101 protein-coding genes and 3 pseudogenes (1 of these 104 cut by a window edge) are annotated in these 114835 nt (G+C 62.3%); 50 read left to right on the plus strand and 54 right to left on the minus strand.

Annotation, left to right across the window (positions count from 1 at the left end; translation table 11 throughout):
* The 7 genes from BM017_RS29095 to BM017_RS12140 form a co-directional block, all read left to right on the plus strand.
* A partial coding sequence (locus BM017_RS29095) for a hypothetical protein (RefSeq protein ID WP_218189852.1) occupies positions 1–311 on the plus strand: 311 nt, incomplete at its 5' end.
* Positions 312–831: 520 nt separating this feature from the next.
* Positions 832–3225 (plus strand): TonB-dependent receptor plug domain-containing protein, encoded by a 2394-nt coding sequence (locus tag BM017_RS12115; RefSeq protein ID WP_092244441.1) that lies wholly within the window; start codon positions 832–834, stop codon positions 3223–3225.
* A 16-nt stretch (positions 3226–3241) separates the two neighbouring features.
* Positions 3242–4207, plus strand: a complete 966-nt coding sequence (locus BM017_RS12120; protein ID WP_092244444.1) for an amino acid ABC transporter permease — start codon at positions 3242–3244, stop codon at positions 4205–4207.
* Positions 4200–4973: an amino acid ABC transporter ATP-binding protein gene (locus BM017_RS12125; protein ID WP_092244447.1), complete on the plus strand. Its 774-nt coding sequence runs from the start codon at positions 4200–4202 to the stop codon at positions 4971–4973. Before BM017_RS12120 ends, BM017_RS12125 begins: the two co-directional genes overlap by 8 nt.
* An 18-nt stretch (positions 4974–4991) precedes the next feature.
* Complete coding sequence (locus BM017_RS12130) at positions 4992–5915, plus strand: ABC transporter substrate-binding protein (protein WP_071492149.1); 924 nt, start codon at positions 4992–4994, stop codon at positions 5913–5915.
* A 12-nt stretch (positions 5916–5927) separates the two neighbouring features.
* The gene (locus BM017_RS12135) at positions 5928–7511 is read left to right on the plus strand and encodes a flavin monoamine oxidase family protein (protein WP_092244450.1); all 1584 of its coding nucleotides are present in this window, start codon (positions 5928–5930) and stop codon (positions 7509–7511) included.
* 11 nt (positions 7512–7522) lie between these two features.
* Positions 7523–7957 carry a RidA family protein gene (locus BM017_RS12140; RefSeq protein WP_092244453.1) on the plus strand — a complete coding sequence of 145 codons (435 nt, stop codon included), beginning with the start codon at positions 7523–7525 and terminating at the stop codon, positions 7955–7957.
* Positions 7958–7960: 3 nt separating this feature from the next.
* On the opposite strand, the gene BM017_RS12145 is transcribed toward BM017_RS12140, so the two are convergent.
* Positions 7961–8338, minus strand: coding sequence for a c-type cytochrome (locus BM017_RS12145; protein ID WP_092244456.1), 378 nt, complete (start codon positions 8336–8338; stop codon positions 7961–7963).
* 297 nt (positions 8339–8635) lie between these two features.
* Here BM017_RS12145 and BM017_RS12150 point away from each other — a divergent pair, with 297 nt between their 5' ends.
* A complete protein-coding gene (locus BM017_RS12150) occupies positions 8636–9970 on the plus strand; it encodes an LLM class flavin-dependent oxidoreductase (protein WP_139212903.1) in 1335 nt (444 codons plus the stop codon).
* Between the two features lie 78 nt (positions 9971–10048).
* Here the strand turns inward: BM017_RS12150 and BM017_RS12155 are convergent.
* Positions 10049–10963: pseudogene (locus BM017_RS12155) on the minus strand (NAD synthetase).
* Positions 10964–11147: 184 nt separating this feature from the next.
* Between BM017_RS12155 and BM017_RS12160 the strand changes: the two are divergent.
* Together BM017_RS12160 and BM017_RS12165 are read left to right on the plus strand one after the other, a co-directional pair.
* Entirely contained in the window at positions 11148–11636 is a 489-nt protein-coding gene (locus BM017_RS12160) for an Hcp family type VI secretion system effector (RefSeq protein ID WP_092244460.1), read from the plus strand.
* A gap of 19 nt (positions 11637–11655) precedes the next feature.
* A complete protein-coding gene (locus tag BM017_RS12165) occupies positions 11656–11940 on the plus strand; it encodes a hypothetical protein (protein ID WP_092244463.1) in 285 nt (94 codons plus the stop codon).
* A gap of 16 nt (positions 11941–11956) precedes the next feature.
* Here BM017_RS12165 and BM017_RS12170 read toward each other — a convergent pair whose 3' ends face one another.
* From BM017_RS12170 to BM017_RS12185, 4 genes are all read right to left on the minus strand, one after another.
* Positions 11957–12781 (minus strand): 5'-nucleotidase, lipoprotein e(P4) family, encoded by an 825-nt coding sequence (locus BM017_RS12170; protein WP_092244466.1) that lies wholly within the window; start codon positions 12779–12781, stop codon positions 11957–11959.
* Between the two features lie 46 nt (positions 12782–12827).
* The gene (locus tag BM017_RS12175) at positions 12828–14024 is read right to left on the minus strand and encodes a DUF1835 domain-containing protein (RefSeq protein WP_092244469.1); all 1197 of its coding nucleotides are present in this window, start codon (positions 14022–14024) and stop codon (positions 12828–12830) included.
* A gap of 150 nt (positions 14025–14174) precedes the next feature.
* On the minus strand, positions 14175–14417 hold the full coding sequence (locus BM017_RS12180) for a hypothetical protein (protein WP_058426121.1): 243 nt from the start codon (positions 14415–14417) through the stop codon (positions 14175–14177).
* A 51-nt stretch (positions 14418–14468) separates the two neighbouring features.
* Complete coding sequence (locus BM017_RS12185; protein WP_092244472.1) at positions 14469–15545, minus strand: aldo/keto reductase; 1077 nt, start codon at positions 15543–15545, stop codon at positions 14469–14471.
* Positions 15546–15676: 131 nt separating this feature from the next.
* On the opposite strand from BM017_RS12185, the gene BM017_RS12190 reads away from it, so the two are divergent.
* The 6 genes from BM017_RS12190 (at position 15677) to BM017_RS12215 (ending at position 20784) form a co-directional block, all read left to right on the plus strand.
* Positions 15677–16354, plus strand: coding sequence for an ABC transporter ATP-binding protein (locus BM017_RS12190; protein ID WP_092244475.1), 678 nt, complete (start codon positions 15677–15679; stop codon positions 16352–16354).
* Positions 16351–17142, plus strand: a complete 792-nt coding sequence (fetB, locus tag BM017_RS12195; protein ID WP_071492141.1) for an ABC transporter permease — start codon at positions 16351–16353, stop codon at positions 17140–17142. Before BM017_RS12190 ends, fetB begins: the two co-directional genes overlap by 4 nt.
* Before the next feature lie 113 nt (positions 17143–17255).
* Complete coding sequence (locus BM017_RS12200) at positions 17256–17876, plus strand: glutathione S-transferase family protein (protein WP_092244478.1); 621 nt, start codon at positions 17256–17258, stop codon at positions 17874–17876.
* Between the two features lie 91 nt (positions 17877–17967).
* Positions 17968–18888, plus strand: coding sequence for a LysR family transcriptional regulator (locus tag BM017_RS12205; RefSeq protein ID WP_092244481.1), 921 nt, complete (start codon positions 17968–17970; stop codon positions 18886–18888).
* Complete coding sequence (locus tag BM017_RS12210; protein WP_092244484.1) at positions 18888–19772, plus strand: LysR family transcriptional regulator; 885 nt, start codon at positions 18888–18890, stop codon at positions 19770–19772. Before BM017_RS12205 ends, BM017_RS12210 begins: the two co-directional genes overlap by 1 nt.
* A gap of 79 nt (positions 19773–19851) precedes the next feature.
* Positions 19852–20784 (plus strand): pyridoxamine 5'-phosphate oxidase family protein, encoded by a 933-nt coding sequence (locus BM017_RS12215; protein ID WP_092244487.1) that lies wholly within the window; start codon positions 19852–19854, stop codon positions 20782–20784.
* Positions 20785–20958: 174 nt separating this feature from the next.
* On the opposite strand, the gene BM017_RS12220 is transcribed toward BM017_RS12215, so the two are convergent.
* A complete protein-coding gene (locus tag BM017_RS12220) occupies positions 20959–22446 on the minus strand; it encodes an aldehyde dehydrogenase family protein (RefSeq protein WP_092244490.1) in 1488 nt (495 codons plus the stop codon).
* Between the two features lie 236 nt (positions 22447–22682).
* On the opposite strand from BM017_RS12220, the gene BM017_RS12225 reads away from it, so the two are divergent.
* A complete protein-coding gene (locus tag BM017_RS12225; protein WP_092244493.1) occupies positions 22683–23852 on the plus strand; it encodes a p-hydroxyphenylacetate 3-hydroxylase oxygenase component in 1170 nt (389 codons plus the stop codon).
* Between the two features lie 57 nt (positions 23853–23909).
* A pseudogene (locus BM017_RS12230) lies at positions 23910–24389 on the plus strand (flavin reductase family protein); the annotation flags it as partial.
* A gap of 32 nt (positions 24390–24421) precedes the next feature.
* On the opposite strand, the gene BM017_RS12235 reads toward BM017_RS12230, so the two are convergent.
* Positions 24422–25744: an alginate export family protein gene (locus BM017_RS12235; RefSeq protein ID WP_092244499.1), complete on the minus strand. Its 1323-nt coding sequence runs from the start codon at positions 25742–25744 to the stop codon at positions 24422–24424.
* Between the two features lie 217 nt (positions 25745–25961).
* Here BM017_RS12235 and BM017_RS12240 point away from each other — a divergent pair, with 217 nt between their 5' ends.
* From BM017_RS12240 to feaR, 3 genes are all read left to right on the plus strand, one after another.
* Positions 25962–27461, plus strand: a complete 1500-nt coding sequence (locus BM017_RS12240) for an APC family permease (protein WP_092244502.1) — start codon at positions 25962–25964, stop codon at positions 27459–27461.
* Positions 27424–27990 (plus strand): DUF3156 family protein, encoded by a 567-nt coding sequence (locus BM017_RS12245; RefSeq protein ID WP_092244505.1) that lies wholly within the window; start codon positions 27424–27426, stop codon positions 27988–27990. Before BM017_RS12240 ends, BM017_RS12245 begins: the two co-directional genes overlap by 38 nt.
* Positions 27991–28103: 113 nt before the next feature.
* Positions 28104–29045, plus strand: coding sequence for a transcriptional regulator FeaR (feaR, locus tag BM017_RS12250; RefSeq protein ID WP_092244508.1), 942 nt, complete (start codon positions 28104–28106; stop codon positions 29043–29045).
* 134 nt (positions 29046–29179) lie between these two features.
* Here feaR and BM017_RS12255 read toward each other — a convergent pair whose 3' ends face one another.
* Genes BM017_RS12255 through BM017_RS12265 form a run of 3 tightly spaced genes read right to left on the minus strand, consistent with a single transcriptional unit; the run spans position 29180 to position 31709 of the window.
* Positions 29180–30001 (minus strand): molybdenum cofactor biosynthesis F family protein, encoded by an 822-nt coding sequence (locus BM017_RS12255; protein WP_092244512.1) that lies wholly within the window; start codon positions 29999–30001, stop codon positions 29180–29182.
* 13 nt (positions 30002–30014) lie between these two features.
* Entirely contained in the window at positions 30015–30380 is a 366-nt protein-coding gene (locus tag BM017_RS12260) for a cupin domain-containing protein (RefSeq protein ID WP_092244515.1), read from the minus strand.
* 30 nt (positions 30381–30410) lie between these two features.
* Positions 30411–31709: an NAD(P)/FAD-dependent oxidoreductase gene (locus tag BM017_RS12265; protein WP_092244518.1), complete on the minus strand. Its 1299-nt coding sequence runs from the start codon at positions 31707–31709 to the stop codon at positions 30411–30413.
* Positions 31710–31916: 207 nt separating this feature from the next.
* On the opposite strand from BM017_RS12265, the gene hpaR reads away from it, so the two are divergent.
* On the plus strand, positions 31917–32339 hold the full coding sequence (hpaR, locus tag BM017_RS12270; protein ID WP_092244522.1) for a homoprotocatechuate degradation operon regulator HpaR: 423 nt from the start codon (positions 31917–31919) through the stop codon (positions 32337–32339).
* A gap of 123 nt (positions 32340–32462) precedes the next feature.
* On the opposite strand, the gene hpaI is transcribed toward hpaR, so the two are convergent.
* From hpaI to BM017_RS12310, 8 genes are read right to left on the minus strand one after another with little or no spacing between them, the layout of a single operon-like run.
* Positions 32463–33263 (minus strand): 4-hydroxy-2-oxoheptanedioate aldolase, encoded by an 801-nt coding sequence (hpaI, locus tag BM017_RS12275; RefSeq protein WP_092244525.1) that lies wholly within the window; start codon positions 33261–33263, stop codon positions 32463–32465.
* 16 nt (positions 33264–33279) lie between these two features.
* The gene (gene hpaH, locus BM017_RS12280) at positions 33280–34083 is read right to left on the minus strand and encodes a 2-oxo-hept-4-ene-1,7-dioate hydratase (protein WP_092244528.1); all 804 of its coding nucleotides are present in this window, start codon (positions 34081–34083) and stop codon (positions 33280–33282) included.
* A gap of 11 nt (positions 34084–34094) precedes the next feature.
* Positions 34095–35399, minus strand: a complete 1305-nt coding sequence (locus BM017_RS12285) for an MFS transporter (RefSeq protein WP_092244531.1) — start codon at positions 35397–35399, stop codon at positions 34095–34097.
* A gap of 46 nt (positions 35400–35445) precedes the next feature.
* Complete coding sequence (locus BM017_RS12290) at positions 35446–35838, minus strand: tautomerase family protein (RefSeq protein ID WP_092244535.1); 393 nt, start codon at positions 35836–35838, stop codon at positions 35446–35448.
* 15 nt (positions 35839–35853) lie between these two features.
* Complete coding sequence (gene hpaD / locus BM017_RS12295) at positions 35854–36711, minus strand: 3,4-dihydroxyphenylacetate 2,3-dioxygenase (RefSeq protein WP_092244538.1); 858 nt, start codon at positions 36709–36711, stop codon at positions 35854–35856.
* 47 nt (positions 36712–36758) lie between these two features.
* Positions 36759–38219 (minus strand): 5-carboxymethyl-2-hydroxymuconate semialdehyde dehydrogenase, encoded by a 1461-nt coding sequence (gene hpaE, locus BM017_RS12300; protein ID WP_092245503.1) that lies wholly within the window; start codon positions 38217–38219, stop codon positions 36759–36761.
* A 5-nt stretch (positions 38220–38224) separates the two neighbouring features.
* Positions 38225–38995, minus strand: coding sequence for a fumarylacetoacetate hydrolase family protein (locus tag BM017_RS12305; protein ID WP_092244541.1), 771 nt, complete (start codon positions 38993–38995; stop codon positions 38225–38227).
* On the minus strand, positions 38992–39657 hold the full coding sequence (locus BM017_RS12310; protein WP_092244544.1) for a fumarylacetoacetate hydrolase family protein: 666 nt from the start codon (positions 39655–39657) through the stop codon (positions 38992–38994). The genes BM017_RS12305 and BM017_RS12310 overlap by 4 nt, the downstream gene beginning before the upstream one ends.
* Positions 39658–39785: 128 nt before the next feature.
* On the opposite strand from BM017_RS12310, the gene hpaA reads away from it, so the two are divergent.
* Positions 39786–40646, plus strand: coding sequence for a 4-hydroxyphenylacetate catabolism regulatory protein HpaA (gene hpaA / locus BM017_RS12315; protein WP_092244547.1), 861 nt, complete (start codon positions 39786–39788; stop codon positions 40644–40646).
* Here the strand turns inward: hpaA and BM017_RS12320 are convergent.
* Positions 40573–42024: an efflux transporter outer membrane subunit gene (locus BM017_RS12320; protein ID WP_092244550.1), complete on the minus strand. Its 1452-nt coding sequence runs from the start codon at positions 42022–42024 to the stop codon at positions 40573–40575. The genes hpaA and BM017_RS12320 overlap by 74 nt on opposite strands.
* Positions 42024–42815 carry a helix-turn-helix transcriptional regulator gene (locus BM017_RS12325; RefSeq protein ID WP_092244553.1) on the minus strand — a complete coding sequence of 264 codons (792 nt, stop codon included), beginning with the start codon at positions 42813–42815 and terminating at the stop codon, positions 42024–42026. Before BM017_RS12325 ends, BM017_RS12320 begins: the two co-directional genes overlap by 1 nt.
* Positions 42816–43302: 487 nt before the next feature.
* Between BM017_RS12325 and BM017_RS12330 the strand changes: the two genes are divergently transcribed.
* On the plus strand, positions 43303–49512 hold the full coding sequence (locus BM017_RS12330; RefSeq protein ID WP_092244556.1) for a non-ribosomal peptide synthetase: 6210 nt from the start codon (positions 43303–43305) through the stop codon (positions 49510–49512).
* A 40-nt stretch (positions 49513–49552) separates the two neighbouring features.
* Here the strand turns inward: BM017_RS12330 and BM017_RS12335 are convergent, their stop codons facing one another.
* Positions 49553–50041 (minus strand): hypothetical protein, encoded by a 489-nt coding sequence (locus BM017_RS12335; RefSeq protein ID WP_092244560.1) that lies wholly within the window; start codon positions 50039–50041, stop codon positions 49553–49555.
* A 1411-nt stretch (positions 50042–51452) separates the two neighbouring features.
* Here BM017_RS12335 and BM017_RS12350 point away from each other — a divergent pair.
* Both BM017_RS12350 and BM017_RS12355 read left to right on the plus strand, forming a co-directional pair.
* Positions 51453–52196, plus strand: coding sequence for an ABC transporter permease (locus tag BM017_RS12350; protein WP_092244566.1), 744 nt, complete (start codon positions 51453–51455; stop codon positions 52194–52196).
* Positions 52196–52909 carry an AAA family ATPase gene (locus BM017_RS12355; RefSeq protein WP_078049345.1) on the plus strand — a complete coding sequence of 238 codons (714 nt, stop codon included), beginning with the start codon at positions 52196–52198 and terminating at the stop codon, positions 52907–52909. The genes BM017_RS12350 and BM017_RS12355 overlap by 1 nt, the downstream gene beginning before the upstream one ends.
* 8 nt (positions 52910–52917) lie before the next feature.
* Here BM017_RS12355 and BM017_RS12360 read toward each other — a convergent pair whose 3' ends face one another.
* The 3 genes from BM017_RS12360 to BM017_RS12370 form a co-directional block, all read right to left on the minus strand.
* Entirely contained in the window at positions 52918–54438 is a 1521-nt protein-coding gene (locus BM017_RS12360; RefSeq protein WP_092244569.1) for an ArnT family glycosyltransferase, read from the minus strand.
* Positions 54438–56093, minus strand: coding sequence for a lipid IV(A) 4-amino-4-deoxy-L-arabinosyltransferase (gene arnT, locus BM017_RS12365; protein WP_092244572.1), 1656 nt, complete (start codon positions 56091–56093; stop codon positions 54438–54440). The genes BM017_RS12360 and arnT overlap by 1 nt, the downstream gene beginning before the upstream one ends.
* Positions 56094–56267: 174 nt before the next feature.
* Positions 56268–56945, minus strand: coding sequence for a lipopolysaccharide core heptose(II)-phosphate phosphatase PmrG (locus tag BM017_RS12370; protein WP_071492128.1), 678 nt, complete (start codon positions 56943–56945; stop codon positions 56268–56270).
* Positions 56946–57220: 275 nt separating this feature from the next.
* Here BM017_RS12370 and BM017_RS12375 point away from each other — a divergent pair, with 275 nt between their 5' ends.
* From BM017_RS12375 to BM017_RS12400, 6 genes are all read left to right on the plus strand, one after another.
* Positions 57221–57889: an ABC transporter ATP-binding protein gene (locus BM017_RS12375; RefSeq protein ID WP_092244575.1), complete on the plus strand. Its 669-nt coding sequence runs from the start codon at positions 57221–57223 to the stop codon at positions 57887–57889.
* A 1-nt stretch (position 57890) separates the two neighbouring features.
* Positions 57891–60353: an ABC transporter permease gene (locus tag BM017_RS12380; protein ID WP_092244578.1), complete on the plus strand. Its 2463-nt coding sequence runs from the start codon at positions 57891–57893 to the stop codon at positions 60351–60353.
* The gene (locus BM017_RS12385; RefSeq protein ID WP_092244581.1) at positions 60343–61404 is read left to right on the plus strand and encodes a lipocalin-like domain-containing protein; all 1062 of its coding nucleotides are present in this window, start codon (positions 60343–60345) and stop codon (positions 61402–61404) included. The genes BM017_RS12380 and BM017_RS12385 overlap by 11 nt, the downstream gene beginning before the upstream one ends.
* 138 nt (positions 61405–61542) lie before the next feature.
* On the plus strand, positions 61543–62538 hold the full coding sequence (locus BM017_RS29100) for a hypothetical protein (protein ID WP_092244584.1): 996 nt from the start codon (positions 61543–61545) through the stop codon (positions 62536–62538).
* Between the two features lie 2 nt (positions 62539–62540).
* Positions 62541–62921 carry a hypothetical protein gene (locus tag BM017_RS12395; protein ID WP_092244587.1) on the plus strand — a complete coding sequence of 127 codons (381 nt, stop codon included), beginning with the start codon at positions 62541–62543 and terminating at the stop codon, positions 62919–62921.
* A gap of 114 nt (positions 62922–63035) precedes the next feature.
* On the plus strand, positions 63036–64547 hold the full coding sequence (locus tag BM017_RS12400) for a hypothetical protein (protein WP_071492122.1): 1512 nt from the start codon (positions 63036–63038) through the stop codon (positions 64545–64547).
* Between the two features lie 60 nt (positions 64548–64607).
* Here BM017_RS12400 and BM017_RS12405 read toward each other — a convergent pair whose 3' ends face one another.
* Positions 64608–65705 (minus strand): SMP-30/gluconolactonase/LRE family protein, encoded by a 1098-nt coding sequence (locus BM017_RS12405; protein ID WP_092244590.1) that lies wholly within the window; start codon positions 65703–65705, stop codon positions 64608–64610.
* Positions 65702–66379, minus strand: coding sequence for a sterol desaturase family protein (locus BM017_RS12410; protein WP_092244593.1), 678 nt, complete (start codon positions 66377–66379; stop codon positions 65702–65704). The genes BM017_RS12405 and BM017_RS12410 overlap by 4 nt, the downstream gene beginning before the upstream one ends.
* Positions 66380–66673: 294 nt before the next feature.
* Between BM017_RS12410 and BM017_RS12415 the strand changes: the two genes are divergently transcribed.
* The 6 genes from BM017_RS12415 (at position 66674) to BM017_RS12440 (ending at position 73496) form a co-directional block, all read left to right on the plus strand.
* Positions 66674–67597 (plus strand): substrate-binding domain-containing protein, encoded by a 924-nt coding sequence (locus BM017_RS12415; protein ID WP_092244596.1) that lies wholly within the window; start codon positions 66674–66676, stop codon positions 67595–67597.
* A gap of 63 nt (positions 67598–67660) precedes the next feature.
* Positions 67661–69169 carry a sugar ABC transporter ATP-binding protein gene (locus BM017_RS12420; protein WP_092244599.1) on the plus strand — a complete coding sequence of 503 codons (1509 nt, stop codon included), beginning with the start codon at positions 67661–67663 and terminating at the stop codon, positions 69167–69169.
* Positions 69135–70127 (plus strand): ABC transporter permease, encoded by a 993-nt coding sequence (locus BM017_RS12425; RefSeq protein WP_092245506.1) that lies wholly within the window; start codon positions 69135–69137, stop codon positions 70125–70127. The genes BM017_RS12420 and BM017_RS12425 overlap by 35 nt, the downstream gene beginning before the upstream one ends.
* 28 nt (positions 70128–70155) lie before the next feature.
* Complete coding sequence (locus BM017_RS12430; protein WP_092244601.1) at positions 70156–71235, plus strand: alcohol dehydrogenase catalytic domain-containing protein; 1080 nt, start codon at positions 70156–70158, stop codon at positions 71233–71235.
* 2 nt (positions 71236–71237) lie between these two features.
* Complete coding sequence (locus tag BM017_RS12435) at positions 71238–72770, plus strand: FGGY-family carbohydrate kinase (protein ID WP_092244604.1); 1533 nt, start codon at positions 71238–71240, stop codon at positions 72768–72770.
* A complete protein-coding gene (locus tag BM017_RS12440; protein WP_071492114.1) occupies positions 72771–73496 on the plus strand; it encodes an SDR family oxidoreductase in 726 nt (241 codons plus the stop codon).
* On the opposite strand, the gene BM017_RS12445 is transcribed toward BM017_RS12440, so the two are convergent.
* The 14 genes from BM017_RS12445 to BM017_RS12510 all read right to left on the minus strand — a co-directional run bounded on the left by BM017_RS12445 (position 73493) and on the right by BM017_RS12510 (position 89344).
* Positions 73493–74497: a LacI family DNA-binding transcriptional regulator gene (locus BM017_RS12445; protein ID WP_092244607.1), complete on the minus strand. Its 1005-nt coding sequence runs from the start codon at positions 74495–74497 to the stop codon at positions 73493–73495. The two genes, BM017_RS12440 and BM017_RS12445, sit on opposite strands and share 4 nt — an antisense overlap.
* A 58-nt stretch (positions 74498–74555) precedes the next feature.
* Positions 74556–75419 (minus strand): LysR family transcriptional regulator, encoded by an 864-nt coding sequence (locus BM017_RS12450; protein WP_092244610.1) that lies wholly within the window; start codon positions 75417–75419, stop codon positions 74556–74558.
* A 175-nt stretch (positions 75420–75594) separates the two neighbouring features.
* Positions 75595–77001 (minus strand): amidase, encoded by a 1407-nt coding sequence (locus BM017_RS12455; RefSeq protein WP_092244613.1) that lies wholly within the window; start codon positions 76999–77001, stop codon positions 75595–75597.
* Positions 76998–78266: a Zn-dependent hydrolase gene (locus BM017_RS12460; protein ID WP_092244616.1), complete on the minus strand. Its 1269-nt coding sequence runs from the start codon at positions 78264–78266 to the stop codon at positions 76998–77000. The genes BM017_RS12455 and BM017_RS12460 overlap by 4 nt, the downstream gene beginning before the upstream one ends.
* 13 nt (positions 78267–78279) lie before the next feature.
* Complete coding sequence (locus BM017_RS12465; RefSeq protein WP_028617000.1) at positions 78280–78975, minus strand: ABC transporter ATP-binding protein; 696 nt, start codon at positions 78973–78975, stop codon at positions 78280–78282.
* Positions 78975–79724 (minus strand): ABC transporter ATP-binding protein, encoded by a 750-nt coding sequence (locus BM017_RS12470; RefSeq protein ID WP_092244619.1) that lies wholly within the window; start codon positions 79722–79724, stop codon positions 78975–78977. Before BM017_RS12470 ends, BM017_RS12465 begins: the two co-directional genes overlap by 1 nt.
* Positions 79721–80731, minus strand: coding sequence for a branched-chain amino acid ABC transporter permease (locus tag BM017_RS12475; protein ID WP_092244622.1), 1011 nt, complete (start codon positions 80729–80731; stop codon positions 79721–79723). The genes BM017_RS12470 and BM017_RS12475 overlap by 4 nt, the downstream gene beginning before the upstream one ends.
* A gap of 1 nt (position 80732) precedes the next feature.
* On the minus strand, positions 80733–81593 hold the full coding sequence (locus BM017_RS12480) for a branched-chain amino acid ABC transporter permease (RefSeq protein ID WP_015884776.1): 861 nt from the start codon (positions 81591–81593) through the stop codon (positions 80733–80735).
* A gap of 57 nt (positions 81594–81650) precedes the next feature.
* Positions 81651–82853, minus strand: a complete 1203-nt coding sequence (locus BM017_RS12485) for an ABC transporter substrate-binding protein (protein ID WP_092244625.1) — start codon at positions 82851–82853, stop codon at positions 81651–81653.
* A gap of 225 nt (positions 82854–83078) precedes the next feature.
* Positions 83079–83846 carry a FadR/GntR family transcriptional regulator gene (locus tag BM017_RS12490; protein ID WP_015884774.1) on the minus strand — a complete coding sequence of 256 codons (768 nt, stop codon included), beginning with the start codon at positions 83844–83846 and terminating at the stop codon, positions 83079–83081.
* A gap of 106 nt (positions 83847–83952) precedes the next feature.
* On the minus strand, positions 83953–84702 hold the full coding sequence (locus BM017_RS12495) for an alpha/beta fold hydrolase (RefSeq protein ID WP_092244628.1): 750 nt from the start codon (positions 84700–84702) through the stop codon (positions 83953–83955).
* Positions 84703–84806: 104 nt separating this feature from the next.
* Positions 84807–86210 carry an efflux transporter outer membrane subunit gene (locus BM017_RS12500; RefSeq protein WP_092244630.1) on the minus strand — a complete coding sequence of 468 codons (1404 nt, stop codon included), beginning with the start codon at positions 86208–86210 and terminating at the stop codon, positions 84807–84809.
* Positions 86203–88191 carry a MacB family efflux pump subunit gene (locus BM017_RS12505; protein WP_139216856.1) on the minus strand — a complete coding sequence of 663 codons (1989 nt, stop codon included), beginning with the start codon at positions 88189–88191 and terminating at the stop codon, positions 86203–86205. Before BM017_RS12505 ends, BM017_RS12500 begins: the two co-directional genes overlap by 8 nt.
* The gene (locus BM017_RS12510; RefSeq protein ID WP_092244633.1) at positions 88175–89344 is read right to left on the minus strand and encodes an efflux RND transporter periplasmic adaptor subunit; all 1170 of its coding nucleotides are present in this window, start codon (positions 89342–89344) and stop codon (positions 88175–88177) included. Before BM017_RS12510 ends, BM017_RS12505 begins: the two co-directional genes overlap by 17 nt.
* 255 nt (positions 89345–89599) lie before the next feature.
* Here BM017_RS12510 and BM017_RS12515 point away from each other — a divergent pair, with 255 nt between their 5' ends.
* The 4 genes from BM017_RS12515 to BM017_RS12530 all read left to right on the plus strand — a co-directional run bounded on the left by BM017_RS12515 (position 89600) and on the right by BM017_RS12530 (position 93657).
* On the plus strand, positions 89600–90082 hold the full coding sequence (locus BM017_RS12515; protein WP_071492100.1) for a sigma-70 family RNA polymerase sigma factor: 483 nt from the start codon (positions 89600–89602) through the stop codon (positions 90080–90082).
* Positions 90083–90202: 120 nt separating this feature from the next.
* On the plus strand, positions 90203–91540 hold the full coding sequence (locus BM017_RS12520; RefSeq protein ID WP_092244636.1) for a lysine N(6)-hydroxylase/L-ornithine N(5)-oxygenase family protein: 1338 nt from the start codon (positions 90203–90205) through the stop codon (positions 91538–91540).
* 66 nt (positions 91541–91606) lie between these two features.
* Complete coding sequence (locus tag BM017_RS12525; protein WP_092244638.1) at positions 91607–92827, plus strand: putative DNA modification/repair radical SAM protein; 1221 nt, start codon at positions 91607–91609, stop codon at positions 92825–92827.
* Positions 92824–93657 (plus strand): TIGR03915 family putative DNA repair protein, encoded by an 834-nt coding sequence (locus tag BM017_RS12530; protein ID WP_092244641.1) that lies wholly within the window; start codon positions 92824–92826, stop codon positions 93655–93657. Before BM017_RS12525 ends, BM017_RS12530 begins: the two co-directional genes overlap by 4 nt.
* A gap of 122 nt (positions 93658–93779) precedes the next feature.
* Here BM017_RS12530 and BM017_RS12535 read toward each other — a convergent pair whose 3' ends face one another.
* From BM017_RS12535 to ctlX, 7 genes are all read right to left on the minus strand, one after another.
* Positions 93780–94277: an Lrp/AsnC family transcriptional regulator gene (locus BM017_RS12535; RefSeq protein ID WP_016974875.1), complete on the minus strand. Its 498-nt coding sequence runs from the start codon at positions 94275–94277 to the stop codon at positions 93780–93782.
* 5 nt (positions 94278–94282) lie between these two features.
* On the minus strand, positions 94283–95113 hold the full coding sequence (locus BM017_RS12540) for an ABC transporter ATP-binding protein (protein WP_256575628.1): 831 nt from the start codon (positions 95111–95113) through the stop codon (positions 94283–94285).
* 3 nt (positions 95114–95116) lie between these two features.
* Positions 95117–95830 (minus strand): ABC transporter permease, encoded by a 714-nt coding sequence (locus tag BM017_RS12545; RefSeq protein ID WP_065903984.1) that lies wholly within the window; start codon positions 95828–95830, stop codon positions 95117–95119.
* A complete protein-coding gene (locus BM017_RS12550) occupies positions 95827–96528 on the minus strand; it encodes an ABC transporter permease (protein WP_071492097.1) in 702 nt (233 codons plus the stop codon). The genes BM017_RS12545 and BM017_RS12550 overlap by 4 nt, the downstream gene beginning before the upstream one ends.
* 167 nt (positions 96529–96695) lie before the next feature.
* Positions 96696–97475, minus strand: a complete 780-nt coding sequence (locus BM017_RS12555; protein ID WP_092244644.1) for an ABC transporter substrate-binding protein — start codon at positions 97473–97475, stop codon at positions 96696–96698.
* A gap of 226 nt (positions 97476–97701) precedes the next feature.
* Positions 97702–98748 (minus strand): ornithine cyclodeaminase, encoded by a 1047-nt coding sequence (locus BM017_RS12560; protein ID WP_092244647.1) that lies wholly within the window; start codon positions 98746–98748, stop codon positions 97702–97704.
* 11 nt (positions 98749–98759) lie between these two features.
* Positions 98760–99686, minus strand: a complete 927-nt coding sequence (ctlX, locus tag BM017_RS12565) for a citrulline utilization hydrolase CtlX (protein WP_092244650.1) — start codon at positions 99684–99686, stop codon at positions 98760–98762.
* Between the two features lie 285 nt (positions 99687–99971).
* Here ctlX and BM017_RS12570 point away from each other — a divergent pair, with 285 nt between their 5' ends.
* Positions 99972–100856, plus strand: coding sequence for a GNAT family acetyltransferase (locus BM017_RS12570; RefSeq protein WP_092244653.1), 885 nt, complete (start codon positions 99972–99974; stop codon positions 100854–100856).
* Positions 100857–100925: 69 nt separating this feature from the next.
* On the opposite strand, the gene BM017_RS12575 is transcribed toward BM017_RS12570, so the two are convergent.
* The 5 genes from BM017_RS12575 to BM017_RS12595 all read right to left on the minus strand — a co-directional run bounded on the left by BM017_RS12575 (position 100926) and on the right by BM017_RS12595 (position 107067).
* The gene (locus BM017_RS12575) at positions 100926–101945 is read right to left on the minus strand and encodes a branched-chain amino acid aminotransferase (RefSeq protein ID WP_092244656.1); all 1020 of its coding nucleotides are present in this window, start codon (positions 101943–101945) and stop codon (positions 100926–100928) included.
* Positions 101946–102128: 183 nt separating this feature from the next.
* Positions 102129–103508, minus strand: coding sequence for a dihydrolipoyl dehydrogenase (gene lpdA / locus BM017_RS12580; RefSeq protein ID WP_092244659.1), 1380 nt, complete (start codon positions 103506–103508; stop codon positions 102129–102131).
* 3 nt (positions 103509–103511) lie between these two features.
* A complete protein-coding gene (locus tag BM017_RS12585; RefSeq protein WP_092244662.1) occupies positions 103512–104771 on the minus strand; it encodes a dihydrolipoamide acetyltransferase family protein in 1260 nt (419 codons plus the stop codon).
* The gene (locus BM017_RS12590) at positions 104772–105830 is read right to left on the minus strand and encodes an alpha-ketoacid dehydrogenase subunit beta (protein WP_016978112.1); all 1059 of its coding nucleotides are present in this window, start codon (positions 105828–105830) and stop codon (positions 104772–104774) included.
* A gap of 1 nt (position 105831) precedes the next feature.
* Entirely contained in the window at positions 105832–107067 is a 1236-nt protein-coding gene (locus BM017_RS12595) for a 3-methyl-2-oxobutanoate dehydrogenase (2-methylpropanoyl-transferring) subunit alpha (RefSeq protein WP_092244665.1), read from the minus strand.
* Between the two features lie 195 nt (positions 107068–107262).
* Here BM017_RS12595 and bkdR point away from each other — a divergent pair, with 195 nt between their 5' ends.
* Positions 107263–107751 (plus strand): Bkd operon transcriptional regulator BkdR, encoded by a 489-nt coding sequence (gene bkdR / locus BM017_RS12600; protein WP_092244668.1) that lies wholly within the window; start codon positions 107263–107265, stop codon positions 107749–107751.
* Positions 107752–107874: 123 nt separating this feature from the next.
* Here the strand turns inward: bkdR and BM017_RS12605 are convergent, their stop codons facing one another.
* Positions 107875–108738 (minus strand): MBL fold metallo-hydrolase, encoded by an 864-nt coding sequence (locus tag BM017_RS12605; RefSeq protein ID WP_092244671.1) that lies wholly within the window; start codon positions 108736–108738, stop codon positions 107875–107877.
* 94 nt (positions 108739–108832) lie between these two features.
* Here BM017_RS12605 and BM017_RS12610 point away from each other — a divergent pair, with 94 nt between their 5' ends.
* The 6 genes and pseudogenes from BM017_RS12610 to BM017_RS12635 all read left to right on the plus strand — a co-directional run.
* Positions 108833–109168, plus strand: a complete 336-nt coding sequence (locus BM017_RS12610) for an ArsR/SmtB family transcription factor (RefSeq protein ID WP_005789341.1) — start codon at positions 108833–108835, stop codon at positions 109166–109168.
* A 50-nt stretch (positions 109169–109218) separates the two neighbouring features.
* Complete coding sequence (locus BM017_RS12615) at positions 109219–110463, plus strand: NAD(P)/FAD-dependent oxidoreductase (protein ID WP_092244674.1); 1245 nt, start codon at positions 109219–109221, stop codon at positions 110461–110463.
* Complete coding sequence (locus BM017_RS12620; protein ID WP_092244676.1) at positions 110464–111276, plus strand: sulfite exporter TauE/SafE family protein; 813 nt, start codon at positions 110464–110466, stop codon at positions 111274–111276.
* A 145-nt stretch (positions 111277–111421) separates the two neighbouring features.
* Positions 111422–111751: pseudogene (locus BM017_RS12625) on the plus strand (porin); the annotation flags it as partial.
* Positions 111752–112050: 299 nt separating this feature from the next.
* The gene (nosP, locus tag BM017_RS12630) at positions 112051–113196 is read left to right on the plus strand and encodes a nitric oxide-sensing protein NosP (protein ID WP_092244679.1); all 1146 of its coding nucleotides are present in this window, start codon (positions 112051–112053) and stop codon (positions 113194–113196) included.
* Positions 113138–114835: the 5' portion of a PAS domain-containing hybrid sensor histidine kinase/response regulator gene (locus tag BM017_RS12635; protein ID WP_170856075.1), read on the plus strand. 246 nt of this gene lie beyond the right edge of the window; only the first 1698 of its 1944 coding nucleotides appear in the window; it begins with the start codon at positions 113138–113140; the stop codon falls past the right edge of the window. The genes nosP and BM017_RS12635 overlap by 59 nt, the downstream gene beginning before the upstream one ends.

The raw sequence follows: 114835 nt of genomic DNA on the forward strand, positions 1-114835 counted from the left end.
AAGAGCAAGAGCAAGAGCAAGAGCAAGAGCAAGAGCAAGAGCAAGAGCAAGAGCAAGAGCAAGAGCACGGCGGCCTGGTAGCCGACCTGAGTGGTGTAGATCAAAAGCAGAGCTGGTTGATTCCTCAGCCCAGAGTGGCCGGTATTTTACTGTCGATCTCGGTTAAATGTGGGAGGGAGCTTGCTCCCGATAGCGGTCTGTCAGTTGATGCATCTGTGCCTGCTTCACTGCTATCGGGAGCAAGCTCCCTCCCACAGTTTGATCTCCATACAGCAGTCAGATATCCGTCTGCTTTTGATCTGGCTTTTTGATTTTGATCTTAGGCGGCCCCCCAAATCACTGTCGGATTACGGGCACACCGAGCCTAGGCGAGGTGCCGAGTGTTGGGGCAAGAGCCTTTTGGTTACTTTTGGGCTCTTTTCAAAAGTGACCCGCCGTAAGGGCGGAACCATAAGCCGCCGTGACCCAAATAACGGATATGCCCCAATCCCCAAATCGCAAAAAAACATTACTTATATGAATAACAAAATTCATAAATAATGAAATCCAAGAATATTAGCTTATGCCCAAATAGCATTATATTTTCAAAACCCATTCCGTTATGTTTGAACTCAACAGCCTACCCCTGACCTCGGATGGTACCAATCTAGACTCGGATTCTGCGCTGCCACCCCGCAGCAGAACCGTTGGAAGGGAGTTCAACGTATGTTGCCAATTCAAACCTCGCCCCACACCTAGCCCCAAATCGCCCTGACACCCCAGAAAAAAACCGAGCACCGCGCCCACCCGCGTGACGGCCCGACTTCGCGATTTGGAAACGCAGGAACCCCTATGAAGCGAGTGCTACAACCCACCGCCGCATTCACCCTGGCCATCCTGGCCAACACCGCACACGCCCAGGACGACAGCACCCTGTCCACCGTGGTCGTCACCGGCAACCGCGGCGCCGAGCAGCGTACCGTCACCAGCAGCCCGGTGCCGATCGATGTGGTCAGCGCCAAGCAATTGCAGAACACCGGCAAGCCCGGCCTCATGGAGGCCCTGAGCGCAGTGATCCCCTCGCTGACCCTGCCGGAAAAAACCGGCTGGGACGCCAGCGGCATTGCCCGAGCCCCCAACCTGCGTGGCCTGAGTGCCGCCGAGGTGCTGGTACTGGTCAACGGCAAGCGCCGTCACACCGCCGCCACCTTGAACATCAACGGGATCAATATCGGTGCGGCCCCGGCCGACCTCGACCTGATCCCCATCAGCGCCATCGACCATGTGGAAGTCCTGCGCGACGGCGCCGCCGCCCAATACGGTTCCGATGCCATCGCCGGGGTGATCAACGTGATCCTCAAGGCCGACACCAGCGGCACCGCGGTGACCAATATCGGCCAGGGCTATGACGGCAAGAAACAGACGGTGCAGCAAAGCCTCAACAAGGGTTTCGAGATCGGCGACGGCGGCATCGTGCAGCTCGCCCTCGACGCGCGCAGCCAGAACGATGACAACAAGGCCAGCGCCAACGGCTACACCTATGCCCAGGCCTACGAGCAGGCCGGGCGGTCGACCTACGGCGGTTATGGCACGCCCAAGACCAACCTGCTGACCCTGGGCTACAACGCCGAGTTGCCGATCGACGATAGCCTCAGCCTGTATTCCTTCACCACCTATTCACGGCGCAAGGCCGAGCAGGGGCAGAACTTCCGCCTGCCGACCATCACCAACACCATCACCACCGGGCCCAACGGTTATCCCGGCGGCTACACGCCGACGTGGTTTATCGACGAGGATGATTTCCAGGCGGCATTCGGCGGCAAAGGCACGGTGGGCGAGTGGGACTGGGACCTGTCCACCACCTACGGGCGCAACGAGGCGGAGCAGGGCACCACCCATAACCAGAACCCGTCCCTGGGGGAGGCCACGCCGAATCACTTTACCTCCGGTACCTGGATCGCCACCGAGCTGACCACCAACCTCGACTTCAAGCGCGGCTTCGACATCGGCCTGCAAAAGCCTCTGGACCTGAGCGTCGGCTTCGAGCATCGGCGCGACACTTATGAGGTGCAGGCCGGTGACTATGAATCCTATGCCAACGGCGGCTACTGCGTGGCGCCGGGCAATTGCGCGTCGTCGGGCGCGCAGGTCACCAACGGCATTTCGCCGGACGAAGAAAGCAGCGCCTCGCGCAACAGCCTGGCCAGTTACGTCGACGTGGGCTTCAACCCGGTGCCGGACTGGTACGTCGGCACGGCGTTTCGCTACGAGCACTACAACCAGGGCGTCGGCGCCACGCGCAGCGGCAAGCTGACCACCCGCTATGACTTCACCCCGCAGTTCGCCGTGCGCGCCACTGTCAGCAACGGTTTCCGAGCGCCGTCCCTGGCCAACAGCCTGTTCAGCGCACGCTCCACCACCTATGGCGTGGTGGACGGCGTGTACCAGTCGATCAACTACGGCGTGTTGCCCGTGGGTTCCGCCGCGGCCCAAGCCCTGGGTGCCCAGGAGTTGAAACCCGAGCGTTCGACCAACTTCAGCCTGGGTTTCACCCTCACACCCACCGACCGCCTGAGCTTCACCGCCGACGCCTACGTGATCAACCTGCGCGACCGCATCACCCTCACGGGCACCTTGCTCGGCCCCGAGATCACCCAGGTATTGCAGAACAATGGCATCCACTCCACCTCCGGCGGGCAGTACTTCATCAATGGCGCCGACACCCGTACCAAAGGCCTGGACCTGGTCAGCAACTACAGCCAGGACCTCGGCCGGTACGGTTCGGTGAAATGGACCGCAGCATTCAACTGGAACCAGACCAGAATCCTCAACTACAAGGAATCCACCCACATCCTCGGCACCTCCTACGAGCTGATGAACCGCGAGGCGCGCAACCTGATCACCGGCGTGCAGCCCAACACCAAGTTGATCCTGGGCGGCGACTGGAGCATCGATCGCTTCAACCTCAACCTGGCCCTGACGCGCTACGGCTCCTACAAGGAAGTGAACTCATCGGCCAATCGCGACCTGGACCGCATCTACAGCGCCAAGTGGATCACCGATCTCGACCTTGGCTACAACCTCACCAAAGACCTGAACATCGCCGTCGGCGCCAAGAACCTGTTCGACATCTACCCCAAGAAACAAGGGGTGCCGAGCAGCACCATGGTCAGCAGCTATGGCGTCTATTCGCCCTACGGTTTTACCGGCGGGTACTACTACACCCGCTTGACCTATGCCTTCTGAGGCCGAGGAATACACCATGCCTATCGTCGCCAAACCCTATGACCTGATCGACGCGCCCAGTCCGGTGCGCCAGGCCCGTGTCTCCACGCCGATCAAGGCCCTGCAGGTGGTGCCCGCCCGGCATCCCTGGCGCTGGGCCGGGTCGATCTTTGCGGCGCTCGTGCTGCTGGCCATCGTGCACTCGCTGGCCACCAACCCGCGCTGGGAGTGGGGCGTATTCGGCCAGTGGTTTTTTTCGCCGTCGGTGCTGCGTGGTCTGGGGCAGACGCTGTTGCTGACCCTGCTGAGCACGCTGTTCAGCATCATCCTTGGTACCGCGCTGGCATTGGCGCGGCTGTCGGGCTCGCCGCTGCTGGCGGCATTGGCCTGGGGCTATATCTGGTTTTTCCGCTCGATGCCGGCGTTGCTGGTGCTGATCATCCTCTACAACTTTGCCTACCTGTATGACCACATCGTGCTCGGTGTGCCGTTCACCAGCGTGGTGTTCGCCGAGTGGTCGACGGTGGATGTGCTCAGCCAGTTCACCGTGGCCGTGCTGGGCTTGAGCCTGATGCAGGCGGCGTATGCGGCGGAGATCATCCGTGGCGGCCTGATCGGCGTCGACGCCGGCCAGCATGAAGCCGCCGCGGCCCTGGGGTTGCCGGCCTCGCGGCGCATCTTCCGGATCATCCTGCCCCAGGCGCTGCGCTCGATCCTGCCGTCGGGTTTCAACGAGATCATCGGCCTGGTCAAGGGCACGTCCATCGTCTACGTGCTGGCCCTGCCGGAGCTGTTCTACACCGTGCAGGTCATCTACAACCGCACCCAGGCGGTGATCCCGCTGCTGATCGTAGCGACGGTCTGGTACCTGATCATCACCACCGTGCTGACCAGCGCGCAGTACTACGTCGAACGCCACTTTGCGCGGGGCACCGCACGGGTGCTGCCACCCACGCCGCTGCAACGCATTCGCGGCTGGATCAAGGAGAAGACCCATGGCTGAAGCACGCGCCGGGCGTATCCAGATCCAGGGCGTGGGCAAGCGCTTTGGCAACCAGCAGGTGTTGAAAGACATCGACCTGACCATCGACCCGGGCAAGGTCACGGTGATCCTCGGGCCGTCCGGCTCGGGCAAGTCGACCTTGCTGCGCACCATCAACCACCTGGAAAAGATCGACAGCGGGCATATCACCATTGACGGTGAATACGTCGGTTACCGTCGCAAGGGTGATCTGCTTTACGAACTCAAAGAACGGGAGATTCTCAAGCGCCGTATCGACGTCGGTTTCGTGTTCCAGAACTTCAACCTGTTCCCCCACCTCACCGCCTGGGAAAACGTCGCCGAAGCGCCCCTGGCCCACAAGCGCTGGAGCAAGGCCGAGGCCCAGGCCAAGGCGGCCGGGTTGCTGGCCAAGGTCGGCCTGGCGGACAAGGTCGATGCCTATCCGCGCCAGCTCTCTGGCGGCCAGCAACAGCGCGTGGCCATCGCCCGTGCCCTGGCGCTGGACCCCAAAGTGCTGCTGTTCGATGAACCCACCTCGGCCCTCGACCCGGAACTGGTGGGCGAAGTGCTCGACGTGATCAAGGGCCTGACCCAACTGGGCGTGACCCTGGTGATCGTCACCCACGAGATCGGCTTTGCCCGTGAGGTGGCCGACCACGTGGTGTTCCTCTGCGACGGCCAGTTGATTGAAGAAGGCCCGCCCGAACAGATTTTCCGCCAACCGCGACATCCCCGCACTGTGGCCTTTCTCGGCAAGGTGCTGTAGTTCAAGGAGTGACTGCCCATGTTTATCTCTACTGCCCGCGTGGCCCTGCTGGCGCTTGCCGTCAGCACCGCGCAACACGCATTCGCCGTGCAACAGGTCGACCTCAGCCCCGACCGCCCGCGCATCCATGTGCCGCGTAACGAGGCGGCCATCGCACAGATCCCGCCGGGCTTCAAGTTCGCCCAGCCGGGCAAGTTCACCGTGGCCGTCTCCGGCGTGGCCGGGCCGCCCCTGGCGCTGCTGGCCAGCGACGACAAGACCACCATCGGCAGCGAGGCTGACACCGCGCAGCTTGTTGCCGATAGCTTGGGCCTGCAACTCAATGTGGTGCAGACCAGTTGGGAGGACTGGCCCCTGGGCGTCAGTTCGGGCAAGTACGACGCGGTGATCAGCAACGTCACCGTGACCGAGGCGCGCAAGAAGCGCTTTGACTTCGCCACCTACCGCCAGGATGTGCTCGGCTTCTACGTGAAGAGCACCAGCAAGATCAGCGAGATCAAGCAGGCGGCGGACATCGCCGGGTTGAAGATCATCGTCGGTTCCGGCACCAACCAGGAAAAAGTCCTGCTGGCCTGGAACGAGGCCAACGAGAAGGAGGGGCGCAAGCCGGCGCTGTTGCAATACTTCGACGACCAGGCTGCCGCCCAGTTGGCCGTGCAGTCCGGGCGCAGCGATGCGCTGTTCGGGCCTAACTCGGTGTATGCCTATTCGGCGGCAATCACCGGCGGTATCAAGCTCGTCGGCACGGTGAATGGTGGCTGGCCGTTGAAGGCCGATATCGCGGTGACCACGCGCAAGGACAACGGCCTGGTCAAGCCGATCCACACCGCCCTGGAAGGTGCGATTGCCGGCGGCCAATATGAGCAGGTGCTGCAACGCTGGGGCCTGGACATCGAGCGGGTCGACACGTCGCTGATCAATCCACCGGGCCTGCCGGATTAAGGAGCATCGAGCATGGGACTGACACGACGTGAAGCGCTGTCGAGCATCGCTGCGGTAGGGGGCGAGCTGGCGGTCAAGGACGCGCTGGCGGCATTGGGCCTGGGGCCGTCGTCACACCGCCGTCCGCAACCGTTGAAACTCAAGGAAGGCCTGGGGCAGGGCACGCGTGTGCTGGTGCTGGGCGCGGGGATCGCGGGGCTGGTCACAGCCCTGGAACTGACCCGCGCCGGCTTCGAGGTGCAAGTGCTGGAGGCCCGTGAGCGGGTGGGCGGCCGCACCTGGACGATCCGCAACGGCGACCGCGTGGACTACAAGGACGGCCGCACGCAAACTGCCGCGTTCGACCCGGGGCATTACTTCAACGCCGGGCCGGCACGGATTCCCAGCCAGCACCGCACGATTCTCGACTATTGCAATGAGCTGGGCGTGCCGCTGGAAGTGCTGGTCAACAGCAGTCATGGCGCCCAGGTACGGCCTGATGTGGGCAAGCCTGCATTCACGGTCGGCCAGGCCATCAACGATGCGCGCGGGCACCTGTCCGGCTTGCTCGCCAAAGCTGTGCAGCGCGATGCCCTCGATGATCTGTTGAGCGGTGAAGAGCGTACGCGCTTGCTGGCGTTCCTGCGGGTGTATGGCGACCTGTCCCAGGAGCTGGCTTTCGAGGGCACGATCCGTTCGGGGCACCTGGAATCGCCAGCGCACCCCGGCGCCTTGCCCGCCAGCCGCCGCCCGTTGGCGCTGGACCAACTGCTGCATCCGGAACTGTGGGGCGCGTTGCTGCACACCGAATTCCCGGAGTTCTCTGCCACCATGTTCCAACCGGTGGGCGGCATGGACCGCATCACCGACGCCTTCTACCAGCGCGTCAGCGGTCATGTACAACTGGGCGCCCAGGTGCGCCGTATCCGCCAGTTGGAAGACGGCGTGGCGGTGACCTATCACGACCAGCGCAGCGGCCGCGAGCAGGTCGTGCGCGCCGACTACCTGATCTCGACGTTGCCGCTGCCGTTGCTGGCCAGGCTCGACACCGACTTCAACGACCCGATCAAGGCCGCCCTGCTCAGCACCCGCAGCGACCAGGCGACCAAAGTGGCGTGGCAGTCGCCGCGCTTCTGGGAGACCGACTACCGCACCTACGGCGGCCTGTCGTGGATCGAACACCCGGCGCGCCTGCTGTGGTACCCGAGCAATGACCTCAACACTCGCGAAGGCCTGCTGGTGGCGGGCTATGTGACCGGGGAGGGCGCCGATGTGTTTGGCGCGCAACCGTTCGACAAACAGTACGCCACCTCCAGGGAGGCCGTGGAACTGCTGCATCCCGGGTATTCCAAGCACCTGCGCAATCCGCTGGCGGTGTCCTGGGAGCAGATTCCCTACAGCGAAGGCCCGTGGCTGCAGCGCGAGCATTTCCCGGCCGACGCCAGCGCCTTGCTTGAAGCCGGGCATGGCCGGGTGTATTTCGCCGGCGACGGGCTGGTGCAAAGCGGCGTGGGTATCTGGCAGGAATCGGCGGCCAACTCGGCGCGCCATGTGGTGGGGCAACTGGCTGAACGGGTGACTCAACACCGTCATAGCGCGGCATTGGCCGCTTCATAAGGAGATTCATCATGAGCGACAGCATTCAACGTACCAGCGTCGGCGATTTCCCGATTTCCCAGACCGTCACGGTGCCGGCATCCGCCAGCCTGATCTTCATCAGCGGCACCTTGCCCGACCTGCACGATGCCAGCGCCCCGGCGGGCACACCGGCGGCCTATGGCAATACCGAAGTGCAGACGGTGTCGGTGTTCAACAAACTGCGCAAGATCCTGCGCCAGCAGGACCTGGACCTGGGCGATATCGTGCAGTTGCGGGTGTTCCTGGTAGGGGCCGAAGAGACAGGCGGCAAGCTGGATTTCGCCGGCTTGCAGGCGGGGTACACGCAGTTCTTCGGTACTCCTGATCAACCGAACAAGCCGGCACGTACGGCGCTGCAAGTGGTGGCGTTGCCATTGCCTGGTGCGTTGATTGAGGTCGAGGCGGTTGCTGCAAGAGCGGTGTGAGGCTCAACGAGTCTTGGCAATCACACCGCTCATGTATTGATTCAAATCGCGGAAGTCGCTAACCCTCCATGCGAACGGCGCTAGCTTCACGCCGTTCTCTCGCAACGTCCTTGGGATCAGGTCGCCATTGGGGCGAAGTATGATTGAAGAGACGATAACGCCTGGGTAGTCATTCAGGCGTTTTTTGAACGCGGCGGTGGTCAGGTCAGGTGTGGGGGGATTGCTCTTGTTGGCCAGGGGGCCAGTGCCTTTGATATCGGCGCCGTGACACATCGCACACCGCTGGGAAAAGAGAGTTTTCCCGTTGAGGTTATCCGCGAAGGACAGTGAGGGTTGGGTGAGCGATAACAGGCCGAGCCAAGCGATAAGTGCCCGTTTCATATCCATATGACCTTGTGGCTTGAATCAGATTGGGATCGAGGGAATAACCTGATGCCAGCGCGTTGAGTTTGAAAGGTCGCCATTCTCCTTGTTTTCTCATGACCGTGTCCAAAGCCGCTTCAACGGCCCGCGACAGCGCTGTTGTTTTTTATGCCTGTTGCGGATTTTTTTCTTGGTTTATATCAGTAATTTTAATAATTAGCATATATCTACAAAGCCTTTCACAAGCCCCGCTCGCGGGCATTAACGTCGATCTCTACAGGCCAGCACCGCGGCCACCCACGGAGGAATACCCTGATGCCCACCTCACCCCGGCAACTCAAATTCGGCGCCATTCTCACCGGTGTAGGCACTGCACAAAACGAATGGCTGCACCCGCAGATCCCCGGCGATGCCAGTGTGGATATCGACTGGTACCGCGCCCAGGCCCAGCAGGCAGAAGCGGCCAAGTTCGACCTGGTGTTCATCGTCGACAGCCCCTACATCACCCCGGATTCCGCGCCGCATTTCCTCAACCGCCTGGAGCCCTTGACGCTGCTCTCAGCCATCGCCGGGGCGACCTCGAAAATCGGCCTGGTGGCGACGCTCACAACCTCCTATACCGAACCCTTCAACGTGGCGCGGCAGTTTGCGTCCCTGGACCACATCAGTGGCGGCCGCGCCGGCTGGAACGTGGTCACCACCGGCTTGGAAGGCGCGGCCGGTAACTTTGGCCGCGCGCAACACATCGACCACACCGAGCGCTATCGCCGCGCGGCCGAACATCTGGAGGTGGTGCAGGGCTTGTGGGACTCCTATGAAGACGACGCCTTTGTGCGTGACAAGCAAACCAAGGTGTTCCTCGACCCGCAGCGCCAACACCGCCTCGATCACCACGGCGAGTTTTTCTCGGTCACCGGACCGTTGAATATAGCCCGTTCAGCCCAAGGCCAACCGGTGATTTTCCAGGCGGGAATCTCCGAATCCGGGCGCAGCCTGGCGGCGAACTATGCCGAGGGGATTTTTGCCGGCGTGGGCAATTTCGAAGATGCCCAGGCGTACTACAGCGACATCAAGAAACGCACCGCCGCCGCTGGACGTAACCCTGACCACGTAACCATCCTGCCGGGTATTTCTCCAATCATCGCGGATACCGATGAGCAGGCCCAGGCCATCGACCGCGAGCGCAATGGCGAGCTGGATCTGCACAAAGCGCTGGTGCAGTTAGGCCGGCCATTCAATTACCACGACTTCAGCCAATATCCGTTGGATGAGCCGTTCCCGGAGTTGGGTGACTTGGGTAGCAATGGCTATCGTGGGCATGCGGAAAACATCAAGCAAGTTTCCCGTGAACAGGGTCTGACGTTGCGTCAGGCGGCGCTGCGGTTTGCCAAGCCGTTTTCCAGTTTCGTCGGCTCGCCCAAGACCGTGGCGGATGAGATCGAGCGCTGGTTTGTGGAGGGCGCGGTGGATGGGTTCAACATCCATGTGGGCGCGCCGGAGGACTTTGCGCGGTTTACCGATCAGGTATTGCCGCTGTTGCGCGAGCGCGGGTTGTTTCGCAGTGAGTACAGTCACAGCACGTTGCGCGGGCACCTGGGGTTGCCGGTGCCGGTGAATCGGCATACGGCGGCACGTGACGTCGCGGCATGACGGGTTACCACCACTTCCAGCGACCCTGTTTTTTCAGGGTCGCTTAGGTTTTTCATACCTCTTGTTTTTTCTGCTTGTTCAATCGATCAACTCTTCGTAAAGGCCGATCGCAAGTGTTTTGACGTTTCCGGACATAGCGCTACTGGTAAAGCTCAGAGTTGCTGCCAAGCTCTCCGTTAGGTGGTGAAGGGTGGTCTGATGCATTTCTGTAGCACTGATGCGTTTGGGCAGCCGGCCTGCCGCCTGTTCCAATTTGAGCAGTTTCGTTGTGAGTCGAGGGTCACGGATTCTGAGTAACTCGTTGTTCAGTTATGCTCGCTCTGGTCGTGAAAGACCTCGCAGGACTTGGCGCAGTGATTTTCCTGTCACTCGCGTAGCAGTGCTAACCGCTCTGATTGTCACGAGTGTTGAAGTAACTACACCTAGCAGCGCAATGCTATCCAACACCACCATTGCCGCCTGGTACCAAGCTTCATTGTCCAGATTATCGTTAGATTGAGGGCTGTAAACCTCAAATGCCGTTCGAACAGTGCCAGCGATGCATTGAACTGTACTCGCTACTGCAGCAGCCTTTCCTACAAAGGAAATCACTGCACTTGCTCCCGCAGTGAAGGGCATGAACGCAATCCCGCTCCAGACTACCACCCAACTCAATAATGCCCCTGCACAAGTCATTGTGGTGTTGGTCGCCTCCGCGACCAACCTGGACTCCCGCGTCTCATGTTCCAGCATCCGCTTGAACTCCACTGGCCCCACGTACCTTGGCGCCTCCCGCAGTACTATTTTGATCGGCTGTACCCTGCAAATCGCCTGAAACTCACGCAGGACCACGACATTGAACTCCGCATCGATATACACCACGCCAGCACCAATCACTGACGGGTCGGCGTCGATGGCTGAGAACAATCGAGGCAGATCAATGCTGCTTTCAATACGTTGCCGTGTGGTGCGATGGGCCGAGGGAAATCCATCCTTGAGCAGTGAGGCCGTCATTCCTTAACTCCTGGTTTTGGAAGTCGAGAGAGTAAAGGCGCGGTTGCGCAAATTAATGTCGGATGTTTCGTCTTTTCGAGACAGGCGCGTCCCAATACCGGTTTTCAACCTTGTCGGCCCTTTGTCGAATAAGGAACAGTTCGCCCCGCGTCACTTCCGACGCTGACAAGGACAAGGAGCCAATATGGCCGTCGATATGTTTTTGAAACTGGGCGATATCAAGGGTGAATCACGCGACCACGCTCATCTCGACGAGATCGATATCACCGAGTGGGCGTGGGGAGTGTCTCAGGCAGGATCGATGCACTCCGGGAGAGGTGGCGGCGCCGGCAAGGCCGATTTTGCCAACCTCAATCTGACCAAGCCGCTGGATAAATCCAGCCCAAATTTGATGATGGCCTGCGCTAGCGGCAAGCATTACCCCGAAGCACGGCTTGTGGTGCGCAAGGCGGGTGGTTCCAGCCCTGTGGAGTATCTGGTGATCACCTTGAAGGAAGTGATGGTGGTGTCCTACGGCACGAGTGCCGGAAATAAGGATGATGTGCTTTACGACAGAGTTGCGCTGAATTTTGCCACCGTCGACGTCAGCTACCAGCCACAGAAAGCCGATGGTGCCAAGGACGGTGGCCCAGTGAAGTTCGGTTGGAATATCCGGCAGAACGTCAAGGTCTGAGGCTTCTAGGAGAAATGCTATGAGGCTGTCGGACAGCCGATCGCTTTGGTGTATCACAGCCGCTCTCATCTTTGTTGTAGGGCTTCATGGCTATCTCATTGTCGACGGGTTAATTCGCGGTGTGGCGATTTCTTACAGTCGCGTGGGGCCTTCCATCACCTACACGCTTGTAGGGCAGCCGAAGCTGTTCTGGTTCACGATCATCTGGAACGTAGTATGTGAAGCCGTATTCATTGCTCTGACCCTTGGTATGGCTTGGGCCGCCAGGGCGATGTCTAAAAACGAGCGCCCCAAAAAACGTTGATATCCAGGCACCATCGCTACTCCTGCAACTGCAACGCCCGCTGCTTGAGCTTGCGCTTTTGCTCGAACGGCAGCTTCTCATCATCCCCATACGGCGCGCTGTACCAGTTGCCATAGGTCGGGTTGGGCAACAAGAACCAGCGTTGCCCCAACCAGTTCACATAGGGCTCCACCGCCTTGCGCTGATCCGCGAGGGTGTTGTGCTCGGCCTGCACGAAATCCCCCAGGGAATCCCCGGCCATCAATAACACGCGGGCATGGGCGGCGACCCATTGGCGGCGGCAGTTCTTGCCGTAGCCGGCGCTTTCGCAGTGGCCGGTGGGAGTGCTGGCGGCCAGGACCTGTTGGTCGCTGTCAACCGGGAAACCGCGCAGGCGCAGGTTTTTCACGGTGGCGGCGACCTGGCTGTGTTCGCGGTTGGTCAGGTAATACACCTTGATGCCTTTTTGCCGGGCCGCCTGCAGGAACGCCACGGCACCGGGCAAGGCCTGGGCCCTGGCCTGGTCGACCCAGGTATTCCAACGGTCGTAGGAATAGACCTGGTTGTTGACCACATCGCGGGCGTTGAGCGGTACGTTGTCCAGCAGCGTCTCATCGATATCGACCACCACCGCCGGCGGTAACCCGTTCAGGTTGCGTGGGGGAAAGGGCAGGGCATCCCAGGTGGGATCGGCCAACGCCACGTCAAGTTGACGGGTGGCATTGGCGAAGAGCTGGCGGTAAATCAACTCATGCTCGATGGAGGTCTGGGTCCAGAGCACGGCATCGAGTTGGTCATTGGCCGGCGGCGTTTGTTGGCAGCCCGCCAGCAGAAGCAGGCTGGCGAAGATCAGGTTGCGCATGGGCAGTCTCGCAAGTGAGGGTTGAATGGGCAGCACGTTAGCGTAATCACGGGCGCCATACAGGCATGATGTGTTCATCAATCGCCCAGTGGGGTTGGCGAGGTCGCAGGCATATGCCACCCACCCATCGCACATGGCTGGCGTGATCCAGCCAGTTGGCGTCACCGTTCAACACGGCCTGCCCCAGCGCAGTCAACGCCAGCACCTGGCGTGGCCATTCCAGGTGCGTCTCGGTGGCTGTCAGTAAAGGGTTGTCGCCATCGATCAGCGGTCGCAACAGCGCATGAAACATCATGTCCCCCAGGAACGGCAGCGGTTCACGCTTGGCCATCAGTTCGGCAAACACCCGACCGAATGGCGTTGGCCCGTTTTCGGCGAGGTACGTCAGGGCCAGGCGCTCGGTCAGCGACAGGCCGTCGTGCAGGCCGGGCAATTCCTGTAATTGACGCAACAACGCCGGGGCAAGCAACGGCAAGGCGGTGTGGCTGTCGTGGGCTATTTGCGCCCATCTGACTGGCGAGCTGTCGCAGTACGCCGACCAGGCCTGTTTGGCCAGTTGCACGGCGTCCTCCTCGAGCAAGCGCCGTTGCGGCCATAGCCACGCCAATACATCCGGCGCCAGTTGGCCGATGCCGATAAAACGCTGCACGCCGGGAATGCGGTCCACCTCGATGAGCTCCAGTTTGTGCGGCACCTGTTCAAGACCGGCGAGTGCGCGGATCAGGAACAGCTGGTCATAGGCATCCGCTTCGCACCACAGCACACTGTGGTCGGCGCTGGCCAATGCGTCGAGGTGGTCATATTCAACGTCGACGCGACGAGCTGCATCGGCTTCATCGATGGCGAAGGCCTGGCTGATAAAGGCACTGCGCAGGGCGCGGAACGCCTGGCGGGGCAAATCGCGGACCGGGCCCATGCACAGCGGGTCGGCGAGCATCCGGAACTGCCCTTTGAACCCTGCCAGTTGCAGGCTGTGGGCAATGTCATTGCCGCAGCGCCAATGGGTGGTACGGGCTTCATCACTGGCGGCAAAATCGGGGTGGCGGGCGGCGAAGTCGATGGCATCGATATGGGCCTTGAGCTTTGGCCAACTGCTGAAACCCAGCTGCCTGGCGATTTCCCATTGGGCCAGGGACAGGGTAGCGTTCGGGTTTTCGGCTTTCAGGCGTGGCAGCAGTTCCTTGGCACGCTTGCGCTGTTGCTCAAGGTTGAGACGGCCATCGGTGTTGAGTGGTTGGGACATACGATCTCCTTGCACAAACCTTTTCCGCTTCAAGGTGGGGAGTCGTAGAAAAAGAGGGTGTTGCAGTGTCCTGGGCGCAGCCCTTTCCGCGGAAGGTGGCGTAGAGAGCGCCAGGCGGGAAATATAGGCAGTGCCGCGCTCGTTTGCAAATCAGTGTTGCGCGTCTGGCGTGTGATCAACCCAATGGGTCTTGATCCCCTTCGCCCACGCCACCGTGTAGAAACAGCTCAGCAATACAATCCCCCACTGTTCGGCATTGATGGATGACCAGAACCAGAACGGCTGGCCCGCCATGCCGAACAGGCAGGCGTAGCGGCGCACTTTCAAGCGTTTGCTTTGGCTGAACCAGATGGCAACGACGCCGAGGGCGGCGATCATGATTTGGGCAATCACGGGGGCTCCTTGAATGGGAAAAGGCAGCCTTGGCGCAAGGCTGCCAAGGCATTACTTGTCCTTGCGCGCATCCATGGTCTTTTGATGCTCAGCCAAAAACGGCTGCTCCGCCGGATCAAAGCGGTCGATCCCGGCGGTAAAGCGATGCCAGTATGGGTATAACGGCTGGCGGCGCGTCACGGCTTCGATGCGTGAAGCTTGTTCCTGGGTCAGTGTCAACTCAGTCGCAGCGAGGTTGTCGCGCAGGTGCTCTTCGGTGCGGGCGCCGACGATCAGCGACGTGATGCCCGGTCGATCCTTGAGCCATGCCAGGCACGTGCGGGCTACCGAGACACCGTGTTCATCGCCGACCGCCGCAAGGGTTTCGATGATATCGAGCGCCCGCTCCTGATCATGCACATAGGGTTCCGGCCAGCCACTGCCCTGGCGGGTGTTGGCGGGCGGCTTGTGACCCCGACGGGTAGACCCGGTCAACAGGCCTTCGCCCATCGGGCCCCACACCAGTGTGCCCACCGACTGGTCCAGTGCCAGTGGCAGCAGTTCGTACTCGGCTTCGCGGGATTCCGGGGTGTAGTAGATCTGCTGGGTGACAGGTTTGAGCATGCCGTGCAGTTCGGCCTTGCCCAGGGTCTTCATCATCTGCCAGGCGGTGAAATTGCTGGTGCCGAAGTAGCGTATTTTCCCCGAACCTACCAACAGCCGCAGCGCTTCGAGGGTTTCCTCGATGGGGGTCATGCCGTCCCAGTTGTGCAGTTGATAGAGGTCGATATGGTCGGTGCCCAAGCGTTTCAGGCTGGCTTCGCACGCGCGAATCAGATGGTAGCGCGAAGAACCGGAGTTGTTGGGGTTGTTGTCCACCGGGCTGCGGCCCTTGGTGGCCAGCAGGATATCGTTGCGTTTGGCGCCCAAGGCTTTGCCGACGACTTCCTCGGCCAGGCCGTGGGAATAGAGGTCGGCGGTGTCGACCATGTTCACACCCGCGTCGAACGCGATATCGAACATGCGTTTGGCCTGGGGGACGTCCACCGATCCGCATTGTTCAAACTCGGCGCGACCGCCGAAGGGCACGGTGCCCAGGATGATTTCGGATACCAGCAGGCCGGAATGGCCCAGTTGTCGGTATTGCATGTCGCCTCCTCGGTAACGTTGAATCTAAAGCTCTGAGCCACACCGGATGCGATAGTTTGAATTTTTTGCATGAAATCCTGGCGAGTGTGCCTCACCATTGCATCATCCTGATTGAGAGGAACACCGCGTCCATGAGCGCACTGATTGAAACCCGCGCCCTCGCGCGCCTGGACGAGCGTCGCCAGGTGCCGTTGCTCCAGCCCACCGATTTCAGCCTGCAGGCCGGCGACCGGGTGTCGATCACCGGCTCATCCGGCTCCGGCAAAAGCGTATTCCTGCGCGCACTGGCGCTGCTGGATGCGCCCACGTCCGGGCAGATCCTGTGGAACGGCGAGCCGATCGGCAACGCGCAGATTCCTCACTACCGCTGCCATATCAGCTACCTCTCCCAACGTCCGGCGCTGCTCGACGGTACGGTGGAAGACAACCTGCGTTTTCCCTACAGCCTCAAGACCTCGCGCAAGCGCAGCTTCGACCTGGCGACGGTGACCGCACTGCTGGGCCACGCCGGCAAGACGCCGGACTTTCTGGCCAAACACGCCGCCGACCTCTCAGGCGGTGAGTCCCAGGTGGTCTCGCTGATCCGCACCCTGCAACTCAACCCCGAAGTGCTGCTGCTGGACGAGCCCACTGCCGCCCTCGATCCCACCTCGTCCCGCGAAGTGGAAGCGCTGATCGACGCCTGGTTTGCCGAGGACAGTTCCCGTGCCTGCATCTGGGTCTCCCACGACCTGGACCAGGCCCGGCGCATGAGTGACATCCACTTGCAGATGAGCGCCGGTGTACTGAACGGAGTGGCCCAGCCATGAATTACCAGAACCTCACCGCACTGGACATGGGCATTGCCGCCTCGCTGATCCTGATCAATGGCGCGCTGTCGCTGCTGTTGCGCCTGGGCCTGGGCCGCCAATTGCTGTGGGCGGCGGTGCGCACGGTGGTGCAACTGCTGGCCATCGGTTACCTGTTGGGCTGGGTCTTCGAGTTCGCCTATTGGTACGTGGTGCTGCCGCTGATGTGCGCCATGACCCTGATCGCCGGTCTCTCCGCCGCCGGGCGAGGACGGCGGACTTACCGGGGCCAGCGGGTCGACAGCATCCTGTCGGTATGGGGCAGCTCATGGCTGGTCACCGCCGTGGGCCTGTTTGCGGTGATCCGCATCCACCCCTGGTACGAGCCGCAATACGCGATCCCGATCCTTGGCATGATCCTCGGCAACACCCTGACTGGGGTCTCCCTGGGTATCGAACGCATGACCCAGGAACTGACCTCGGGGCGCAACACCATCGAAATGATCCTGGCCCTCGGCGGCTCACGCTGGGAGGCCGCGCAGGACGCCATCCGCCAGGCGGTGCGCGCCGGCATGATCCCGACGCTGAACCAGATGACGGTGGTCGGCATCGTCAGCCTGCCCGGCATGATGACCGGGCAAGTGCTGGCGGGAGAAAGCCCGGTGGACGCGGTGCGCTATCAGATCGTGATCATGTTCCTGATTGCCGCGTCGTCGGCGTTGGGTACGGTGGGGGCGGTGTTGCTCACTTACCAGCGGTTGTTTTCTGCGAGCCATCGGTTTTTGCGGGACAGACTCGAGGAACGCTGAGCGGTATTGTTTCACTGGGTGAAATGCTCGATTGTAGAGCGTGGTGATTCCAACGTCAGGGGCCAGCGGTAGAGCATGTGCGGCGTTGCCATCCCATTCTCTTGGAGCCTTTCATGATCAAACTCTATGGTTTTCCGTTGTCCGGCCACTCTCATCGGGTCGAGCTGATGTTGTCCCTGCTGGGCTTGCCCACGGAATTTATCCTGGTGGATCTCAAGCAAGGCGCCCATAAGTCCTCGGACTATCTGGCCACGATCAACAGCTTCGGCCAGGTGCCGGCGATTGATGACAACGGCGTGGTGTTGGCCGACTCCAATGCGATTCTGGTCTACCTGGCCAACACCTACGGCAAGGGTCAGTGGCTGCCGGGTGATGCTGTGGGGCAGGCGCGGGTGCAGCGCTGGCTCTCGGCCGCCGCCGGTCAACTGCACGTCGGGCCCGCGTCGGCGCGGTTGGCCACGGTGTTTGGCGCGGACATCGATACCTGCGTCGCCATTGCCCGTTCCCACGCCTTGCTGAAACTGATGGAGACGCAACTGAGCCAAAACCGCTTCCTGGCCGGCGAGCAACCGACCATCGCCGATGTCGCTTTCTACACCTACACCGCCCATGCGCCGGAAGGCAATGTGTCCCTGGCCGACTACCCTCAGGTGCGTGCCTGGCTCGCCAGCATCGAAGCACTGCCGGGATTTGTCGGCATGCCACGCACAGCCGTGGGCTTGCAATCCCACTAACGCGAACCCCGGTTGTGGTCACTGAGCCTGTTGTGGCAGGCGAGCTTGCCACAGGGGAATAGCAATATGCAGTTGCTCGAGAGGAGTGCCGATGGACCGATTTCATGAAATGCAGGTGTTCCTGGCGGTGGCCGAGGAGGAGGGTTTTGCCGCCGCCGCACGCCGCCTGAACACCTCGCCACCCAGCGTGACCCGGGCCATCGCCGCCATGGAGGAACGTATCGGCACCCAACTGCTGGCGCGCACCACCCGCAGCGTGCACCTGACCGAAGCCGGCCAGCGTTACCTGGAGGATTGCCGGCGTATCCTGGCAGACCTCGATGAAGCCGAAGAAGCGGCGGCCGGCAGTTACTCCATCCCCTGCGGCCACCTGACGGTCACGGCGCCAGTGCTGTTTGGCGAGCTGTATGTGGCGCCGGTGCTGGGGGAGTACCTGGACCGCTTTCCGTTGGTGAACATCAATGCCTTGCTGGTCGACCGCGTGATCAACCTGGTCGACGAAGGCGTCGATGTCGCAGTGCGTATCGGTCATCTGCACGAGCCGGGCCAGCAGGCGATCAAGGTCGGCGAAGTGCGCCGGGTCGTCTGTGCAGCGCCAGCCTATCTCGACCAGCACGGGCGACCGGAGCACCCGTCGCAGTTGCGTGAGGCCAAGATCGTCACGTCATCGTCGAGCCAGCTGGTGAGTGGCTGGGAGTTTGTCGACGCCGGCCAACCCTTGTCCGTGCCCATCGAACCGCGCCTGGTCGTTACGGCAAACAATGCCGCGATCAACCTGGCGCGCCTGGGCTGGGGCATGACGCGGGTGCTGTCCTACCAGGTCGCAACGGCGGTGGCGGCGGGCGAGTTGGAGATCGTCCTTCAAGCGTATGAGGCTGAGCCGTTGCCGATCCAGGTGGTGTTCCAGAAAAGCGGCCGCGTGCCGGCCAAGATCAACACCTTTGTCGACTTTCTCAGCCATCGCCTGGGCCAGGACGCCGCCCTGAACCCTGCGATGAAACGGCGCGGTTGATGGAGCGCTATCGCGATATGCAGTTGTTCGCCGCACTGGCCGGACACTCGAGCCTGGCCGGCGCCGCGCGCAGTGCGCAGGTGTCCGGGCCGACCCTGGTCCGTGCGGTGGCCCGCCTGGAAGCGCGCCTGCGCGTGCCATTGCTTGAACGCAGCACGCAGGGCGTGAGCCTGACCGACGCCGGCAACGCGTACCTGGCCGATTGCGTGCGCCTGCTCGCCGCCGTGGACGCCGCCGAAGCCTCGGCCAAAGGCTTGCATGTGCAGGCCCAGGGCAACCTGCGGGTGTTTTTGCCCTTTCTGTTCAGCGCTCATGTGATGGCGCAGGTCTTGGCCGACTACCTGGACCGTTATCCCGAGGTGAGCCTCGCGGCGCACTACCACGACTATTATCCCAACCTGCACGAAGAAGGGCTGGACGTGGCGATTCTCGTCGGTGAGTTGCCCGACTCGTCGTTGATCGCGCGGCCGGTGGGGCAGGTGCGGCATATCCTTTGCGCCAGCCCCGGTTATCTGGCGATTCACGGTGAGCCTCAACGCCCGGACGACCTCCAGCGCCATCGGCTGATCGCCACTGCCGACCAGGTGCATTGGGATTTTCAGGGCTATCCACTCAAGGCCCGTGCGCGCCTGGGCTGCGCCACGGTGCAGGGCGCGATCAATGCGGCGGTGCATGGGGCGGGGGTGATTCGCTGCCTGAGTTACCCGGTTCACGAGCATGTGCAGAGCGGGCAATTGCGTCGCCTGTTGCCGGGTTTTGAACAGCCACCATTGCCCGTGCACGTGGTGTACCGCGAAGGCCGCAACGCACCGATGCGCGTGCGCAGCTTTGTCGACCACTGCGTGGCGGCGCTGCGTGAACACCCGGCATTTCAACTGGCGTAACAGTGGATTGCCTGGCGTGGTGATTCCCTCGGTGGCGGGCAGGGCGCAGCATCGGGCTATCCAACATGAGGTGCTTGCCATGAACCTGATCGAACCATCGCCCTGGCATGCCGGTGAACGGCACATGCAACAAGCAGTGGGGGTCGCCGAGCGCATGGCCGTGGTCGGGCCCAAGGTGATCCGTGATCATTTGCCCGAACAGCATCGGGATTTCTACCCTTTGTTGCCGTACCTGATGCTGGGTGTGGTGGACGAGCAAGGCATTCCCTGGGCGACGCTGCTTGAAGGCGCCCCGGGCTTTGCCCACTCGCCGGACCCGCAGACCTTGCAGGTCGACAGTCTGCCGTCGGCCAACGACCCGGCTCGCAACGCCTTGCGTGAAGGTGCATCCATCGGCCTGCTGGGCATCGACCTCAACACCCGCCGCCGCAACCGCATGAACGGGCATATCGGTGCGCTCGATCACGAAGGCTTTTCGGTCGACGTGGTGCACACGTTCGGCAACTGCCCCAAGTACATCCAATTGCGGCCGGTGGATGCCATCGCACGCAAACCCGGCAGCGTGGCCGAACGTTCCAGCAGCCTGGATGACGCGGCCCAAGCGCTGATCCGCAATGCCGACACCTTCTTCGTCGCCAGCTACGTCGAGGTGGATGGCCAGCGCTCGGTGGACGTTTCCCATCGCGGCGGCAATACGGGTTTTGTGCGGGTCGAAGGCAACGTGCTGACCATCCCTGACTTTGCCGGCAACCTGTTCTTCAACACCCTGGGCAATCTGCAGGTGAACCCGGTGGCGGGGTTGTTATTCATCGATTTTGAAGCGGGGGATGTGCTGCAGATGGCCGGGCGCACTTCATTGATCCTCGACGGCCCGCAAGTGGCGCTGTTCGAGGGCGCCCAGCGCTTGTGGACCGTCACCGTAGAGCATGTCGTACGGCGCCCGGCGGCGTTGGCGTTGCGGTGGCAGTTCGCGGAGTTTTCGCCGTTCAGTCTGGCGATGGGGAGTTGGTAGCCAACACCCCTCGATGATCCCGATATGTTGCGGGATGTTGAACCGCCGGATTGAACAATTGCTTTGGTGGGTTTTCTGTGGCGAGCGGGCTTGCCACAGTTGCAGTGTCCGCCCCAATTGGGAGGGTATCAGCCAGATATGGCCGGTTTTCAAAGGCCTTGAAAGAGCTGACCCTCAGTACCGAATCATCACCGACTTGAGCTCGGTGTAATCCTCGATGAATGCACTGCCAAACTCCCGGCCAACCCCCGAAGACCGACTGCCCCCAAACGGCACGGCCGGGTCGAGCAGTGTGTGCATATTCACCCACAATGTGCCGGCCTTGATCGCCGGCACCATGCGCAGGGCCTTGCCTAAGTCGTTGGTCCACAGGCTGGCGCTGAGGCCGTAGGGGCCGTTGTTCATCAGCGCGAGCAGCTCCTCTTCACTGTCGTAGGGCAGGAAGGTCGCGATGGGGCCGAAGGTTTCTTCGTTGAGCAGGGTGTCGTTGATGCTGTTGGCGAGGATCACCGTGGGCTCGACGTAGCAGCCGGGGCGGTCGATGAGTTTGCCGCCGTGGATGATCCGGTTGTTTTCGGCGCGGGCCTGGCTGAAATAGCCGAGCAGTTTGAGTTGGTGCTGATGGTGGGTGACCGGGCCGAATTCGGTGCTTTCGTCCAGCGGCGAACCGATGGTGAGGCGGCTGAGGCGCTGGCTGAGTGTGTCCAGCACCGCGTCGATCTGCGAACGGTGCACGAAGAAACGTTCGGCCGCTGCGCAGATTTGCCCGGCGTGCAAAAAGCCGGCTTCGATGATGCCGTCCACCGCTTTCTCCACCTCCACGTCGCGCAGGAACCCGGCGGCGTTCTTGCCGCCCAGTTCCAGGGTCGCACGGGTGAGGCCGGCGCCCATGGCACTGCGGCCCACGGCGATGCCGGTGGGCACCGAACCGGTGAAGGACACCTTGTGCGTGCCGGGGTGTTCCACCAGGCCTTTGCCGACATTGCCGCCGCCTGTCAACACGTTGAGCACACCCGCCGGCAACCCCGCTTCGATGGCCAGCTCGGCGATGCGCAGGATTGTCAGCGGCGTGAATTCGCTGGGCTTGATGATAATGCTGCAGCCGGTCACCAGTGCCGAGGCGAGTTTCCAGATGGCGATCATGGTCGAGAAATTCCACGGCACGATGCCCACCACCACGCCCACCGGTTCGCGCAGGGTGAACGCGGTGTAGCGTTCGCCATTGAACGAAGGCAGCGACGGGGTGAGCGTCTGGCCGCTGATCTTGGTCGCCCAGCCTGCGTAGTAACGCAGGAAGTGCGCCGCCTGGTCGACCTCGAACGCGCGGGCAATCTGGATGACCTTGCCGGACTGACAGGTCTCGATCTGCGCCAGTTCTTCGCGGTTGCGCTCCAGCAGGTCGGCGAGTTTGTGCAGCACATTGCCGCGTGTCGCCGGCGCAGCCTGGGACCACAGTTCAAAGCCCCGGTTGGCGGAGTCCACCGCTGCATCGATATCCGCCAGGTCGGCCTCCGCCACGTGGGCGATCACTTCACCGGTGGCCGGGTTGGTCACCGCCAGCGTCTGGCTGGAATGGCCGTGGACGTTGACGCCGTCGATGAACAGCCCATGGGGGCGACGTAAAAACGCTTCGACGTGAGGCAACAGCGGGATATCACTCATGGCGGGTTCCTGGCAGTTCACAAAAGAAAACCCGAGGGTATCCAAGCCGCCCGCGCCTGGCTTGACTGTGCCTGCCAGGCGTCATGCCTGTGGCTGCCGGGCCTGTGAAAAGTACAACCTTGCCTGTGGAACGTGCATTTTCCACGCGCCCGACCCGTTCGATACTGGCCCTGCATCCAGCGCTGCTCCTCGACTTGGAGCGGCTGCCGGACTTCCAATAATAAGCAGGGCCGTCCATGAAAAAGCCAAATCCGCTCCTCGAAGACCTCAAGCCCCTCCTGCCCCAGATTGCGGCAAATGCCACGCGTGCCGAACAGCAACGCCAGGTGCCGGATGAGAACATCGCCTTGCTCAAAAGCATCGGCCTGCACCGTGCCTTTCAACCCAAGGCCTTTGGTGGCCTGGAACTGTCGCTGCCCGAGTTCGCCGACTGCATCGCCTTGCTCGCCGGCAGCTGTGCCAGCACCGCCTGGGCCATGAGCCTGCTGTGCACCCACAGCCACCAACTGGCGCTGTTTTCGGCCCGGTTGCAGCAGGAAATCTGGGGCGAAAACCCGGATGCCACCGCCAGCAGCAGTATTGCGCCGTTCGGGCGCGTGGTGGAGGGCGAAGGCGGTGTGTACTTCAGCGGTGAAATGGGCTGGAGCAGTGGCTGTGACCATGGCGAGTGGGCGATTGTCGGCTGCCGCCGACAGAACGCCGAAGGCACCCAGGATTACTGCTTTGCCGTGCTGCCGCGCAGTGACTACCAGATCCGCGATGACTGGTTCGCCGCCGGCATGAAGGGCAGCGGCACCAAGACCCTGGTCATCGACAATGCCTGGGTGCCCGAGCACCGGATCCAGAAGGCCAAGGACATGATGGAGGGCAAGTCCGCAGGTTTTGGCCTCTACCCCGACAGCCAGATTTTCTACGCGCCGTACCGGCCGTATTTCGCCAGTGGTTTTTCCACCGTCAGCCTTGGCGTGGCCGAGCGCATGCTGGAGGTGTTCCGCGAAAAAACCAAAACTCGCGTGCGCGCCTACACCGGTGCCGCCGTGGGCGCGGCAACGCCGGCGTTGATGCGCCTGGCCGAGTCCACCCACCAGGTGGCCGCTGCTCGTGCGTTCCTTGAAAAGACCTGGCAGGACCACGCCGAACACAGCGCCGCCCAGCGTTACCCGAGCCGCGAAACCCTGGCCTTCTGGCGTACCAACCAGGCCTACGCCACCAAGATGTGCATCGAGGCAGTGGACCGCCTGTTCGCCGCCGCCGGTGGCAATGCCTGGTTCGAACACAACGAAATGCAGCGCCTGTTCCGTGATTCCCATATGACCGGCGCCCATGCTTACACCGACTACGACGTCTGCGCGCAGATCCTTGGCCGTGAGCTGATGGGCCTGGAGCCGGACCCGAGCATGGTGTGACCCGTTCTTCCACTACAACAATCAGGGCGTCCGTTCGAGGGCGCCCGGGAGTCTTGCATGCCTGACAACAGCCTTTTCGACCCACGGGCCTTTCGTCGCGCCCTGGGCAACTTCGCCACTGGCGTGACCGTGGTCACCGCCGCCACCGCGTCCGGGCGCAAGGTGGGCGTGACCGCCAACAGTTTCAACTCGGTGTCCCTCGACCCGCCACTGGTGCTGTGGAGCATCGATAAACGCTCCAACAGCCACGAAGTGTTCGAGGAGGCCAGTCACTTCGCAGTGAATGTGCTGGCGGCGGATCAGGTGCACCTGTCCAACAACTTTGCGCGCCCGCGTGAAGACCGCTTCGCCCTGATCGAGTACGAACCGGGGGAGGGCGGTTCACCGGTGTTCGCCGATTGTTCGGCACGGTTCCACTGCGAGAAATACCAGCAGGTGGACGGTGGCGACCACTGGATCATGATCGGCAAGGTGGTGGCCTTCGATGATTTCGGGCGTGCGCCGCTGTTGTATCACCAGGGCGCCTATGCCGAGGTCCAGGCGCTGCGTCCCTGCGCGCCCGAGACGGTTCAGAACGGTACGGCGACCACCAACTGACTGTAGACATTGGTGCCGTTGCCACCGACCTGGTTGCCACCGGTCTCTGCATCCTTGTCGGGTGTGTAGAGACCCAGCAGCGGCGTGATGATCAGGTGCTCGTTCACCGCCCACTCGGCGTACAGGTCCAGCTCGCGACCGTCCAGGTTCAACTGGCCACGGGTGCTGACGGTCTTGTAGTCGAAGAACAGCGCACCCAGGGTGAGGTTCTCCAGCGGCTTGACCTTGAGCGCCAGGTGTTGCACGGAGGTGTTGGTGTTGTACGGGCCGGAGTAGTTGCCTGCCACTTCGCCCTGCACCCAGGTGCCGTAGCCACGGTTGAAACCGGCGAACATTGCATCCCAGTTCTTTGAATAGCGCGCGTAGCGGTAGGTCAGGTCCGGCGACCAGGGCAGGTCGACGAAGGTGTAGCCGCCTTCGGCGTAGCCGGCATTTTCCTGGCTGTCGCGGCGGTCCTGGCGCGCCAGTTCAAAGGCGAAGTGCGCGTTGTCGATACCGGCATTGCCGGCGCCGCGCAGGCTGTACAGGTTCATGCCTTTGCGCTGGCGCTGCACGTCGCTGGCGAAGCGCTCGTCCACATCGATCCCATGAATATACGTGAGCCCCAGAGTGCCCGGCGCGGCGCTGTACTCCAGGGTGCCGGCGGCCATTTCGGTCATGGCCTGGGCGGGGTTGTCGGACTTGATCCACATCAGGCTGCCATGCACGCCGTCCTTGCCGCCGAGGCGGATCACTGCGGTCTTGTCGAAGGCATGGCGCGCGGCGATGTAGTAGGCGCCACCACGGTTGAACTCGCCGTCACCCACGCCCTTGCCGAGATTGGGGCCATCGTCGTTGATCAGGAAACCGTCGCCCAGCATGATGATCTGCCGACCGAACGACAGGTCCACGCCGTCCTTGCCCAAGGCCGGGAACAGCTCGCCCGAGCGCCAGCCGGCGAAGGCTTCGTCGAACTTGGTGGTGCGCTCCTTGCCTGTGGTGACCCCGGAGGCATCGCCATCGCCCCAGGTGCCGGAACTCACCAGGTTGGCCGTGCCATACACGCCACCAAAGCGGCCCAGGCTCTGGTCGACGCTCAGGCCGTACTTGATGAAGGCTTCGCGCCAAGTGGAACCGCCGCTGCGCCCATCGTAGTTCTTCGGGCTGTTGAACATCCCGTACACGGCGAGGAAGTTGCCGGTGACGTGGGTGTCGGCATCGGCGTACAGCTCGACCGCCTGGGCCTGGCCCACCAGCAACGCAATCCCCAGGCCGACCGCCTGGCGCAGGCCGCGATTTTTCAGTGTGTGCTCCATTGTCATTGTCCCCAGCTTGGTTAAGAGTGAGGGCGCATTAGGGCGAGTGACGGGGGCCTGAGTCTTTTCTCTGCGTGCCAGGGAATTGACCCTGGCCGCCACGCCGCCCGCTGTGGCAGGGAGCAACAAAAGCGGCGGCAGACAGGGGCAAGACGAGCAATTGGAGTGGGGCGCAGAGTACCGACACATTAAAAAAACCGTCTTCGAGGACCCCATCATGTCGATCAACGACCGACTCACCGCGCACCTCAACCGGGGCACGGTAGGTTTCCCCACCGCCTTGGCCAGCACCATTGGCCTGATCATGGCCAGCCCGGTGATTCTCACCGCCACCATGGGCTTTGGCATCGGCGGCAGTGCGTTCGCCCTGGCAATGCTGATCGCCGTGGTGATGATGCTGGCCCAGGCCACCACCTTTGCCGAGGCGGCGTCGATCCTGCCCACCACCGGCTCGGTGTACGACTACATCAATTGCGGCATGGGGCGGTTTTTCGCGATTACCGGCACCTTGTCGGCGTACCTGATCGTGCATGTATTTGCCGGCACCGCCGAAACCATCCTGTCCGGGGTCATGGCCCTGGTGAACTTCGAGCATCTCAACACCCTGGCGGAATCGGCGGGTGGCTCGTGGTTGCTCGGCGTGGGCTTTGTGATCGTCTTTGGCGTGCTGAACGCGTTTGGCGTCAGTGCTTTTGGCCGAGCGGAAATCATCCTCACCTTCGGCATGTGGATCACCCTGATGGTGTTCGGCGTGCTCGGCTTGATCGCCGCGCCCGCCGTGCAGTTGGACGGCTGGTTCGGCGAGTCGCTGGTAGGCACCGACCTGATCACCGTGCTGTCGCTGGTGGGCATGGCGATGTTCATGTTTGTCGGTTGCGAGTTCGTTACGCCCCTGGCGCCGGACCTGCGCCAATCGGCCAAGGTGATGCCGCGCGCAATGATGCTGGGGCTGATGGGCGTGGCCACCTGCATGTTCATCTATGGTGGGGCGATGAAACGCCAGGTGGAAAACGTGGTGCTCGACGCCACGTCAGGCGTGCACCTGCTGGACACGCCCATGGCCATCCCCAGGTTCGCCGAGCAGGTGATGGGGCAGATCGGCCCGCTGTGGCTGGGCATCGGTTTTCTGTTTGCCGGCGCGGCCACCATCAACACCCTGATGGCCGGTGTGCCACGGATCCTCTACGGCATGGCGGTGGACGGCGCGTTGCCCAAGGTTTTCACCTACCTGCACCCACGCTTCAAGACGCCGCTGCTGTGCATCCTGGTGGCGATGCTGATTCCCTGCCTGCACGCGTTGTACCTGGGGGGCAACACCGACAACATCATGCACCTGGTGCTGGCGGCGGTGTGTGCGTGGAGCTTTGCCTATCTGCTGGTGACGATCTCGGTGGTGAGCCTGCGTATCCGTCGGCCGGACTTGCCACGGGCCTATCGTTCGCCGTGGTTTCCGCTGCCGCAGATCGTGTCGAGCATCGGGATCCTGCTGGGCATGTGGTTCATCACGCCTCCGGGCATGAACCCGGCAGACATCTATGTGCCGTTTGGCGTGATGCTGGCGGGCACGGCGGCGTATGCGCTGTTCTGGACCCTGGTGGTGCAGAAGGTCAACCCCTTCAAGCCGGCCTCCGTGGAGGAAGTATTGGCAAAGGAGTTCAGTAACCAACCGGAGCAGGCTGATGACGGTTATGGCGACTTTGCGGCAAAGACTGTTTGAGCTGTGGCGTGCCGATCGTGCGCCATCGGGATATCGGCCGGGGGTGACCCTGGCGCACCTGCGGCGCAACCTTGGGCTGGCAACGCTTGAAGTGGACGGCGTGGGGTTCGAGATTGTCGAGCGCACCGAATCGCAATGGTTGATGCATCTGGTGCTGACCGAGTTTGTCCTGTGCGTACCGGCAGCAACGGGGGGCACGGCGAGCTTCGCGGTGCACCATGGCGGCGCGATCCGGCGCCATGGAATTCGCGTGCGGCGCTGTGCCGGCAACCAGGCGCTGGGGCGTGAGTTGCAGGCACGCTTGCTGGCCGACGAGGCCTTGTTCCAGGCGCTGATGCCGCTGGATTTCAAGCGTCTGCGCATCGAGCTGCACGACCGGCAATGGTGCGTGCGCCTGGAGCATATGGGGGGCAGCGAGGTGGTCAATCGTCTGCCGGCGTTTCGGCGTTATATCGTCCTGAGCCCGGTGCAGCGCAGTCATTTGCTCGCGGCGCTGGTCGGGTTGAATCGGGTGTTGTCGGAGCTCTGATTGGCATCATTAGTGCTTGCGCAATGGGTACACAGGTTGTTGTTGCGTGCATATAGATAACATGTTAACTATTGCATCAGAACAACAAAAAGAAGCCATTGCGGAGACACCCCATGAGCATCCCACAGCATGCACACGACGGGCTGGACACTTGGAACCGCGAGCTGCGCGCGGCGTGCGGTTATTTCGAGACGGAACTGGCGTTCAACCGCTCGCTGTTCATCGGCGAGATCCGAGACTTGCCGCGCGGCGTGGCCATCCTGCGTACCAATGCCGGGCTGATCAAACGCCCGGCGCACCACGCCGACCATGACAACGACCAGGACTGTTTCCTGGTCAGCCAACGCAGCGGCTATTCGCAGATCGCGCAGAACGGCCAGACCCTGCACCTGGCGCCTGGCGAGATGTTGTTGATGGACTCGGTTGGCTCCATCGAAATCACCCCCTTCGGCTTGATCGAACACGCCTCGTTGTCACTCTCGCGCCCGCAGGTGTGCAAGCACCTGGGCGGCGACGCACGGGCTTTCGCCAAGATCTCCTCGACCAAAGCCTGCGGACGCATGCTGCATGTGCTGATGGATCAACTGTGCAAGGACGACACCGCAGACGGCGCGGGTGAAGTGGAGGCGCTGCAAACGGCCTTCGTGTCACTGCTGGGTTCGGCCCTGGAGCAGGGCGACGAGTGTCGCGAGGGCCTGGCAGCGTTGCAGGGCAGTAACCTGCGCAGCTATGTGCAGAAGGTCATCGATGAATCCCTGAGCCAGCCGGGGCTCAGCCCGATCGGTCTGGCCAACCGGCTGAATATCTCGGTGCGCCACCTGTACCGTCTGTTCGAAGAACAGGACGACAGCGTGTGCCGCTACATCCAGCGTGCGCGGCTCAAGCGCAGCGCGGATGACCTGACCAACCCGTGCCTGCGCAGCGAGTCGATCACCTCGATTGCCTATAAGTGGGGCTTTACCGACTCAGCGCACTTCAGCCGGTCGTTCAAGAAGCAGTTCGAGGTGTCGCCGAAGGATTTCCGCTCAAGCCGCATGCAGGCGGTGGGGGCATAAACGGGATCTTCAAAACAAAGGAGATCAAATGTGGGAGGGGGCTTGCCCCCGATAGCGGTGGTTCAGCCAAGCCTGTGGTGACTGACACACTGTTATCGGGGCAAGCCCCCTCCCACATTCAGACCGTGCGCGGCTCAGTCATCGGGATACTCCGTGCGGTTGAGCACCTGGCAATACGAGCTGATGGGGAAGTTCGACAGCGCATCGAAGGATGCACCGGCATAGCCGAAAATCTTGCCGTCGCTGCGGTGCTGCTGCAGGTCGATCAGCACCAGGCCGAGGGTCGGTACGATCTTCTCCTGCCACACGAACAGGTACAGCTGGTCGGCGATCTTGTAGTAATGGCAGCGGTCGGTGTCGCACAGGCCTTGCTCCACGCCTTTGAGGCATTGCCAGGCGTAGAAGCGCTCGTTGAGATAGATGTGCTCGTAGACTTCGCTGGGGCTGTAGCGGTATTGGTTGCGCAGGCCCACCAGTTCGGCGGTGGGCGCATGCAGGCAGTGGCCGGCCTGCCACGGGCGGTCGAGGCTGCCGTGGAGGAAGTCGACCTCCACCGAGCTCAGTGGCTTGCCGGCCAGGGCGCGGTGGTAGAGGCCTTCGTGGGTCTGGGCCTGATCCGGCAGGCGCCCGATCACGGCAGTGAACGAGGCGTTCGGTGTGTCCAGCACCAGGCTGATCGACCAGCTATGCCCGGCCTCGTGCTTGATGAAGTCCACCAGGTACAGGCCCGGGCGAATCGAGGTGGCGCGGTAAGGCGCGTTGCCGCTGGAGTGGCCATCGGCGGCGCGCCAGGCCAGGCGGTCCTGCTCGAAACGGTGATCGATCTGCCAGCCATTGGCGAAGTACAAGGTGAAGGCCTGGCCCGCCAGCTCGGCCAGGTTGGGCAGGATAAAGGCGTCCGGGGCGAAACCGTCAGCCAGTGCGCCTACGGTGATCCAGTCGGGAGAACTTGTCATGCCAAGCCCTCCCTTACACGACGGCGAAGTAATGTTTGACGAAGCTTTCGCTGAGCACTTCCCACAACACCGGCGTGCCCTTGGTCACGAACCAGCTGTCACCGGCCTTGTAGCGCGTGGACTGGCCGGTGGATTCGTCGGTGAGCAGCACTTCGCCGGTGACCACCGTAGCCTGCTCGGCGAACGGGTAGACCATGCGGAACTTGCCCTGGGTGGTGCCGAAGTAAGCGCTGCTGACCGGGTCGGTGGGCGCGCCGAAGGTCATCTTGCCGAAAGCACGCACTTGGCCTTCGAGGATCTCGGAGCCGAGGTCGGCCACGGTGCCCCAAGGGTCGAGTTCCGAGAGTTGGACGTTATGCTTGAGGGTGGTAAGGGTCATGGCAGTTCTCCAGTTGAGTAAATAATGCGGTTAGCGGCGCCCGTTCCAGTAACCGGAAAGCTGGTGCCAGGATTTGCCCGCCGTCAGCAGCACGGGGCGGATCGCGTCCTTTCCGATGATGGTCGGGCGATGAATCGAGCTGACCAGGTCGTAGCGCGCCGAGCCTTCGCTCATGCCTTCGGCCAGGACCTTGCAGATGATGTGGCTCGGGGTCACGCCAAAACCGGAATAGCCCTGCACGAAAAACGCGTTGCTGCGCCCCGGCAAGGTGCCGATCTGCGGGAACAGGTTGGGGCTGCACGCCATGGGGCCGCCCCAGGCCAGGTCGATTTTCACGTCCTTGAGGTAGGGGAAAATCTTCAGCATCAGTCGACGGTTCCAGGCCTTGAGGTCACCGGGAATATGCTCTACCAAGGGTGTGGCCGCGCCGAACAACAGGCGGTTTTCCTGGGTGACGCGGTAGTAATCGATCACCGGGCGAATATCGCTGTAGGCCCCGCGAATCGGGCTGATGCGCTGGATAAGCTCCTCTGACAACGGCTCGGTCATCATCTGGAACGCGTAGGTGTTGATGGTCGAACGGTGCAGCTCCGGCTCCAGCTTGTTGAGGAAACTGTCGCAGGCCCACAGCAGCTTGCTCGCGCGCACCGAGCCACGGCCGGTGCGCACGGTGATGCGTTCGCCGTAGCTGACTTCCAGCGCCGGGCTGTTCTCGAAAATCCGCACGCCATGACCGGCCAGCGCGGTGGCTTCGCCCAGCAGCAGGTTGAGCGAATGCACATGTCCGCCGCCCATGTGCAGCAGGGCACTGCTGTAGGCCTTGGAGCCGATGATCTGTTGCACGTCGGCGCCGCCGAGAAAGCGGATTTCGTGCTGGCTGTTGATCGACTTGAAGTCCTTTTCCCAGGCGCGCAGGGTTTTTTCCTGGCGGGCATTGAAGCCCATGTAGCCGTAGCCGTGGCAGAAGTCTGCGTCGATGTTGTACTTGGCGATGCGGTTCTTGATGATGTCTGCGCCCAGGTCGCTGATCTCGAACACCTGGCGCAGGCCGTCTTCGCCCACGTCCTTCTTGATCTTCTCCAGGTCATGGCCGATACCGGCCATGATCTGCCCGCCGTTGCGGCCGGTGCCGCCGAACCCCAGGTAGCGCGCTTCAAGCACCACGATGTTGGTGATGCCTTTTTCCGCCAGTTCCAGGGCCGTGTTGATGCCGGAAAAACCGCCGCCGATCACCACAACGTCGGCGTCGATGTCCTGTTCCAGGGTGGGGAAGCTCAGGTTGTATTTCTTGGTGGCGGTGTAATACGTAGGGGTTTCGATGTTGATCATGGCGCAGCCTGAAAAAGTGAAGGAAGGCTCTGAAGCGGATGCCTCCATTAGGGGCCATGGCAGGATGGAAGTCTTGACCCTGCGTGCCCAGGCATTTGATTCAGCGCGCCATGGGCGGTGCGCTCGACAAGTTATAGCGCGCTCGCCGGCAGGGAATGTTAGAGTTTCGTTAAATTATTAACTAAATACTTCGTGACCCTGATCCCTATGTCCAAACCTCGACAATCCCTGACCCTGGCCTTGCTGCAAGCCCGCGAAGCCGCCATGAGTTTTTTCCGTCCGTCCCTGAATGAACACGGCCTGACCGAACAGCAATGGCGGATCATCCGCATCCTCGAGCAATACGGTGAACTGGAGATTTACCAGTTGGCGGAACTGGCCTGCATCCTCAAGCCGAGCATGACCGGCGTGCTGGTGCGCATGGAAACCGCCGGCATGGTGCACCGGCGCAAGGCCGAGCAGGACCAGCGCCGGGTACTGGTGACGTTGGCTGACAAGGGCAAGGCCAGCTTCGAGTCGATGAGCCAGTGCATGGAGGCCAACTACCAGCGGTTGCAGGATCAGTTTGGCGAAGAGAAGTTGCAGACCCTGCTGGGTCTGCTGGATGACTTGAAGAACATCAACCGCTGAGGTAACAGCTGAGTCCCCACCGAGCAAAATGTGGGAGGGGCTTGCCCCCGATGGCGGTGTGTCAGTCACCAGATGTTTGGCTGAACCACTGCTATCGGGGCCAGCTCCCTCCCACATAAGATCTCAGTAGACGCCACTACTGTGGCCGGCCGTGGGCGTGCCTTTGAATTTCCCCGCCAGCGCCTGCAACCCACGCATCAATACAGTGGTATCCACGCCCACCGCGACAAAGGTCGCGCCCAGCTCAATGTAGCGCCGCGCCAGGTTTTCATCTGCGCTGAGTATCCCCGCCGCCTTGCCCGACTGCACGATGCGTGTGATCGCATCCTCGATCGCCGCCTGCACATCCGCATGCCCGGGATTGCCCCGGTGCCCCAGCGACGCACTCAAATCCGCCGGGCCGATAAACACACCGTCCACGCCCTCGACGGCGGCAATTTCATCCAGGTTCGCCAGGCCTTCGCGGTTTTCGATCTGCACCAGCAGACACATCTGTTCGTCCGCCTGATCCAGGTAGCCGGGGATGCTGTTCCAGCGCGACGCCCGCGCCAGGGCACTGCCGACACCGCGCATGCCCTGGGGCGGGTACCGCATGGCACGTACCAGGTCACGAGCCTGGGCGGCGCTTTCCACCATGGGCACCAGCAGCGTCTGGGCGCCGATATCCAGCAGTTGCTTGATCAATGCGCTGTCGCCGATGACCGGGCGGATCAGTGCCTGGCTGGGGTAGGACGCGATGGCCTGCAACTGGCCGAGCATGCCGTGCAGGTGATTGGGCGCGTGTTCGCCGTCGATCAGCAGCCAGTCGAAACCGGCATTGGCGGCCAGCTCTGCGCAATAGGCGTCGGCCAGGCCGAGCCACAGGCCAATTTGCACCTCGCCACTGTGCAAGCGTTGTTTGAAGCGGTTGATGGGCAGGTCCATGGCAATCCTCCAGGGTTCAGATGAAGCGGCAGGCAATCGACCCAAGCAGGTCGTAGTCGACATGGAACGTATCGCCAGGGCGGGCCGCGACCGGTCGGGTGAAGGAGCCGCCGAGGATCACTTGCCCCGGCAGCAGGGTCACGTCATACGGCGCCAGTTTGTTCGCCAGCCAGGCCACGCCTTTGGCCGGGTGGTTGAGCACCGCCGCCGACACGCCGGACTCTTCGATCACGCCATTGCGGTACAGCACCGCCGGCACCTTGCGCAGGTCGATCTCGGTCGGCCGCACGGCACGGCCACCCAGCACCACGCCGGCGTTGGCGGCGTTGTCGGAGATGGTGTCGAAGACCTTGCGCGTCGCGTTGGTCTGCGGGTCTACCTGCTGGATGCGCGCGTCGATGATCTCCAACGCGGGGATCACCCACTCGGTGGCGTCGAGCACATCGAACACCGTGCAGTTGGGCCCCTTGAGCGGTTTGCCGAGGATAAACGCCAGCTCCACTTCCACTCGCGGCACGATGAAGCGTTCGAAGGGAATGTCGCTGCCTTCGTCGAAAAACATGTCATCGAGCAGGGCGCCGTAGTCGGGCTCGGTGATGTTCGACGAGACCTGCATGGCCCGTGAGGTGAGACCGATCTTGTGGCCTTTGAGAGTGCGCCCGCCCTTGATCTTCAGTGCGACCCAGGCGCGCTGGATGGTGTAGGCATCTTCGATCGTGATATTCGGATAGTCGAGGGAAAACTGGCGCACTTGTTCGCGGCTGCGTTCGGCGCGGTCCAGGCGGAGGGCGGCATCAAGGATCTGCTGGGAGTCGAGCATGGCAACGGTCTCTAGTCTGGGTTGACGATGGCGGCGTGGGTGCGCAGCACCAGCAGGCCGCCGAGGGCGATGAACAAGGCAAGTACGTACAGCGCCAGGCTGGCGCTCTGGGTGGCGTCGCGCATCCAGCCGATCAGGTACGGCGCGAGGAACGCGGCGACGCTGCCGAAGGAGCTGATCATGGCAATGCCGGCGGCCTGGGTGGTGGTGGATAGATACGCCGGTGGCAGTTGCCAGAACATCGGCAGGGCGGCACTGGCGCCCATGCCGGCAACCACCAGCCCGCCCATCACCAACAGCGGATTGCCCGGCGCCAGGCCGGCCACGGCGATCCCGACCGCCGCCATCAGCAGTGGCACGCACAGGTGCCAGCGGCGTTCGCGATGGCGGTCGGAGGAACGCCCGCAGCCAATCATGAAGAAGCACCCGGCCAGGTAGGGCACGGCGCTGAGCAGGCCGACCTGGCTGTCGCGGCCGATGCCGGCGCCGTGGATCAGGGTGGGCATCCAGAACGCCAGGGTGTTCACTGCCAGCATCACGGCGAAGTACACCGCTACCAGTAGCCATACCTGCGGGTCGCGCAGGATGGCGCCGAACGAGGTGATGGTCTTGCGCTGTTCCTCGCTGCGCAGTTGGTCGCGCAACTGGTGTTTTTGCTCGGCGGTCAGCCAGTGCACCGCGTCGAAGCCGTCCGGCAGCCACTTGAGCACCACCAGCCCCAGCAGCACCACGGGCAGGCCTTCGATCAGGAACATCCACTGCCAGCCACGCATCCCGCCGACATCGTGGAAGTGTTCGAGGATCGCCCCGGACAACGGCCCGCCCAACACCCCGGCCATGGGCACCGCGATGGCGAACAACGCGGTGACCTGGCCGCGGCGGCGAGCCGGGTACCAGCGGTTGAGAAACACCAGGATGCCCGGGAAAAAACCGGCCTCGGCCACCCCCAGCAAAAAGCGCAGCACATAGAAACCACGGGCGCTCTCCACCCACAGCATGCCGGTGGACAACAGGCCCCACACCACCATCAGGCTGGCGATCCAGCGCCTGGGGCCGACGCGGTCCAGGGCCATGTTGCTCGGCACGCCGAACAGCGCATAGGCGATGAAAAACAGCCCGGCGCCGAAGCCGTAGACCGTGTCGCTGAACTGCAGGTCGCTGCTCATCTGCATCTTGGCGAAGCCGATATTGATGCGGTCCAAGTGGGCGAACAGGTAACACACCAGCAACAGCGGCAGCAGGCGCCACGTCACTGAACGATGGGTACGGTCGTGCTCGGCCAGCACGCGGCTGGCGGTGGAGTGGGCTGTGCTCATGATGTTGTACTTTTTGTCTGAGAGGCCGTGAGGAGAGCAGCGGGTTTTACCCCGCCGGGTTGTTCAGGAACGCATGCACATTGTTCTGCTTGAAATTGAGTTGCGGGTGCAGCTCGACCATCTCGAATGACAGCGCCAGCAAACGTTGCGCCTGCAACTCGGCAAAGTGCGCGGTGATCACCGCGAACACCGTTTCGGCCACTGCCTGGCGCGTGGCCAGGTCGCGGCCATGGCCGACCTTGAGGGTCATGTGCACAAAGGCGTAGTCGTGCTTGCCATCGGCCATGCGCCAGGTGTCCAGGCGTACGCCACGGCTGCGAATACCCCCGAGGGGGAACACGCCACTGTCGCCCAGCACGCGGTGGATTTTTTCAAACAGACCGGGCAGGTCGGCCTGTGGTTCGAGGTTGTCGGTGTACTCGGCGATAAAGTGCGGCATGGGGTGCTCCCGGTTCTACAGGGGGAAAATCGCATTGACCTGGCCGGTGCCCGAACTGCCGAACGGCGGCGTGATGATCTCGGCGGGCCTGGCGTAATCCGGCCCACCGAGCAGCCCCAGGAGCATCGCGGTGTCGTGCATCTTGCCTTCGCCGAAGCAGTGCTCGGCGTAGTCCGGCAGCATCGCGCAGAACTCCTTGAAGCGGCCCTGCTTCCACATCTCCACTACGTGCAGGTCCACTTGCTTGTCGAACTCGCGGGTCCAGGTGTGGATATTCGCCTCCGCCTGGCGGTCGTCCGAGAAACGGTGCGACAAGGAGCCTGAGGCCAGCACCAGCACCTTGCGGTCACTCTTTTCAATTGCCCGGCGTACGGCGGCACCGAATGCGAAGCTGTCTTCGAGGCGGTGCCAGGCGCACCAGGCGGCGATGGAAATGACCTTGAATTTCTCATCCTCCGGCACGTCCATGTGCATGTAGCGCATGGGCACCAGCGTGCCGTATTCCAGCTCCAGGCTCGGGATGTCATGGGCCATGCTGCGCACGCCGGCCAGGTTGGCCTCGGCGGCGATCAACGCGCCCAGCTCGGGGCAGCCGGGGTAGGCGTATTCCATGTTCTTGATGAAGTGCGGCAGCTCGTTGCTGGTGTAGGTGCCCTGGAACCGCTCGCCGCAATTGACGTGGTAACCGCTGTTGACCAGCCAGTGCACGTCGAACACCACCGCCGTGTCGGCGCCCAATTCGCGGGCGCGCCGGCCGATCTCCTTGTGACCGGCAATCGCCGCTTCGCGACAGCCGTGATGCTTGCCGGGCAGTTCCGACAGGTACATCGACGGCACGTGGCAGATCTTCGCTGCCAGGACCACTTCGCCCATGATGATTCTCCAGGTTCATTATTGTTGTTGGAGCGCCTTGGCGGGGGTTAAACACCCCAACGCGGAATGTGATGGCTGCCCATGGAAATGCACACGTTCTTGATCTCGGCAAACACTTCGAAGCTGTACTGGCCGCCTTCACGCCCGGTGCCGGAACCTTTCACCCCGCCAAATGGCTGGCGCAGGTCGCGCACGTTCTGGCTGTTGATAAATACCATGCCGGCTTCGATCCCGCGCGCCAGGCGATGGGCCTTGCCGATGTCCTGGGTCCAGATGTAGGAGGCCAGGCCGTACTCGGTGTCGTTGGCCAGTTGCAGGGCCTCGGCTTCGTCCTTGAAGGGGATCAGGCACGCCACCGGGCCGAAGATTTCTTCCTGGGCAATGCGCATCCGGTTGTTCACATCGGCAAACACGGTCGGCTGGATGAACTGGCCTTTGCTCAGGTGCGCCGGCAGGTTGGCCGGGCGTTCCAGGCCGCCGGCGAGCAGGGTGGCGCCTTCCTCGATACCGATCCTGATATAGCCGGTGACCTTGTCGTAGTGGGCCTGGGTGATCATCGAGCCGACCTGGGTCTTCGGATCCTGCGGGTCACCGACGATCAAGCGTTTGGCGCGGGCGGCGAATTCGGCGACAAACTGCGGGTAGACGCTTTCCTGGATAAAGATGCGGCTGCCGGCGGTGCAACGTTCGCCATTCAGGGAGAAGATGGTGAACAGCGCCGCATCAAGGGCGCGCTCAAGCTCGGCATCCTCGAAGATCAGCACCGGCGACTTGCCGCCCAGTTCCATGGAGTATTTTTTCAGGCCGGCGGTCTGCATGATCTTCTTGCCGGTAGCGGTGCCACCGGTGAACGAAATGGCACGCACATCCGGGTGCCGCACCAGCGCGTCACCGGCGGTGGCGCCGTAGCCCTGGATCACGTTGAGCACGCCGTTGGGAATCCCGGCTTCCACCGCCAGGCGCCCCAGTTCATTGGCGGTCAGCGGCGACAGCTCCGACATCTTCAACACCGCCGTATTACCCAACGCCAGGCACGGCGCGGTCTTCCAGGTGGCGGTCATGAACGGCACGTTCCACGGCGACACCAACCCGCACACGCCCACCGGCTGGTACAGGGTGTAGTTGAGCATCTGATCGTCCACCGGGTAGCTGTGGCCATCCATGCGCGTGCAGACTTCGGCGAAGAAATCGAAGTTGTGCGAGGCGCGGGGGATCAACACGTTCCTGGTCTGGTGGATCGGCAGGCCGGTGTCGAGGGTTTCCAGTTCGGCCAGGTGCGGCACGTTCTGTTCGATCAGTTCGCCGAGCTTGCGCATCAGGCGTGCGCGTTCCCTGGCCGGGGTGTTGGCCCACTTCGGGAATGCCGCTTTGGCGGCCGCTACGGCCTGGGCCACTTCCTCGGCACCGCCGCTGGCGACTTCGCCAATCGCCTCGCCGGTGGCCGGGTTGTAGTTGATGAAGGTGTCTTTGCTTTCGACCTCACGGCCGTTGATCCAGTGTTTGATCATGCTGCTCACGCCTCTTTCCGGGCGGAGAAAAACTCCGCCTCGCTGACAATCCGGTTGACCAGGCGGCCCACGCCTTCGACTTCCACCACCACTTCATCGCCGGGCACCACGTCGGCCAGGCCTTCGGGCGTGCCGGTGGCGATCATGTCGCCGGGTTGCAGGGTCATGAAACTGGACAGGTATTCGATGAGGTACGGGATGTCGAAAATCATGTCGCGGGTGCTGCCTTCCTGGCGCAGTTCACCGTTGATCCAGGTGCGCAGGGTCAGGTTGCCCGGGTCGGGCACATCGGCCACATCGACGATCCATGGGCCGACCGGGGTGGTGGCATCGCGGTTTTTCACGCGCAGGTTGGGGCGGTAGTAGTTTTCCAGGTAGTCGCGGATCGCATAGTCGTTGCACACCGTGTAGCCGGCCAGGTAGTCCAGGGCGTCGGCGCGCTTGACGTTGCGCGCGGTCTTGCCGATCACCGCCACCAGTTCGCACTCGTAGTGCATGTAGGCGACGTCGTCCGGGCGCCAAGTGACCTGGCGGTGGCCGGTGTAGGTGCCGACGGACTTGATGAAGGCCAGGGGTTCGGTGGGTGGGGTGAAGGCCAGTTCAGCCGCGTGGTCGGCGTAGTTCAAGCCCAGGGCGAACATGCTGCCGGTGGCCGGTGGCAGCCATTGCACCTGGTCTTCGGCGAGCAGGCGACCATCGCTCAGGCGCACGGCGTTGTCGGCTTGCACCTGTACGGCGTGCACGTCACCTTCAAAGCGGATACGGGCGTGTTTCATGCTTGAGTCTCCGCTTGAATGTGATTGAGCAGACGGCCCACGCCGTCGATCTCGACTTCTACCCTGTCGCCCGGCAGCACATCCACGCGGCCTTCGGGGGTGCCGGTGATCAGCACATCGCCGGGGTGCAGGGTCATGAATTCGCTGATTTCGGCGAGCAGTTGCGCAATATCGCGCACCCAATTCGCCGTGGTGTTTTCCTGGCGCAGTTCGCCGTTGACCCACAGCTTGAGGCTCAGTTGACCGGGGTTGGCGACTTGGTCCCGAGGGATCAACTGCGGTCCGAGGACACAAAAACCATCGCGGCACTTGGCTTTCACGGCGGGGCGGTAGTAGCTGTCTTCCGGCAGGCTGAATTCATTCACCACCACATAGCCGGCCACATGGGCCATGGCATTTTCCAGGCTGACACGACTGGCGAGCTGGCCGATCACCACGCCTAGAGCGGGGCCGGGTTGCAGGCGTTCACCCTGGGGGTGCAGCACCACGCCACCCTGCTCGTTGCGCGTATTCGGGGTTTTGATAAACAACACCGGCTTGCTCGGCGGCTTCTGGTAGGGCGCCTGCTGGAAGGCGGCGAGATGCTGGTCCAGCAGGCCCTGGTAGTTCAGCGCAACGCCGAACAGGGTGCCGCTGGCAACATCATGCAGGGTACGGCTCATGCGTTTCTCCTGGCGGTGGCGACTGCTGCATAGGCAGTTCGTTAATGTGTTAACGTTATAATTAATATGTTAACTACCGTCAAGCGTGGCAAAATCAGGCAGCATCAAAACAACAAGAAGAGGGCACCGTGCAGCCGATCCCCAACATCAACATCGGGCAGGTCTACGACCAGCGTTACAGCGATGCCGAGGTGCATTACGACAAGCTCGGCAACCTGGCGGGTTTTTTCGGGCGCAACATGCCCGTGCATCGGCATGACCGGTTTTTCCAGGTGCATTATGTGAAAAGCGGCGCGGTACGGGTGTACCTGGATGACCGCCAGTTCGTGGAGTCCGGGCCGATGTTCTTCCTCACGCCGCCCACGGTGCCCCACGCCTTCGTCACCGAGGCGGATGCCGATGGGCATGTGCTGACCGTGCGCCAGCAGTTGGTGTGGGGATTGATCGACGCTGATCCCAGCCTGGCCTCCGGCGCAGCCTGCGTGGCGCTGAACGCAGGTGACCAAGGCCTGGATCAGCTGTTCGAAGAACTCAACGATGAGATCAACGCCGAGCGGGCAGGGCGCGCCGCCGCATTGGACAGCCTCACGCGCCTGATCATGATTCGCCTGCTGCGCCTGTGCGCCCACTCACTGCCCGCGCGCCCGACCCGGCACGAAGACCTGCGCATCTTCCATCGCTTCAATGAACTGATCGAGGCCCACTATCTGGAGCACTGGCCGCTGGCGCGTTACGCCGAGGGGATTGGCGTGACCGAGGCGCGCCTCAATGAGGTGTGCCGGCGCCTGGCCGATCTGCCGTCCAAGCGCCTGATCCTGGAACGTGTGATGCAGGAAGCCAAGCGCCTGTTGCTGTTCACCGGCAGTTCCGCCAACGAGATCTGCTACCAGCTGGGCTTCAAGGACCCGGCGTATTTCAGCCGGTTTTTCCTTCGGTATGCGCGGGTGACGCCGGGGGAGTATCGGCTGCGGCAGTCGGGCTTGCGCTGACGTCCCACGCGCCGCCCAGCGCTGTATACAACTTCACTTCCGCCACCAGTTGTGCCAGGCGGTCGACGATCAACGCCTGTTGCGAGCTGAACAACGTACGTTGCGCATCCAGGAAGGTGAGGTTGCTGTCGACGCCACTGCGGTAGCGATGCTCGGCCAGGTTGTAATACTGCTGATTGGCCGCGACGAAATCCCGTTGCGCCTCCAACTGGTCGGTATAGGTCTGCCGCGCCGCCAGGCCATCGGCGACTTCCTGGAAGGCGGTCTGGATCGATTTTTCGTACTGCGCCACGCCGATGTCTTTTTGCAGTTTGGCGTAGTCGAGGCTGGCGCGCAGGCTGCCGGCGTTGAAGATCGGCAGGTTGATCTGCGGCTGGAACGTCCAGCTGCCCGAGCCGCCCTTGAACAGCCCCGACAGTTCGGTGCTGGCGCTGCCGGCGTTGGCAGTCAGGCTCACCGACGGGAAAAACGCTGCACGTGCCGCGCCGATATTGGCGTTGGCGGCGCGCAACTGGTATTCGGCCTGGAGGATATCCGGGCGGCGTTGCAGCAAGTCCGAGGGCAGGCCGGCCGGCACGCGGGCCACCAGGTCGGCGGCGAGTGGACGCGACGGCAATTGTTCGTCCACCGGGCCGCCCACCAGCAGGGCGAGGTTGTTGAGGTCCTGGGCGACCTGGCGCTCATAACGGGCCACGCTGGCGCGGGTGCTTTCGACGCTGGTGGTGGCTTGCACCACGTCCAGCGCCGAGGCTTTGCCGGCGGTTTTGCTGCGGCTGGTGAGGCGCAGGCTATGCTCGTTGGCCACCAGGGTTTGCCGCGCCAGGGCCAGCAATTCCTGGTCGGCACGCCAGGTCAGGTAGGCATTGGCGACGTTGGCGACCAGACTCAATTGAGCACTGCGCCGCGCCTCTTCGGTGCCCAGGTAGGAGAGCATGGCCTGTTCGCTGAGGCTGCGGATGCGGCCGAACAGGTCCAGCTCATAGGCGCTGATGCCCAGGGTCGCGGAATAGCTGGAGGTGATGGCGGCCTTGCCGGTGCCGGTCACGTCCCCGGGCACACGCCGACGCTGGCCGGCGCCGGTAGCGGACACCGCCGGGAACAGATCGGCACGCTGGATACGGTACTGCGCCTGGAACGCCTCGACGTTCAACGCAGCCACGCGCAAGTCGCGGTTATTGACCAGCGCATCGCCAATCAACCCTTGCAGCGCCGGGTCGTGGAACAGCTGCTGCCAGTCCGATGTGCCGGACTGCGCCAGCGCATACACGCCAGCCTGGGGATACTGCGCAGGCACGGGCGCCGCAGGCCGTTGGTAGTCCGGGATCAGCGAGCAGCCGCCAAGCATCCAGGCCATCGCAAAGGTACTCAATTTATGCATCAGGCGCCCACCATCCACTTGGCCAGACCGTGCCTTCCACTCACGCCCAACTTGGCGGCGGCGCGCTTGAGGTAGGTTTCGATGGAGCTGTTCTTCACGCTGAGTTTCTCCGCGATCTGCGGCACGGTGCCGCCGGTCAGCAAGCCGAGGCACACCTCTTGCTCGCGCGCCGACAAGGTGATGTCGCCCAGGGACAGGCGCTTGTAGAACTCACGTTGCAATTGCGATTGCTCCAGCAACGTGTGGGCCGGTTCGACCTCGGTGTGCGGTGCCTGGCGCAGGCTCTGGGCGTGGCACTCGATCAACGGCAGCAGGGTGTCCGACAGGCACTTGAGAAACGACAACTCGGCCAGGGAAAACCCGCGCTGGGTCGGCGGGCGATAAAACGAAATCACACAGCGCCGGTTGCCCTGGCGCGACACCAGATTGCACTGGTGTGAGGTGTCACGCGGGTCTGCGCTGTTGGCCTTGGCTTTCAACTGGATCAGCAGCGGGTCCTGCATGCCGAGCATTTCGCGCAACAGCGGATGGTCGTCCATGGAGTTCAGGGCCAGGGGCGGCAGGTCCTGCGTCTGGCCGGCGCTGCCCAGCAGCTTGATATCGAGCACACGGTCGCGTAGCTCGTCGAGGGTCCATTCGCTCAGATCCACCAGGTGGATCGGCACCCACTTGTCCACCAGGTGCAGCATGTGGGCGGCAAAGCCCGGGTGGCCACTGCTGGCAATCAACTCGCCCATTTCGGCGTAGAAATGGGGGCTTTGGGTGTTGGCAATACTGCTGGTCAAACTCATAGCCTTCTCATCCTTGATATCGAAAACCGTGTACAGACCCTCTGGGCCTCTGCGGGGCGATCCGTTGCTCACACACCAGAGTCGGTATTCGAACGTGTATTTAGCCAGTGGATTTGTCCTACGTATGTAGCGGAAACGAGGGACATAACCTGCCATAAAAACCACGTCATTAATTCGACGTTTCTGAGAGGTAATTCCCACTACGAATAGCCAATGGAGATTTTTAGGTTTAAGTAACTCTTTGATAGATAAGTAAAATATTATCTTTAGAAAGCGTTCGCACAAAAAAGCATCGGCCAGATATAGCCAATGTCCTACAACTCTTTAATCGTTTCAGCAATGAACCATCAGCCAAGCCCGGTCTATCCATTCGGATGTCCGGGTTTAGGGTGACAGACAGCCCCTGGCCCCCATGCTCCAATCCGGCCCATTCGTCGTAATGGGCACCCCTGCGCGGCCAGTGCCTGACCTCCATGAGAAGGATCTTATGAAGCATTCACCCAGCTTCCCCCTTACCGCCGCCCAGCAGGACATCTGGCTCGACCAACTGCGCGCAGGCGACTCGCCGCTGTACAACATCGGTGGTTATGTGGACTTTGCCGGCGCCATTGACCCCGGCCTGATGCAGCGCGCCGTTGAATGCCTGGTGGCCAGGCACGACGCGTTGCGCACGCAACTGCACAGCGACGCCGACGGCCTGCCTCGCCAGACCTTCGCTGCCACCCTGGCTGTGGACCTGGCGCTGCATGACGTTTCCAAGGCTTGCGACCCGCAGGCCGCGAGCCACGCCCTGATGCAGGCGCAAATGGCCCTGCCTTATGCGATGCAGGGTGCGCCGTTGTTCCGCTTTTTCCTGGTCAAGCTCGACGACGATCATTACCGCCTCGGCACCCAGGCGCATCACCTGATCCTCGATGGCTGGGGCTTCGGCCAGATGCTGCAATCCCTCGCGCAGCTGTACACGGCCCTGGCGCAAGGCCTACAACCGGACTCGCCGGCGCCTTCCTACATCGATTTTATCGACGCAGACCAGCACTACCACGCGTCAGCCCGTTATGCCCGCGACCGCGCCTATTGGCTGGACAAATACCGCTTGATTCCGGAGCCGCTGCTGACCCCACGGCACACGGCCAAGGCCGCGAGCAATACCTTGGCGCAGGCGTTTCCGGTGGCACTGCTCAACCGAATGGAACAGGTGGCCAACCGTTACCAGGCGTCGGCGTTTCATGTACTGCTGGCGGCCCTGTATGTGTATTTCACCCGCACCGCCCAACGCGAGGAATGGGTGGTGGGAGTGCCGATTCTCAACCGTTCCAATGCACGGTTCCGCTCCACCGTCGGGTTGTTCACCCAGGTCAGCGCCGTGCGCTTGCAGTTTGATGAGCAGTCGCCGTTCAGCGCGGTGGTGCGTGGGGTGCGCGACCAGCTCAAGCAGGACTTCCGCCACCAGCGTTTCCCCCTCAGCGAGATGAACCGTGAGTTGGGCCTGCGTCGCAGCGACCGCGGCCAGTTGTTCGACCTGTCGGTGTCCTTCGAGCAGGACGACCATGAACTGCGCTACGGCACAACAGTGGCCCGTGCGGTCAAAGTGTCCAACCACCACGAGCCGCTGCCCCTGGCCCTCCACCTGCGCAGCAATCGCTACCAGGACACCGCTTGCCTGCATTGCGTCTACAACGAGGCGTACTTCCAGCACGATGAAGTGGCGGCCCTGGCGCAGCGCCTGACCTGGCTGCTGGAACAGGGGCTGGAAGACACCGCGCTGACGATCAGCGATTTTTCCCTGGTGACACCCGCCGAGCAGGCGCGGTTGCAGCAATGTAACGCCACCGCCCAGCCTGTCACCCAGCCACACACCCTGCACGCGCGCATCGAAGCCCAGGCCGCGCGCGCACCGGACGCCGTGGCGGCGGTGTACCAGGGGCGGCACCTGAGCTACGCCCAACTCAACCAGCAGGCCAACGCGCTGGCCCATCAACTGCTGGAGCGCGGCGTGCAGCCTGACGACCGGGTGGTGATCCTGGCGCGGCGTGGTCTGGATACGCTGGTGGGTTTGCTGGCGATCCTCAAGTCCGGCGCCTGCTACGTGCCAGTGGACCCGGCCCATCCCGCCGAGCGCCTGAATTACCTGCTGCAAGACAGCGACCCGGTGGTGGTGCTGACCCAGCACGATTTGCTGCATCGTTTGCCTCCGTTGACTGTGCCGGTGATCCAGCTCGACCGCCCGACCTTCCACCTGGGCACCAACCCCCGCGTCGCGGTCAGCCCCTCTCACCTGGCCTACGTGATCTACACCTCAGGCTCCACCGGTTTGCCCAAGGGCGTGATGGTCGAGCACCACAGCGTCTCGAACCTGGTGGACTGGCACTGCCGGGCCTTCGACCTGCATGCCGGCAGCCACACCGCCAGCGTCGCCGGTTTCGGTTTTGATGCGATGGCCTGGGAGGTCTGGCCGGCGTTGTGCGTGGGCGCCACGCTGCACCTGCCGCCCGCCCATGATGGCGCCGAAGACATCGACGCGCTGCTCGGTTGGTGGCGGGCACAGCCGCTGGACGTCTGCTTCCTGCCGACGCCCGTGGCCGAATACGCCTTCAGCCAGGGCCTGCACCACCCGACCCTGCGCACTCTGCTGATCGGCGGCGACCGACTGCGTTCTTTCTCCCAGGCGCAGTCCTTCGCCGTGATCAACAACTACGGCCCTACCGAAGCCACGGTGGTCGCCACCTCCGGCCCCATGGCCGTCGGCCGGCCATTGCATATCGGCGCGCCTGTCGCCAATGCCAGGGTGTATGTGCTGGACGCGCAGCAACGGCCGCTGCCCATCGGGGTGGCAGGGGAGCTGTACGTGGGCGGCCAGGGCATCGCGCGGGGTTACCTCAAGCGTCCCGAGCTCAGTGCCGAGCGATTCCTCGACGACCCCTTTACTCAGGGGCGCATGTACCGCACCGGCGACCTGGTACGCTGGCTGCCGGACGGCAACCTTGAGTACCTGGGGCGCAATGACGACCAGGTGAAAATCCGTGGCGTGCGCATTGAGTTGGGCGAAATCGAAACGGCCCTGGCCACGCATCCGCATATTCAGGACGCCGTGGTGCAAGCCCGCGAAGGGCAGTTGCTGGCCTGGTTCGTCCCCCGTGAAGCTGTGCCGATAGAAGCCTTGCGCGCCCACCTGCAAGCATCGCTGCCCGACTACATGCTGCCAGCCGCCTACATGCAGTTGGACGCGTTGCCCCTGACCGCCAACGGCAAGCTTGATCGCAAGGCGTTGCCCGCACCGACCCAAGAGGCGTTCGTCACCCGCTTGTATGAGGCGCCGCACCTCGGCGTGGAAAGCGTACTGGCGCAGATCTGGGCCGAGCTGTTGCAGGTGCAGCAGGTTGGGCGCCACGACCACTTCTTCGAACTGGGCGGGCATTCGTTGCTGGCCGTGCAATTGGTGCAACGCATGCGCCAGGTCGGGTTGCATGCCGATGTGCAGGTGCTGTTCGGCCAGCCGACCCTGGCGGCCCTGGCGGCGGCAAGTGAGCTCAGCGACGTGGACGCCCCCGACCTGGCCGAACTCGACCCTGCCAGCTTTGATCTGATCGTCGCGAGCATTCCCGGCGGCGTGGCCAACGTGCAGGACATCTACCCGCTGGCGCCGCTGCAGGAAGGTTTGCTCTACCACCACATCACCGATGAGCGCGATCCGTATCAGCAGCAGGCGCTGTTCAGCTTTGCGCAGCGCGAGCAGTTGGACGCGTTTGCCCAGGCCCTGCAACAAGTGATCAACCGCCACGATATCCTGCGCACCAGTCTGGTGTGGGAGGCCCTGGAGCAACCGATGCAAGTGGTGTGGTGCCAGGCGCAATTGCGCGTTGAACCGTTGCGCGAGGATCCTGCGCCGCTGGATTTGCGCCAGGCGCCGCTGATGGCCCTGGACTATGCCGAAGAGCCGCAGCACTCGCGTTGGGTTGCGCGGCTGCGTTTCCATCACCTGGTCAATGACGCCACCTCGACCACCCTCCTGATGCAGGAAATCCGCGCTCACTTGCTCGGCCAACAGGCGCAACTACCGGCGTCGGTGCCGTATCGCAATGTGGTGGTGCAAGCTCGTTCGCCGGCACGTCAAGCGGCGCACGAGGCGTTCTTTCGCGAGCAGTTGGGCGATGTCGACGAGCCGACCCTGGCCTTCGGTCTCCAGGAGCGCCAGGCGGATCGGGCGCACACCGAAGAAGCCGAGCGTGGCTTGAGTGACAGCCTCAATCAACGTTTGCGTGCCCAGGCGCGTGGTATGGGAGTGAGCACCGCCAGTCTGTTCCACCTGGCCTGGGCCCAGGTGCTCAGCCGTATCGCCGGCCGCGATGACGTGGTCTTCGGCACCGTGCTGCTCGGCCGTTTGCAGGCGGGCGAGGGTGCCGATCGCGCCCTGGGCATGTTCATCAACACCCTGCCGCTGCGGGTGCGCCTGGCCGGGCGCACGGTGACCGAAGCCCTCACGCATACCCACGCACGCCTCAGTGCCTTGCTTGCCCATGAACAAGCCTCCCTGGCGCTGGCCCAGCGTTGCAGCGGTGTGTCGCCATTGTTCAACAGCCTGCTCAACTACCGCCACACCGACGCCGAGCGTGACCTGACCCTGGTGCCGGGCATTGCCTTGCTCAGCAGTGAGGACATCCTCAGCTACCCGCTGATGCTGACCGTGGACGACACGGTCAACGGTTTCCGGATCAAGGCCAAGGCGCCGCAGCAAATTGGCGCCGGTCGGCTGCTCGACTACCTCGAAACCACACTGATCAACTTGGCGGACACGCTGGACCAGGCGCCACAGACACCTTTGCGCGACGTTCAGGTACTGTCCGCCGGCGAGCTGAAAACCCTGCTGGTGGACTTCAACGCGACCGACACCGACTACCCTGACACCCTCACGGTGCAGGCGCTGTTCGAAGCCCATGCGCGGCATATCCCCCATGCCATCGCCGTGCAGGCCGGCGAGTTGCAACTGACCTACCGCGAACTCAACGAACGCGCCAACCAACTGGCCTTCCACCTGCGTGAGCGCGGTGTGCAACCGGACGCCCGCGTGGCGCTGTGCGTCGAGCGTGGATTGGAACTGGTGGTGGGCCTGTTGGCCATCCTCAAGGCCGGTGGCGCCTATGTGCCGCTGGACCCGGGTTATCCGCGCGAGCGCCTGGCCTACATGCTCCACGACAGCCAACCGGTGGCGCTGCTGGTACACGCCGCCACCCGTGACGTGCCGGGTGACGTGTCGATCCCGGTGATCGACTTCGACCACTGCGCGTGGAGCCAGGCACCTGTCGGCAACCCGCTGGTGCCAGGGCTGAGCGTGGCCAACCTGGCCTACGTGATGTACACCTCGGGCTCCACCGGTACGCCCAAGGGCGTGATGATCGAACACCGTGGCCTCGGCAACCTGATGCACTGGGGCTCGCAGCTGTGCCCCAATGCCGAGGGCGGCGCGCTGTTGCAGCGGGCGCCGTTCAGCTTCGACGGTTCGGTGTGGGAGCTGTTCTGGCCGCTCTCCAACGGCATGCGCCTGGTGTTGGCACGGCCCGATGGTCATCGCGAACCGGCCTATCTGGCGCAGGTGATTCGCGAGCAGAAGATCACGGTGATCAAGTTCGTGCCGGCGATGTTGCAGCAGTTCCTTGAGCTGGAAGAGTCCGCGCTGTGTACCAGCCTCACTGATGTGCTGTGCGGCGGTGGCGAACTCACCGAAGCCCTGGCTCGTGGCGTGCAGGCGCGCTTGCCCAAGGTGCGCCTGCATAATGTCTACGGCCCCACCGAAGCCACGGTGGACAGCAGCGCCTGGACCCTGGAACCCGGCGCGCCGGTGCCGGCATTGCAGTTGCCGATCGGGCGGGCGATCAACAACACACGCCTGTATGTGCTGGATGAGCACGATGCGCCGGCGCCCATGGGCGTGAGCGGTCAGTTGCACATCGGTGGGGTCGGCGTGGCGCGGGGTTACCTGGGGCTGCAGCAAATGACCGCCGAGCGTTTTATCGACAGCCCGTTCGTGGTCGGTGATCGCCTGTATCGCACTGGCGACCTGGTGCGCTACCTGCCTGACGGCAATCTGGAGTTCCTCGGGCGTAACGACTTCCAGGTCAAACTGCGCGGTGTGCGCCTGGAACTGGGGGAGATCGAGTCACGGCTGCTGGTGCATCCGGCGTTGCGTGAAGTGGCGGTGTTGATTCGCGATGAACGCCTGGTGGCGTACTTCACCGTGCGTGCCGAGGCGCCGAGCCCGGATGCGTTGCGCGCCCATGTGCTGGAGCAATTGCCGGAATACATGGTGCCGGCGGCGTTTGTGCAGCTCGACGAATTACCGCTCAACCCAGCGGGCAAACTCGACCGCAAGGCCTTGCCGGAGCCGGGGTTGGGGGCGGTGGTGAGCCGAGCCTATGCCGCGCCGGTCGGAGCCGTGGAGAGCTTGATGGCCGGGATCTGGGCTGAGGTGCTGAAGTTGGAGCGGGTGGGGCGACACGATCATTTCTTTGAGTTGGGGGGGCATTCGTTGTTGGCGGTGAACCTGGTGGCGCGGATGCGCAAGGCGGGGGTGGAGGTGGATGCGCGGGCGTTGTTCAGTCATCCGACGGTGGCGCAACTGGCTGGGTGTGTGTTGACGCAGGTGCAGCGGGTGGAGGTGCCTCAGGCGGCTATTCCGCAGTTGGGGCGGCGGCGGCGGATTTGAAGTGAGGGGGGGCGGCTGCAATTGGCACCGCCCCCTTTTTTCAAGGGATGATGCGAACATCCTTCAGGTCATAAGTGCCCGACATCCGGAACTCATTTTGCGGCGCCTCATCCTGAACCATTCGGCAATTGGTGAAAGTGCCATAAATATGCTCCTGCCCAGATGTGCGATCAGAGGTGAGGGTGAGTTCTCCTGCCCTTGCATAATAAGTGAAGATGAGACTGTTTTTAACAAGAGCGTAAGTCACAGTTACGTCTCCAAAGTATGTAACTTGATGAGGTCCATCGGGGACCGAATCTGAAATGGTCAATACAACGGCTTGATAGTCGGCGTCAGACTGCTCACCTACTCTCCTGCCAATCCATCTGGTTTCGAAAAGCTCGTCGCCGAGATGTTTCTCGAAATCCAAGCGTTTTTCTTGTGGCAGTGGGAATTGAGCACCATCCAGACTTACGGTGAATGTACCCGTTGCTTTGCTTTTGCCGGGCTCGTTGTGATGAATGAGGTCTTTCAAGTGTGCCTGAGACATGATGAGCGCTTCCTTTGCGGGGGTGTGCTCCAATTATTTCAAGTTTCAGGCGTGTGTAAACTGTGTATGTTGACAGGTATAAAAAAACGAGTATCCATGTGTTTGGATTATATGGAGCTGTTGGTTTTGATGAGCCCAACTATCTTGCAGGTGATTAAGATGATTGTACTTCCCTGCGGCGCATGACTATTTGTTCGACTCGTTTTCTGGCTATTGCCGCTTGCGCCACTCATTCCAAGGCTACCTATACGCTCATACAAACACACGGCCAACGCGCCCGCTGCGTAGTCATCCTTTGCATTTCTCAGCGCTTGTCCGACCTGCAACGGGTGACCAACCGCGCCGTCGTCCTGCAAGCGGGCAGACGGAACAGCGACCTCAACAGCCGGAACTTGGCGAGTGCGCAGCGCAAAAGCCGGATCAATCCGGATATTTGATTGCGGGCGTATGGCGCAGCGAGCGATGCCCACTGCGAAGAGCCCCAAGGGCACATCGCATTCATTCGCGAGGCAGAAAAACTCAAGGAGGTACTCTGCACCATACACACCACCTGCGGGTGTGCTGAAAGCACTACGCGAGTTTGGCCGTCTCTGTTCACACATCCTCGGCGATGTAGTCATTACACAGATGAGCGAAGCCGGTATCAGCGTAGCGCGGACGACAAACATTAAGAACTAACCAGTGCCGTTTGTCGGTTTTTTTGTTCGCGTCTGTAGGACTGAGTTCTGTTTTGCAAAAGACACCTGCGTGGGTATTAGTTGATTCTATTAGTCCGATAATTTGTAAGTTATTAAATTCACAGGGTTTGATTTTTTGAAGTGTGATGGGTGATAGCTTTGACGTTTTTGGCAATTGTTGATCTTCTGAATTGTGTGAGTGAACTTTCCTAAAGTTGATAGTTATATTTCCTACGTGAAGGTTTTATCGTTGTTGCGATATTCTCCTGCTGGACTAGATTTGGTGTTGTTGCTTGACGGTGAGCAACCTAATTTAATGCGCGCATGAGGCTAATGAATATAACCATACCTAACTATGAAATCCTGAACTTTGAGGCGGAGAGTCTTTTAATTTCCGACGTCGGGGTTTCGAAAATTCATTCACAGTCGTTGATAAGAGCCCTTCGGCAACTAAAACTGTCGAAGCTGATGACGAAAGTCGAGCTGGATGAGGTGTTGGCGGAAAATGGATTAAATCAAAATGATACTTTTGCATTTTTAGAAAGAGCAATTCCCCTGAGATCTTGAGCATTTCTCACCTTTCTCCTTAGAGTTTTCAGATGTAGAGAAATTGATGCGCCCATTACTATCAAGGGATCTGGGTTCTTGCAAAAGGGATACCCGAGCGGTGGCGCACTGTACCCGGTTGAAAGCTCTAGGCTAGAAGTTATAGTCCCGTTTCCGTGAGGTGAATGATGGGTTTTTATTTCGTGTCAAGGCCGGTCTTGCTAGCAGTATTGTTCATAAAGGAACAACTCAGAGAACCTGTTGCATTATTTTGGACAGTGGTATCTCCAGTGGTTACCTATTATTTGCTTACCTACGCGCGTGCGCCACTGAGTAGTGAGGCCGTGGATTACCTGTCGAAGACTTCATGGTTTTACGCCTTTGTTTCCTCGAATGTTGCACTGTTCGGGCTTGCCTTTTACATAGTTGGTCGAAGGGAAAGTGGTTTTCTTCGGTCTTTTGTTTACACGGATCGTACGAAGGTTGTTTTTTTGATTGGGCAGTTTTCTGCATATTCAGTTGTTTCAATATTGTATTGCTCCGTATTTTATATGCTCACCCGTATTTTTTCAGGGGAGTTTGATGTCGCGGAGTATCTTGTGATCGTAGGGCGATTTTATGTTTGCTTTCTTCTTTTTTCTATACCCGCGCTGTTGCTGACGCTTGTCCCATTAGGCTTTCAAAATACGAGCACCCTCTTTTCAATTTTGTCCCTTACGATGTTGGCTCTCGGGATCATCAGTATGGGTCCAGTCAGTCCCGCCTTAGCTATTGTCGGTTTTTTTAACCCGATGTGGTGGGCGAATAAGATTATGTTGGACGGCGTGGTTGAATGCGGTTTGGTTTTCTGGGTTGTTGCCATTTCACTTGTGTTTTTGTTTTTAGTGATGTGTCGTTATTTATTAATCAATCCTGTTTGGAGTCGTTATTGATGGCAAGGCTTCTCGTAGACTCTCTTGACGTCAGATATGGAACTCATATCGTGTTTCATAAGGCTTCTCTGACAGTCACTGCCGGCTCCATATCAGGCCTTCTTGGCCCAAACGGCTCCGGCAAAACCACTTTTTTTGATGTGCTGTGCGGCCTGAAGAAAAGAGAGGGTGGTGAAATAAACAGCGCCTTTTCCAAGCTGCTGTACCTGTCACAGATCATCAGCACGCCCCCTGTATTTCGCATGTTCGACATCTTCAAAATGACCATGCTGTTTTGCTCCGACACCAGGGTCACCCAACAACATGCACTCGACAAAATCGAAAAATGGAGCCCCGGCATCGCAGAGCGTTACTGCGAGATCTGGAACAAAAAATCCGCACTCTGCAGCTATGGGGAAAAGCGTTGGTTTTTTACGTTGTCCCTGCTCTGCGCCAACGCGGACCTGGTGATACTGGATGAACCTACGGCGGGTGTGGATCCAGAGTTTCGTTATCACATCTGGCGTTGTCTGGAGGGGGCGGCGGCAGAGGGTGTCGCGGTGTTGGTTTCATCACACAACGTCGATGAAATCGTCGCGCATTGCGATGACTTTTACATGCTGAGCCAAAGGCGCTTCAACCGTTTCACTGATGCGCAAGGCTTCATGGGCGCCTACGACGCCCAAAGCCTGGATGAGGCATTTATCCATGCCGCCAGCCTGCCAAAAGGATAAGACCGCTTCTATTCAGGCAAGGGAACGAACGCCACGTTGCCGTCCTGCCGTTTTTGAAACAAACGCTCGCCATTGTCCGGCTGGGTGGTGATGACCTGGTGATCCGCGCCCAGGTACGCCAACGGCGTCGGATCATCCTTGGAATACTGCGTGACGATGATCGTGCGCTGCGGGTCGAAGGCCTTGCCGCTGGTTTTCTGCAGCCAGGCCATGAACGCCGCGCTGTCGCCCTGGCGCGGGAAGTCCTGGGTCTCGGCCACGTAGTAGAACGGCTCGCCACTGTTTTGCAGGTACATCGGCACCTTGTTGTCCACTTCCACCAGCACCATTTGCCACTTATCCCAAGGCGCGCTTTTGATTGCTTCGGTGCGCACATCCTCGGCCAGGCGGGTGACGCCGCCATTGCCGTTGCTCCATGGATAGGCCACGCCAATGACCAGCAGCATCAACACGGCGGCGCAGGCGAACCCTTTGTACCAGCGCGGCCGGCTGGCGGGCCTGGCTTGCAGGCGTTCGCTGAGCCACCAGGCGCCGAGCAACTGAGCGAAGGGCACCAGTGGCAACACGTAGTAGCTGCGCCGGCTGCCACTGGCGGTGAAGAACACAAACAACAGGCCCAGGCCCCACACCAGCCATCGCACGTTGGGCGGGGTCTGGCGCCAGTGCCGCAGCGCCAGCCACAGGCCGAGCAGCCAGCACGGCAGCCACGGCAGGGTGTAGGCGGGCAGGTAGATCAGGTAGGTGTAGATCGGCCCCATGTGGTCGAAGGGGTCGAAGAATCGCACCACATTTTCGCGGAATACCAGGGCCAGGCCGCTTTGCCCATAGGTCGGCGCACCGTAGACATGCGACAGCACGAACGGCACGGCATACACCGCGGTGGCGATCAGCAGGGCGAGCACCAGGCGCAGGTTGAGATGCTGCTTGTAGCGCTGCTCGCCGAGCAGGTGCGGCAGCAGGACCAGGCCCGGCAGCACAAAGCCGATCAAGCCCTTGAACAGCGAGGTCACGGCCAGCAACAGGAAAAACACGGTATAGCGACCCAGCCGGGTGTCCTCTGGTCCACGCCAGTACCACCATACCGCGGCCAGCACGCCACACACCGTCAGCACATCCGCCGTGGCCACCCGCGCCCAGAACAGAAAGTAGAAGGTGGTGGCGAGCATCCAGCCGGCGATCAGCCCGGTGCCTTTGCGCATCAGTTGCTCACCGAGCAGGTAGACCAGCCACACGCTCAGCCAGGCGCCGATCACCGAGGGCAAGCGCAGTGACCACGGCCCGAGGCCACCCATCAGGTGGGCCGTGGCGGTGATCAGCCAGTAGGAGGGCAGGGGCTTGTCGTAATAGGGGGTGCCCTTGAGATAGGGGTCGAAGTAGTCACCGCTTTGCAGCATCTGCAAGGCGATGTTCGCCCAGCGGGTCTCCGGGCCCCACAGGTCGCGTGCGCCGAGGCCGGTGAGCAGCAGCAGCGCGGTGACGCCCAGCAATAGCAGCAGGGCGCCGCGTTCGCTCTTCCACACAGTCGTCATCAGGGCAGGCTCGGATAGATGATCAGCTCGAGATAACCCTTGTAGTAACGTTTACCGCCTGGCGGCAGTTGCCCGGCTTCACGCATTTCACTGGTGCTGTTGACCCGCAGCAGCACGCCCACCGAGCCGTGCTGGCGCGCGTCCTTGAGCCAGGCCTGGACCCCGTCCAGTTCCACTTTGCGCTGCACCGAGCCTGCGTACTGCAAGCCGTAGCGCAGCTCGCCCTCGGTGTCATACAACGCGACTTCCGGTCGTTTCAAGCGCCAGGCCAGGGCGCTGGCACCGCCCAGTTCGTTGCTGAGCAGGGCGTGGGTCTGTTGCAGTTCTTCCAGGTGTTCAAGCACAAACTGGTCGGGCATTTCGTTGTCCGCGATCCATGACGGCATGCTTGCCGGCAGCAGGATCACCAGAACGCCGATACCCATTGCAGGCATCGCCCACAGGGTCAGCGGGCGAATCACTTGCAGCAGGTTGGCGAGAATCCACACCAGCAACACGATGAAGGCCAGGGACAAGCTGAACATCTCGGCGTGGCTGTTGCTGTACAGCGGCCGGGCGATTTGCAGGTAGATCAGGCCGATCATGGCCGCCATGCCGATCATGAAGTTGAACAGGCCATTGAGGCAGATCGTGCGGGCTTTACCCTGCTTGACCAGGTCGATCAGCGTATGGCCCATCAGCAATGCCAGGGGCAGCAGGCACGGCATGATGTAGGTCGGCAGCTTGCCTCTGCTCAAGCTGAACAGGCCCAGGGGCAGCAGCAGCCACAACGCCAGGAACGTGATCGCCGGCTGGCGCTTTTCCTGCCAGGTCTTGCGCAGAGTCGTCGGCAGCAGTCCCGCCCACGGCAGGCTGGACACGGCGATAATCGGCAGGAAGAACCACCAGGGCCGCACATGCTGCGCGTTGTCGGCGCTGAAGCGGCGAATGTGTTCATTCCAGAAAAAGAAGCGCCAGAAGTCGGGTTCCTGAAGATGGATGGCCAGCACCCACGGCAGGCCCACCAATACCGCGACCGCCATCGCCAGCGGGCCATAACGCAGTAGCTCTCCCAGGCGGCGTTGCCAGAGCATGTATGGCACGGCAATCAGCACCGGCAACACCAGGGCCAGGAAACCCTTGGTCATGAAACCCATGGCGCAGGCGAGGCCCACGATGACCCAGGCCCCGAGGCGGCCGCGCAGTGTGGTGCTGTCGAGCGCAAACCACAGGGCTACCAGACTCAGGTTGACCCAAAGCGTGAATTGCGGATCGAGGTTGGAGTACCCCGCCTGCCCGGCCACCAGGCCGAAGCTCAGGTAGAGCAGGGCACAGGCGAAGCTTTTGCGCGGGTCGTTCCACAGGCGACGGGCGATCAGGTAGGCCAGCAGCACGCTCAAGCCGGTGGTCAGCGCCGAGGCGATGCGCACGCCGAACAGGTTTTGACCAAACACCGCCTGGCCCAGGGCAATCAACCAGTAGCCGCCGGCGGGTTTTTCGAAGTAGCGGATGCCCATGAAGTGCGGCACCACCCAGTTACCGCTCTGGAGCATTTCCTGGCTGATCTGGGCGTAGCGGGTTTCGTCCGGGGTCCACAGGCCGTGCAGGCCCAGGGGCAGCAGGTAAAACGCAACGAAGGCCAGCAGTAATACCGTCAGGGATTTTAGTCGGGTCATGCAAACGTCGCTCCCTGACGCTCAGTGATGTAGGTTTCAAGTAATGAATTAATAGTTGGAAAAGTCACAGCGTTCACGCAATTGCAGAAAATATTCATGATGTCCTTATTTAAAAGGCGCAACTAAACATGCCAGAACAGGGCTGTCTTTTTGCTGAACAGGGCGGCGGGTAAGTTAGTGAGTCTGTTTTAGCGCGGCAGGCCAATCCGGGTTGTTGACGATGCCCAGGATCTTCAATTTACCGTTGGGCAATGCCTGCACGAACAATGCGCTGCCGTATTCGGGGAACGCGGCATGGGGGAAGCCCTGGGTTTTTTCGAAGTCGGCGATGCAACCACTGTGGGTGACGAACACCAGGTTGCGTCCGGGGGTCTTTTGACTGAGCAATTCCTCGCCCATGGCCGTGCCGCAGATGGCCTGTTGGCCCGAGGTCAGCTCGTTTTTGTCGAACATGAAACGCAGGGTCTGCGCCGTGCGGATAGCCGGGCTGGCAAGCACATCGCTGGTGTCCATCCCCATGGATTTAAAGGCGTTGCCGAGCTTTTCGGCCTGTTGGCTGCCGTGCACTGTGAGGCCTTCCACCGGGCCCAGGCACGGGTTGGTGGAGCGGTCGCAGCGCTCTTCATGGCGCACCAGTACGATCAGGTCGCCGTCGCGCCACAGCGGCATCACTTGCGAGGTCAGCAGGCGGTCGCCGATGCCCAGGTCCCGTGGCGACGCCGGCCAGAACAGGCTGCAAACCAGCAGCAGGCCAACCACCGCAAGTCCCAGCCAGAGTCGTTGCAAACGCTTGAAAAAGTCCCGGGGCGAGCGCGGTTTGGTCAGGGTAAGGTCAACCACTTCATTCACCATGGGCATTGTTGGCAGTGTTGTATTAGTTAGGCGCAACGTTTTAGCGAATGTCCTTAGTGGGACCAGAGGCTGTCACACGACGGCTGTCTTTTCGCTGAACACCTTGCATGTAAAAAGTTGTGAAAAAGGGCAACTAACAAGTTGCCGACAAGTGATGCTTGGTGGGTAATTTAAAGAGGCGCGGGTGGGCAGCCGGTGAAATCCATGTGAAAAATTTGCGTGGCCTTGGGCGGTAGCCGTTATTCTCGATGGCCGCCCATCAAACGAGTGTTGTCATGTTGCAGGTGCAAGGTGTGACCAAAAGCTATGCCACCCCCCAGGGGCCTTTGGCAGTGTTGGCCGGTGTCGATCTGCACCTGGGCCGGCGCAGCAGTCTGGCGCTGATGGGCGAGTCGGGCAGCGGCAAGAGCACTTTGCTGCACCTGGTGGCCGGGCTCGACCGTGTGGATGGCGGCAGCATCCAGGTGGGCGAGCAGCGCCTTGACCAACTGAGCGAAGCGCAACTGGCCCATTGGCGACGTACCGAAATCGGTCTGGTGTTCCAGCAGTTCAACCTGATCGGCAGCTTGCGGGTCGAGGATAACCTGGCGTTCCAGGCGCGGCTGGCGGGGCGCTTTGACCCGCAGTGGCAGGCGCAATTGGTCGAGCGCCTGGGCCTTGGGGATTTGCTCAAGCGCTACCCGGAACAACTCTCCGGCGGCCAGCAGCAACGGGTGGCGGTGGGGCGCGCATTGGCGTCACGCCCGGGCCTGTTGTTGGCCGACGAGCCCACCGGCAACCTGGACGAGGCGACCAGCGACGAAGTGCTGCAACTGTTGCTGGACCTCTTGCGCGACAGCCCCACCAGCCTGTTGATGGTCACCCACAGCCCGCGCATCGCTGCACGACTGGACCGCCAGGTGGTGTTGCAGCGTGGGCGCGTCCTAGCCGCAGGCGCCGCCTGAGATGGCGGTATTTCAGTGGACCTTGCGCGCATTGCTCAGCCACTGGCGACGGCATCCCGTGCAGTTTTTCAGCGTGCTCACCGGCCTCTGGCTGGCGACCGCGCTGTTGATCGGCGTGCAAGCCCTCAACAGCCAGGCGCGTGACAGCTATGCCCGCGCCAGCCAATTGATCGGCGGCGAACCCCAGGCCAGCCTCGGTGCGCCGGACGGGGCGAGTTTCCCCCAGGCGGTCTTCGCTCAATTGCGCCGCGCTGGTTGGCCGGTGTCTCCGGTGGTACAGGGGCGGGTACAGCTCAAGGGGCAGGAGGATGTACGCCTGCAGTTGATGGGCATCGATCCGTTGTCGTTGCCCGGCAGCGGCGCCGTGGCAGGGCAGCGCTTGAGCCAGGCGCAGATGCTCGCCTTCCTTGACCCGCCGGGGCGTACCTGGATCGCGCCGCAGACCTTGCAGGCCTTGGGGCTGCGCGAAGGCCAGCAACCGACCACTGTGGGCGGCCGCACACTGCCGCCATTGCAAGCCCAAGCAGACATGGCGCCCGGCCTGTTGCTCACCGACATCGGTTTCGCCCAGCCCGTGCTGCAGATGCCTGAGCGCCTGTCGCGGCTGCTGGTGGACAAGGCGTTCGCGGCCAGCCAACCCACGCCGCCCGCCGGGTTGCAACTCAAGCAAGGCGAGGACAATAACCTCGCTCGCCTCACCGAGAGCTTTCACCTGAACCTCGACGCGCTGGGCTTCCTGTCCTTCGTGGTGGGGCTGTTCATCGTGCATGCCGCCATCGGCCTGGCCCTGGAGCAACGGCGCGGGCTGCTGCGCACGTTGCGCGCGTGTGGGGTCAGCGTGCGCCTGCTGATTGTGAGCTTGAGCGTGGAATTGGGCGTGCTCTCGCTGCTCGGTGGTGTGCTGGGCGTCGCCAGCGGCTACCTGTTGGCCAGTCTGCTATTGCCCGATGTGGCCGCCAGCCTGCGTGGCTTGTATGGCGCTGAAGTACCGGGACAGTTGAGCCTCAGCCCGTGGTGGTGGGGCGCGGGGCTGGGCTTGAGCCTGCTCGGTGCGGTGCTCGCCGGTGCCGGCAGCCTGTGGCGGGCGGCGCGCCTGCCCTTGCTGGCGCTGGCCAACGCCCAGGCCTGGCATGAAGCTCACGGTCGCTGGTTGCGTCGTCAAGCGTGGGTGGCCGCCGCTGCGTTGCTGATCGCCGTGCTGGCGCTGTGGCTGGGTAACAGCCTGGCTGCCGGCTTTGTACTGATGGCGGCATTGCTGCTTGGCGCCGCCCTGGGGTTGCCGGTGCTGCTCAACGGCCTGCTCAAGGCCGTGTTGGGGCGTAGCCGTTCGGTGCTCGGCCAGTGGTTTCTCGCCGACTGCCGCCAGCAGTTGCCGGCCTTGAGCCTGGCCCTGATGGCGCTGCTCTTGGCCCTGGCCGCGAACATCGGCGCAGGCTCCATGACCTCGGGTTTTCGTCATACCTTCAACAACTGGCTGGAGCAGCGCCTGACTGCCGAGTTGTATCTCAACCCACAAAGCCCTGCCCAGGCCGAACAACTCGGCACCTGGCTGACGCAACAGCCGTTAGTGCAGGCCGTGCTGCCCACCTGGCAGGTCGCCGTGCAAGTGCAGGGCTGGCCGGCGGACCTGTTTGGCGTGGTCGACGATCCCACCTACCGTCAGCATTGGCCGCTGCTGGAGGCCACGAGCGAACCCTGGGACCAGTTGCAGAAGGGCGACACCTTGATGCTCAGCGAGCAACTGGCGCGCCGGCTCGGGGTGAAACTGGGCGATGCCGTGAACATCCCCACGCCCCAGGGTGTGTGGTCACCGAAGGTGGTGGGGATTTACGCCGACTACGGCAATCCCAAGGGGCATGTGCTGGTCAGCTCACAACATCTGCTGGCGCACTGGCCGACGCTGTCACCGGCGCGTTTCAACCTGCGGGTGTCACCGTCGGACGTGGCGCCGCTGGTACGTGAGGTGCAGCGCGCCTTTGCCCTGGACGACAACCGTATCGTCGATCAGCAACAACTCAAGGGCTGGTCGAGCCAGGTGTTCGAGCGCACCTTCGCCGCCACCGCTGCCCTGAACAGCCTGACCTTGGGCGTGGCCGGCGTGGCGTTGTTCATCAGCCTGTTGACCCAGAGCCAGAGCCGCCTGGGCCAGCTCGCACCGCTGTGGGCATTGGGCGTCACGCGTCGGCAATTGATGCTGCTCAACCTCGGCCAGACCTGGCTGCTGGCGGTGCTCACGTTGGTGCTGGCCGTACCGCTCGGCCTGCTGTTGGCGTGGTGCCTGGATGCAGTGATCAACGTGCAGGCGTTTGGCTGGCGCCTGCCATTGCAGGTGTTCCCGTGGCAGCTGGCGCAATTGCTAGGGCTGGCGATGCTGGCGACCTTGCTGGCGTCGGCCTGGCCGTTGTGGCAGTTGTACCGCAGCCGTCCTGCGGATTTGTTGAGGACGTTTGCCCATGAAGATTAAGCCCCTGTTGGTGGTGTGTCTGTTACTGGCCGCTTGCGACAAAGTGCCCGCGCCACAGGAAAGCTTTGCCGGCCTGGGCAGCGACGCGGCGGACTTTGCCCAGGTGGTACCGGGCAAGGTGTTCAGCTTCCCCGAGGATCATGGCCCCCATGCGGACTTTCGTATCGAATGGTGGTACGTCACGGCCAATCTCAAGGACGCGCAGGGCAATGTATTTGGCGTGCAATGGACGTTGTTTCGCAATGCACTCAAGGCCGGGCCGGTGCAAGCAGGCTGGCATGACTCCACCGTGTGGCTCGGCCACGCGGCCGTCACGTCCGCCACCCACCATTACGCCGCCGAGCGTTACGCACGCGGTGGCGTCGGCCAGGCCGGAGCCCAGGCAGTGCCGTTCAACGCCTGGATCGATGATTGGAATTTCGCCACCCGTCCGGGTGCAATGGGCGCCTTGTCGGACATGCAACTCAAGGCCAGCGGTGCGCAATTCGCCTACGACCTGCACCTGACATCCAGCCGTCCATTGGTGCTGCAGGGCGACAGCGGTTACAGCCGCAAATCCGACCAGGGCCAGGCCTCGTACTACTACAGCCAACCGTTTTTCAACGCCAGCGGCAGCGTTAGCCTTGATGGCCGGGTGTATCAAGTCAGCGGCCCGGCCTGGCTCGACCGCGAATGGAGCAGCCAACCGCTGACCGCCAGCCAGACCGGCTGGGACTGGTTTTCCCTGCACCTGGACCGGGGCGAGCAATTGATGTTGTTCCGAGTACGGCAAACCGATGGCGCGTCCTACCTGACCGGCACCTGGATTGATCGCGAGGGCCATACACAAACCCTGCACAACGCGGATATCCAACTGACGCCGCTGGAAACGACGACCATAGAAGGGCGCAAGATCCCCACCCGCTGGTCGCTGAAAATCCCCGGCAAGCAGCTGGATATCACTACGCAAGCAGTCAACCCGAATGCCTGGATGAACCTGAGTATCCCGTACTGGGAAGGCCCGGTGCAGTTCGAGGGCGGGGTGGGTTACCTGGAAATGACCGGGTATTAGGGTTGTTTCCGTAGGCTGTATTTCTTTGCTGCGTAGGCAGCTTCCCAAATGTAAATCGCCCCCCCCTGGACGTGTGTCCGGGGCGCAGGAGCTTGCTTATATTTCGACGCCATCTTCACTGCTCACAGGATGTGAGGCATGGCGCAAAGCTTTATCAACAACCGCGTAACGGACTATCAGAGCTTGAAAAACCGACTGATGGGCGGTGCCCCCAGCCGCCAGCGTTCCGCTCATTTTGATGTGCTGAACCGGCACCTGCGTCCCGGCCTGGTGGCGCCCGGGCAACTGGTGATTATTCCCGACAGCCACAGCGTGAATTGCTCGGTGGAGGAGGCTTGGTTGATGCGGCATGCCGAGGAGGTACGCCGCCATCTGGAGGGAAGTGCTGCGGCCGGCACGACGGTGATCGACAACTATGACTTGCTGCAGAGTTTCATGGCGAATGGCTCGATTGGCATCGGCAGTGCGACCTCGGCCTGGGCGCGGCACCTGGATGAAGTGGCGCAGACGCTGGAGGAGATCGAGCGGTTGCATCAGCGGTTGAAGGACGGTGTGTTGGACAGGGCTGCGTTTATTCAACAGCGCCAGGGATTGTTCCGGCGGTTGGAGGTGCAACTGCAAGGTGCGGCGCGGTTGGGTACGGGGTTGCAGGGCAATGATTCGTTAAAAAAGGTGTTGGGCCTATCGACCAAGAGCTATCTGCATAAAGGTGAAATTGCGGGGTATGCGAAGCGGATGCGGGAGATTGCGCAGATGTCGAAGTGGTTGGGTAAAGGGACTTATGTGGGGTTGGCGCTGGATGTGGGAGTGGCAGGGTTGGAGATCAAGGAGGCGTGTGTGGAGGGGCGGGAGGCGCAGTGTAGACGGGCGAAGTATGTGGAGGCGGGGAGGTTGGTGGGGTCAGTGGCGGGGGCCGCGACTCTGGGAGCTTGGGGCGCAAAAGTTGCTGGTCGGGCATGCAAGTTGTTTTTAGGTGTTCGTCTGAAAGGGAATGGTGAACTCGCATGTGGAGTTGTTGGAGGTGTAGCGGGGGGGACGACGGGAGGTGATGCGTTAGGTGATTTCGGTTCATTTCTGGGGGGGGCGGTTATAGAGATCGATGGGGATTTGATATTTCAACCTGAAGGGGCCTGACAGTGGACTTTTTTCTCGTTTACTCAGTCGTGCTGTTTGTTTGGTTGTTTTTTTCCTTAGGGGTGCTGATTTTTGCAAAATACATAAAGCTCGACGAGGTCGAAAGTTACTTCCTTGAAAACGAAAAGGTTCGCGAGAACAAGCGCTTCTGGAGCCGAAACCAGTGGATCGACAGGCAGCATCGCATGATGCTGATTTCTGACTTCTTTTCAAACTCAAAACGCCATGTGGAGGCCGGTTTGGTGACAGAGGCCGAACTGGCATCTGTTCCTGTAGCGCTCAAGCGTTGGATGGTGTGGCCCTACTACCTTTTGCAAATTTTGGCCGTCGCAACAGCAGTCTGGGGCTTCTGGCGCTGGTGGTGCGACATCCCCATTCCATAGAAATTGAAATTTCTTCAAAAAAATACTGTACATCCATCCAGTCATATTCTACATTCCATCCCAGGTGACCGGACGTCACCTGAGCTTCACTTTTTAACTATGGATGGATAAAAAATGAAATCGAAAAAAGCCTTTATGCTGGGCGCGGCCATGGCGGCCTCCTGCTTCGTTTCGGCCTTCGCCCTGGCCGAGCAATACCCTCACCTGGCTGCACAAGCCGTTCAAACTGACATCAAGCAAAGCCTCAAAGCCGCCGGTATAGTGCCGGCCACCAAGGCCCCAGCGACGCTCAAGCAGCAACTCAAAGCGGGTGCTCAACTGAAAAAACCGGCGTTCGCCGCCAAGGCCCAGGCCGATTCGGTGGTGGAAGATCATGCCGCTCCGGCACCGGTAACCCAGGTCAAGAAAGCCGATGCCCAGGCAGCGGCCGCCGTGCAGGCGGCACTGGTCCAGGGCTGTGAAACCACGCTGGATGTGAACCAGTTGTACACCATCAATGGCGTACAGACCGGTGACCTGCTGTGCTACCACTTCAACCTGCCACAGAAGGCGCGCATCAACGCGTTGCTGGTGGGTCAGACCGCAGGCACCGACATGTCGTTGACCCTGTTCCAGGACGATGGTCAAGGCAATCCGCTCCCGCTGGGCACCTCCAATAATCCAGGCACGGGCGATGAAAGCCTGAGCGGGGTGGTGCCTGCCGGTGACTACTACTGGTTCATGGAAGCCAACGCAGCGGTGCAGGGCTCCAGCTTCCAGTTCGGTGTGGCGGTGGATGCCAACATCGATGCCTATGAACCCAATGACACGCCCGACACGGCGTTTCAACTGCCGGATACCCTGAACTACATCAAAGGCAACGCCGACAGCCTAGACGATGTCGACTACTTTGATTTCACGGCGGTCCGTGGCCAGAGCGTAGGCATAGCCCTGACGGCCGACGCGGCCAGTGGCAGCACCCGTAACAAGTGGATCCTTGAGCGTTTCGATGGCAGCCAGTGGGTCACCGTGGGTGCGAATGTCGTGTCGACGTCGATCCCGAACCCGGGTGTCGGTGGGGTAGTCAAGGTGCGTGTTCGTCCGAACCAACACCCGAATGAGCCTTGGAGCGCAACGGGCAAATACAACCTGTCCTTCGGTTCCAACCCTCGGGTCAACAGCCCTGATGTAAAAGGCGAAGGCAACGTGTTGCGCATCCCTTACTCCGCGTCCGACGTGGGGTATGGCTACATGACCACCCAGGCCTATCGCGACCTGACCTGGACCATGGGGCTGTCGGACAGCACCGGCGCACCGCTGGTGGGGCTGCACCCGATCGTCTACCTCGACCAGCACATCAACCCCGACACCGGTGCTATCGTCTACAAAGGGTATTCGGCGGCTACCAACAGTGCCGGTCAGGCGAGTGGCACGATCAACGTGGGCACCTGCTTCGGTGACTTCCAGACCACCTTTGTCGACTACGCCCAGGGCTACAAAAACACTTGGCGTACCGACTTCAACTACGGGGTATGGCGCATGGAAGTGCTGGAATACCCAGGTATCGGCGTGGGTGGTGATAACACTGAGTTCGTCAGCTTTGGCCATCTGTGCAAGCAGACCCTGCTCAGCAGCACCAAGAGCTAAGCGTGTTTAACCAGTAACCACCAGGGCATACAGGCCGCGCGCCTGTATGCCCTTTTTGCGTCAGGGCGCCAACGCCTGTGCCAACGGCAACCGCGCCATGCTCGTGCCCTTCAACGAGCCCAGGTACAACCACTCGCCGTATTCCCGAGCGGTGGTAATGGGCGAGTAATTCCCCGCGCTGCCATCCTGCAAATTGGCAATCACCTTGCCTTGCGTATCCAACCCCAGCACAAAGGCTTTGCGCTCGATCGGCTTGGGCACCACCATCAACGCCCGCACCATCACTTTGCGCAGCAAGGGGTACCCGGCGAAGCTGTCCAGCAAAGGGTTGCGCGGTGAATACAGCGCCACCCGGAAACGGTCCTGGCCGTTGAAACTGAGGTTGTCCGGCAGGCCGGGCAGGTTGTCGATAAACAGGTCATGGCTGCCGGCACGTTCGCCCTTGAGCCAATACCGGCTGATGCGATAGGCGCCGGTCTCATTGACCAGTACGTAATGTTCATCCGGGCCCAGGGCCACGCCATTGGCGAATTGCAGCTGGTCGAGCAGCACCTCGGTGGTGCTGTTGCTGAAGTCATAGCGCAGCAACCGGCCATCGCCACCATGCTCGATCACCGCTTCGCCGTCCTGGCCGTAACCCCAGCGGCTCGATGCATCACTGAAGTAGGCATAACGCCCGCTGGCGTCCACGGTGACGTCATTGGTGAAACCGAAGGGGACGTTATTGGCACCCGTGCTCAAGGTAGTGAGTTGGCGGTTTGCATCCAGGGCGAGCAGGCCCTTGATGCCATCGGCAATGATCAAGCGCCCATCCGGGTGCAGCGCCAGACCCAGGGGCCGCCCGCCGGTGTCGGCCAGCACCTCCAGGCTGCGGCTGTCGGGCGCGGTGCGGATGATGCGCCCGTCATGCAGGCCGCTGATCAGATAACCCTGTGTATCCAGCAGCAACGCCTCTGGCCCGGCGATGTCCTGGGCGCCGATCTTCTGCACGCCCTTGAGACGCTGGTTTTCGGCGTAGGGGCCGTCCTTCATCGAAGGTGGCTTGGGCGGTGTCCAGTTCACCGGTTGCACTTTGGTGGGCATCAGCAGCAAGAAGGCAATCACCAGCAGAAACAGCACAAACAACAGATGACGCAGTTTTTTGGGACGGGTACTCATGACGATTCCTGGTTGTCGTGGGGGCCCGGCTCCCAGTACAGGGTGCCGAACAGGTAATCCATCAGCGGGAGGACGATATTGAAATTGCGCCCCTGCATCAGCTCGCGGCGGTGATGCAGGGCATGCAACTGGTGCATCTGGCGGATCCACGGCAGGCGTGCCACCGGGTGGTCGGCGGGCAGGTGCTCACAGGCGTGAAACAATTCGTAAAGCAAATACCCGAGGATCATGCACCCGGCGAACAGGCCGGCGACGTTGGGACTCAGTTGCTTGATCAACCACCACGCGGGCAGTGTGATCGCCAGGCTGTGCAACACGATCAGCCAGGCCGGGAACAGGATGACGCGCCAGTCCCGGGGGCTGTCGTAGGTCATGTGGCCGGGGGTGAAAAAGCTGTGGTGATCGCCAGTGTGGCGCGCATAAAACAGGCGGGACAAGGCGTGTTTGTGGTGGCCGAGGTGGCGGTGCACCAGGTAGATACACAGGTTGAAGAACACCAGCGTCGCGGGCACGGTCAGCCATTGCAGTGCGGTGATCTGGTGCGTCGATGACCAGGCCAGGCTGATGCATGCGATGCCGTAGCCGAACACGAAACCGGCGTGGAGCCAGGGGTTGTAGTGGCGCGCGACTTGGGCGCGGTAACGGGCGCGAAAGGTCTCGGTGGGATGGGCCATGGCAGGCAGCTCGGTATTTTTTATTGGAGGCTGAGCTTAGTTGGTACTCAAGATTGTGCGAGGTTTTGTGGTGCACACATGAACACGTGTGGGAGGGGGCTTGCCCCCGATGGTGGCGGGTCAGTCACTTACATCGCCAACTGACACTCCGCCATCGGGGGCAAGCCCCCTCCCACATTCCGACCGAAGCCGACCAGTGGCCCCTTGCGTCACCCGAATTTCCTTGTTAGCTTCTCGCAAAATGTTAACGATAACATTTGCTCTAACAATAAAAACAAAACAGAGAACCACGCCATGAAAATGCTCCCGAAAACCCTGTGTTTATTGGCTGTAAGCATCACCCTCGGCACCGCTGCCCCCGCTTTTGCCGACGCCGCCAAGCCGATCCGCATCGGCGCGTCCTTCCAGGAAATCAACAACCCCTATTTCGTCACCATGAAAAACGCCCTGGAAGAAGCCGGGGCGAGCATCGGTGCGAAACTGATCATCACCGACGCCCGCCACGACGTGTCCAAGCAGGTCAGCGACGTCGAAGACATGCTGCAAAAAGGCATCGATATCCTGCTGATCAACCCCACCGATTCGGTCGGCGTGCAATCGGCCGTCAAATCCGCCCATGCCGCCGGTGTGGTGGTTGTCGCGGTCGATGCCCAGGCGGATGGCCCGCTGGATTCCTTTGTCGGTTCGAAAAACTTCGATGCCGGCTTCCAGGCCTGTGAATACCTGGCCAAGAGCATCGGCGACAAAGGCAACATCGCCATCCTCGACGGCATCGCCGTGGTGCCGATCCTGGAGCGTGTGCGCGGTTGCAAGGAAGCCGTGGCCAAGCACCCGGACATCAAGATTGTCAGCATCCAGAACGGCAAGCAGGAGCGCGACCAGGCGCTGACCGTCACCGAAAACATGCTACAGGCGCAACCGACGCTCAAAGGTATTTTCAGCGTGAATGACAATGGCTCCCTCGGCGCACTCTCGGCCATCGAAGCCAGCGGCCTGGACGTGAAACTGGTCAGCGTCGACGGCGCGCCGGAAGCGATCAAGGCGATCCAGAAGCCGGGCAGCAAGTTCATCGCCACCTCGGCGCAATACCCTCGCGACCAGATCCGCCTTGCCCTGGGCATTGCCCTGGCCAAGAAGTGGGGCTCGCAAGTGCCGGCCACCATCCCGGTGGACATCACCTTGATCGACCGGGACAAGGCCAAGGATTTCAGCTGGTAAATCACCCGGGCCCCACGCCATCCGTGGGGCTTGCGGTCTCCTTCTGAATACGAGGTCGGCGGTATGAGCAGTCTTCTGAAGCTGGAAAACATCTGTAAGCGTTACCCGGGCGTACAGGCCCTAAAGTCCATCAACCTGCAGGTCGAGCGCGGCGAGATCCATGCCTTGCTCGGCGAAAATGGCGCGGGCAAATCGACCCTGATGAAGATCCTCGGCGGCGTCGAGCATCAGGACGAAGGCCAGATCCTGATCGATGGCCAGGCACGGCAGTTCGCCACCTACCGCGATGCAATCGCCGCTGGCATCGGCATCGTGTTCCAGGAATTCAGCCTGATTCCCTACCTCACGGCGGTGGAAAACATCTTCCTCGGCCATGAGCTCAGCAACCGTTTCGGCCTGCTGCGCAAGCGCGAAATGGTCGAGGCCAGCGAGGCCTTGTTTAAGCGCCTGGGCGTGACCATTGACCTGCAATGCGCAGTCAAGCACCTGAGCGTGGCCGAGCAGCAGTTTGTCGAAATCGCCAAGGCCCTGGCCCTGGATGCGCGCCTGCTGGTGCTCGACGAACCCACCGCCACCCTCACGCCCAGCGAAGCCGAGCTGCTGTTCGAGATCATGCGCGAGCTCAAGCGCCAGGACGTGGCAGTGATATTCATCTCCCATCACTTGGAGGAGATTTTCCAGGTGTGCGACCGCATCAGCGTGTTGCGCGACGGCGGCAATGTCGGCGTCACCGAGGTGGCCGACAGTGATATCGACCGCCTGGTCGAGATGATGGTCGGGCGGCGCCTGGAATGCAGTTTTCCGCCCAAACCGAGCGGCGCACGCGGCCCGCTGTTGCTGGAGGTCAGGGACATCCAGCTGGTGCGCAACGGGCCCCGCAACAGCTTCCAACTGCACAAGGGCGAGATCCTCGGTTTTGCCGGTCTGGTCGGCTCCGGTCGCACCGAACTGGCGCTGGGCATGATGGGCGCGCTGCCGTCGGTGAGCAAAGACGTGTGGCTGCGCGGTGAGAAAATCACCCTCGATGACCCGGCACAAGCGCTCGCCCACGGCATCGGCCTGCTGCCGGAAAGTCGCAAGAGCGAAGGGCTGATCACCGATTTCAGCATTCGTGAAAACATCTCGCTGAACAACCTGCCCAAATACCAGAACGCTTCGGGCCTGATCGACAAGGCCAGGGAAAGCGCCAGCGTCGAAGACCTGATGCGTCAGCTGTCGATCAAGGCGCCCAGCGGCGAAAGCCGGGTGTTCAACCTCAGTGGCGGCAACCAGCAGAAGGTGGTGATCGCCCGCTGGATTAACCACCACTGCGACGTGCTGGTGTTCGACGAACCCACCCGTGGCATCGACGTGGGGGCCAAGGCGCAGATCTACGCGCTGATGCGCAGCCTCACCGAACAGGGCTACGCAATCATCATGATTTCCTCCGAGTTGCCGGAAGTCATCGGCATGTGCGACCGCGTCGCCGTGTTTCACAAGGGCGCCATCGTCAAGGTACTCGAAGCGTCCGCCGTCAATCCTCAAGAGGTCATGCGCCATGCAACAGGGGGCTCAAGTGAATACGTCCATTAACACCGTCGACAGCAGTCGGCTGCGCCTGAACCTGGCGCGGCTGGTGCGCTCGCCGGCGTTCTACCCGTTCGTGGGGCTGGTGGTGGTGACCCTGGTGATGATCCTGGCCAGCGACACCTTCCTGACCGCCAGCAACCTGTCGAACATTGCCCGCCAGGTGTCGATCAACGCGATTATCGCGGTGGGCATGACCTGCGTGATCCTCACGGGCGGCATCGATTTGTCGGTGGGGCCGGTGATGGCGTTGTCCGGCACGCTCACCGCCGGGTTGATGGTCGCGGGCCTGCCGCCGGGCCTGGCGATTGGCGCGGGGATGTTGATCGGCGTGGCCTTCGGCGTCGGCAACGGCCTGTTCGTCGCCTACCTGCACATGCCGCCGATCATCGTGACCCTGGCGACCATGGGCATCGCCCGGGGCCTGGGCCTGATGTACACCGACGGCTACCCGATTTCCGGGCTGCCGGAGTGGTTCGGCTTCTTTGGTCGCCAGAGCCTGTTCGGCATCGAAGTGCCCATCCTGATCATGCTGGTCACCTACACCGCCGCCTATGTGCTGCTGCAACACACGCGCATTGGCCGCTACATCTACGCCATCGGCGGCAATGAAGAAGCGGTGCGCTTGTCCGGCGTGCGCGCCGCGCGCTTCAAGTTGCTGGTGTATGGCATCAGCGGCCTGACGGCGGCGATTGCCGGGCTGGTACTCACCTCACGCTTGATGAGCGGCCAGCCGAATGCCGGCGTGTCGTTCGAGCTGGATGCGATTGCCGCCGTGGTGCTCGGCGGTGCGTCGATCGCCGGTGGGCGTGGCGTGATCGTCGGCACCTTGCTTGGCGCCATGCTGCTCGGCGTATTGAACAACGGACTGAACATGCTCGGCGTTTCGCCCTACGTCCAGAGCGTGATCAAGGGCGGGATCATTTTGCTGGCGATTTTCATCAGCCGTCAGCGCCACAAATAAACTCCTAACAAGCACAGGACTCCACATCATGGACAAGCACACCGACATGCAAGCCGTCGTCTGCCACGGCCCCAAGGACTATCGCCTGGAACGCATCGGCAAACCCCAGGCGCGCGCCAATGAACTGGTGATCCGCATCGCCGCCTGTGGCATTTGCGCCAGTGACTGCAAGTGCCACTCTGGCGCGGCGATGTTCTGGGGTGGCGACAACCCGTGGGTCAAGGCGCCGGTGGTGCCGGGGCACGAGTTTTTCGGCTATGTGGTGGAGGCGGGCGAGGGCGCCGAAGAGCACTTTGAAGTCGCGGTAGGCGACAAGGTGATCGCCGAGCAGATCGTGCCCTGCGGCAAGTGCCGCTTCTGCAAATCCGGCAAGTACTGGATGTGCGAAGTGCACAACATCTTCGGCTTCCAGCGCGAAGTCGCCGAAGGCGGCATGGCCCAGTACATGCGCATTCCCAAGACCGCCATCGTGCACAAAATTCCCGAGTCGGTGTCGCTGGAAGACTCGGCACTGGTGGAACCGATGGCGTGTTCGATCCACACCGTCAACCGTGGCGATATCCAGCTCGACGACGTGGTGGTGATCGCCGGCGCCGGCACCCTCGGCCTGTGCATGGTCCAAGTCGCCGCGCTGAAAACCCCGAAGAAACTGGTGGTGATCGACATGGTCGATGAGCGCCTGGAGCTGGCGAAGACATTCGGCGCCGATGTGGTGATCAACCCGTCGCGCGACAACGCCCGCGAGATCATCAACGGCCTCACCGACAACTATGGCTGCGACGTCTACATCGAAACCACCGGCGTGCCGGCCGGCGTGACCCAGGGCCTGGATTTGATCCGCAAGCTCGGGCGTTTTGTCGAGTTCAGCGTGTTTGGCGCCGAGACCAGCGTCGACTGGTCGATCATCGGTGACCGCAAGGAGTTGGACGTACGTGGCGCGCACCTCGGCCCCTATTGCTACCCCATTGCCATCGACCTGTTCGAGCGCGGCCTGGTCACCTCCAAAGGTATCGTCACCCATGACTTCCCGCTGGACGATTGGGCCGAAGCCTTCGAGCTGGCCAACTCGACCAAATCGATCAAGGTGCTGCTGAAGCCGGTGGTCTGAGCATGAACTACGTGATGGGGGTCGACATAGGAACCCAGAGTACCAAGGCGCTGCTGGTGGATGCCCATGGCACGATCATCGCCCAGCACAGCCAGGGGTATCGTGTGGATACCCCGAAAGTGCGCTGGGCCGAGCAATGGCCGCAGGTCTGGCTCGATGCGGTCGAGGCGTGCGTGGCGCAGTGCATGGCCAAGGCCGGCGTGGCCAAGGATCACGTGAAGGCCCTGTGCATCAGCAGCCTGTACGGCGGCTCGGGGATTGCGGTGGATGCGCAGCTCACACCGCTGCACCCGTGCCTGATCTGGATGGACCGCCGCGCCGGCGAGCAGGTGGCCTGGGTGCGTGAGCATGTGGACCTGGAGCGCCTGTTCGAGGTGAGCGGCAACTCGGTGGACAGCTACTACGGTTTCACCAAGATGCTCTGGCTCAAGCAGCACCAGCCCGAGGTGTGGGCGAAAACCCGCTACCTGCTGCCACCGAACAGCTACATCAACTGGTGCTTCACCGGTGAGTTGGCGGTGGACCACAGCAGTGCCGGCAACATCGGTGGCGTCTACGACGTGAAGACGCGTGGCTGGTCTGACGAAATGCTCGATGCATTGGGCATACCGCCGGCGATGATGCCGGAGCGCCTGGTGTATTCCGGGGAGGTCGTCGGTGGGTTGCTGGAGGGGTGGGCTGCGCGTCTGGGCCTGCAGGCGGTGACACCGATCCTGGCCGGAGGCGTCGATGCGGCCATGGCAACCTTGGCGGCGGGAGTGACTCAGCCAGGCAATCACGTGGCAATGATCGGCACCAGCATGTGCTGGGGTTACCTCAACCAGCAGGTGGATGCGCGTCATGGCCTGGTGAGCATGCCCCACGTCTACAACGGCCACCGCGACCTGTATATCTTTGGCGGTGCGATCACCGCCGGGGCTTCGGTGAGCTGGTTTCGCGAGCAGTTCTGCCAGGCCGAAGAGCAGCAGGCCAAGGCCAGCGGCCAGGACAGCCTGGCGTTGCTGGAACAGCGTGCGACGCATATCCCGGCGGGTAGCGAAGGGTTGTTGTTCCTGCCCTACCTGATGGGTGAGCGCAGCCCGGTGTGGGACGACCGCGCCAGTGGCAGTTTTGTCGGCTTGAACCTGTATCACAGCAGAATCCACCTGTACCGCGCAGTGCTGGAAGGGGTGAGTCTTGCCCTGCGGCACAACATCGAAGCGGGCACGCGCGGCGCGCATTCCCTGGACCCGCGCCTGATCGTGGTGGGCGGGGCGAGCCATTCGGACCTGTGGATGCAGATCATCGCGGACGTTACGCGGTATCCGGTGTACACCATCGTGCAGGAGGTTGAGGCGGCGTTGGGCGCGGCGTTGCTTGCGGCACATACGGTGGGGTTGGTGAGCGATGGGGAGATGGACAAGGGCTGGGTACAGCTGGAGTTGCGAGCCGAGCCCAAGGCGGAAAATGTCGAGGCGTACGACCGTGCGTTCGGCGAATACCTGAAGCTGTATCCGGCCCTGAAACCGATCATGCACAGCCTGCAGGAGAATTGAATGAACGCAGCCTTCGACTTCACCCACCACCGCATCCTCGTCACCGGCGCCAGCAGTGGCATCGGCCGTGAAATCGCCTTGCAACTGATTGCCAGCGGCGCCGATGTGTTTGCCCTTGGCCGCGACGCCCAAGCCTTGGCCGAACTCGGCTGCCATAGCCTCTGCCTGGACATCGCCGACAGCGCCGCCCTCGACAATGCCCTGCAAGACCTGCCGCCGCTGCACGGCCTGGTCAACTGCGCGGGTATCTCGCGCCTGGAGCCCGCCGCCGCCATCAGCGCCGAGGCGTTCGACCAGGTGATGCAGGTCAACGCCCGCGCCGCCGCGCAGGTCGCCAGCCGCGTGGCGGCAAAAATGATCGAAGCGCAGATCGCCGGCAGCATCGTCAACGTCTCCAGCCAGGCGTCATTGGTGGCGCTGGACGATCACCTCGGCTACTGCGCCTCCAAGGCGGCGCTGGATGCGATCACCCGTGTGCAATGCGCCGAGTGGGGCCGCTTCGGCATTCGCGTCAACAGCGTCAACCCCACGGTCACACTCACGCCGATGGCAGCCATGGCGTGGTCCGCGCCGGCCAAGCGCGACCCGGCGCTGGCGGCAATTCCCTTGGGGCGGTTTGCTGAAACTGCGGAAGTGGCCCTGCCGGTGCTGTTCCTGCTGAGCCGCGCGGCCAGCATGATCAGCGGCGTCAGCCTGCCCATCGACGGCGGCTATACCAGCCGCTAGCCGTTTTCCAACTGGCCGGCGATGACCACCTTGTCCCGGGGCTTGCCCGGGTCTTCGAGACGGTCAAGCAGCAGGCGTACCGCGCTGCTGCCGGCCAGCGACGCATCATGGGCCACGCAGGCGATGGGCACGCCGAAGATATCGGCGAAGGGCAGGCGGTCGATGCCGCAGATGGTCAGGCTGTCGTGGGGGATATTGTGCATGCGCAGCGCACGCAGGGCGCCGAGGGTGATCAACTGGTTGAACCCCATGATCGCGTCCGGCGCCGAGTGTTCGGCCAGGTAGTCGAGGGTGTGCAGGTAGGACGGCATCAGCGTGTAGTCGCCGGCCTGCACTTCGACCTGCACCTGCGGGTGTTCGGCCAGCACTTCACGCAGGCCTTTGAGGCGCTCCACAGTGATGCGTGAATGTTCGGGGCCGGTCAGCACCAGCAGGCGCCTGAGGTCGGGCGTCTGGCGCAGCAGGTAGTGCGCGGCCTGGATGCCGCTGTGGTAGTTGTCGAGCACCACGCGGCTGAACGGACTGTCGTGGATCGTGCGGTCGAGCAGCACCACCGGGGTCTTGCCGTTGGCCAGGCGTTCCAGGTAGTCGGGCTGGTAGCCCGGCTCATCCGAGACCGGCGACAGGATGATCCCCGCCACGCGGTAGCCCAACAGGGTGTCCACGGCCTTGCTTTCCAGTTCTTCCAGCTCATCGGTGTCCACCAGCATGATGGTGTAGCCGTGCTGCTTGGCCTCGCGGGAAATTGCCTTGATCATTTCGCTGTAGAACGGGTTGTCCACCGAGGCGGTGATCACGCCGATGATCAGGCTTTCGCTGCGCTTGAGGCCGCGGGCGAAGGCGTTGGGCACATAGTCCAGCTCCCGCGCCACTTCGAGGATGCGCGCCAGGGTGGCCGGCTTGACCAGGTCAGGTTTGCTCAGCGCCCGGGACACCGTGATGGTGGTCATGCCGACCTGTTTGGCGATGTCGCTGATGGTGACGGACTTTTTCTTGTTCATCGGTAAGGCTGCAAAAGGAAACACCCGCAGGCTAGCATGCGCGGCGGATATTGTTGCTTCAAATCAGCGGGTCCCAGCGCTGCGACCAGTCGCTTTCGGCCTTGACCACCTCGCGCAGCAACGCCAGTGCCTGTTGCAACACCGCCGAATCCCGCGCCCGTGAATACACCAGGTACGTGGGGAAGCTGAACTCCGGCGCCTTGGGCACGCGTTGCATCACGCCGCTGTCCAGGTAGCTCTGCACCACGCGGGTACGGAAATAACCGGCGCCGCCATTTTCCAGGATGTACTGCAACGCCAGCGGCCCCAGGTTGAAACTCAGCGCGGCGCGGGCCTTGTCGGGCAGGGCGGCGTCGTGTTGTTGACGAAAGCCGGGTCCCCAATCGATGTACACGTAGGGCGCCGGGTTGCTCGCCAGCTGCACCAGGATCAGTTTTTCCTCCAGCACCTGTTCCACTTGCAACCCAGGCCAGTACTGCGGCTGGAACACCAGCGCGGCGTCCAGCACACCCAGTTCCAGTTGGCGCAACAGGTATTCGCCTTCGCGGATTTCGGTGCGCAGGGCATGGCCCGGGATGTTCTGGCGCAGGGCCTGGGCCCAGCCGAGCATCAACGGGTTGCACAGGCTGACCTCGCCGCCGATGTGCAGCACGTTGCGATAGCCATCGGGCAATGGCAGGTCGCGTTTGGCCGCTTCCCAGGTTTGCAGCAACTGGTTGGCGTACACCACGAAGGCCTCGCCGTCGGCGGTCAGCCTGGCGCCGGCGCGGTTGCGGATGAACAGCGTGCTACCCAATTGGCTTTCCAGGCTCTTGACCCGTGCGGTGATGGCGGTCTGGGTGACGTGCAGTTTCTCGGCCGCTGCGGCGAGGCTGCCGCAGCGGGTGATTTCGAGGAAGGTGCGTGCCAGTTCGATGTCCATGAAGCCCCCGGGGATGAATGGGGGACAGTGTAATGGAATGCGCTCGAAACGGTGGGAGAAGGCTTGCTTCCAAGATCTTCAGGTAGAACTGGCGAAAAGTACCCACAGTTGCAGTGTTCGTCCTTAGCCAGATAAGGCCAGGACCATCGGCGTGTACCCCCTCCCACATGGGGTCCTACGGTGTTCTGATGATTGGCGCTTGCAGGTGCTTGGTCGGAAATGCCTTTGCATACGCCTGGCACACCCTCAACACCTGCTCATCGGCAAACCGCGCGCCCACCACATGCAAGCCCACCGGCAAGCCATTCGCCGCCAGCCCGCACGGCACCGATGCCGCCGGTTGCTGGGTCAGGTTGAAGGGGTAGGTGAAGGGCGTCCACTGCGTCCATGCCTGCAAGCCGGAGCCGGGCGGTACGTCGTGCCCGGCTTCGAATGCGGTGATCGGCATCATCGGCGACACCAGCACATCGTAATGCTCATGGAACGCGGCCATGCGCGCCACCAATGCGGCGCGGGCTTCAAGGGCGGCGCTGAAGTCGTCCAGGCTCAACTGTTCGCCGCGTTGTGCAATCCTTGACAGTCCGGGGTCCAGCAGTTGTTTTTGTGTCTCGCTCATGGCGCCGGTCAGGCGTGCCGCGCCGGCTGCCCACAAGGTGCTGAAGACGTCCAGCGGGTCGCTGAAACCGGGGTCGATCTGCTCGACATGGGCGCCCAGTTGTTCCAGGCCTCGCACCGCCTCCGCGACCACCTTGGCCACTTGTGGGTCGACCTTCACGTAACCGAAGTTCGGACTGTAGGCCACACGCAACCCTTTCAAATCCGTACCCGGCGTCAGCCATGGTGTGGTGCGTGGAGCACCGATCAAGCCATCGCGCGTATCCGGCTGGGCGATGGTTTGCAGCATCAGCACACTGTCTTCCACCGTGCGGGTCATCGGCCCCAGGTGCGACAGAATGGTCATGGAGCTGGCCGGCCACTGCGGCACATAACCGAAGGTCGGCTTGATCCCGAAGGTGCCGGTAAACGCACAGGGAATGCGGATCGAGCCACCGGCGTCGCTGCCCTGGTGCAACACGCCGAGGTTCAACGCCGCCGCTGCGCCTGCGCCGCCGGACGAGCCGCCCGCCGTGGTGCGGGTGTCCCAGGGGTTGCGGGTGATGCCGTACAGCGGGTTGTCGGTGACGCCTTTCCAGCCGAATTCCGGGGTGGTGGTCTTGCCCAGCAGCACCGCGCCGGCCTTGCGCATGAAGGCCGTGAAAGGCGCGTCGACGTCCCACGGCCCTTCGGCGGATGACGTGCGCGAGCCCTTGCGGGTCGGCATGCCGATGGTCAGTGTCAGGTCCTTGATCGACGCCGGCACGCCGTCCAACGGGCCGCAGGGTTGGCCCTTGAGCCAGCGTTGTTCCGAGGCGCGTGCGGCGTTCAGCGCACCTTCCGGGTCGACGTGGCAATAGGCGTTCACCACCGGGTTGTAGCGCTCGATGCGCAGTAAAGCGTCCTCGGTGACTTCCACCGGCGACAAGGTCTGGTCGCGAAAATGCTGCAGCAGTTGCACCGCTGTCAGTTGGCCGATCTCGCTCATGCCACGTCCCCCTGTGCCGCATTGACCATGGCGCGCAGCAATACCGCGCAGCCGGCTGCCAGGTCATCCGGCGCGGCGTTTTCGATTTCGTTATGACTGATGCCGCCTTCGCACGGCACAAAGATCATGCCGGCCGGGCCGAGTTCGGCGACAAAAATCGCGTCGTGCCCGGCCCCGCTGACGATGTCCATATGGCTCAGGCCCAGGGCTTCGGCGCCGTCACGCACCGCATTGACGCAGGCCGGGGCGAAGTCCAGCGGTGGAAAGTCGGCGGTGGGCGTCAGCTCAAAGGTCAGGCCGTGTCGCTGGGCAGTGGCTTCGATCACGCCGCGCACTTCATCGACCATGGCTTGCAGCTTGTCCGCGTGCAGGTGGCGCAGGTCGATGGTCATGTGCACCTGGCCGGGAATCACGTTGCGCGAGCCAGGGTGCAGGCTCAGGCAACCCACCGTGCCGCAGGCGTGGGGCTGCTGTTGATGGGCGATGCGGTTGACCGCGCTGACCACCTCGGCGGCGCCGACCAGGGCGTCCTTGCGCAGGTGCATCGGCGTCGGGCCGGCGTGGGCCTCGACGCCGGTAAGGGTCAGATCGAACCACTTCTGCCCCAGGCACCCCATGACCACGCCAATGGTAGTGGCCTGGTCTTCCAGTACCGGGCCTTGTTCGATATGTGCTTCGAAGTAGGCACCGACCGGGTGGCCGAGCACGGCGCGGGAACCGGCGTAACCGATGCGCTGCAATTCGGCGCCCACCGACAGGCCCCGGTCATCGACTTTGTCGAGGGTGTCCTGCAAGTCGAACTTACCGGCAAACACCCCGGAGCCCATCATGCACGGCGGAAAACGCGAGCCTTCTTCGTTGGTCCACACCACCACTTCAATCGGCGCTTGGGTTTCGATGTCCAGGTCATTCAGGGTGCGGATCACTTCCAGCCCGGCCATTACCCCGTAGCAGCCGTCGAACTTGCCGCCAGTGGGTTGGGTGTCGATATGGCTGCCGGTCATCACCGGGGGCAGGGCGGGGTTGCGCCCGGCGCGGCGGGCAAAGATATTGCCGATGGCGTCGACACTGACGCTGCACCCGGCGGCCTCGCACCACTGCACGAACAGGTCGCGGGCCTGGCGGTCGAGGTCGGTGAGGGCCAGGCGGCACACGCCGCCCTTGGCGGTGGCGCCGAGTCGGGCCAGGTCCATCAGCGATTGCCACAGGCGGTCGCGGTTGATCAATAGGGCGTTGCTCTGGAGCGGTTGCGCAAAACTGTTCATCTGCAATCTCCGGTCAGGCACTCAGGGCCAAATAACGGTTTTTGATCGTAGGGTCGGCGCGGAAGGCTTCGGCGCTGCCTTCGTAGACGACACGGCCCTGTTCAAGCACGTAATGGCGGTCGGCGAGCTTGTCGCAGACCATCAGGTTCTGTTCCACCAGCAGCACCGGCAGGCCATCGTCCTTGACCTTGCGCAGGATTTTCACCAGTTCGTCGACGATCACCGGGGCCAGGCCTTCGGTGGGTTCATCGAGGATCAGCAGCTTGGGGTCGTTGAGCAGCGCACGGGCGATGGCGAGCATCTGTTGCTCGCCGCCGGACAGCGCGTGGCCGGCGTTTTTGCGGCGCTCCTTGAGGCGCGGGAACATGGCGTACACGTCTTCGAGCTGCCAGCGGCTGGTCTTGCGTGCGGCGATGCGCAGGTTTTCCTCGACGGTGAGCAAGCGGAAAATCCCACGGTTCTCCGGGACCAATGCCAAACCCTGACGGGCGATTTCGAAGATCTTCTGCCCGACCAGCGCCTGGCCGTTGAAGTGGATCTGGCCCTGGCGCGGGCAGATGATGCCGAGGATGCTGCGCAGGGTGGTGGTCTTGCCGGCGCCATTGCGCCCCAGCAGCGTGACCAGTTCGCCGGGGTTGACGGTCAGCGATACGCCTTCCAGCACATGGCTCTTGTCGTAGTAGGAATGGATATTCTCGACGATCAGCATCAGGCAGCCTCCCCAAGGTATGCAGTGCGCACACGTTCATCGGCGCGCACGAATTCCGGCGTGCCTTCCACCAGGATCTGGCCGTGGCTCATCACCGTGATGCATTGGCTGATGGACATGACAATGCTCATGTTGTGTTCGATCAGCAGTACTGTGTGATCGCGGCCGAGGTCGCTGATCAACTGGGTCATGATCGGGATATCGTCGATGCCCATGCCCGAGGTGGGCTCATCCAGCATCAACAGTTTCGGCTTGGAGCAGATCGACATGCCCACCTCCAGTACCCGTTGCTGGCCGTGGGACAACTCGCCGGCCAGGGTGTCGGCGCGGGCGGTGAGTTGCAGGCGTTCGAGCACCTGGTCGGCCATCTCCAGGTGTTCGCGCTGGCTGTCCACGCGACGCCAGAAGTTGAGGGCACGTGCGCCGTCACGGCCCTGGGCGGCCAGGCGCAGGTTCTCGCGCACGCTGAGGTTCTGGAACAGGCTGGTCAGCTGGAACGAACGCGCCATGCCCAGGCCCACACGGCCGTGGGCGGGCTTGCGCATCAGGTTTTTACCGTCGAAATGAATTGCTCCAGCGGTGGCCTGGCGCTCGCCGGTGAGGCAGTGGAACAGGCTGGTCTTGCCGGCACCGTTGGGGCCGATGATGGTGTGGATGGTGCCGGCCTCGACCTTGAGGTTCACGCCATTCACTGCGTGGAACGCGCCGTAGGCCAGTTCCAGGTCCTGGGTTTCCAGCAGGATGCTCATAGCCCTTCCTCCTTGGCGATAACCACGTTCTTGCGGCTGCCGCGTACCTTCTCGAACAGCGACGCCAGGCCGCCCCACAAACCACCGCGCATGAAGATCACCACCAGGATCAGGATCACCCCCAGCAGCATCAGCCAGCGCGGCCACAGGTCGGAGAGGAAATCCCCGAGCAGCACGATGGAACCGGCGCCCAGCAACGAGCCAAACAGCGAACCGGTGCCGCCGACGATGGTCATGATCAGGATGTTCTCGGACATCGCCAGGTCGATGTTCGACAGCGGCACAAAGTGCAGCAGCATGGCGTACAGCGCCCCGGCAATCCCGGTGACGGCGCCGGACAGCACGAACACCAGGATCTTGAAGTGCCGCGTGTCGTAGCCGATGGCCGAGGCGCGGGTTTCGTTTTCACGGATCGCCATCAGCGTGCTGCCGAACGGCGAAGCGATCACCCGGCGCGCACCGATGAAGATCAGCAGGAACAGCACCGCGACAAAACCGTAGAACGCGCGGGCGTCGGCCAGGGACAGCAGCACGGTGTCGCCCAGGCGGATTTCCGGGCGCGGCACGCTGAGCAGGCCGTTGTCGCCGCCGGTCCAGTCGCTGAGGGTGTAGGCGACAAAATACGCCATCTGGCTGAACGCCAGGGTCAGCATCACGAAATAGATACCGGTACGCCGGATCGCCAGGGCACCCACCAGCAAGGCCAGGAACCCACCCGCAATGGAGGCGCCGAGCAACGCGGTGAACAGGCCCAGTTGCAGGTGGATCATCAGCAGCGCCGCACAGTACGCGCCGGCCCCGAAGAAGATGCCTTGGCCGAACGACAGCAGCCCGGTGTAGCCCAGCAACAGGTTGCAGGCCAGGGCGGCCATGGCAAAGATCAGGATCTCGGTGGCCAGGGTCGCCGACGGCAAGATCAGCGGCAGGCCGATCAATACCGCCAACACCCACAGCAGCATTGCGCGCGATTGCGTCTTGGCAAACGGCAGGGGATTTTTCTCGCTCATGTCAGGCTCTCCCGAACAGGCCGTAGGGACGGACCAGAATCACCACGGCCATCGCGCCGTAGATCATCAGGCTCGCACCCTGGGGCCAGAGTGTGGTCATCAGGCTTTGCACCACGCCCACCAGCAAACCGCCAACCAGCGCACCGCTGAACGAGCCCATGCCGCCGATCACCACCACCACGAAGGCCACGCCGAGGATCTCCGGGCCGACAAAGGGCTGCGCGCCGCGCAACGGTGCGAACAGCACACCGGCGACGCCGGCCAGGGCCACGCCGAGGGCGAAGGTCATGGAGAACAGGCGGAAAATATTGGTGCCCAGCAGCGACACGGTTTCGGTGCTTTCACTGCCGGCGCGCACCAGGGCACCGAAGCGCGTGCGTTCCAGCAGCAACCACAGGCCCAGGCCGACCAGCCCGGAAAACACAATGAGGAACAGGCGGTAGTAGGGGTACACGAAGTCACCCACCACCAGCACGCCGCGCAGCAGTTCCGGTACCGCGACGCTCTTGCCCACCGGGCCCCAGATCATCACGCTGGCCTCCTGGATGATCAGTGCAATCCCCAGGGTCACCAGGATCTGGAACATGTGCGGCAAGTGGTAGATCCGCTGGATCAACAGGCGCTCGATCACCCAGGCCAGTGCAGCCACCACCAGTGGCGCGATCAGCAACGCCAGCCAGAAGTTGCCGGTGAGGCTCACGGCGGTGTAGCAGATGTAGGCACCCAGCAGAAAGAACGCGCCGTGGGCGAAGTTGACGAAGTTGAGCAGGCCGAAAATGATCGTCAGCCCGACCGCAATGAGGAAGTAGATCATCCCCAGCCCAAGGCCGTTGAGGATCTGGAACAGGTAAAGATTAAGCATGCAGGAACCCTCGGCAGGACGCCGCTTGCGCGGCCCTGCGCTACAAAATTCAGGGGATCAGCCGAGCGTGCAGCCCGTGGCGTCCACCGGCGGGAACGATTGGCCGGCGCTGAGCACCTTGGCCAGGTCGTCCTTGTCGGCCATCTCGCTGCTGGCCTTGCCGATCAGCAGGTAGTAGTCCTTGATCACCTGATGGTCGCCGGCGCGGATCGATTCCTTGCCGGTGGGCCCTTCGAAACTCAGGCCCTGCATGGCCTTGGCCACGGTCGGCCCGTCGAAGCTGCCGGTGGCGATGATGGTTTCGAGCATGACCCTGGTGCTGATGTAGTCGGCGGCCAGCGGGTAGGTGGGGTTGATGCCGTACTTGGCCTGGGTCAGCTTGACCAGTTCACGGTTGAGCGGGGTGTCGACCTGGTGCCAGTACTGTGCGCCAAGGTACACGCCCTCGAGTACATCGCTGCCCAGTTCCTGGAATTGGTCGAGTCCGGCGGACCACACCAGCAGCACTTTCATGCGCTCCTTGATGCCGAAGTTGACCGCCTGGCGCAGGGTGTTGGACGACTGGCTGCCGAAGTTGAGCAGCACCAGCACGTCGGGTCTGGTCGAGATGGCGTTGGTCAGGTAGCCGGAAAATTCCTGTTCCTGCAGCGAGTGGTAGCTGTTGCCGACGTGTTCCAGGCCGTGTTCCTTGAGCACGTTTTTGGCGCCTTCGAGCAGGGCTTCGCCGAACACGTATTGCGGGGTGATGGTGTACCAGCGCTTGGCGTCGGGCAGCAGTTTGATCAGCGGCACCATGGTTTCGCGGATTGCGCCGTAGGTGGGCACGGACCAGCGGAACGTCGCCTTGTTGCAGTCCTTGCCGGTGACTTCATCGGCGCCCACCGGGGTCATGAACACGCCGCCGACCTTGTCGACTTCCTTGGCCACCGCCAGTGCCGACGAGGACAAGGTGCACCCCTGGAAGAACCGCGCGCCGTCCTGCTGGATGGCTTCCTGGACCTTGCGCACCGCCTTGCCGGCGTTGCCTTCGGTGTCGATGACCTTGTAGTTCAACGGGCGACCCAGCACCTGCGGGTACTGCTCCACCGCCAGGCGCGAACCCATGTCGGCAAACTTGCCATAGCTGGCAAACGCGCCAGACATGGACTTGAGGCCGTAAAAGGTAAAGGGCTCGGCGGCGAATGCCGAGCGCACGCTCAGCGGGAGGCTGAGGGCGGCTGCGGCGGTGAGACTGGCTTTCAACAACGTACGACGCTGCATGGGGTGACTCCCTGGTTTAGTTATTGGCAGGAGTGGCAATGGCGATACGGTGGAGCAAGGGCCTGTGGGCAGGCCTGTTATTGGATGAAACGATGTGTGGTTGAAATGCAGCCCACATGTGGGAGGTGGCTTGCCTCCGATAGCGGTGTGTCAGTCGACATTAATGTTGAATGTGCTGGCGTCATCGGGGGCAAGCCCCCTCCCACATGAGGTCTGTGGTGTTCTTTAAGAGTGATCGAACTCCAGTAGAAAATGCGGGCTGACCTGGCCTTCAAGGGCGGTCATGTGGTGTTCGGCATCGCACATGTGTTCATGCATCAAGCTGCGTACCGCGCTTTCATCCCCGGCACGAAAGGCGATCAGCAACTGCTTGTGATAATCCAGGTTGGCCGCGTCGAACTGCTTGCGCTTGGGCTTGTAGGCTTTTTTCAGCACCACCAGGTCGCGCAGCAGGTCGTTGAGAAACTGCGCCATGAAACTCAGCAGCGGGTTGGGGCAGGCCTTGGCCAGCAGGTTGTGGAACTCCAGCTCCGCCAGGCGTTGTTCGCGCTGGCCGGCCTCGCTGTCTTCGGGGGCGCTGCAGAAATCCACGTTGTCTTGCAGGGCCTGGTAGTCGTCTTCGCTGAGGCGCCCGAGCACCGATACCGCCAGTTCCACTTCGATGACTTTGCGCAGTTGGTACACCTGTTCGCCGTCCAGGTGCTGGAAGTGCAGGTAGTTGCGCAATGCGCGGCTGGCCGGTTCGGTGCCGGCCTGGTTCAGGTAGGCGCCACCGCTGGGGCCGGTGCGGGTGCTCACCAGGCCTTCCACTTCCAGGGCCTTGAGTGCTTCGCGGGCAGAGCCCTTGGAGCACTGGAAGCTTTCCATCAGCTCACGCTCGGTGGGCAGGCGGTCGCCGGGCTTCAAGGCGTCGGTGACGATTGAGCGCTTGACCGACTCGACAATCACATCGGACAGCTTCTGGCGTTTGCGTCGTAGCGGGCGGCTTAGCATGGGTTCGATTTATCGTATTAATGCGGATAAATAGCACTTAATAACGATCGACCCCCAACGTCAACGCCGGGTGTCGTTTTTGAGGACAACAGGTCGCAAACGGGGGTTACTGTCCTTCGGCGGAATCCAGGCAGCGCGTGGAGCGTGGAGGTTGCTTGCCGTAGATCAGGAAGTCGCCCACCCAGCGGTTGATGCAACTGCTGGCGTCCTGTGTGGAGGAGTCTTTCAGGCGCAGTTGTTCAACGAAGGGCGCCGCCATTTCGCTCGCGTGCGCGTTGACCAGTACCATGCGCGTGACCCGCTCGGGGAACAGCGTGGCGTAGCGATTGCCCAGGCGTGCGCTGTCGGCATTGCCCAGGTAACGCAATTGAGCTTCCCCGAGTTGGGTACGTACGAACTCCAGGTCCTGGGCTGCCTGCTCGATGCCATTGTCGGTACTGAGGTCGCGGGTGCTGAGCTCGATGACGTCATAACGGTCGACCAGCCGGCGATAGGCTGGGTGGGAGTGGGAGCCCCACAGGCTGGCCAGGTGGATGACGAAGGTGCCGACCTGAGTCTTCTTGGCCGCGTCGCCGGCCTGGGCAATGATCACCCCTTCACGGTTCAACGGGTCGCGGGCCCCGACGCGGGTTACGTACAAGCGCAACCTGCCCTGGCGGGGTGCGGCATGATTGCGCGGTACGCTCACGGTGCCGCATTGGGTCCGTTCCAGTACCGCAGGGTCCAGGCGTTCAACGGAGGGCAGGGGACAGTCCAGCAACCAGTCGATGGCAGTGGGTGGGATCAACGGCTGGGCTGTAGCAAGGTTTGCCATCAGCCAAAGGCAGGCGCCCGTCAGGTGTTTTGCAGCAGTCATCGAGAGGTCCCGGGCAACCGTGTGATAGCGGCTTTTTTACCAAGGACCTTGGGTCGAAGAATGTAGGCTGAAAGAACGTCTGTTGTATGAAATTGGAGTTTTGTTTATCGGATCTCTGTCTGCCAGCCACCACCCAGTGCTTTGTACAGGGCGATACTGGCCTGTAGGCGTGACAAGCGCAGTTGCACGTTCTGGTCCTGGGCCGCGTACAGGGTGCGCTGGGTTTCCAGCACGGTGAGCAGGTCTTCGGCGCCGGCCTGGTAGCGGCTTTCGGCAATCTGGAACGCCGTCTGCGCCTGTTGCAGTTCTTCACGCTGCCATTCGCGTTGCTGGTCGAGGCGGGTGATGCTGCTGAGGGCTTTTTCCACATCGGCAAAACCGTTGATGATCGCGCCGCGATAGGTTTGCAGCAGTTCATCCTGGCGGGCGCGGGCCTTGTCGCGTTCAGCGCTTAAACGGCCGTTGTTGAAGATCGGGCCGACCAGGCCGGCGGTCAGCGTGTAGTAGGGGCTGCGCAGGATATCCAGGGCCTTGTAGGCATCCGAGCCCAGGGTTGCGCCCAGGGTGATGGCAGGCAGCATGGCGGCGCGGGCCACGGTGACGTCGGCCTGTGCCGCCGCCAGTTGTGCTTCGGCCTTGGCGAGGTCGGGGCGGCGGCTGAGCAGTTGGCTGGGCATGCCCGCACCGATGGTTGGCCAGGTCAGCGCCTGGAAGCTCTCGGAGCCCAGGTCCAGGCCTTGTACCGGCTGGCCGAGCAGGGCGGCCAGGGTGATCCGCGATTCTTCGCTCAGTTGCTGGATCAGCGGCAATTGGCGTTGCTGGCTGGCCACCAGGCTTTTTTGCTGGGCCAGTTCCAACGCGGTGGCGGAGCCGGCGTCATAGCGGGTCTGCACCAGCGCGAGCACATTGCGCGCATTGGCCAGGTTCAGCTCGGCAATCTGCTCGCGCTGCCGGGCGGCCAGGGTTTGCGCGTAGCGGTCGGCGACGCTGCTGAGCAGGGTCAGTTCCACCGTGGCCTGGTCGAACGCGCTGGCGCGCAGACTCTGTAAGGCGCTGTCGCGGGCGGCGGCGCGGCCACCCCAGAAGTCCACCTCGTAACTGGCGGTGAGGTTGGCGCTGTAGTTATCGACGGTATCATCGCTGCGTGTTGCGTCCAGGTCCGGGCCACCCGGGCCGCGCAGCAATTTCTGGCGGCTGGTGGCGAGGTTGAATTTCACCTCCGGCAGCAGCGGCGCGCCGGCGATCACTGCGCTGGCCTGGGCCTGGCGCACGCGGGCCGTGGCGGCGGCCACGTCGAAGCTGTCCCGGCGGGCCTGGTCGACCAGGCGATTGAGCTGCGGGCTGCCGAACTGGGTCCACCATTGCTGCTGGGTGGCCTGGGCGGCGCTGCGCTCGGTATATTGCCAGGCAGCCGGCGGTGCAATGCCGCTGTCGATGGCAGGCGGGTTGCCGGTGCAGGCGCTGAGCAATACGCAGAGGCCGGGCAGGTAAAGGGATCGTTTATTCACTGGTCAACGCCTTGACCGGATCGAGCCGGGCAGCTTTACGGGCCGGCATAAAGCCGAATACGACGCCGGTGACAAGGGCGCAACCGAATGCACCGAACACCGCCACCAGGGAAAACTGCACCGCCACCTTGGCCAGCACCAGCACGCCGCCCACCAACAGCGCGAGGGCGATGCCGCACAGGCCGCCGACCACCGAAAGCATCACCGCTTCGGTGAGGAACTGACGCAGGATGTCGCGCTGGCGTGCGCCGGTGGCCATGCGGATACCGATTTCACGGGTACGCTCGCGTACAGTCATCAACATGATGTTCATCACGCCGATGCCGCCTACCAACAGGGAAATCGCGGCAATCGAACCGAGCATCAGCGACAGTGTGTTCTGCGTGCGCGCCTCGGCCTGGATCATCGCGGCGTTGTTGGTCAGCTCATAGTCGCGCTTGCCGTTGTGCAGTTTTTGCATCAACTGGTCGATGGCCACCTCGGCCTCGCGGACCTTGCGCGCGTCCGCCGCGGCGATCACCACATACTCGGGGTTGTAGCTGCCGAACAGGCGCACGCTGGCGGCGGTGTAAGGGATGGCAACGCGATCGTCGCTGTCCTTGTTGCCGGAGCTGGCGCCTTTTTCCGCCAGCACGCCGATCACCTGGAATGGCACGTTTTCAATCAGGATGTACTGGCCGATGGGGTCGACCTCGCCCTTGAACAGCTTCTCACGCACACGATGACCAATTACCGCCACGGTGGCAGCGGCACGCTCGTCGGCGGCAGTGAAATAATTGCCCTCGACCACCGGCCAATTGAAAATCTCCGGGAAGTTGGTGTCGTTGCCGCCCACGTAAGCCATGTAGTCGACATTGCCGAAACGCACCCCGGCTTCGTTGCCGTTGACCGGCATGATGCGCTGCACCTGCGGCAGGGCCGCCAGCGCATGCACGTCATCGAGCGTCACGATCCCCAGCGGCGTGCGCGGATTCGGCGATGAACCGCTGAGGTAGATGATGTTGGAGCCGAACGCCCCCATCTGCGCCATGACCTGGCGCTTGCTGCCTTCGCCCACCGCCAGCATCACCACCACCGACGCCACGCCGATGATGATGCCCAGCAGGGTCAGCGCGGTACGGAAGCGGTTGATCCACATCACACGCCAGGCAGCTTGTACCGCGTCCACCAGTTCGGCTTTCCAGGCGCCGTTGTGCTCGGCGCCGTCGGCCAGGCGCTGGCGCAGGTCCACGGCTTGCAGGGCCCCGGTGGTGGCTACGGGCCTGGTGTCGCTGTCGTTGGCCGAGTCACTGATGATCAAGCCATCGCGAATTTCGATGATGCGGTTGGCCCGCGCAGCCACTTCGCGGTCGTGGGTGATCAGGATCACTACGTGGCCCTGGCTGGCCAGTTCGTCCAGCAGGGTCATGACCTCGGCGCCGCTGTGGCTGTCGAGGGCGCCGGTGGGTTCGTCGGCGAGGATGATATGGCCGCCGTTCATCAACGCACGGGCGATGGACACTCGCTGCTGCTGGCCGCCGGACAGCTGGTGCGGACGGTTGCCGGTGCGCTCGGCCAGGCCCAGGCGGATGAGCAGGGCGTGGGCGCGGGCATGGCGTTCGGCGGCGCTGATACCGGCGTAGATCGCCGGCATCTCGACGTTTTCCTGGGCCGTGCCCGAGGGGATCAGGTGGTAGCCCTGGAACACAAAACCAAAGGCTTCGCGGCGCAGCCAGGCCAGTTCGTCGCTGTCCAGGTGCGCGACGTTTTCCCCGGCGAACAGGTAGTCGCCGGTGCTGGGGCGGTCAAGGCAACCGAGGATGTTCATCAACGTGGACTTGCCGGAGCCGGAGGCACCGACGATGGCGACGAATTCCCCGGCATGGATCGCCAGGTCGATGCCGCGCAACACGTCGACCTGCGGGCTGTCGCCGCCGCCGTAGGACTTGCGGATGTCCTTGAGTTCGATCAGGGGCGTGTTCACCTCAACCCCCGTTGCCATCGGCCGGGCCGACCAGCAGTTGATCACCTTCGTTCAGGCCGTCGAGTACCTGCACGCGCAGGCGGTCGCTGATGCCGACCTGCACCTGGCGCTGCTCGATACGGCCATTCTTGCCCACCACCCGGGCGATCTGCTGGTTGGCGTTGGCCGTGCCCTGTAGCGCAGCGATCGGCGCCGTCAGCGTATCCTGGGCCTGGCTGGCGACGAAAAATACCTGGGCGGTCATTTCCGCCATCAACGCGTTGTCGCTGTTGTCCACATCCAGCAACACGGTGTACAGCACCACGCGGCCGCTGCCGCTTTTATTCGAACTGTTGGGGCTGCCGCTGCCCTGGGTTTCGTTCAACGGCTTGGGCGGGATCGGCAGGATCTGCCGCACGGTGCTGGTCCAGCGCCGGTTGCCGCCGCTCAGGGTGGTGAAATAGGCGGTCATGCCCGGTTTGACGTGGCCGATATCAGCTTCCGAGACTTGCGCCCAGACGGTCATCGGCGACAGCTTGGCGATCCGCAGGATCAACGGTGTCTGCTGCTGCGCGTTGAGGGTCTGGCCGACCCGTGCGTCCACCGCGACCACGGTGCCGGTCATCGGCGCATAAATCCGCGTGTAGCCCAACTCGGCTTCATCACTGCGCAGGCTGGCCTGGGCTTGCAGGATCTGCGCCTGGAACATATCGACCCGGGCCTGGGTGGCGCTCAGTTCCGCCTTGGCGGTTTGTACGTCTTCCTCGCGGGTGGCGTTGCCGGCGACCAGGCGCTGCTGGCGCTGGTATTTCTGGCGCGCCAGTTCGTGCTGGGCCTTTTGCTCCTGCAACTGGGCCTTGAGGTTTTCGATGGCGTAGCGGCTGGCGTCGAGCTTGGCCTTCTGCGTGGACGGGTCGATCTCCACCAGCAATTGGCCTTCCTGCACCTGGTCGCCGGCCTCGACGTGGATCTTGCGGATCTGCCCCGATGCCTGGGCGCCCACGTCCACATAACGACGCGGTTGCAGGGTGCCCAGGGCGGTCACGCTGTTTTCGATATTGCCGCGGGTGACGCTGACGGTGGTGAGGGTGTCACGCCCCGGCGGCAGCACCTGCCAGGCCGCGACGGCGATAATGGGGATCAGGCACGCGATAACGAGCAAGGCGCGTCGGGCGGGTCGAGGGCGTTTCATGCGTGGGTTTCCAGCCAGGAAAGTTCGGACCGCAGTTGCGGGGAGCTGACAAGTAAACGAGAGAATTGCGCGGGGATTTAGGCGGTTACATAAGCAGTTACAGCTCCCTTGAAGAAAAAAATCGTCCGTTGATGCGAGTCTGCTTTAAAAGTAGATGAGAATTACTATAAATTGCACACACTCAAACTGCCATCACCTGAACGCTGTCTTTTTTGCACCCGGGGACCTAATGCCGCCACCCCGCGGCCGGGAGTCATGTTGGAAAACTACTATCGCGAGCTGGTGTGTTTCCTCAACGCCAAGCTGGGCAACCGTCAGGTGGCCGAGGATGTGGTGCATGACGCGTATGTCCGGGTGCTGGAACGTTCCAGCGACACCCCCATCGAACAACCCCGTGCCTTTTTATACCGCACCGCGCTTAACCTGGTGATTGACGGCCACCGGCGCAACGCCCTGCGGCAGGTCGAACCGCTGGACGTACTCGATGCCGAAGAACGCTTTGCCAGCAGTTCGCCGCACACCACCCACGACCACGGCCAGCGCCTGGAACTGCTCGAACGCGCCCTGGCCGAGCTGCCGCCGGCCTGTCGCGACAGCTTCCTGCTGCGCAAACTCGACGGCCTGACCCACCTGCAGATTGCCGAACGCCTGTGCATTTCCCGCGCGTTGGTGGAAAAACACATCGTCAACGCCATGAAGCACTGCCGGGTGCGCATGCGCGAGTGGGAAGCGCACTGATCACTGATCAGTTAAATTTTATTTCACTGTCCTCGTTTCCTATCAACACACGGCCTGATGTGCAGGCCTTGAAAGGTATTCCCGCCCCACCGCCAAGGGGCTTATCCAGAGGACACTGGAATGACACAGGCAATTGCTTCGCCCGCGGTTCACGACCTGATCGGTATCGGTTTCGGCCCTTCGAACCTGGCGCTGGCCATCGCCCTGCAGGAGCGCGAAAAGGCCCAGGGCAAACTGGACGTACTGTTCCTGGACAAACAGGCCGACTACCGCTGGCACGGCAATACCCTGGTCACCCAGAGCGAGCTGCAGATCTCGTTCCTCAAGGATCTGGTGACCCTGCGCAACCCCACCAGTCCGTACTCCTTCGTCAATTACCTGAAAGCCCACGACCGCCTGGTGGAGTTCATCAACCTGGGCACCTTCTACCCGTGCCGCATGGAGTACAACGATTACCTGCGCTGGGTCGCCGGCCAGTTCCAGGCCCAGGCGCGCTACGGCGAGGAGGTGCTGGCCATCGAGCCGATCCTGCACCAGCAGCAGGTCGAAGCCCTGCGCGTGATCTCCCGCGATGCACTGGGCGAGCAGCATGTGCGCACCACTCGTTCGGTGGTGGTCAGCGCCGGTGGCACGCCACGTATTCCTGAGGCGTTCAACGCGCTCAAAGGCGACAGCCGGGTGTTCCACCATTCCCAATACCTGGAGCGCATGGCCAGCCAGCCGTGTGTCGACGGCAAGGCCATGCGCATCGCCATCATCGGCGGCGGCCAGAGTGCGGCCGAAGCCTTTATCGACCTGAACGACAGCTTCCCGTCGGTGCAGGTCGACATGATCCTGCGCGGCTCGGCGCTCAAGCCGGCCGATGACAGCCCGTTCGTCAACGAAGTGTTCTCGCCGGCCTTTACCGACCTGGTGTTCCAGCAGGAGGGCGCCGAGCGCGAGCGCCTGGTGGCCGAGTACCAGAACACCAACTATTCGGTGGTGGACCTGGACCTGATCGAGCGCATCTACGGCATTTTCTACCGCCAGAAAGTTTCCGGCATCGCCCGCCAGGCGTTCCGCACCATGACCGTGGTCGAGAAGGCCACGCCGGGCCCGCTGGGCATCGAGTTGGCGCTGCGCAACAACGCCAACGGCGAAACCAGCCTCAACCATTACGACGCGGTGATCCTGGCCACCGGCTACGAGCGCCAGACGCACCGCGCCTTGCTCGCGCCGCTGGAAGACTACCTGGGCGACTTCGACGTGGCGCGCGACTACCGCATCGTCACCGACGAGCGTTGCAACGCCGGCGTCTACATCCAGGGGTTCAGCCAGGCCAGCCACGGTTTGAGCGACACCTTGCTGTCGGTGCTGCCGATCCGCGCCGATGAAATTGCGGCGTCGTTGTATGCCCTGGACCGTGGGCGCGGCAAGGGGCGCTCGGTGCAGGACCTGTTGCTTGCCACCGCCAGCTGACCAACTGCGCTTGTGACCGGGAGGGCTGCCTGATACTGTACAAAAAACCAGTATCGGTAGCCCTCCATGCAGTTGATCGAAAAACTCAGCATTCTCGCCGACGCCGCCAAGTACGACGCGTCCTGCGCCAGCAGTGGCGCGCCCAAGCGCAGTTCCGAGGGCAAGACGGGGCTGGGTTCCACCGATGGCATGGGCATCTGCCACAGCTATACGCCGGACGGGCGTTGCGTGTCGTTGCTCAAGGTGCTGCTCACCAACTTCTGTCTCTACGACTGCCAGTACTGCGTCAACCGCCGCTCCAGCGACGTGCCCCGCGCACGGTTCAGCCCGGAGGAAGTGGTGACCCTGACCCTGGATTTCTATCGGCGCAATTGCGTCAGCGGGCTGTTTCTCAGCTCCGGCATCATCCGTTCGTCCGACTACACCATGGAGCAGTTGGTGCGCGTGGCCAAGCTGCTGCGCGAAGAACACGACTTTCGCGGCTATATCCACCTCAAGACCATTCCCGACGCGGACCCGGCGCTGATCGCCGAGGCCGGGCGCTATGCCGACCGGCTGAGCGTGAACATCGAGCTGCCCACCGAGGCCAGCCTGCAGACCCTGGCGCCGGAAAAAAAGATCGTCTCGATCAAGCAGGCCATGCAGACCATCTACACTGGCGAGCAGACGGTCCGTAACGAACCGCGTGCACCGCGTTTTGCCCCGGCCGGGCAGAGCACGCAACTGATCGTCGGCGCCGACGACACCGATGACAGCACCATCCTCCACGGTGCCGAGGCGTTGTACGGCAACTTCAAGCTGCGTCGCGTGTATTACTCGGCGTTCAGCCCCATCCCCAACAGCCCGAAAAGCGTGCCCCTGGCCGCGCCGCCGCTGATGCGCGAGCACCGCTTGTACCAGGCCGATTTCCTGTTGCGCAGCTATGGGTTCAACGCCAATGAGCTGTTCAAAGGCCCCGGCCACCTGGCCCTGGACATCGACCCCAAGTTGGCCTGGGCCCTGGACAACCGCGATGTGTTCCCCCTGGACCTCAATCGCGCCGAACCGACCTTGATCGCACGCATTCCAGGCATTGGCCTGCGCACCACCCAGCGCCTGGTGGACCTGCGTCGCGAACGCAAGATCCGCTTCGAAGACCTGGCGCGCATGCGCTGCGTGCTGGCCAAGGCCAAGCCGTTTTTCATCACCAGCGACTACCATCCGCAACAGGCCGACAGCACCAGCGTGCTGTTGCGCGAGCAACTGCGCGACCGCCCGCAACCCGAGCAGATGGGGTTGTGGGGGTGATCAGCCTGGAATGCGACAACCTGTTCGCCACCTGGCGCGACCAGGCACGCTGGCTGCTCAGCCATCAGGTCGACCCCAGTCAGGTGAGCTGGGGCGAGGCGGAGGTGGCGGACCTGTTTGCCACTGACCAGTCGATTCCCGAGGCGCCCGGGCCTTTCCAGACGCGAGTGCCCAAGGCCCTGCTGGAACTGCTGGAATCGGCTGCCTGCTACCACGGCGACCAACGCTGGAGCCTGCTGTATGAGGTGCTGTGGCGCGTCAGCCATGGCGACCGCACCGCGATGCTGGCCGGGGACAAGCTGGGCAGCGAGTTGCAGCGGCGGATCAAGCAGGTCAGCCGCGAGGCGCACCACCTGCATGCATTTGTGCGGTTTATCGCGCTGCCGGCGGGAGCGGGTCCGGAACTGCCGGAATACGTGGCCTGGCATGAACCGGCCCATGACATCCTGAAATCCGCCAGCCAACATTTTATCGGGCGCATGGGCCGTCATCGCTGGATGATCGCCACGCCGTTGGATGGGGTTTACTACGATGGCGAGCAGTTGATCCACCAGCGTGAGTGCCCCGAGGCGTGGCGGCAGTTGGCGCAGAATGTCGAGGACCCCCATAGCGCGATGTGGCTGACCTATTACAGCCACATCTTCAACCCGGCACGGTTGAACCCCAAGGTGATGGAAGGGCATTTGCCCAGCCGGTTCTGGAAGAACCTGCCGGAGGGCAAGTTGATACCGGGGTTGATCAGCGAGGCAAGGACGGGAAAGCAGAAGGATGGGCAGGCCAGGCTGATTGGCACCAAGCCTGGCAAGAGAATCTTAAGCGGGCAGGGTTGAATATGTGGGAGGGGGCTTGCCCCCGATGAGGGAGTGTCAGTCACAGATGCATAGACTGACACACTGCTATCGGGGGCAAGCCCCCTCCCACATTCGATCGGCAGTGTTTTGGAGAGATAAGTTCAGGCCAACTCGGTGGCGGTGTTCTTGACCACTGCCAATTCCGGATGCGCCACCAACTTATCGATGTGCAACTCATCATTGTTCAGCCAGGTCTCTGTCAACACCCGGTAATGCTCCATGTCCCGGCAACGCATGCGCAGGCTGTAGTCGAACGGTCCGCTGATCAGTTGGCATTCGAACACCTGCGGGCAGGCCTTCACACAGGCTTCGAAGGCCTTTTGCGCCGAGCGCCCGCTTTGGTTGGACAAGGCCACCAGCACCAGCAATGACAAGCCTGGCGAGACCATCTGCACATCGATGATCGCCCCATACCCACGGATCACCCCGCGCCGCTCCAGCTTGCGCACCCGTTCCAGGCAGGGACGGGGCGTGAGGTGTACCAGCGACGAGAGCTTTTCGTAGGTGATGCGCCCCTGATGGCGCAGCACTTCGATAATGGCTTCATCGATGCGGTCCAGCGCAGGGGAGGAATGGGGTCCGTTGGCCTTGGTATCCATGGGTTTCACTTCAAACGGTTGGAAAGAAATTGCTGCAGGCGCTCACTGCTGGGGTGGTCGAGGATCCTGGCGTCGCCTTGTTCCTCAACCTTGCCCTGGTGCAAGAACAGCACTTGGCTGGACACCTGGCGGGCAAAGCCCATTTCGTGGGTGACCATCAGCATGGTACGACCTTCCTCGGCCAACGTCTGTATGACTTTGAGGACTTCTCCTACAAGTTCTGGGTCGAGCGCGGAAGTCGGCTCATCGAACAGGATGATCTCCGGCTCCATCGCCAGGGCCCGGGCAATCGCCACGCGCTGCTGCTGGCCGCCGGACAGGAACGCGGGGTACTGATCCGCCACGCGGCCCGGCAGGCCGACCTTGTCCAGGTACAGGCGTGCGCGTTTTTCCGCCTCGGCGGCGCTCACGCCCAGCACCCGGCGCGGGGCCATGGTGATATTTTCCAGCACGGTCATGTGGCTCCACAGGTTGAAGTGCTGGAACACCATGGCCAGGCGTGTACGCAGGTTCTGCAGTTGGGCCTGGTGCGGCGCGCGTGTGCCGGCGCGGCCTTGCTGCATTTCGATGCTGATGCCGTCCAGGGTGATCACCCCGGCGTTCGGCTGTTCGAGGAAGTTGATGCAGCGCAGCATCGTGCTTTTGCCGGAGCCGCTGGCGCCGATCAGGCTGATCACATCGCCATTGCGCGCATTCAGCGATACGCCCTTGAGCACTTCGTGTTCGCCGTAGCGTTTGTGGATGCCTTCGACTTGCAGCTTGATAGCGGTGGTGGCGGGTGTGGCAACGGGTTCGTCAACGGGATAAGTGGCCAGGGCCTGCGCGGACTGATTCATGGGTTAGCCTCGGGTAGGAACAAGAAAACGCATCCAGCGACGTTCGGCCAGTCGGAACAGGCCCACCAGTGCAAAGGACAGCAGCATGTAGAGCAGGGCGGCGATGCCGAAGGCCTGGAACGTCAGGAACGTCTCGGCATTGGCGTCGCGGGCCACCTTGAGGATGTCGGCGACGGTGGCGGTAAACGCCAGGGAGGTTGCGTGCAGCATCAGGATCATTTCATTGCTGTAGGCCGGCAACGCGCGGCGCAAGGCCGCCGGCACCACCACAAACAGGTTCAGCCGCCAGCCATGCAAACCATAGGCGCGGGCCGCTTCGATTTCGCCGTGGGGAATATTGCGGATCGCCCCGGCGAAGATTTCCACGGTGTAGGCGCAGGTGTTGAGCACGAAGGCCAGCAGGGTGCAGTTCAGCGCGTTGCGGAAAAACTGGTTGAGCAGGGCGTTGTCCTGCACCACTTCCAGGCTGTACAGCCCGGTGTAGCAAATCAGCAGTTGGATATACAGCGGCGTCCCGCGGAACAGGTAGGTGTAGACCTCTACCGGCCAGCGCAGCCAGAAGTGCTCGGAAACCCTTGCCAGTGCCAGTGGAATCGACAGCACGAAGCCGAACACCACCGAGATGATGAACAGCCACAGGGTCATGGCCACGCCGGACAGCCCCGCGCCATCGCTGAACAGGTAGGCCAGGCCGTATTGCTGGAACAGTTCGATCATCGCGCCATCCCCTTGATGCCGAGGTTGTAGCGCCGTTCGAGGCGCTTGAAGATGCGGTTGGATAGGGTAGTGATCACCAGGTACACCAGGCCGGCGAGGATCAGGAAGTACAGCGGCTCGTTGGTGGTCTTGCCGGCGTTCTGCGCGGCCTTGACCAGGTCCGACAGGCCGATGATCGACACCAGCGCCGTGGACTTGAGCAGCACCAGCCAGTTATTGCCCAGGCCCGGCAGGGCAAAGCGCATCAGCTGCGGGAACAGCACCAGGTGAAAACGCTGCCAGCGGCTCAGCCCATAGGCGGTCGCCGCTTCCAGTTGGCCGACCGGCACGCTGAGGATCGCGCCCCGGAAATTCTCGGTGAAATACGCGCCGTAGATGAAGCCCAGGGTGACGACGCCTGCGGTAAATGGGTCGATTTCAAAGTAGCCCCAGCCGAACATTTCGCTCAGGTCGTTTAGCCACAGTTGCAGGCTGTAGAAAATCAGCAGGATCAGCACCAGGTCCGGCACGCTGCGGATCAGCGTGGTGTAGAGCGTGGCCGGTACCCGTAGCCATTTGGCGCTGGAGAGCTTGGCGCCGGCGGCGATCAGACCAAGGGCGAGGCTCAGGGCCAGGGCGAGGAAGGACAGCTTGAGCGTCATCCACGCACCCTGGGCGAGCATCGGGCCGTAGCCCTGCAAGTTGAGGAATTCATTCATGGAAATGATCTCGATGGAGCACAGAGATTGACTGTGGACGCTGCCTTTTGTGGGAGGGGGCTTGCCCCCGATAGAGGTGTATCAGTGCCAAATCAGTTGACTGACCCACCGCTATCGGGGGCAAGCCCCCTCCCACACAAGCAAGTTTCCACAGCGAGGTCAGAGCATCACTCGTGGTAGATATCCTGATCACCGAAGTACTTCTTCTGGATCTGCGCGTAAGTGCCATCCGCCTGCACGGCAGCGATACCCTTGTTGATCAGCGTGCGCAGTTCCTGGTCGTTCTTGCGCAGGCCCATGGCGATGTCCAGGGGCAGGGTCGGGTCCTTGAAGGCCGGGCCGGTCTTGAAGTCGGCACCTTCGGGCTTGGACAGGAAGTTGAGCTGGGCTTCGAGCTTGTCGGTCAGGGTCGCGTCGAGGCGGCCGTTCTGCAGGTCGGCGTAGTTCTGGTCCTGGGACTGGTACGCCTTGATCTGCGCCCCAAGCCTGGCCAGGTGCGCACGGGCATAGGCCTCCTGCAACGAACCTTGCAGTACGCCAACCTGCTTGCCCTTGAGGGATTGCGGGGTGTCGCCGAAGTCAGCGCTCTTGCGGGTGATCACCGAGGTCGGGCTGAGGAACAGCCGGTCACTGAAGTCGATGATTTTTTCACGGGCGGGGGTGACGGCCATGGACGACATGATCGCGTCGAACTTGCGCGCACGCAGGGCCGGGATCATGCCGTCGAATTCGTTGTGGACCCAGGTGCATTTCACTTCGAGCTTGGCGCAGATCGCGTTGCCCAACTCGATATCGAAGCCTTGCAGGCTGCCGTCGGCGGCCACCGATTCGAAGGGTGGGTATTCGGGGAATACGCCGAAGCGGATTTCTTTCCAGTCCTGGGCGTGGGCGGCGCTTGCGCAGAGTGGCAACAGCAGCGCGGCGAAGAGTGATCGCAATGGAGTCATGTGCAGGTCCCTATATTTTGTAATTGATGTCAGGGCAGTGAATAACTGGGAGCAGAGAATGCTTCATGATGGTGCGTTTTTTGTGTCGTTTACCCCGTGCACAAAGCGCGAATTGCGCTGTTAAAACTGGCAATGCAGCGGAATCGGCTGTGACACCCGCTGAATCGGCTTTTCATCCCTGAAAAACCGGCCTGCCATCGACGCAAAGCAGCAGGCCAGAGCGGTCTCAGGCACGCCTTTTCTGCTGTACGCCGGGCTGCCGGGCCAGGCGTGCGAACAGGTCTTTGGGATCGGCCAGGTCCGGCACCAGTTCAAGTGTGCTGCCCACATCCAGCGCTTTTGCGACGTCCATTACGTAGCGCAGTGCCGAGTAGTCTTCGATGGCGAAACCCACCGAGTCGAACAGCGTGACCTGGCGCGCATTCTCGCGGCCTGGCTGCTGGCCGTTGATCACTTGCCACAGCTCGGTCACCGGCGAATCTTCCGGCATGTGCTGGATTTCACCTTCGATACGGCTTTGTGGTTCGTACTCGACGATCACGCGGGCGCGCTCGACGATACGTCGGTCCAGTTCGGTCTTGCCCGGGCAGTCGCCGCCGACGGCGTTGAGGTGCATGCCGGGTTCGATCATGTCGTCGGTGAGGATGGTGGCGTAGGCCTTGTCGGCGGTGACGGTGGTGACGATGTCGGCGCCTTTGACGGCCTCGGCCACGCTGCCGGCCAGGATCACTTTTATTGCCGGGAAGGCCTTGAGGTTGGCCGCCAGCTTGGCGGTGGCCTTGGCGTCGATATCGAACAGGCGGATTTCATTGATGCCGAGCATGGCGTGGAAGGCCAGGGCCTGGAATTCGCTCTGCGAGCCGTTGCCGATCAGCGCCATGCTGCGGCTGTTCTCGCGGGCCAGGTAGCGGGCGACCAGCGCCGAGGTGGCGGCGGTGCGGATCGCGGTGGTCAGGGTCATTTCCGCCAGCAGCACCGGCAGGCCGGTATCGACATCGCCCAGCGCACCGAAGGCCATCACGGTGAGCATGCCCGCCAGGGTGTTTTTCGGGTGGCCGTTGACGTACTTGAACGCATACAGCGACGCGTCGGACACCGGCATTAGCTCGATCACGCCGTCCGGCGAGTGGTTGGCCAGGCGCGCGCATTTCTCGAAATCCTGCCAGCGCAGGTAATCGGCGCGGATGTACTCGGCCATCTCGGTGATGCAAGTGGGCAGGCCTTTTTGCGAGACCAGGTAGCAGAGATCGTTGACGTCGATATAGCGGGTCATGGCAAGACTCCTTATTGAAATGAGGGACGGGCGGGCAGGTGCACTTCCGCCAGCATGCAGCGGGCACTGCCGCCGCCGATGCGTTCGATGTTGTCGATGTTCACCACCACCGGCCGGGTGTGGCGTTCTATGTGTTGGCGCTGGGTCGGTTGCAGGGCGCCCCAGGCGCTGGCCGACATCACCAGCAGCGGCTGGCCGTCGCGGTCGTGGACTTCGAGCATGTTGCCGGCGAAGGCTTCCAACTGGTCGAAGTCGAGGGCGACGATGTCCTTGCCAGTGTCGCGCAGGGAGCGCTCCAGGGCCTGGCGCTCATCGGCAATCGGCAGGGCTTGCAGGCATACCACCGAGAGGTCGCGGCCGACGCTCATCATCACGTTGCTGTGGTAGATCGGCGCGTGGTGGCGGTCGACCGCATGGAACACGCAGAGCTGGTAGTCGAGGCGTTCGGCGAACTGGCGCAGGGCGTCGTGGTGAGTGCGCCCGGAGTGGCAGGCGTAGCTGATGCGGTGCTGGCGGTCGAGCACCATGCTGCCGGTGCCTTCGAGGAAGATGTTCTGTTGTTCGAGGTGGCTGAGGTCGATGGTGTCCTTGACCGTAAATCGCTGTTCCAACACTTGCAGCACGCCTTTGTCGCGTTCCAGTCGTCGGTTCTGGCCTTCCATCGGGTACAGCACCAGGCTGCCGTCGGCGTGGCTGCTCCACCAGTTGTTGGGGAAGATCGAGTCGGGGGTGTGCGGCGCCGGGGTGTCCTGCACCACCAGAACCTCCACGCCATGATTGCGCAGGGTGGTGACATAGCCGTCGAACTCCTCCAGCGCTTTCTGCTGTGCGTGGAGCGGGTCGAGGGGCGGGCGTTGGAAACGGTTGTTGATCGCGGTGTCCGGGTTGAAGGCAAAGCGCGCCGGGCGAATCATCAAGACGGTGTTGGTGGTTTGCATGGGGGCACGACATCCATGGGGTGAGCAGTGGGTGTATTTTGTGGGTTGTGCGGGATGAATCCCGGCTGAAACCGAGGGGTGGGTCAGCCGGGAAAGCTGAAAAGTGGGGTAGGGCAGCCGAATCGGCTGCCGGAGTGAAATGCACGTAACCTGTGGGAGGGGGCTTGCCCGCGACAGCGGTGGGTCAGCCAGAAAATCTATATCTGAAAGCATGCTATCGGGGGCAAGCTCCCTCCCACATGGGTAGGGTGGTGTTTGTTGCAGCTGTGTCAGCCAGGAGGAATTATGTCTACCGTCGTTCGTTTAGCCCAAGCCACCGATGCCGAGGGCATCAGCCAGGTCATCCTGGCCGCCCTGCACAGCAGCAACGCGCGGGACTATCCGGCGCATGTGATTGCGCGGGTTGCCGCTAACTTCACGCCGGAGGCGGTGCTGGAACTGCTCAAGCGTCGCGTGGTGCTGGTAGCGATTCAGGATCAGGTGATCGTCGCCACCGCAGCGCTGGATGCGAATGTGGTGCGCTCGGTATTCGTCAACCCGGCGCTGCAAGGGCAGGGCATTGGGCGATTGTTGATGATCGAGATTGAGCTACGCGCCCGCGAAGCCGGGGTGACGGTGCTGAGCGTGCCGTCATCGCTGACCGCCGAGCCGTTCTACACCAAATTGGGGTTTCACACCGTGCGCGACGTTTATCACGGCAGCGAACGTACGTTGGTGATGGAAAAGGCCCTGCTGTCCCGGCATCCCATCGGGCCGTATCGCGACCGTCAGCACCGGGCGCAGGTGGTAGCGTTATGGCAGGAGGCATTCGGCTACGAAACGGCGCACAACCTGCCCGCCCTGGCGATTGATAAGAAGCTGGCGGTCGACGATGGGCTGTTCTTTGTCGCGACGGACAAAAAAACCGTGATCGGGACCATTCTGGCCGGGTACGACGGGCACCGTGGCTGGCTGTATTCAGTGGCGGTGCATGGGGACTATCGGCGGCAGGGTTTGGGATCGTCGCTGGTGCGGCATGCGGAACAGGTATTGACGGCGCTGGGCTGCATGAAGATCAACCTGCAGATCACCAGTGGTAATGAGGGGGTCGTCGGGTTCTACGAGGCATTGGGGTATGGGGTGGAACCCAGGATCAGCATGGGCAAGAAGCTAGTGGTGAATATCCCCTGACAATGAAAAAAACCGCCAGATCAGGCTGCGTTTTCACACAGCCTGAGATGGCGGGTTTTTCCAGGTAACTCAGACCTTGACGATCCAGCCTTGCGGCGCTTCGACGTCACCGGTCTGCACACCGGTCAGCTCTTTGTAGAGCTTCTGGGTGATCGGGCCGACTTCGGTCTCGCTGTGGAACACGTGCAGCTTGCCATTGTACTGGATGCCGCCGATCGGCGAGATCACCGCCGCCGTACCGCAGGCGCCGGCTTCCTTGAACTGGTCCAGTTTGTCGATGAACACTTCGCCCTCGATCACGTCCAGGCCCAGGCGGGTCTTGGCCAGTTCGATCAGCGACAGGCGGGTGATGCCTGGCAGTACCGAAGGCGACTTCGGCGTGATGAACTTATTGTCGTGGGTGATCCCGAAGAAGTTGGCCGAGCCGACTTCTTCGATTTTCGAATGGGTCATCGGGTCCAGGTAGATCGCGTCGGCAAAACCGGCTTTCTTCGCTTCGGAACCCGGCATCAGGCTGGCGGCGTAGTTGCCACCGACCTTGGCGGCACCGGTGCCTTGTGGCGCGGCGCGGTCGAAGCTGGAAATCTGGAAGTTGTGCGGCACCAGGCCGCCCTTGAAGTAGGCGCCGACCGGGATGCAGAACACCGAGAAGATGAACTCCGGCGCAGTGCGCACGCCGATGTTGTCACCGGTGCCGATCACGAACGGGCGCAGGTACAGCGCGCCGCCACTGCCGTACGGCGGGATGAAGCGCTCGTTGGCCGCGACCACTTGCTTGCAGGCGTCGATGAAGTCTTCGGTCGAGACGTGCGGCATCAGCAGGCGGGCGCAGCTGCGCTGCATGCGGGCGGCGTTCTGGTCCGGGCGGAACAGGTTGATCGAACCGTCCTTGCAACGATAGGCCTTGAGGCCTTCGAAGCATTGCTGGCCGTAGTGCAGGGCGGTGGAGCCCTCGCTGATGTGCAGCACGTTGTCGTCGGTCAGGGTGCCTTCTTGCCATTCGCCGTTTTTCCAGACCTGGAGAAACCGCTTGTCGGTCTTGATGTAGTCAAAACCCAGCTTGTCCCAATTGATGCTTTCGTTACCCATGACACCCTCTATCGTTGGTCAAGTCGGTTTTTTTCTGGATGGGCGCAACAATACTGCATTCTTGGCTTGTGTGGGAGCCACTGGGTGTGACCGATCCACCGCTATCGGGGGCAAGCCCCCTCCCACATTTGGAATGCATTCCCCTGTGGGAGGGGGCTTGCCCCCGATGGCCTCACCGCGTTTTTACAGATGCAGTGCGTGCCCCAACGCCCGCAGCGCGGCTTCCTGCACCGCTTCGCCGAGGGTCGGATGCGCATGGATGGTGCCCGCCACGTCTTCCAGGCGCGAACCCATTTCCAGGCTCAGGCCAAAGGCGGTGGACAGTTCCGAGACGCCCACCCCCACGGCTTGCCAGCCGACGATCAGGTGGTTGTCACGGCGTGCCACCACCCGCACGAAGCCGGTCTTGGACTCCAGGGTCATGGCCCGGCCATTGGCCGCGAACGGGAAGCTCGACACGATGCAGTCAAGGCCAGCGGCCTTGGCTTCGTCGGGCGTCTTGCCGACCACCACCAGTTCCGGGTCGGTAAAGCACACCGCCGGAATGGCCGCCGGGTTGAATTCGCGATGCTTACCGCTGATCAGTTCGGCGACCATCTCGCCCTGGGCCATGGCCCGGTGCGCCAGCATCGGCTCGCCGCTCAGGTCGCCAATGGCATACACATTGCGCATGCTGGTCTGGCAGCGATTGTCGATCCTGATCGCCGCGCCGTTCATGTCCAGGTTCAGCGCTTCGAGGTTCCAGCCCTGGGTGTTGGGTTTGCGACCGACGGCAACCAGCACCTGATCAGTGGCCAACGACAAGGTGTCGCCGTTCGGGTCGCGCACTTGCAGGCTGCCATCGGCAAAACCGGTGACACTGTGCTTGAGGTAAAGCTTCACGCCCAGTTGCCTGAGGGATTCGTTCACCGGCTGCGTCAGCTCGGCATCATAGGCCGGCAGGATACGATCCTGTGCTTCGACCACACTCACGTCGGCGCCGAGCTTGCGGTAAGCGATGCCCAGTTCCAAACCGATGTAACCGCCGCCCACCACGATCAGGCGCTTGGGCACGCTTTTCGGTGCAAGGGCTTCGGTCGAGGAGATGATCGGCCCGCCAATCGGCAGCATTGGCAGGTTGACGCTTTTCGAGCCGGTGGCCAGCAGCAAGTGTTCGCACTGGATGCGCTGGTCGCCGACGTCGACGGTCTTGCCGTCCACCACCTTGGCCCAGCCGCGGATCACTTGCACCTTGTGCTTTTTCAGCAGCGCCGCGACGCCAGTGGTCAGGCGATCGACAATGCCGTCTTTCCATTCCACGCTCTTGCGGATGTCCAGGGTTGGCACATCCACTTCGATGCCCAGTTGTGAGCCCTGGCTGTGGTGCACGGTTTGCTGGAATTGCTCGGCCACATGGATAAGGGCCTTGGATGGGATGCAGCCGATATTCAGGCACGTGCCGCCCAGCGCCTGGCCCTCCACCAGGATGGTCGGGATACCCAGTTGGCCGGCACGGATCGCCGCCACATAACCGCCAGGGCCGCCACCGATAATCAGCAGGGTGGTATTCAATGTCTGCGTCATGCCTTACTCCAGGAACAGGCTGGCGGGTTGTTCGAGCAGGCCGCGAATGGCCTGGATGAATTGCGCCGCGTCCATGCCATCGACCACGCGGTGATCGAAGGAGCTGGAGAGGTTCATCATCTTGCGCACCACGATCTGGCCCTTGATCACCATCGGCCGCTCGACAATGCGATTGACGCCGACGATGGCCACTTCCGGCAGGTTCAGCACCGGCGTGCTGACAATGCCGCCCAGCGCGCCCAGGCTGGTCAGGGTAATCGTCGAACCCGATAGCTCATCGCGGCTGGCCTTGCCGTTGCGCGCCGCCGTGGCCAAACGTGCGATTTCCTCGGCATTGCCCCACAGGCTGCGGGCTTCGGCGTGGCGCACCACCGGCACCATCAGGCCGACATCGCTCTGGGTGGCGACGCCCACATGCACCGCGCCGAGGCGGGTGATGACCTGGGCTTCGTCGTCGTAACGCGCATTGATCTGCGGGAAGTCGCGCAACGCCACGACCATGGCGCGCACGATGAACGGCAGCAGGGTCAGCTTGCCGCGTGTGGCGCCGTGTTTCTCATTGAGGTGCACGCGCAACTCGTCGAGGGCGGTAACATCGATTTCTTCAACATAGCTGAAATGCGCGGCGCGCCGGGTGGCGTCCTGCATGCGCTGGGCGATCTTGCGGCGCATGCCGATCACCGGGATCTGTTCCTCGGTGTTGCGTTCGGCATAAGGGTTGGCCGTTGCCGAAGGCTTTGCCGCGCCTTGTTGCAGGTAGGCGTCGAGGTCTTCGTGCAGAATCCGCCCGGCGGGGCCCGTGCCCTGCACCAGGCGCAGTTGAATCCCGGCGTCCAGGGCGTGTTTGCGCACGGCGGGGGAGGCCAATGGGCGCTCGTCGGCGGCACGTGCCACGGGGGCCTGGGCCGCGACAACCGGTGCTGGCTTGCTTTCAACCACGACCGGTGCAGGCTTGGCTTCCATCACCGGTACGGCCTTCGGCGCCTCTTTGACGACCGGCGCATCCTTGGCGTTGCCCACGCCTTCCACTTCAATGCTGATCAGAATACTGCCCACCGCCATGACCTCACCCGGCTCGCCGCCGAGGGAGATCACCTTGCCGTGCACCGGCGAGGGAATGTCCACCATCGCCTTGTCGGTCATTACGTCCGCCAGCACCTGGTCTTCGACCACCATGTCGCCGACCTTCACATGCCACACCGACAGTTCAACTTCCGCGATGCCTTCGCCAATGTCCGGCATCTTGATAACGTGCGTGCCCATTCAGACCTCCATGACCCGTTTCAACGCCGCACCCACGCGGGACGGCCCTGGGAAATACGCCCACTCCTGCGCGTGCGGGTAGGGGGTGTCCCAACCGGTAACGCGTTCGATCGGCGCTTCCAGGTGGTGGAAGCAATGCTCTTGCACCAGCGACACCAGCTCGGCACCAAAGCCGCAGGTGCGGGTGGCTTCGTGTACCACCACGCAACGGCCGGTCTTCTTCACCGATTTGACGATGGTTTCCAGGTCCAGCGGCCACAGGCTGCGCAGGTCGATGACTTCGGCGTCGATGCCGGTTTCTTCGGCGGCCACTTGCGACACATACACCGTGGTGCCGTAGGTCAGCACGGTGACGGCCGAACCCGGACGCACGATGGCGGCCACGTCCAGCGGCACGGTGTAGTAACCGTCCGGCACCTGGGCTTGCGGGTGTTTCGACCACGGTGTTACCGGGCGGTCGTGGTGGCCATCGAACGGGCCGTTGTACAGGCGCTTGGGCTCGAGGAAGATCACCGGGTCATCGTTTTCGATGGAGGCGATCAGCAGGCCCTTGGCGTCATACGGGTTGGACGGCATCACCGTGCGCAGGCCGCAGACCTGGGTGAACACCGCTTCGATACTCTGGCTGTGGGTCTGGCCGCCGTAGATACCGCCGCCGCAGGGCATGCGCATGGTCAGCGGCGCGGTGAACTGGCCGGCCGAGCGATAACGCAGGCGCGCCGCTTCCGAGATGATCTGGTCGGTGGCGGGGTAGACGTAGTCGGCGAACTGGATTTCGGCAACCGGGCGCAGGCCATAGGCGCCCATGCCTACGGCCACGCCGATAATGCCGCTTTCCGAGATCGGCGCGTCAAACACCCGCGAGCTGCCGTACTTGGTCTGCAAGCCTTCGGTGCAACGGAACACGCCGCCGAAATAGCCCACGTCCTGGCCAAACACCACCACGTTATCATCTCGTTCGAGCATCACATCCATGGCCGAGCGCAAGGCCTGGATCATGGTCATGGTGGTGGTGGTCATGGCGGTTTCCACTTCAATGCTGTTGTTGTGATCGTTCATGTCAGACCCCCAACTCTTGACGCTGGCGCTTCAAGTGCTCCGGCATCTCTTTATAGACGTCCTCGAACATGGTCGCGGCGCTTGGAATCTGGCCACCGGCCAGGGTGCCGTACTGTTCGGCCTGCTTTTGCGCGGCAATCACTTCGGCTTCAAGTTCGGCACTGACCGCCGCGTGTTCCTCTTCGGACCACTGGCCAATCCTGATCAGGTGCTGCTTGAGGCGGGCAATCGGGTCGCCCAGGGGGAAGTGGCTCCAGTCGTCGGCGGGGCGGTATTTGGAAGGATCATCCGAGGTGGAGTGCGGACCGGCGCGGTAGGTCACCCACTCGATCAGCGTGGGCCCCAGGTTGCGGCGCGCGCGCTCGGCAGCCCAGGCCGAAGCGGCGTACACCGCGATGAAGTCGTTGCCGTCCACCCGCAGGGAGGCGATGCCGCAACCGACGCCGCGTCCGGCGAAGGTGGTGGCTTCGCCGCCGGCGATGGCTTGGAAGGTGGAGATGGCCCACTGGTTGTTGACTACATTGAGGATCACCGGCGCACGGTACACGTGGGCGAAGGTGAGGGCGGTGTGGAAGTCGGATTCGGCGGTGGCGCCGTCGCCGATCCAGGCGGAGGCGATCTTGGTATCGCCCTTGATCGCCGAGGCCATGCCCCAACCCACGCCTTGTACGAACTGGGTGGCGAGGTTGCCGGAAATCGTGAAGAAGCCAGCGTCTTTCACCGAGTACATGATCGGCAACTGGCGGCCCTTGAGCGGGTCGCGTTCATTGGACAGCAACTGGCAGATCAGGTCCACCAGTGGCACTTCACGGGCCATCAGGATGCTTTGCTGGCGGTAGGTGGGGAAGCACATGTCGTCGATGTTCAAGGCCAGGGCCTGGGCGCTGCCGATGGCTTCTTCGCCAAGGCTCTGCATGTAGAACGACATTTTTTTCTGACGCTGGGCGACCACCATGCGGTTGTCGAAGATCCGCGTCTTGAGCATGGCGCGCATGCCTTTGCGCAGAATCTCCACCGGGACGCCTTCGGCCCACGGACCGAGGGCCTGGCCTTGGTCGTCGAGCACGCGGATCAGGCCCTTGGCCAGGTCGGCGGTGTCGGCGGGTTCTACGTCGATGGCGGGTTTGCGCACGGTGCCTGCGTCGGTCAGGCGCAGGTACGTGAAGTCGGTCTTGCAGCCTGGACGGCCCGAGGGTTCAGGGACGTGCAGACGCAGTGGTTCATACTGCTGGGTCATGGCTTTCTACGCTCTATCTTGTGAATTTCTTGTAGTGGGCGCGCTAGCTGACAGTCAGTCCCCGGGTAGGGGAAATCTTGTCCTACAACAATCATAGGCGTGGCGTAGAAGAATATTTATCTCTGTTTCGTTGCGCCCGCGGTCATTTGCGGATAAAAAACCTGCATAAACATAATAAACAGGTGAATTTGTCTCATGCGCAAACTGGACCGTACCGATATCGGCATTCTCAACGCTCTGCAGGAGAATGCACGGATCACCAACGCCGACCTGGCCCGCTCGGTCAACCTGTCGCCCACGCCGTGTTTCAACCGGGTGAAGGCGATGGAAGAACTGGGCCTGATTCGCGACCAGGTCACGCTGCTGGACGCCGACCTGCTGGGGCTGCACGTCAATGTGTTCATTCACGTGAGCCTGGAAAAGCAGAATGAGTTGGCGTTGCAGCAGTTCGAAGGGGCAATTGCGGACCGTCCGGAAGTGATGGAGTGCTACCTGATGGCCGGCGACCCGGACTACCTCATCCGCGTGCTGGTACCGACGATCCAGTCGCTGGAGCGTTTCATGATGGACTTTCTGACCAAGGTGCCGGGGGTGGCGAACATCCGCTCAAGCTTTGCGCTCAAGCAGGTGCGCTATAAAACCGCACTGCCGCTGCCGGCCAATGGCATCAGTCTGGGTGCCTGATAAAAGTGGGAGGGTGCTTGCCCCCGATAGCGGTGGATCAGCTACACATGATGTGTCTGACATACTGCAATCGGGGGCAAGCACCCTCCCACATTTGATCCCATTACAGATCAGAGACCATTTTCAGAGTTGGTTGACGGGGATTTTCAGGTAGGTCACGCCGTTATCTTCCGCCGGCGGCATATTCCCCGCCCGCACATTCACCTGGATCGCCGGCAGCAGCAGCGTCGGCATCCCCAGCCCGGCGTCGCGTCGGGTGCGCATTTCTACAAACGCCGCTTCATCCACGCCGTCATGCACATGGATATTGCCTGCGCGTTGCTCGGCCACTGTGGTCCGGCACTTAGCCTCCCGGCCTTCCGGCGGGTAGTCATGGCACACGTACAGTTCGGTTTCCAAAGGAAAGGCCAGCAACTTGCGCATCGATGCATACAACTGCCGCGCATCCCCGCCGGGGAAATCACAGCGGGCGGTACCGACATCCGGCATGAACAGCGTGTCGCCCACCAGGATCAATCGGCCGTCGATCAGGTAGGCCATGTCCGCTGGAGTATGCCCTGGCACATGCAGTGCCTGGGCCTTTAGGTTGCCGATGTGAAACACCTCATCCGGCGCAAACAGGTGGTCGAACTGCGAGCCATCTACACGAAATTCCGGCTCCAGGTTGAACAGGTGCTTGAATACGCCCTGGACTTTGCTGATGGCCTGGCCAATCGCGATCTTGCCGCCCAAGGTGCGGCGCAGGTAGGGCGCCGCCGACAGGTGGTCGGCGTGGGCGTGGGTTTCCAGCAGCCACTGCACCTGCAAGCCGTGCTCGCGCACGAAGGCGATGACGTTATCGGCCTGGGCGGTGTCGGTGCGCCCCGAGGCCGGATCGTAGTTGAGCACTGAGTCGACAATGGCGCACGGGCCGCCGTCGGTTTCATAGACGACGTAGGTGTAGGTCGACGATGCCTCGTCCAGAAAGGCTTGAATCAACGCTGGCATGGCGAACGTCCCCGATGGAGAAAAAAGTAGTTACAATCAGTTTACGTTTTCACATAATGTTTCGAGCTTAAGTGACACAAAGGACCCGAGGCAAATGGAATCTACTCTGAGTGAAGGCGAAGTTGCCCAGTTGCGCGCATCGGCGTCCAAGGCCTGCTCCTTGCTCAAGGCCCTGGCCAATGAGGATCGCTTGCTCATCCTGTGCCAGCTGACCCAGGGCGAGCGCAATGTCGGCGAGCTGGAAGCCCTGACCGGCGTGCGCCAGCCCACGCTGTCACAACAGTTGGGCATCCTGCGTGACGAAGGGTTGGTGGCCACCCGTCGGGAAGGCAAATACATTTTCTACGGGCTGGCCAGCCATGAAGTGATTCAAGTGATGAAGACCCTGTCCGGGCTGTACTGCGGCGCGGTCATAAAAAGCTGGGCGTGACGCCATCCGGCAGCGACCCTTGTGTGCATGTATTACAAAGGCGATAGACCATGACCGACCAACACTGGGGCCCTACCATCAGTGGCGATATCGTAGTCATCGGCGGCGGCTCGGCGGGCATCGGCCTGCTGGCCAGCCTGCTCAAGCGCGATCCCCACCTGCATATCACCCTGATCGAACCGAGCGACCACCACTGCTACCAGCCCGCCTGGACCCTGGTCGGCGGCGGTGCCTACGACGTGAAGAAAACCCGCCGCCCACTGGCCGACGTCCTGCCCAATGGCGTCACCTGGGTACAGGCCGCCGTCACCGAACTGCTGCCCGATGAGCAGACCCTGGTGCTCGACAGCGGTCAGCGCGTCACCTGGAACAACCTGATCGTCTGCCCCGGCCTGCGCCTGGCCTGGGAAAAGGTCGAGGGGCTGCAAGACACCCTGGGCAAACATGGCGTCACATCCAACTACAGTTACCAGCACGCTGCTTACACCTGGCAGTTGGTGCAGCAACTCAAGGGCGGCAAGGCGATCTTCACCCAGCCGGCCATGCCGATCAAATGCGCGGGTGCGCCGCAGAAAGCCATGTACCTGTCCTGCGATCACTGGCTCAAACAGGGCACGCTGAACAATATCGACGTCGAATTCAACCTGGCCGGCGCCGCACTGTTCGGGGTGGCGACCTTTGTGCCGCCGCTGATGAAGTACGTGGAAAAATACAACGCCCGCCTGGCGTTCAATGCCAACCTGGTGAAAGTCGATGGCCCTGCGCGCAAGGCCTGGTTCGAGGTGAAGGACCCCGAGGGTAACGTCCGCGTCGAGGAGAAAACCTTCGACCTGCTGCACGTGGTGCCACCGCAAGTGTCCCCGGATTTTATCCGCCAAAGCCCACTGGCCGACGCCGCCGGTTGGTGTGAGGTGAACCCCCATAGCCTGCAGCACCTGCGGTATCCGCATATCTTCGGCCTGGGCGACGTGTGCGGCACCACCAACGCCAAGACCGCCGCAGCGGTGCGCAAGCAAATCGTGGTGGTTGCCGAAAACCTGCTGGCCCTGCGCAAACAGGCGCCGTTGCCGCTCAAATATGACGGCTACGGTTCCTGCCCCTTGACGGTGGAGAAGGGCAAGGTGGTGCTGGCCGAGTTTGGCTATGGCGGCAAGCTGCTGCCGACCTTTCCCCTGGACCCGACCCGGGCGCGTCGTTCGATGTGGTTCCTCAAGGCGACCTTGCTGCCGTGGTTCTACTGGAACGGCATGCTCAAGGGCCGCGAATGGCTGACCCGCCTGAGCAAGGTGGACTGAATGCTGCTCGCCAGTGTGTTGGGATTGTTGATGGGCCTGGTCATGGGCCTGACCGGCGCCGGTGGCGGCATTCTCGGGGTGCCGGCGCTGGTGCTGGGCCTGGGTTTGAGCATGACCCAGGCGGCGCCGGTGTCACTGCTCGCCGTGGGCGCGGCGGCTGCGGTGGGGGCGGTCGATGGTTTGCGCCATGGCTTGGTGCGCTACCGCGCGGCGTTGCTGATCGCCTTGCTTGGCGCGCTGTTTTCGCCGGTGGGGGTGTATCTCGCCCACCAATTGCCGGAAGCCCTGTTGATGGGGCTGTTCAGCGCATTGATGGTGCTGGTGGCCTGGCGCATGTTGCAGCGGGAAAAACGCGAGGCAGGGCCGAGTGACCACGGCACCGCCTCCTGGGGCCAGAAGAACTGCATGCTCGACCAGCACACCGGGCGCCTGGCCTGGACTGCCAAATGCAGCGCGACCCTGGCCGCTCTCGGCGCAGTGACCGGTGCGGTGTCCGGCTTGCTCGGTGTCGGCGGTGGCTTCCTGATCGTGCCGGCATTCAAGCAACTCACCGACGTGCAGATGCGCGGCATCGTCGCCACCTCCCTGATGGTGATCAGCCTGCTGTCGTTGATCGGCGTGGCCGGCGCGTTGCATGCCGGTGTGCGCATCGAGCCGGTGGGTTGGGTGTTTATCGCCGCGAGTATCGTCGGCATGCTGGCCGGTCGGCGTCTGTGTTCGGTGATTCCTGCGCGTACCTTGCAAGTGGGGTTTGCCAGCCTGTGTGTCGTGGTGGCCGTGGGCATGTTGGTCAAGGCCGGTCTTACATCCTAAGTGCCGGGCCTGGACTAAACCGAACTTGCCGGGCACCCGCTGCCTCTCCAAAGCATCCGCAAATCAGGGCCAAGGCAGCGTATGCCATGGCCCACCGCCTTTTGATAATCGCCTCCGACATCAAGTCCCCGTTGCGGAGCGCACCATGCATAATAATAAGAACGTCCCCCTGCGTCTGTTACCTGTCTTTATCCTCGGCCTGGGCCTCAGCCCATTCGCCGACGCCGAAATCATGCTGTACGACAAGGACGAAACCACCTTCTCCACCGATGGCTACATCAACGCCTTCTACGTCAATAGTGACGTCGGCCGTGCCGGTGACCAATACGACCGCCGCCAGTCGCGTGTGAAGATGGGCTTCTTGCCCAACTACCTGGGCTTCAACATGACCAAGCAGGTGGACGACCTCAAGCTCGGCGACAACCTGAAGCTGGTGGCGGAGTACAACCAGTTCCAGATCGAGGCGCATGACACCCATGCCCAAAATGAAGACACCGATACCTTTGCCGTAGGTGCTGTCCTCACGTGGTAGTCATCTGAAATGCAATCAAAATGTGGGAGGGGGCTTGCCCCCGATAGCGGTGGATCAATCACTCATGCATCGACTGACACACTGCAATCGGGGGCAAGCCCCCTCCCACATTGGATCTCCATTGGCTTTTGAGAGAGTGGTCTTGAAAGCCTCATCCCATCGCATCCCCCACCCAGTACCCAAGTAGCATAGGCCCATGCCCAGGCCCTTCGTACACTGATGCTTCAGAGGGGGAGGCAACGATGCACAACAGTGAAGGCGTAGTCAGCGCCATGTCCCAGGCCACCGATGCCGGGCAGGCCGCCGAGGAATTGGCCCAGCAACTGCTGCACCCGTACCTGGGTTTTGTGCTGTTTTTCTGTTCCGCGTCCTACGACCTCCAGGCCCTTGGCCAGGCCCTGCAACAGTGCTTCGGCAAGGTGCGTGTGGTCGGCTGCACCAGCGCCGGCGAAATCACGCCCCAAGGCTACGGCCGTAATTGCATCACCGCGATGGGCTTTAACCACGCGCACTTTTCCATCGCCACCGAGCTGATCGATCAGGTCGAGCACTTCAGCCTGATCGGTGCCCAGGACATGGTCGAACGTCTGGTCGGCGGCTGTCGCAGCAACACGCTGGCGCCGATCAAGGGCAACACGTTTGCGCTGACCCTGCTTGACGGCCTGTCCAGCCGCGAAGAAATGGTCCTCGCCGCCCTTAGCGCGGCCCTTGGGGATATCCCGCATTTCGGCGGCTCGGCCGGTGACGACAACTTCCTCACCCACACCCACGTGTACTTCAACGGCGTGTTCCACAGCGGCGCGGCGGTGGTGATGCTGGTCAACACCTGGCTGGATTTCGAGGTGTTCACCACCCACCATATCCTGCCGTGCACGGAAAAACTGGTGGTGACCGGCGCCGACAGCGCGTCACGCCGTGTGTTCGAACTCAACGCCGAGCCCGCCGCCGAAGAGTACGCGCGGCATATCGGTGTGGCGGTGGCCGACCTCGACCACCGCACGTTCGCCGCCCACCCGTTGGCGGTGCGTATCCACGACCAATACTACGTGCGCGCTATCCAGCAGGTGCATGAAGACCTCAGCCTGAGTTTCTACTGCGCGGTGGAAAACGGCATCGTGCTGACGGTGATGACGCCCGGCCCGCTGCTGCCGAACCTGCAGGCTCTGTTCGACGGCCTGCAAGCGCGCCTCGGCGACCTGTTGCTGACCATCGGCTGCGATTGCTTTTTGCGCCGCCTGGAGCTGGAGGACAACGGCACCCTCGAACAGCTCGGCGGTTACTTGCGGGACCAGCGGGTGATGGGTTTCAACACCTACGGAGAACAGTTCAATGGCATGCACATCAACCAGACCTTCACCGGGGTCGCCATTGCCCGAGGCCGGCGCTGACCTGCCCGCTCAGCTGGCCCGGCTGCAACAGGACAACCTCAAGCTGGCGCGGATCAATGTGGCGCTGATCGAGCGCATCGAGTCCGGCATGCCCCAGGGCAACAACCCCTACACCACCTTCCAGCATTCGGTGGTGCTGGCCGAGCAAGTGCGCGAGCGCACCGACGCGCTGAACCAGGCGATGGCCGAACTCAAGGCCAGCAACCACCTGCTGATCAACGCCCGCCTGCGTGCCGAAACGCTGCGTGGCGAACAGGCGGCGGCGCAGAAAGCCCAGGAGAGCGAGCGCTGGATCCGCCTGATCACCGACAACGTGCCGGCGCTGATTGGCTACCTGAATGCCGACCTGGTCTATGAGTTCACCAACAAGGTTTATGAAGAATGGTACTGCTGGCCGCGCGGCATGATGCTCGGCCAGAGCCTGCGCGAAGTGCACAGCGAGCAGCATTGCCAGCGCCTGGATGCCTACGTCGCCCGTGCCTTGGCGGGGGAGAGCGTGACCTTCGAGTTCGCCGAAACCAACATCAACCACCAGGAACGCTACATGCTGCGTTCCTATGTACCGAACATGCTCGCCAGTGGCGAGGTGGTGGGGATCTTCGTGTTGATCCGCGATATCACCGAACGCCGCCGCACGGCCGAAGCCTTGCACCAGGCCTACCAGCATCTGGAACAGCGCGTGGCCCAGCGCACCTCGGAGCTTACGTCGCTCAATGACCAACTGCTCAAGGAAATCGACGAGCGCCGTCGCATGGAAACCCGTCTGCGCGAAGCCAAGCTCGAGGCCGAGCAGGCCAACCTGTCGAAAACCAAGTTTCTCGCCGCCGTCAGCCATGACCTGTTGCAACCGTTGAATGCGGCGCGGCTGTTCACCAGTGCCTTGCTGGAGCGTCCCAGCGAAGCCCTGGTGCGCAATGTGAGCAACTCCCTGGAAGACGTGGAAAACCTGCTGGGGACCCTGGTGGATATTTCCAAGCTGGATGCTGGCGTGATCAAGGCCGATATCGCGCCGTTCGCCTTGAGTGAGTTGCTCGACAACCTCGCCGCCGAGTACACCCAGCTGGCCCGCGCCGAAGGCCTGGCGCTGCACTTTGTCGGCTGCTCTGCGTTGGTGCGCAGCGACATCCAGTTGCTGGCGCGGATCCTGCGCAACCTGCTCAGCAATGCCATTCGCTACACCTACCAGGGGCGGGTGGTGCTGGGTTGCCGGCGTCAGCAGCAGCGCCTGTTGATCCAGGTGTGGGACAGCGGCATGGGGATTGCCCAAGAGCGCTTGGAGGAGATTTTCCAGGAGTTCAAACGCGGCGACGTGCAGCGACCGGACCAGGACCGCGGCCTGGGCCTGGGCCTGGCCATCGTGGAAAAGATCGCCGGGATACTCGGCCATCGCATCAGCGTCAGGTCCTGGCCGGGCAAAGGCTCGATGTTCTCGGTGGAGGTACCGTTGAGCGCCACGGCCCCCAAGTCGCTGCCTGCGCCTTCCATGAGCGAGCCGTTGCTCGAGCGCCTGCAAGGTGCCCGGGTGTGGGTGCTGGATAACGACGCGGCGATCTGCGCGGGTATGCGTACCTTGCTCGAAGGCTGGGGCTGCCGGGTGATCACGGCGCTGTCGGAACAGGACCTGGCGCGGCAGGTGGAC

The organism is Pseudomonas sp. NFPP04 (assembly GCF_900113815.1).
GTDB classification, from domain to species: domain Bacteria; phylum Pseudomonadota; class Gammaproteobacteria; order Pseudomonadales; family Pseudomonadaceae; genus Aquipseudomonas; species Aquipseudomonas extremorientalis.

Coding starts and splice junctions, on each gene's coding strand:
- BM017_RS12115 (WP_092244441.1), top strand. CDS start 832: ATGAAGCGAGTGCTACAACCCACCGCCGCATTCACCCTGGCCATCCTG.
- BM017_RS12120 (WP_092244444.1), top strand. CDS start 3,242: ATGCCTATCGTCGCCAAACCCTATGACCTGATCGACGCGCCCAGTCCG.
- BM017_RS12125 (WP_092244447.1), top strand. CDS start 4,200: ATGGCTGAAGCACGCGCCGGGCGTATCCAGATCCAGGGCGTGGGCAAG.
- BM017_RS12130 (WP_071492149.1), top strand. CDS start 4,992: ATGTTTATCTCTACTGCCCGCGTGGCCCTGCTGGCGCTTGCCGTCAGC.
- BM017_RS12135 (WP_092244450.1), top strand. CDS start 5,928: ATGGGACTGACACGACGTGAAGCGCTGTCGAGCATCGCTGCGGTAGGG.
- BM017_RS12140 (WP_092244453.1), top strand. CDS start 7,523: ATGAGCGACAGCATTCAACGTACCAGCGTCGGCGATTTCCCGATTTCC.
- BM017_RS12145 (WP_092244456.1), bottom strand. CDS start 8,338: ATGAAACGGGCACTTATCGCTTGGCTCGGCCTGTTATCGCTCACCCAA.
- BM017_RS12150 (WP_139212903.1), top strand. CDS start 8,636: ATGCCCACCTCACCCCGGCAACTCAAATTCGGCGCCATTCTCACCGGT.
- BM017_RS12160 (WP_092244460.1), top strand. CDS start 11,148: ATGGCCGTCGATATGTTTTTGAAACTGGGCGATATCAAGGGTGAATCA.
- BM017_RS12165 (WP_092244463.1), top strand. CDS start 11,656: ATGAGGCTGTCGGACAGCCGATCGCTTTGGTGTATCACAGCCGCTCTC.
- BM017_RS12170 (WP_092244466.1), bottom strand. CDS start 12,781: ATGCGCAACCTGATCTTCGCCAGCCTGCTTCTGCTGGCGGGCTGCCAA.
- BM017_RS12175 (WP_092244469.1), bottom strand. CDS start 14,024: ATGTCCCAACCACTCAACACCGATGGCCGTCTCAACCTTGAGCAACAG.
- BM017_RS12185 (WP_092244472.1), bottom strand. CDS start 15,545: ATGCAATACCGACAACTGGGCCATTCCGGCCTGCTGGTATCCGAAATC.
- BM017_RS12190 (WP_092244475.1), top strand. CDS start 15,677: ATGAGCGCACTGATTGAAACCCGCGCCCTCGCGCGCCTGGACGAGCGT.
- fetB (WP_071492141.1), top strand. CDS start 16,351: ATGAATTACCAGAACCTCACCGCACTGGACATGGGCATTGCCGCCTCG.
- BM017_RS12200 (WP_092244478.1), top strand. CDS start 17,256: ATGATCAAACTCTATGGTTTTCCGTTGTCCGGCCACTCTCATCGGGTC.
- BM017_RS12205 (WP_092244481.1), top strand. CDS start 17,968: ATGGACCGATTTCATGAAATGCAGGTGTTCCTGGCGGTGGCCGAGGAG.
- BM017_RS12210 (WP_092244484.1), top strand. CDS start 18,888: ATGGAGCGCTATCGCGATATGCAGTTGTTCGCCGCACTGGCCGGACAC.
- BM017_RS12215 (WP_092244487.1), top strand. CDS start 19,852: ATGAACCTGATCGAACCATCGCCCTGGCATGCCGGTGAACGGCACATG.
- BM017_RS12220 (WP_092244490.1), bottom strand. CDS start 22,446: ATGAGTGATATCCCGCTGTTGCCTCACGTCGAAGCGTTTTTACGTCGC.
- BM017_RS12225 (WP_092244493.1), top strand. CDS start 22,683: ATGAAAAAGCCAAATCCGCTCCTCGAAGACCTCAAGCCCCTCCTGCCC.
- BM017_RS12235 (WP_092244499.1), bottom strand. CDS start 25,744: ATGGAGCACACACTGAAAAATCGCGGCCTGCGCCAGGCGGTCGGCCTG.
- BM017_RS12240 (WP_092244502.1), top strand. CDS start 25,962: ATGTCGATCAACGACCGACTCACCGCGCACCTCAACCGGGGCACGGTA.
- BM017_RS12245 (WP_092244505.1), top strand. CDS start 27,424: ATGACGGTTATGGCGACTTTGCGGCAAAGACTGTTTGAGCTGTGGCGT.
- feaR (WP_092244508.1), top strand. CDS start 28,104: ATGAGCATCCCACAGCATGCACACGACGGGCTGGACACTTGGAACCGC.
- BM017_RS12255 (WP_092244512.1), bottom strand. CDS start 30,001: ATGACAAGTTCTCCCGACTGGATCACCGTAGGCGCACTGGCTGACGGT.
- BM017_RS12260 (WP_092244515.1), bottom strand. CDS start 30,380: ATGACCCTTACCACCCTCAAGCATAACGTCCAACTCTCGGAACTCGAC.
- BM017_RS12265 (WP_092244518.1), bottom strand. CDS start 31,709: ATGATCAACATCGAAACCCCTACGTATTACACCGCCACCAAGAAATAC.
- hpaR (WP_092244522.1), top strand. CDS start 31,917: ATGTCCAAACCTCGACAATCCCTGACCCTGGCCTTGCTGCAAGCCCGC.
- hpaI (WP_092244525.1), bottom strand. CDS start 33,263: ATGGACCTGCCCATCAACCGCTTCAAACAACGCTTGCACAGTGGCGAG.
- hpaH (WP_092244528.1), bottom strand. CDS start 34,083: ATGCTCGACTCCCAGCAGATCCTTGATGCCGCCCTCCGCCTGGACCGC.
- BM017_RS12285 (WP_092244531.1), bottom strand. CDS start 35,399: ATGAGCACAGCCCACTCCACCGCCAGCCGCGTGCTGGCCGAGCACGAC.
- BM017_RS12290 (WP_092244535.1), bottom strand. CDS start 35,838: ATGCCGCACTTTATCGCCGAGTACACCGACAACCTCGAACCACAGGCC.
- hpaD (WP_092244538.1), bottom strand. CDS start 36,711: ATGGGCGAAGTGGTCCTGGCAGCGAAGATCTGCCACGTGCCGTCGATG.
- hpaE (WP_092245503.1), bottom strand. CDS start 38,219: ATGATCAAACACTGGATCAACGGCCGTGAGGTCGAAAGCAAAGACACC.
- BM017_RS12305 (WP_092244541.1), bottom strand. CDS start 38,995: ATGAAACACGCCCGTATCCGCTTTGAAGGTGACGTGCACGCCGTACAG.
- BM017_RS12310 (WP_092244544.1), bottom strand. CDS start 39,657: ATGAGCCGTACCCTGCATGATGTTGCCAGCGGCACCCTGTTCGGCGTT.
- BM017_RS12320 (WP_092244550.1), bottom strand. CDS start 42,024: ATGCATAAATTGAGTACCTTTGCGATGGCCTGGATGCTTGGCGGCTGC.
- BM017_RS12325 (WP_092244553.1), bottom strand. CDS start 42,815: ATGAGTTTGACCAGCAGTATTGCCAACACCCAAAGCCCCCATTTCTAC.
- BM017_RS12330 (WP_092244556.1), top strand. CDS start 43,303: ATGAAGCATTCACCCAGCTTCCCCCTTACCGCCGCCCAGCAGGACATC.
- BM017_RS12335 (WP_092244560.1), bottom strand. CDS start 50,041: ATGTCTCAGGCACACTTGAAAGACCTCATTCATCACAACGAGCCCGGC.
- BM017_RS12350 (WP_092244566.1), top strand. CDS start 51,453: ATGGGTTTTTATTTCGTGTCAAGGCCGGTCTTGCTAGCAGTATTGTTC.
- BM017_RS12355 (WP_078049345.1), top strand. CDS start 52,196: ATGGCAAGGCTTCTCGTAGACTCTCTTGACGTCAGATATGGAACTCAT.
- BM017_RS12360 (WP_092244569.1), bottom strand. CDS start 54,438: ATGACGACTGTGTGGAAGAGCGAACGCGGCGCCCTGCTGCTATTGCTG.
- arnT (WP_092244572.1), bottom strand. CDS start 56,093: ATGACCCGACTAAAATCCCTGACGGTATTACTGCTGGCCTTCGTTGCG.
- BM017_RS12370 (WP_071492128.1), bottom strand. CDS start 56,945: ATGGTGAATGAAGTGGTTGACCTTACCCTGACCAAACCGCGCTCGCCC.
- BM017_RS12375 (WP_092244575.1), top strand. CDS start 57,221: ATGTTGCAGGTGCAAGGTGTGACCAAAAGCTATGCCACCCCCCAGGGG.
- BM017_RS12380 (WP_092244578.1), top strand. CDS start 57,891: ATGGCGGTATTTCAGTGGACCTTGCGCGCATTGCTCAGCCACTGGCGA.
- BM017_RS12385 (WP_092244581.1), top strand. CDS start 60,343: ATGAAGATTAAGCCCCTGTTGGTGGTGTGTCTGTTACTGGCCGCTTGC.
- BM017_RS29100 (WP_092244584.1), top strand. CDS start 61,543: ATGGCGCAAAGCTTTATCAACAACCGCGTAACGGACTATCAGAGCTTG.
- BM017_RS12400 (WP_071492122.1), top strand. CDS start 63,036: ATGAAATCGAAAAAAGCCTTTATGCTGGGCGCGGCCATGGCGGCCTCC.
- BM017_RS12405 (WP_092244590.1), bottom strand. CDS start 65,705: ATGAGTACCCGTCCCAAAAAACTGCGTCATCTGTTGTTTGTGCTGTTT.
- BM017_RS12410 (WP_092244593.1), bottom strand. CDS start 66,379: ATGGCCCATCCCACCGAGACCTTTCGCGCCCGTTACCGCGCCCAAGTC.
- BM017_RS12415 (WP_092244596.1), top strand. CDS start 66,674: ATGAAAATGCTCCCGAAAACCCTGTGTTTATTGGCTGTAAGCATCACC.
- BM017_RS12420 (WP_092244599.1), top strand. CDS start 67,661: ATGAGCAGTCTTCTGAAGCTGGAAAACATCTGTAAGCGTTACCCGGGC.
- BM017_RS12425 (WP_092245506.1), top strand. CDS start 69,135: ATGCAACAGGGGGCTCAAGTGAATACGTCCATTAACACCGTCGACAGC.
- BM017_RS12430 (WP_092244601.1), top strand. CDS start 70,156: ATGGACAAGCACACCGACATGCAAGCCGTCGTCTGCCACGGCCCCAAG.
- BM017_RS12435 (WP_092244604.1), top strand. CDS start 71,238: ATGAACTACGTGATGGGGGTCGACATAGGAACCCAGAGTACCAAGGCG.
- BM017_RS12440 (WP_071492114.1), top strand. CDS start 72,771: ATGAACGCAGCCTTCGACTTCACCCACCACCGCATCCTCGTCACCGGC.
- BM017_RS12445 (WP_092244607.1), bottom strand. CDS start 74,497: ATGAACAAGAAAAAGTCCGTCACCATCAGCGACATCGCCAAACAGGTC.
- BM017_RS12450 (WP_092244610.1), bottom strand. CDS start 75,419: ATGGACATCGAACTGGCACGCACCTTCCTCGAAATCACCCGCTGCGGC.
- BM017_RS12455 (WP_092244613.1), bottom strand. CDS start 77,001: ATGAGCGAGATCGGCCAACTGACAGCGGTGCAACTGCTGCAGCATTTT.
- BM017_RS12460 (WP_092244616.1), bottom strand. CDS start 78,266: ATGAACAGTTTTGCGCAACCGCTCCAGAGCAACGCCCTATTGATCAAC.
- BM017_RS12465 (WP_028617000.1), bottom strand. CDS start 78,975: ATGCTGATCGTCGAGAATATCCATTCCTACTACGACAAGAGCCATGTG.
- BM017_RS12470 (WP_092244619.1), bottom strand. CDS start 79,724: ATGAGCATCCTGCTGGAAACCCAGGACCTGGAACTGGCCTACGGCGCG.
- BM017_RS12475 (WP_092244622.1), bottom strand. CDS start 80,731: ATGAGCGAGAAAAATCCCCTGCCGTTTGCCAAGACGCAATCGCGCGCA.
- BM017_RS12480 (WP_015884776.1), bottom strand. CDS start 81,593: ATGCTTAATCTTTACCTGTTCCAGATCCTCAACGGCCTTGGGCTGGGG.
- BM017_RS12485 (WP_092244625.1), bottom strand. CDS start 82,853: ATGCAGCGTCGTACGTTGTTGAAAGCCAGTCTCACCGCCGCAGCCGCC.
- BM017_RS12490 (WP_015884774.1), bottom strand. CDS start 83,846: ATGCTAAGCCGCCCGCTACGACGCAAACGCCAGAAGCTGTCCGATGTG.
- BM017_RS12495 (WP_092244628.1), bottom strand. CDS start 84,702: ATGACTGCTGCAAAACACCTGACGGGCGCCTGCCTTTGGCTGATGGCA.
- BM017_RS12505 (WP_139216856.1), bottom strand. CDS start 88,191: ATGGCAACGGGGGTTGAGGTGAACACGCCCCTGATCGAACTCAAGGAC.
- BM017_RS12510 (WP_092244633.1), bottom strand. CDS start 89,344: ATGAAACGCCCTCGACCCGCCCGACGCGCCTTGCTCGTTATCGCGTGC.
- BM017_RS12515 (WP_071492100.1), top strand. CDS start 89,600: ATGTTGGAAAACTACTATCGCGAGCTGGTGTGTTTCCTCAACGCCAAG.
- BM017_RS12520 (WP_092244636.1), top strand. CDS start 90,203: ATGACACAGGCAATTGCTTCGCCCGCGGTTCACGACCTGATCGGTATC.
- BM017_RS12525 (WP_092244638.1), top strand. CDS start 91,607: ATGCAGTTGATCGAAAAACTCAGCATTCTCGCCGACGCCGCCAAGTAC.
- BM017_RS12535 (WP_016974875.1), bottom strand. CDS start 94,277: ATGGATACCAAGGCCAACGGACCCCATTCCTCCCCTGCGCTGGACCGC.
- BM017_RS12540 (WP_256575628.1), bottom strand. CDS start 95,113: ATGAATCAGTCCGCGCAGGCCCTGGCCACTTATCCCGTTGACGAACCC.
- BM017_RS12545 (WP_065903984.1), bottom strand. CDS start 95,830: ATGATCGAACTGTTCCAGCAATACGGCCTGGCCTACCTGTTCAGCGAT.
- BM017_RS12550 (WP_071492097.1), bottom strand. CDS start 96,528: ATGAATGAATTCCTCAACTTGCAGGGCTACGGCCCGATGCTCGCCCAG.
- BM017_RS12555 (WP_092244644.1), bottom strand. CDS start 97,475: ATGACTCCATTGCGATCACTCTTCGCCGCGCTGCTGTTGCCACTCTGC.
- BM017_RS12560 (WP_092244647.1), bottom strand. CDS start 98,748: ATGACCCGCTATATCGACGTCAACGATCTCTGCTACCTGGTCTCGCAA.
- ctlX (WP_092244650.1), bottom strand. CDS start 99,686: ATGCAAACCACCAACACCGTCTTGATGATTCGCCCGGCGCGCTTTGCC.
- BM017_RS12570 (WP_092244653.1), top strand. CDS start 99,972: ATGTCTACCGTCGTTCGTTTAGCCCAAGCCACCGATGCCGAGGGCATC.
- BM017_RS12575 (WP_092244656.1), bottom strand. CDS start 101,945: ATGGGTAACGAAAGCATCAATTGGGACAAGCTGGGTTTTGACTACATC.
- lpdA (WP_092244659.1), bottom strand. CDS start 103,508: ATGACGCAGACATTGAATACCACCCTGCTGATTATCGGTGGCGGCCCT.
- BM017_RS12585 (WP_092244662.1), bottom strand. CDS start 104,771: ATGGGCACGCACGTTATCAAGATGCCGGACATTGGCGAAGGCATCGCG.
- BM017_RS12590 (WP_016978112.1), bottom strand. CDS start 105,830: ATGAACGATCACAACAACAGCATTGAAGTGGAAACCGCCATGACCACC.
- BM017_RS12595 (WP_092244665.1), bottom strand. CDS start 107,067: ATGACCCAGCAGTATGAACCACTGCGTCTGCACGTCCCTGAACCCTCG.
- bkdR (WP_092244668.1), top strand. CDS start 107,263: ATGCGCAAACTGGACCGTACCGATATCGGCATTCTCAACGCTCTGCAG.
- BM017_RS12605 (WP_092244671.1), bottom strand. CDS start 108,738: ATGCCAGCGTTGATTCAAGCCTTTCTGGACGAGGCATCGTCGACCTAC.
- BM017_RS12610 (WP_005789341.1), top strand. CDS start 108,833: ATGGAATCTACTCTGAGTGAAGGCGAAGTTGCCCAGTTGCGCGCATCG.
- BM017_RS12615 (WP_092244674.1), top strand. CDS start 109,219: ATGACCGACCAACACTGGGGCCCTACCATCAGTGGCGATATCGTAGTC.
- BM017_RS12620 (WP_092244676.1), top strand. CDS start 110,464: ATGCTGCTCGCCAGTGTGTTGGGATTGTTGATGGGCCTGGTCATGGGC.
- nosP (WP_092244679.1), top strand. CDS start 112,051: ATGCACAACAGTGAAGGCGTAGTCAGCGCCATGTCCCAGGCCACCGAT.